Annotated in this window: 97 protein-coding genes, 7 tRNA genes, 1 other RNA gene and 3 pseudogenes (1 of these 108 running past the window's edge); 75 read left to right on the top strand and 33 right to left on the bottom strand. The window is 68.1% G+C overall.

Annotation, left to right across the window (positions count from 1 at the left end; translation table 11 throughout):
• The 5 genes from EPA99_RS10725 to EPA99_RS10705 all read left to right on the top strand — a co-directional run.
• Positions 1-219: the 3' portion of an HU family DNA-binding protein gene (locus EPA99_RS10725; RefSeq protein ID WP_129471224.1), read on the top strand. The gene continues 54 nt to the left of window position 1, outside the view; only the last 219 of its 273 coding nucleotides appear in the window; the start codon falls outside the window, past its left edge; the stop codon is at positions 217-219.
• An 11-nt stretch (positions 220-230) separates the two neighbouring features.
• Positions 231-305, top strand: a tRNA-Val gene (locus tag EPA99_RS10720).
• Between the two features lie 27 nt (positions 306-332).
• Positions 333-409: transfer RNA gene (locus EPA99_RS10715), tRNA-Asp, on the top strand.
• A gap of 89 nt (positions 410-498) precedes the next feature.
• Positions 499-575 (top strand) — tRNA-Asp (locus EPA99_RS10710).
• A gap of 131 nt (positions 576-706) precedes the next feature.
• Positions 707-2,686 (top strand): SurA N-terminal domain-containing protein, encoded by a 1,980-nt coding sequence (locus EPA99_RS10705; protein WP_129471223.1) that lies wholly within the window; start codon positions 707-709, stop codon positions 2,684-2,686.
• A 457-nt stretch (positions 2,687-3,143) separates the two neighbouring features.
• On the opposite strand, the gene EPA99_RS10700 is transcribed toward EPA99_RS10705, so the two are convergent.
• Positions 3,144-4,334, bottom strand: coding sequence for a lytic transglycosylase domain-containing protein (locus EPA99_RS10700; RefSeq protein ID WP_129471222.1), 1,191 nt, complete (start codon positions 4,332-4,334; stop codon positions 3,144-3,146).
• Between the two features lie 8 nt (positions 4,335-4,342).
• Positions 4,343-5,116 (bottom strand): hydroxyacylglutathione hydrolase, encoded by a 774-nt coding sequence (gloB, locus tag EPA99_RS10695; RefSeq protein ID WP_129471221.1) that lies wholly within the window; start codon positions 5,114-5,116, stop codon positions 4,343-4,345.
• Between the two features lie 117 nt (positions 5,117-5,233).
• Here gloB and EPA99_RS10690 point away from each other — a divergent pair, with 117 nt between their 5' ends.
• The 4 genes from EPA99_RS10690 to dnaQ are packed head-to-tail and all read left to right on the top strand — an operon-like array spanning position 5,234 to position 7,508.
• Positions 5,234-5,806: a class I SAM-dependent methyltransferase gene (locus EPA99_RS10690; protein WP_129471220.1), complete on the top strand. Its 573-nt coding sequence runs from the start codon at positions 5,234-5,236 to the stop codon at positions 5,804-5,806.
• A 12-nt stretch (positions 5,807-5,818) separates the two neighbouring features.
• Positions 5,819-6,268 carry a ribonuclease HI gene (rnhA, locus tag EPA99_RS10685; RefSeq protein WP_129471219.1) on the top strand — a complete coding sequence of 150 codons (450 nt, stop codon included), beginning with the start codon at positions 5,819-5,821 and terminating at the stop codon, positions 6,266-6,268.
• The gene (locus EPA99_RS10680) at positions 6,258-6,788 is read left to right on the top strand and encodes a GNAT family N-acetyltransferase (protein ID WP_129471218.1); all 531 of its coding nucleotides are present in this window, start codon (positions 6,258-6,260) and stop codon (positions 6,786-6,788) included. The genes rnhA and EPA99_RS10680 overlap by 11 nt, the downstream gene beginning before the upstream one ends.
• 3 nt (positions 6,789-6,791) lie before the next feature.
• Complete coding sequence (gene dnaQ, locus EPA99_RS10675) at positions 6,792-7,508, top strand: DNA polymerase III subunit epsilon (protein WP_129471217.1); 717 nt, start codon at positions 6,792-6,794, stop codon at positions 7,506-7,508.
• Between the two features lie 136 nt (positions 7,509-7,644).
• On the opposite strand, the gene EPA99_RS10670 is transcribed toward dnaQ, so the two are convergent.
• Positions 7,645-8,349 carry a PP2C family protein-serine/threonine phosphatase gene (locus tag EPA99_RS10670; protein ID WP_129471216.1) on the bottom strand — a complete coding sequence of 235 codons (705 nt, stop codon included), beginning with the start codon at positions 8,347-8,349 and terminating at the stop codon, positions 7,645-7,647.
• Between the two features lie 323 nt (positions 8,350-8,672).
• Between EPA99_RS10670 and EPA99_RS10665 the strand changes: the two genes are divergently transcribed.
• Together EPA99_RS10665 and EPA99_RS10660 are read left to right on the top strand one after the other, a co-directional pair.
• Positions 8,673-8,762 (top strand) — tRNA-Ser (locus EPA99_RS10665).
• Between the two features lie 176 nt (positions 8,763-8,938).
• Complete coding sequence (locus tag EPA99_RS10660; protein WP_129471215.1) at positions 8,939-9,337, top strand: DUF6165 family protein; 399 nt, start codon at positions 8,939-8,941, stop codon at positions 9,335-9,337.
• Here EPA99_RS10660 and EPA99_RS10655 read toward each other — a convergent pair.
• On the bottom strand, positions 9,322-12,390 hold the full coding sequence (locus EPA99_RS10655) for a fused MFS/spermidine synthase (RefSeq protein WP_129471214.1): 3,069 nt from the start codon (positions 12,388-12,390) through the stop codon (positions 9,322-9,324). The two genes, EPA99_RS10660 and EPA99_RS10655, sit on opposite strands and share 16 nt — an antisense overlap.
• 144 nt (positions 12,391-12,534) lie before the next feature.
• Positions 12,535-13,578, bottom strand: coding sequence for a glycosyltransferase family 9 protein (locus tag EPA99_RS10650; RefSeq protein WP_129471213.1), 1,044 nt, complete (start codon positions 13,576-13,578; stop codon positions 12,535-12,537).
• A gap of 19 nt (positions 13,579-13,597) precedes the next feature.
• On the opposite strand from EPA99_RS10650, the gene EPA99_RS10645 reads away from it, so the two are divergent.
• The 8 genes from EPA99_RS10645 to EPA99_RS10610 are packed head-to-tail and all read left to right on the top strand — an operon-like array spanning position 13,598 to position 18,876.
• Positions 13,598-14,347 carry a 3-deoxy-D-manno-octulosonic acid kinase gene (locus EPA99_RS10645; protein WP_129471212.1) on the top strand — a complete coding sequence of 250 codons (750 nt, stop codon included), beginning with the start codon at positions 13,598-13,600 and terminating at the stop codon, positions 14,345-14,347.
• Positions 14,348-14,351: 4 nt separating this feature from the next.
• Entirely contained in the window at positions 14,352-15,104 is a 753-nt protein-coding gene (locus EPA99_RS10640) for an MBL fold metallo-hydrolase (RefSeq protein ID WP_129471211.1), read from the top strand.
• Positions 15,105-15,110: 6 nt separating this feature from the next.
• Entirely contained in the window at positions 15,111-16,154 is a 1,044-nt protein-coding gene (moaA, locus tag EPA99_RS10635; RefSeq protein WP_129471210.1) for a GTP 3',8-cyclase MoaA, read from the top strand.
• Between the two features lie 57 nt (positions 16,155-16,211).
• Positions 16,212-16,700 carry a cyclic pyranopterin monophosphate synthase MoaC gene (gene moaC / locus EPA99_RS10630; protein ID WP_129471209.1) on the top strand — a complete coding sequence of 163 codons (489 nt, stop codon included), beginning with the start codon at positions 16,212-16,214 and terminating at the stop codon, positions 16,698-16,700.
• Complete coding sequence (locus EPA99_RS10625) at positions 16,697-16,939, top strand: MoaD/ThiS family protein (protein ID WP_129471208.1); 243 nt, start codon at positions 16,697-16,699, stop codon at positions 16,937-16,939. The genes moaC and EPA99_RS10625 overlap by 4 nt, the downstream gene beginning before the upstream one ends.
• Before the next feature lie 2 nt (positions 16,940-16,941).
• Positions 16,942-17,373 carry a molybdenum cofactor biosynthesis protein MoaE gene (locus tag EPA99_RS10620; RefSeq protein WP_129471207.1) on the top strand — a complete coding sequence of 144 codons (432 nt, stop codon included), beginning with the start codon at positions 16,942-16,944 and terminating at the stop codon, positions 17,371-17,373.
• A gap of 25 nt (positions 17,374-17,398) precedes the next feature.
• The gene (locus EPA99_RS10615; RefSeq protein WP_129471206.1) at positions 17,399-18,256 is read left to right on the top strand and encodes a helix-turn-helix transcriptional regulator; all 858 of its coding nucleotides are present in this window, start codon (positions 17,399-17,401) and stop codon (positions 18,254-18,256) included.
• A gap of 44 nt (positions 18,257-18,300) precedes the next feature.
• Positions 18,301-18,876: a GNAT family N-acetyltransferase gene (locus EPA99_RS10610; protein ID WP_129471205.1), complete on the top strand. Its 576-nt coding sequence runs from the start codon at positions 18,301-18,303 to the stop codon at positions 18,874-18,876.
• On the opposite strand, the gene ffs is transcribed toward EPA99_RS10610, so the two are convergent.
• An RNA gene (ffs, locus tag EPA99_RS10605) (signal recognition particle sRNA small type) lies at positions 18,863-18,959 on the bottom strand. The two genes, EPA99_RS10610 and ffs, sit on opposite strands and share 14 nt — an antisense overlap.
• A 74-nt stretch (positions 18,960-19,033) precedes the next feature.
• Positions 19,034-19,126, bottom strand: a tRNA-Ser gene (locus EPA99_RS10600).
• Positions 19,127-19,307: 181 nt separating this feature from the next.
• On the opposite strand from EPA99_RS10600, the gene dnaX reads away from it, so the two are divergent.
• From dnaX to EPA99_RS10580, 4 genes are all read left to right on the top strand, one after another.
• The gene (gene dnaX, locus EPA99_RS10595; protein ID WP_129471204.1) at positions 19,308-21,233 is read left to right on the top strand and encodes a DNA polymerase III subunit gamma/tau; all 1,926 of its coding nucleotides are present in this window, start codon (positions 19,308-19,310) and stop codon (positions 21,231-21,233) included.
• 8 nt (positions 21,234-21,241) lie between these two features.
• A complete protein-coding gene (locus EPA99_RS10590) occupies positions 21,242-21,562 on the top strand; it encodes a YbaB/EbfC family nucleoid-associated protein (protein WP_129471203.1) in 321 nt (106 codons plus the stop codon).
• A 51-nt stretch (positions 21,563-21,613) separates the two neighbouring features.
• On the top strand, positions 21,614-22,210 hold the full coding sequence (gene recR / locus EPA99_RS10585; RefSeq protein ID WP_129471202.1) for a recombination mediator RecR: 597 nt from the start codon (positions 21,614-21,616) through the stop codon (positions 22,208-22,210).
• A 108-nt stretch (positions 22,211-22,318) separates the two neighbouring features.
• Positions 22,319-22,672 (top strand): histidine triad nucleotide-binding protein, encoded by a 354-nt coding sequence (locus EPA99_RS10580; RefSeq protein WP_129471201.1) that lies wholly within the window; start codon positions 22,319-22,321, stop codon positions 22,670-22,672.
• Positions 22,673-23,016: 344 nt separating this feature from the next.
• Here the strand turns inward: EPA99_RS10580 and queG are convergent, their stop codons facing one another.
• Positions 23,017-24,108, bottom strand: a complete 1,092-nt coding sequence (gene queG / locus EPA99_RS10575; protein WP_129471200.1) for a tRNA epoxyqueuosine(34) reductase QueG — start codon at positions 24,106-24,108, stop codon at positions 23,017-23,019.
• Between the two features lie 23 nt (positions 24,109-24,131).
• On the opposite strand from queG, the gene EPA99_RS10570 reads away from it, so the two are divergent.
• The 6 genes from EPA99_RS10570 (at position 24,132) to EPA99_RS10545 (ending at position 31,780) form a co-directional block, all read left to right on the top strand.
• Complete coding sequence (locus EPA99_RS10570) at positions 24,132-25,613, top strand: NAD(P)H-hydrate dehydratase (protein ID WP_129471199.1); 1,482 nt, start codon at positions 24,132-24,134, stop codon at positions 25,611-25,613.
• Positions 25,614-25,623: 10 nt separating this feature from the next.
• Positions 25,624-26,091 carry a tRNA (adenosine(37)-N6)-threonylcarbamoyltransferase complex ATPase subunit type 1 TsaE gene (tsaE, locus tag EPA99_RS10565; protein ID WP_129471198.1) on the top strand — a complete coding sequence of 156 codons (468 nt, stop codon included), beginning with the start codon at positions 25,624-25,626 and terminating at the stop codon, positions 26,089-26,091.
• Between the two features lie 102 nt (positions 26,092-26,193).
• On the top strand, positions 26,194-27,732 hold the full coding sequence (locus EPA99_RS10560) for an N-acetylmuramoyl-L-alanine amidase (RefSeq protein WP_129471197.1): 1,539 nt from the start codon (positions 26,194-26,196) through the stop codon (positions 27,730-27,732).
• Positions 27,733-27,944: 212 nt separating this feature from the next.
• Positions 27,945-29,813, top strand: a complete 1,869-nt coding sequence (mutL, locus tag EPA99_RS10555; protein ID WP_129471462.1) for a DNA mismatch repair endonuclease MutL — start codon at positions 27,945-27,947, stop codon at positions 29,811-29,813.
• A gap of 41 nt (positions 29,814-29,854) precedes the next feature.
• Complete coding sequence (locus EPA99_RS10550) at positions 29,855-30,778, top strand: DUF1684 domain-containing protein (RefSeq protein WP_129471463.1); 924 nt, start codon at positions 29,855-29,857, stop codon at positions 30,776-30,778.
• Positions 30,779-30,826: 48 nt separating this feature from the next.
• A complete protein-coding gene (locus tag EPA99_RS10545; protein ID WP_129471461.1) occupies positions 30,827-31,780 on the top strand; it encodes a TraB/GumN family protein in 954 nt (317 codons plus the stop codon).
• A gap of 16 nt (positions 31,781-31,796) precedes the next feature.
• Here EPA99_RS10545 and rnfB read toward each other — a convergent pair whose 3' ends face one another.
• From rnfB to EPA99_RS10525, 4 genes are all read right to left on the bottom strand, one after another.
• Positions 31,797-32,216 (bottom strand): Rnf electron transport complex subunit RnfB, encoded by a 420-nt coding sequence (rnfB, locus tag EPA99_RS10540; RefSeq protein ID WP_129471196.1) that lies wholly within the window; start codon positions 32,214-32,216, stop codon positions 31,797-31,799.
• A gap of 44 nt (positions 32,217-32,260) precedes the next feature.
• The gene (locus tag EPA99_RS10535; RefSeq protein WP_129471195.1) at positions 32,261-32,851 is read right to left on the bottom strand and encodes an HAD family hydrolase; all 591 of its coding nucleotides are present in this window, start codon (positions 32,849-32,851) and stop codon (positions 32,261-32,263) included.
• Between the two features lie 126 nt (positions 32,852-32,977).
• On the bottom strand, positions 32,978-35,044 hold the full coding sequence (gene metG, locus EPA99_RS10530) for a methionine--tRNA ligase (RefSeq protein WP_129471194.1): 2,067 nt from the start codon (positions 35,042-35,044) through the stop codon (positions 32,978-32,980).
• Between the two features lie 132 nt (positions 35,045-35,176).
• Positions 35,177-35,620, bottom strand: a complete 444-nt coding sequence (locus tag EPA99_RS10525; protein ID WP_129471193.1) for a DUF2147 domain-containing protein — start codon at positions 35,618-35,620, stop codon at positions 35,177-35,179.
• A gap of 436 nt (positions 35,621-36,056) precedes the next feature.
• On the opposite strand from EPA99_RS10525, the gene EPA99_RS10520 reads away from it, so the two are divergent.
• The 3 genes from EPA99_RS10520 (at position 36,057) to dcd (ending at position 40,789) form a co-directional block, all read left to right on the top strand.
• On the top strand, positions 36,057-39,101 hold the full coding sequence (locus EPA99_RS10520; protein ID WP_129471192.1) for a TonB-dependent receptor: 3,045 nt from the start codon (positions 36,057-36,059) through the stop codon (positions 39,099-39,101).
• A gap of 176 nt (positions 39,102-39,277) precedes the next feature.
• Positions 39,278-40,117 (top strand): iron-sulfur cluster carrier protein ApbC, encoded by an 840-nt coding sequence (gene apbC, locus EPA99_RS10515; RefSeq protein ID WP_129471191.1) that lies wholly within the window; start codon positions 39,278-39,280, stop codon positions 40,115-40,117.
• Between the two features lie 102 nt (positions 40,118-40,219).
• Positions 40,220-40,789 carry a dCTP deaminase gene (gene dcd, locus EPA99_RS10510; protein ID WP_129471190.1) on the top strand — a complete coding sequence of 190 codons (570 nt, stop codon included), beginning with the start codon at positions 40,220-40,222 and terminating at the stop codon, positions 40,787-40,789.
• 612 nt (positions 40,790-41,401) lie between these two features.
• Here dcd and EPA99_RS10505 read toward each other — a convergent pair.
• From EPA99_RS10505 to EPA99_RS10465, 9 genes are all read right to left on the bottom strand, one after another.
• The gene (locus EPA99_RS10505; RefSeq protein WP_129471189.1) at positions 41,402-41,593 is read right to left on the bottom strand and encodes a LiaI-LiaF-like domain-containing protein; all 192 of its coding nucleotides are present in this window, start codon (positions 41,591-41,593) and stop codon (positions 41,402-41,404) included.
• Between the two features lie 116 nt (positions 41,594-41,709).
• Positions 41,710-42,363 (bottom strand): pyroglutamyl-peptidase I, encoded by a 654-nt coding sequence (gene pcp / locus EPA99_RS10500; RefSeq protein ID WP_129471188.1) that lies wholly within the window; start codon positions 42,361-42,363, stop codon positions 41,710-41,712.
• A gap of 10 nt (positions 42,364-42,373) precedes the next feature.
• Positions 42,374-43,342, bottom strand: coding sequence for a 5-oxoproline transporter, DUF979 family subunit (locus tag EPA99_RS10495; protein ID WP_129471187.1), 969 nt, complete (start codon positions 43,340-43,342; stop codon positions 42,374-42,376).
• Positions 43,329-44,030 (bottom strand): DUF969 domain-containing protein, encoded by a 702-nt coding sequence (locus EPA99_RS10490; RefSeq protein ID WP_129471186.1) that lies wholly within the window; start codon positions 44,028-44,030, stop codon positions 43,329-43,331. Before EPA99_RS10490 ends, EPA99_RS10495 begins: the two co-directional genes overlap by 14 nt.
• On the bottom strand, positions 44,027-44,791 hold the full coding sequence (locus EPA99_RS10485; protein ID WP_129471185.1) for a 5-oxoprolinase subunit PxpA: 765 nt from the start codon (positions 44,789-44,791) through the stop codon (positions 44,027-44,029). Before EPA99_RS10485 ends, EPA99_RS10490 begins: the two co-directional genes overlap by 4 nt.
• On the bottom strand, positions 44,788-45,732 hold the full coding sequence (locus tag EPA99_RS10480) for a 5-oxoprolinase subunit C family protein (RefSeq protein WP_129471184.1): 945 nt from the start codon (positions 45,730-45,732) through the stop codon (positions 44,788-44,790). The genes EPA99_RS10485 and EPA99_RS10480 overlap by 4 nt, the downstream gene beginning before the upstream one ends.
• Positions 45,729-46,415: a 5-oxoprolinase subunit PxpB gene (pxpB, locus tag EPA99_RS10475; protein WP_129471183.1), complete on the bottom strand. Its 687-nt coding sequence runs from the start codon at positions 46,413-46,415 to the stop codon at positions 45,729-45,731. Before pxpB ends, EPA99_RS10480 begins: the two co-directional genes overlap by 4 nt.
• The gene (locus tag EPA99_RS10470) at positions 46,412-46,822 is read right to left on the bottom strand and encodes an HIT family protein (RefSeq protein ID WP_129471182.1); all 411 of its coding nucleotides are present in this window, start codon (positions 46,820-46,822) and stop codon (positions 46,412-46,414) included. The genes pxpB and EPA99_RS10470 overlap by 4 nt, the downstream gene beginning before the upstream one ends.
• A 4-nt stretch (positions 46,823-46,826) precedes the next feature.
• A complete protein-coding gene (locus EPA99_RS10465; RefSeq protein ID WP_129471181.1) occupies positions 46,827-47,498 on the bottom strand; it encodes a dienelactone hydrolase family protein in 672 nt (223 codons plus the stop codon).
• 121 nt (positions 47,499-47,619) lie between these two features.
• On the opposite strand from EPA99_RS10465, the gene rimO reads away from it, so the two are divergent.
• Positions 47,620-48,993, top strand: a complete 1,374-nt coding sequence (rimO, locus tag EPA99_RS10460) for a 30S ribosomal protein S12 methylthiotransferase RimO (RefSeq protein ID WP_129471180.1) — start codon at positions 47,620-47,622, stop codon at positions 48,991-48,993.
• Positions 48,994-49,134: 141 nt separating this feature from the next.
• Here the strand turns inward: rimO and greB are convergent, their stop codons facing one another.
• Positions 49,135-49,641 (bottom strand): transcription elongation factor GreB, encoded by a 507-nt coding sequence (gene greB / locus EPA99_RS10455; protein ID WP_129471179.1) that lies wholly within the window; start codon positions 49,639-49,641, stop codon positions 49,135-49,137.
• A gap of 151 nt (positions 49,642-49,792) precedes the next feature.
• Between greB and EPA99_RS10450 the strand changes: the two genes are divergently transcribed.
• Positions 49,793-51,247: a rhomboid family intramembrane serine protease gene (locus EPA99_RS10450; protein ID WP_129471178.1), complete on the top strand. Its 1,455-nt coding sequence runs from the start codon at positions 49,793-49,795 to the stop codon at positions 51,245-51,247.
• Positions 51,248-51,277: 30 nt separating this feature from the next.
• Here EPA99_RS10450 and EPA99_RS10445 read toward each other — a convergent pair whose 3' ends face one another.
• The 3 genes from EPA99_RS10445 to EPA99_RS10435 all read right to left on the bottom strand — a co-directional run bounded on the left by EPA99_RS10445 (position 51,278) and on the right by EPA99_RS10435 (position 54,659).
• Complete coding sequence (locus EPA99_RS10445; RefSeq protein WP_129471177.1) at positions 51,278-52,570, bottom strand: tetratricopeptide repeat protein; 1,293 nt, start codon at positions 52,568-52,570, stop codon at positions 51,278-51,280.
• A gap of 98 nt (positions 52,571-52,668) precedes the next feature.
• Positions 52,669-53,106 carry a hypothetical protein gene (locus tag EPA99_RS10440; RefSeq protein WP_129471176.1) on the bottom strand — a complete coding sequence of 146 codons (438 nt, stop codon included), beginning with the start codon at positions 53,104-53,106 and terminating at the stop codon, positions 52,669-52,671.
• A gap of 53 nt (positions 53,107-53,159) precedes the next feature.
• Positions 53,160-54,659, bottom strand: a complete 1,500-nt coding sequence (locus tag EPA99_RS10435) for a helicase HerA-like domain-containing protein (protein WP_129471175.1) — start codon at positions 54,657-54,659, stop codon at positions 53,160-53,162.
• A gap of 192 nt (positions 54,660-54,851) precedes the next feature.
• Between EPA99_RS10435 and EPA99_RS10430 the strand changes: the two genes are divergently transcribed.
• The 4 genes from EPA99_RS10430 (at position 54,852) to EPA99_RS10415 (ending at position 64,499) form a co-directional block, all read left to right on the top strand.
• Complete coding sequence (locus EPA99_RS10430; RefSeq protein ID WP_129471174.1) at positions 54,852-56,447, top strand: transglycosylase SLT domain-containing protein; 1,596 nt, start codon at positions 54,852-54,854, stop codon at positions 56,445-56,447.
• Between the two features lie 144 nt (positions 56,448-56,591).
• A complete protein-coding gene (locus tag EPA99_RS10425; RefSeq protein WP_129471173.1) occupies positions 56,592-57,839 on the top strand; it encodes an efflux RND transporter periplasmic adaptor subunit in 1,248 nt (415 codons plus the stop codon).
• 237 nt (positions 57,840-58,076) lie between these two features.
• On the top strand, positions 58,077-61,310 hold the full coding sequence (locus EPA99_RS10420; RefSeq protein WP_129471172.1) for an efflux RND transporter permease subunit: 3,234 nt from the start codon (positions 58,077-58,079) through the stop codon (positions 61,308-61,310).
• 30 nt (positions 61,311-61,340) lie between these two features.
• Positions 61,341-64,499 (top strand): efflux RND transporter permease subunit, encoded by a 3,159-nt coding sequence (locus EPA99_RS10415; protein WP_129471171.1) that lies wholly within the window; start codon positions 61,341-61,343, stop codon positions 64,497-64,499.
• A gap of 685 nt (positions 64,500-65,184) precedes the next feature.
• Here the strand turns inward: EPA99_RS10415 and EPA99_RS10410 are convergent.
• From EPA99_RS10410 to EPA99_RS10395, 4 genes and pseudogenes are all read right to left on the bottom strand, one after another.
• Positions 65,185-65,331 (bottom strand): annotated as a pseudogene (locus EPA99_RS10410) (archaetidylserine decarboxylase); the annotation flags it as partial.
• Between the two features lie 32 nt (positions 65,332-65,363).
• Positions 65,364-65,510 (bottom strand): annotated as a pseudogene (locus EPA99_RS10405) (archaetidylserine decarboxylase); the annotation flags it as partial.
• A 32-nt stretch (positions 65,511-65,542) separates the two neighbouring features.
• Entirely contained in the window at positions 65,543-66,391 is an 849-nt protein-coding gene (asd, locus tag EPA99_RS10400; protein ID WP_129471170.1) for an archaetidylserine decarboxylase, read from the bottom strand.
• Positions 66,388-67,038: an SCO family protein gene (locus EPA99_RS10395; protein ID WP_129471169.1), complete on the bottom strand. Its 651-nt coding sequence runs from the start codon at positions 67,036-67,038 to the stop codon at positions 66,388-66,390. The genes asd and EPA99_RS10395 overlap by 4 nt, the downstream gene beginning before the upstream one ends.
• Positions 67,039-67,119: 81 nt before the next feature.
• On the opposite strand from EPA99_RS10395, the gene prmB reads away from it, so the two are divergent.
• The 7 genes from prmB (at position 67,120) to EPA99_RS10360 (ending at position 75,090) form a co-directional block, all read left to right on the top strand.
• The gene (gene prmB / locus EPA99_RS10390; RefSeq protein ID WP_129471168.1) at positions 67,120-68,049 is read left to right on the top strand and encodes a 50S ribosomal protein L3 N(5)-glutamine methyltransferase; all 930 of its coding nucleotides are present in this window, start codon (positions 67,120-67,122) and stop codon (positions 68,047-68,049) included.
• Positions 68,046-69,158 (top strand): chorismate synthase, encoded by a 1,113-nt coding sequence (gene aroC, locus EPA99_RS10385; RefSeq protein ID WP_129471167.1) that lies wholly within the window; start codon positions 68,046-68,048, stop codon positions 69,156-69,158. Before prmB ends, aroC begins: the two co-directional genes overlap by 4 nt.
• Positions 69,151-70,218: a 2-hydroxyacid dehydrogenase gene (locus tag EPA99_RS10380; RefSeq protein ID WP_129471166.1), complete on the top strand. Its 1,068-nt coding sequence runs from the start codon at positions 69,151-69,153 to the stop codon at positions 70,216-70,218. Before aroC ends, EPA99_RS10380 begins: the two co-directional genes overlap by 8 nt.
• Before the next feature lie 95 nt (positions 70,219-70,313).
• Entirely contained in the window at positions 70,314-71,348 is a 1,035-nt protein-coding gene (locus tag EPA99_RS10375) for an aspartate-semialdehyde dehydrogenase (RefSeq protein ID WP_129471165.1), read from the top strand.
• Positions 71,349-71,411: 63 nt separating this feature from the next.
• Complete coding sequence (locus EPA99_RS10370; protein ID WP_129471164.1) at positions 71,412-73,211, top strand: type IV pilus assembly protein FimV; 1,800 nt, start codon at positions 71,412-71,414, stop codon at positions 73,209-73,211.
• Positions 73,212-73,481: 270 nt separating this feature from the next.
• Entirely contained in the window at positions 73,482-74,297 is an 816-nt protein-coding gene (gene truA, locus EPA99_RS10365; RefSeq protein ID WP_129471163.1) for a tRNA pseudouridine(38-40) synthase TruA, read from the top strand.
• Between the two features lie 160 nt (positions 74,298-74,457).
• The gene (locus EPA99_RS10360) at positions 74,458-75,090 is read left to right on the top strand and encodes a phosphoribosylanthranilate isomerase (RefSeq protein WP_129471162.1); all 633 of its coding nucleotides are present in this window, start codon (positions 74,458-74,460) and stop codon (positions 75,088-75,090) included.
• 132 nt (positions 75,091-75,222) lie between these two features.
• On the opposite strand, the gene EPA99_RS10355 is transcribed toward EPA99_RS10360, so the two are convergent.
• Positions 75,223-76,338 carry a helix-turn-helix transcriptional regulator gene (locus EPA99_RS10355; RefSeq protein WP_164978630.1) on the bottom strand — a complete coding sequence of 372 codons (1,116 nt, stop codon included), beginning with the start codon at positions 76,336-76,338 and terminating at the stop codon, positions 75,223-75,225.
• Positions 76,339-76,627: 289 nt separating this feature from the next.
• Between EPA99_RS10355 and EPA99_RS10350 the strand changes: the two genes are divergently transcribed.
• Both EPA99_RS10350 and EPA99_RS10345 read left to right on the top strand, forming a co-directional pair.
• A complete protein-coding gene (locus EPA99_RS10350) occupies positions 76,628-79,360 on the top strand; it encodes a TonB-dependent receptor domain-containing protein (protein ID WP_129471160.1) in 2,733 nt (910 codons plus the stop codon).
• 61 nt (positions 79,361-79,421) lie between these two features.
• Entirely contained in the window at positions 79,422-81,401 is a 1,980-nt protein-coding gene (locus EPA99_RS10345) for a S9 family peptidase (protein ID WP_129471159.1), read from the top strand.
• 416 nt (positions 81,402-81,817) lie between these two features.
• Here the strand turns inward: EPA99_RS10345 and EPA99_RS10340 are convergent, their stop codons facing one another.
• A complete protein-coding gene (locus tag EPA99_RS10340; RefSeq protein ID WP_129471158.1) occupies positions 81,818-82,726 on the bottom strand; it encodes a LysR family transcriptional regulator in 909 nt (302 codons plus the stop codon).
• A gap of 98 nt (positions 82,727-82,824) precedes the next feature.
• Between EPA99_RS10340 and trpB the strand changes: the two genes are divergently transcribed.
• Complete coding sequence (trpB, locus tag EPA99_RS10335) at positions 82,825-84,042, top strand: tryptophan synthase subunit beta (protein WP_129471460.1); 1,218 nt, start codon at positions 82,825-82,827, stop codon at positions 84,040-84,042.
• A gap of 149 nt (positions 84,043-84,191) precedes the next feature.
• Positions 84,192-84,992, top strand: coding sequence for a tryptophan synthase subunit alpha (gene trpA / locus EPA99_RS10330; protein ID WP_129471157.1), 801 nt, complete (start codon positions 84,192-84,194; stop codon positions 84,990-84,992).
• Positions 84,993-85,010: 18 nt separating this feature from the next.
• Here the strand turns inward: trpA and EPA99_RS10325 are convergent, their stop codons facing one another.
• Positions 85,011-85,766, bottom strand: a complete 756-nt coding sequence (locus tag EPA99_RS10325) for a hypothetical protein (RefSeq protein ID WP_129471156.1) — start codon at positions 85,764-85,766, stop codon at positions 85,011-85,013.
• Between the two features lie 204 nt (positions 85,767-85,970).
• Between EPA99_RS10325 and accD the strand changes: the two genes are divergently transcribed.
• The 3 genes from accD to EPA99_RS10310 all read left to right on the top strand — a co-directional run bounded on the left by accD (position 85,971) and on the right by EPA99_RS10310 (position 89,387).
• Complete coding sequence (accD, locus tag EPA99_RS10320) at positions 85,971-86,861, top strand: acetyl-CoA carboxylase, carboxyltransferase subunit beta (protein WP_129471155.1); 891 nt, start codon at positions 85,971-85,973, stop codon at positions 86,859-86,861.
• Positions 86,858-88,219, top strand: coding sequence for a phosphoglucosamine mutase (glmM, locus tag EPA99_RS10315; RefSeq protein ID WP_129471154.1), 1,362 nt, complete (start codon positions 86,858-86,860; stop codon positions 88,217-88,219). The genes accD and glmM overlap by 4 nt, the downstream gene beginning before the upstream one ends.
• A gap of 217 nt (positions 88,220-88,436) precedes the next feature.
• Entirely contained in the window at positions 88,437-89,387 is a 951-nt protein-coding gene (locus EPA99_RS10310) for an isopenicillin N synthase family dioxygenase (protein WP_129471153.1), read from the top strand.
• A gap of 263 nt (positions 89,388-89,650) precedes the next feature.
• On the opposite strand, the gene EPA99_RS10305 is transcribed toward EPA99_RS10310, so the two are convergent.
• On the bottom strand, positions 89,651-90,451 hold the full coding sequence (locus tag EPA99_RS10305) for an SDR family NAD(P)-dependent oxidoreductase (protein WP_129471152.1): 801 nt from the start codon (positions 90,449-90,451) through the stop codon (positions 89,651-89,653).
• A gap of 66 nt (positions 90,452-90,517) precedes the next feature.
• On the opposite strand from EPA99_RS10305, the gene tpiA reads away from it, so the two are divergent.
• The 23 genes and pseudogenes from tpiA to EPA99_RS10190 form a co-directional block, all read left to right on the top strand.
• Positions 90,518-91,273, top strand: a complete 756-nt coding sequence (tpiA, locus tag EPA99_RS10300; protein ID WP_129471151.1) for a triose-phosphate isomerase — start codon at positions 90,518-90,520, stop codon at positions 91,271-91,273.
• A gap of 47 nt (positions 91,274-91,320) precedes the next feature.
• The gene (gene secG / locus EPA99_RS10295; protein WP_129471150.1) at positions 91,321-91,767 is read left to right on the top strand and encodes a preprotein translocase subunit SecG; all 447 of its coding nucleotides are present in this window, start codon (positions 91,321-91,323) and stop codon (positions 91,765-91,767) included.
• Positions 91,768-91,822: 55 nt separating this feature from the next.
• Positions 91,823-91,907: transfer RNA gene (locus tag EPA99_RS10290), tRNA-Leu, on the top strand.
• Between the two features lie 363 nt (positions 91,908-92,270).
• Entirely contained in the window at positions 92,271-92,627 is a 357-nt protein-coding gene (locus tag EPA99_RS10285; protein WP_129471149.1) for an NADH-quinone oxidoreductase subunit A, read from the top strand.
• Entirely contained in the window at positions 92,618-93,172 is a 555-nt protein-coding gene (locus EPA99_RS10280; RefSeq protein ID WP_129471148.1) for a NuoB/complex I 20 kDa subunit family protein, read from the top strand. The genes EPA99_RS10285 and EPA99_RS10280 overlap by 10 nt, the downstream gene beginning before the upstream one ends.
• A 35-nt stretch (positions 93,173-93,207) precedes the next feature.
• Positions 93,208-93,957: an NADH-quinone oxidoreductase subunit C gene (locus EPA99_RS10275; protein WP_129471147.1), complete on the top strand. Its 750-nt coding sequence runs from the start codon at positions 93,208-93,210 to the stop codon at positions 93,955-93,957.
• Positions 93,954-95,261 carry an NADH-quinone oxidoreductase subunit D gene (locus EPA99_RS10270; RefSeq protein ID WP_129471146.1) on the top strand — a complete coding sequence of 436 codons (1,308 nt, stop codon included), beginning with the start codon at positions 93,954-93,956 and terminating at the stop codon, positions 95,259-95,261. The genes EPA99_RS10275 and EPA99_RS10270 overlap by 4 nt, the downstream gene beginning before the upstream one ends.
• Positions 95,258-95,785, top strand: a complete 528-nt coding sequence (nuoE, locus tag EPA99_RS10265; protein WP_129471145.1) for an NADH-quinone oxidoreductase subunit NuoE — start codon at positions 95,258-95,260, stop codon at positions 95,783-95,785. Before EPA99_RS10270 ends, nuoE begins: the two co-directional genes overlap by 4 nt.
• 4 nt (positions 95,786-95,789) lie before the next feature.
• Positions 95,790-97,160, top strand: coding sequence for an NADH-quinone oxidoreductase subunit NuoF (nuoF, locus tag EPA99_RS10260; protein WP_129471144.1), 1,371 nt, complete (start codon positions 95,790-95,792; stop codon positions 97,158-97,160).
• Positions 97,157-99,403: an NADH-quinone oxidoreductase subunit NuoG gene (gene nuoG, locus EPA99_RS10255; RefSeq protein ID WP_129471143.1), complete on the top strand. Its 2,247-nt coding sequence runs from the start codon at positions 97,157-97,159 to the stop codon at positions 99,401-99,403. Before nuoF ends, nuoG begins: the two co-directional genes overlap by 4 nt.
• Positions 99,400-100,491 (top strand): NADH-quinone oxidoreductase subunit NuoH, encoded by a 1,092-nt coding sequence (gene nuoH, locus EPA99_RS10250; RefSeq protein ID WP_129471142.1) that lies wholly within the window; start codon positions 99,400-99,402, stop codon positions 100,489-100,491. The genes nuoG and nuoH overlap by 4 nt, the downstream gene beginning before the upstream one ends.
• A 6-nt stretch (positions 100,492-100,497) precedes the next feature.
• On the top strand, positions 100,498-100,986 hold the full coding sequence (nuoI, locus tag EPA99_RS10245; RefSeq protein ID WP_129471141.1) for an NADH-quinone oxidoreductase subunit NuoI: 489 nt from the start codon (positions 100,498-100,500) through the stop codon (positions 100,984-100,986).
• 7 nt (positions 100,987-100,993) lie between these two features.
• Complete coding sequence (locus EPA99_RS10240) at positions 100,994-101,647, top strand: NADH-quinone oxidoreductase subunit J (protein ID WP_129471459.1); 654 nt, start codon at positions 100,994-100,996, stop codon at positions 101,645-101,647.
• The gene (nuoK, locus tag EPA99_RS10235) at positions 101,644-101,949 is read left to right on the top strand and encodes an NADH-quinone oxidoreductase subunit NuoK (RefSeq protein ID WP_129471140.1); all 306 of its coding nucleotides are present in this window, start codon (positions 101,644-101,646) and stop codon (positions 101,947-101,949) included. The genes EPA99_RS10240 and nuoK overlap by 4 nt, the downstream gene beginning before the upstream one ends.
• 8 nt (positions 101,950-101,957) lie before the next feature.
• Entirely contained in the window at positions 101,958-104,117 is a 2,160-nt protein-coding gene (gene nuoL / locus EPA99_RS10230; protein ID WP_129471139.1) for an NADH-quinone oxidoreductase subunit L, read from the top strand.
• 21 nt (positions 104,118-104,138) lie between these two features.
• A complete protein-coding gene (locus EPA99_RS10225; RefSeq protein ID WP_129471138.1) occupies positions 104,139-105,659 on the top strand; it encodes an NADH-quinone oxidoreductase subunit M in 1,521 nt (506 codons plus the stop codon).
• Positions 105,660-105,667: 8 nt separating this feature from the next.
• Positions 105,668-107,125: an NADH-quinone oxidoreductase subunit NuoN gene (nuoN, locus tag EPA99_RS10220; RefSeq protein ID WP_129471137.1), complete on the top strand. Its 1,458-nt coding sequence runs from the start codon at positions 105,668-105,670 to the stop codon at positions 107,123-107,125.
• A gap of 58 nt (positions 107,126-107,183) precedes the next feature.
• A tRNA-Met gene (locus EPA99_RS10215) sits at positions 107,184-107,260 on the top strand.
• Positions 107,261-107,933: 673 nt separating this feature from the next.
• Positions 107,934-109,564, top strand: a pseudogene (locus EPA99_RS10210) (phosphoethanolamine transferase); the annotation flags it as partial.
• 113 nt (positions 109,565-109,677) lie between these two features.
• Complete coding sequence (locus EPA99_RS10205; protein WP_241688357.1) at positions 109,678-110,433, top strand: phosphatase PAP2 family protein; 756 nt, start codon at positions 109,678-109,680, stop codon at positions 110,431-110,433.
• A gap of 435 nt (positions 110,434-110,868) precedes the next feature.
• Positions 110,869-111,465, top strand: coding sequence for a ribosome maturation factor RimP (rimP, locus tag EPA99_RS10200; RefSeq protein ID WP_129471457.1), 597 nt, complete (start codon positions 110,869-110,871; stop codon positions 111,463-111,465).
• A complete protein-coding gene (gene nusA / locus EPA99_RS10195) occupies positions 111,458-112,969 on the top strand; it encodes a transcription termination factor NusA (protein ID WP_129471135.1) in 1,512 nt (503 codons plus the stop codon). The genes rimP and nusA overlap by 8 nt, the downstream gene beginning before the upstream one ends.
• A 95-nt stretch (positions 112,970-113,064) precedes the next feature.
• Positions 113,065-113,684: translation initiation factor IF-2 associated domain-containing protein (locus EPA99_RS10190; RefSeq protein WP_206733746.1), on the top strand; the 620-nt coding region annotated here is incomplete at its 3' end.

Raw genomic sequence — 113,684 nt, 5'->3', positions numbered from 1 at the left:
GCTGATGCCGCACGCGCCGTCGACGCCGTGGTGGCCAGCATCACCTCGGCGCTGAAGTCCGGCGACAGCGTCACCATCGTGGGCTTCGGTACCTTCCAGGTGCGTGGCCGCGCTGCCCGTACCGGCCGCAACCCGAAGACCGGCGGCACCATCGAAATCCCGGCCTCGAAGAATCCTGCGTTCAAGGCTGGTAAAGCGCTGAAAGACGCCGTAAACTAATCGACTCGCTAGGGTGCTTAGCTCAGCGGTAGAGCGTCTCCTTTACACGGAGAGGGTCGGGGGTTCGAAACCCTCAGCACCCACCAAAGCACCACAGCAAAGGTTTCAAGCGCGGAGTGGTAGTTCAGTCGGTTAGAATGCTGGCCTGTCACGCCGGAGGTCGCGGGTTCGAGTCCCGTCCACTCCGCCAGTTGTCCAGAAGCCCCCGAGCGATTGGGGGCTTTGCTTTCCCAACCGTGGGAATGCCTGTTTCAAGGTTGTCCAAGTGTTTGCAAGCGCGGAGTGGTAGTTCAGTCGGTTAGAATGCTGGCCTGTCACGCCGGAGGTCGCGGGTTCGAGTCCCGTCCACTCCGCCAGTTGTTCGAAAGCTCCGCCTCGGCGGAGCTTTTTTTTGGCCGATTTTCCCTGCAAGGCACGGCCTGGGCCAATGCGCATGCGGCTGCACGCGGTTAGACTGTGCGGCTAACTCCATGGCGCTGCTAACCCCATGCTGCAAACACTCCGCGACAAGACCTCGGGCTGGATCGCCACGCTGATCCTGGGCCTGCTGATCATTCCCTTCGCCTTCGTCGGCGTGAACGAGTACATGGGCGGCGGCGGCGACGTGCCAGCCGCACGGGTCAAGGCGCCGCCGTCGTGGTGGTCTTCCGCGCCTGCGTTCTGGCCGGTGTCGATGCTGTGGCAGCACGCCGATGTCACCACCAAGGACTTCAAGGATGCGTTCGAGCAGCAGCGCATCCAGCAGCGCCAGCAGCAGGGCGATGGTTTCGACGCGCGTCAGTTCGAGTCGGCCGACAACAAGCGCGCGGTGCTTGAGCAACTGGTCAACCGCAAGGTGCTGGAACTGGCGGCCACGCGTGCCGGCGTGACCATCAGCGACGCGGCCGTGCGTGCGGCCATCGCCTCCGAGCCGGTGTTCCAGGTGGGTGGCAAGTTCGATGGCGCGCGCTATGCGCAGGTGCTGTCCTCGCAGGTGCCGCCGATCAAGCCGAGCGAGTTCGAGCGGCAGCAGCGCGACGGGCTGCAGGTGAGCCTTATTCCCACGGCGCTGGACCAGTCCGAGTTCGTTACGCCCAAGGCCATGGACCAGCTGTTCCAGCTGCTGGGCGAGACCCGCGACATCAGCATCGCCGCGCTGGATCCGCCGATCCTGGAACAGAAGCCGCTGACCGATGCGGAAGTGAAGCAGTGGTACGACGCGCACCAGGCCGATTTCCGTCAGCCCGAGCAGGTCAAGATCGAGTACGTGGAGATCGATGGCAACGCGCTGGCCGCGGCGCAGACGCCGGATGAGGCCGCCTTGCGCAAGCGCTACGAGGACGAGAAGTCCCGTTTCATGGCGCCGGAACAGCGCCTGGCATCGCACATCCTGATCACCGTGCCCGAAGGCGCCGACGCGGCCGCGCAGAAGGCGGCCGAGGACAAGGCCAAGGCGCTGACCGAACAGGCCAATGCGCCGGGCGCGGACTTCGCTGCATTGGCCAAGGCCAACTCGCAGGACCCCGGCTCCAAGGACACCGGCGGCGACCTGGGTTGGGTGGACCGGGGCATGATGGTCAAGCCCTTCGAGGACGCGCTGTTCTCGATGCAGCCGGGTGAGATCCGCGGCCCGGTCAAGACCGACTTCGGTTACCACGTGCTGAAGCTGCGTGAGCAGCGCGGTGGCGGGCAGACCAAGTCCTTCGAGCAGGTCCGCGAGGAGCTGGTCAAGGAAGAGCGCGCGGCCGCGGCCGAGCGCGCCTACAGCGATACGGCCGGCAAGCTGGTCAACGAAGTGCTGAAGAATCCGACCTCGCTGTCCGATGCGGCCGCGGCGGTGAATCTCAAGGTACAGACGCTGGGCCCGTTCTCGCGTGGCGACGCGCAAGGCATCGCCGGGGTGCCGGCGGTGCAGCGTGCCGCTTTCTCCGAGGCCCTGATCCAGGACGGCACGGCCAGCGACCCGATCGAGATCGGGCCGCAGCACAGCGTGGTGATCCGGGTGCTGCAGCACACCGACGAGCAGGCCCGTCCGCTGGCGCAGGTCAAGCCGCAGGTCGAGGCGGCCATCCGCAACGACCGCGCCAAGAAGGCCGCGGCCGAGGCGGCGCAGAAGGTGCTGGCGCGCGTGCAGAAGGGCGAGTCCCTGCAGGACGTGGCCAAGGCCGAGAACTTCCAGGTCAACGAGCTGCCGGGCTTGCCGCGTGGCGCGCCGGTGCCGTCGCCGGCCGGCAACGCCGCGGTCTTCGCCGCACCGGCGCCGAAGGACGGCAAGCCTTCGGCCGGCAAGGTGGCCCTGGATGATGGCCGCTATGCGGTGTTCACGGTCAACAAGGTCACGCCGGGCAAGACCGACGAGATCCCGGAAGCGCAGCGCGTGCAGTTCGGCCAGCAGATCGCGCGCCTGCAGGGCAATGCGGTGGTCGAGCAATACATCAAGACGATGCGCGAAGGCTTCAAGATCGAAGTGCATGAGGACCGCCTGTAATCGCAGGCGGTTGAGATCGAAGAAGTTCGGAAGTGGCTTGAAGCTGCGCACTTGAGCCACCTTGCTCCGAGTGTGCGGGCTGCCAGGCCGGGATGACTCGCGGCGACGGTGGATGAAGACGCGTCATCCGACAGCGTAGGGTGGACAACGCGAAGCTTGTCCACCGAGGCGGCGCGGCGGATGAGCCTGGGGCGGCGCTGGTCCTTGTTGTTTGTTTCGCGGCGATGGTGGATGGAAGATCGCCATCCACCCTACGCGTGTCACGCGTTGTTCGTTTCGTGGCGATGGTGGATGGAGAAGCGTCATCCACCCTACGGATGTCGCGTGTTGTTTGTTTCGCGGTGATGGTGGATGGAGAAGCGCCACCCACCCTACGTAGGGTGGACAGCGCGGAGCTTGTCCACCGCAGCGCACGCTGCGGCGAGGGGACGTCGAGTCGCGCGAGTGCGCGTCTTGCTCAATCGCTCTTGGCGATGGTCAACACCATGCCCGGCTTGATCACGCTCTTGCGGCCCAGGTGGTTGGCCGTGAGCAGGTCCTGCACGCCGATGCCGTAGCGCTTGGCGATGCTCCAGGCCGATTCGCCCTTGCGCACGGTGTGCGACGTGCCGGACTTGGCCTGCTCGCTGCTGTGCAAGGGCGTGGTGGGATTGAACGGGTTGGGGGCGCTGGCGGTATCGTCCTGGGCCCGGCCCACCAGAGACAACGCGGTGACCGGGGTGATGTCGCCTTCTGCCGTCGGTGCCAGCACGCTGCGGCCTGACACGTTCCCGCCCCACAGCGCAGGATTGATGCGGCGGATGAAATCCGGGTCGTGGCCTTCGCCGCGTGCCCAGGCCTCCAGGCCACGGGTATCCTCGGGCAGCGTCTGCGGCGCCAGGCGCGGCACGGGACGTTCCAGCGCCTGCACCCACTCAGGTCGATTTTCGGCGCGCTGGAAGAGGCAGGCCAGGGCGTGCAGCTTCTCCACGTACTGGTAGCTGGTTCTGGACATGCCCGGCAGGCGCGCTGGATCGGCCGTGGCCGCGCTCATGCCGGCGCGGCGCATGGCCGTCAGCACGCGCGCCTCCCCGGCGTTGTAGGCCATCACGGTCAGGCGCCAGTCGCCGCCGAACATGCCGTGCAGGGTCTTGAGGTAACGCACCGCGGCCTGGGTGGAATCCACCGGCGACATGCGCCCGTCGTACTGCTTCCCCACGCGCACGCCGTGGTTGCGCGCGGTCAGGGCGATGAACTGCCACAGGCCCGCCGGGCCGCCGCCGTTGCGCGCGGAAGGCTTGTAGGCGCTTTCCACGAAGGGGATCAGGGCGAACTCGGTGGGCAGGTCGGCATCGCGCAAGGCATCGACCACATAGCCGAACATCGCCAGTGCGTCCTGGCCGCCGTCGGCCAGCTGCCGCGGCGCATTGCGGAACTGCTGCTCCCATTCGGCCTGGCTGGCGCCGCTCTCGCACTGCGGGGCCGCCAGGCCGTTGCGGAAGGCCTGGAAGATTTCGGCCCCATTGCGCTGGTCGGGCGAAAGCTGGCTTTCATCAAGCGGGGTGACCGCCGCTGGCCCTGGCTGACTGGCAGGGCCAGCCGTCTCCAGTGCGCTGGCCGAGGAACACAGGCTCCACGCCACCAGCACCGGCAGCGCAAGCCGTCGCATGCCGCGCGTCATGCGCGAAATCCATCCTTCCAGCGCCGCAGCTCGGCGAAGGTGTCCACCCGGTCGGTGGGCGCGCGCCCAGCCGCGGCGGTGACCGCCGCGATGACCGCGGGCTGGTCGACCCGGAGGAACGGGTTGCAGGCGCGTTCGCTGGCCAGCGTGGACGGTACGGTGGGGCTTCCCTGCTGACGCATGCGTTGAGCTTCCGAAGAGCGCTCCTGCAAGGCCGCGTTGTCCGGATCGACGGCGAGGGCAAAAGCGGCGTTGGAGAGGGTGTACTCGTGCCCACAGCAGACCAGGGTCGTGTCCGGCAAGGCCGACAGCCGGTCCAGGGAGGCGAGCATCTGGGCGGGCGTACCTTCGAACAGCCGTCCACAGCCGAGGCTGAACAAGGTGTCGCCGCAGAACAGATGGCTGTCCGCGCCCGCGCTCACGAAGGCGATGTGGCTGCGGGTGTGGCCGGGCACCGCCAGGACCTGGAACTCCAAGCCCAGTGCGCTCACGCGCTCGCCATCGGCGACCGTCCGGGTCGGCACGGCGATGCGCTCATCGGCAGGCGCATGGACCGGCAGCTCCGGCCAGCGCCGGCGCAGCTCCGCCAGGCCGCCGCAGTGGTCGGCATGGTGGTGGGTGATGAGCACGGCCACCGGCTTGAGTCCGGCGTCGGCGGCGCGAAGTACCGGGGCCGCATCGCCCGGATCGACGATGATCGCCTCACTGCCGCCGCGGGTCAGGGCCCAGATGTAATTGTCATCGAAGGCGGTGAGGGCGAGCAGGGTCATGGGCCAGCGGGAGGCGGAGGAGGGGTGGGTCCTCTACAATCCCCGACCATGCCTGTCCGTACGACCGACCGTCAACCTGATCCCCTTGACTGGTTTGGCTCCGAGCGGGCCTGGCCTGTGCTGTCGGCAGAAGCCGAACGGGTAGCCGCCCTGCTGGGTCCGGCCGCCCCGCAACCCTGGCTGTGGCTTGCGCCGCAGGCCGTGCCCACCCCGGAGAAGCTGCCGCGCTGCCTGTTCCTGCATGGACAGGCGGCGGGCTTCTTCGGCCAGATCCGCTGCGCCTTGCCGTTCCCGCTGCCCACCGAGGGCTTCGGCACCATCGTGCTGCAGCATGTGCACGAGGGCGGCATGGAGGGCCTGCTGGCCGAATGCGCGCGCCTGCTGGAGCCGGGTGGCCGGCTGTGGCTGGTGTCGCTGAATCCGTGGAGCCCCTACCGCGCCCGCTGGCGCCGCAGCGGCCTGCACGTGCGCGAGGCGCGCAGCTGGCAGGCCGAGCTGGAGGACGGGGGGCTGACCGTGCTGGGCGGGCGCCGCCGCTTCGGGCCGGTGTGGCGCGCGCGCAACGAGGCGCCCGCGCATACCCCGCCACGGCTGCGGGCGGTGACGTTGCTGGAGGCCGAAAAGCGCGTGGCGGCCCTGATTCCACCCAAGGCGATTCCAAGCTGGGGCGTTGGCGCCAGCCCGGTCTGACAAGAGAACCCGATGAAGCAAGTCCGTATCAATACCGATGGCGCCTGCCTGGGAAACCCGGGGCCGGGCGGCTGGGCCGCACTGCTGCGCTATGGCGAGCGCGAGCGCGAGATCGCCGGCGGCGAAGCCCACACCACCAACAACCGCATGGAGCTGATGGCGGCGATCATGGGGCTGGAGACGCTGACCGAGCCCTGCGAGGTGATCCTGATCACCGACTCGCAGTATGTGCGCCAGGGCATCACCGAATGGATGCCGGGCTGGGTGCGAAAGAACTGGAAAACCGCCAGCGGTGGCGCGGTGAAGAACCGCGACCTGTGGGAACGCCTGCACGCGGCCACGCTGCAGCACAAGATCGAGTGGCGTTGGGTGAAGGGGCATTCCGGCGACCCGGACAACGAGCGCGTCGACGTCCTGGCCCGCGACCAGGCCATCGCCCTGCGGGGCGGCAATGCCGCATGAGCCTGCGGCGCCGGTGCTGGAGACCGCACGGCTGTCGCTGCACCGGTTCACCCTGAGCGATGCCGATGCGGCCTTCATGCAGCGGCTGATGAACGATGCCGACTTCATCCGCCACATCGGCGACCGCAACATCCGTTCGCTGGAAGACGCGCGCCAGAGCCTGCGCGCCGGCCCGATGGCGTGCCAGCAGGCCCACGGCCACAGCCTGTATCGCGTGCGCCTGAAGGCCGATGGGCTGGATATCGGCACCTGCGGCCTGGTGCGCAGGCCGGGGCTGCCGGGGCCGGACCTGGGATATGCCTTCCTGCCGCAGGCGCGCGGGCACGGCTATGCGCGCGAGGCCGCTGCGGCGATGTTGCCGCATGCGCGTGAGCTTGGGCTGTCCGAGCTGTTGGCCATCGTTTCAACCGGCAACGCGGCCTCCGTGCGCCTGCTGGCGGGTCTGGGCTTCCAGGCGCGCGGCACGGTGCGGCTGCTGCCCGATGCCCCTGAATTGAATCTGTTTCACCGGAGCCTGTAAGCCATGCGTCAGATCATCTTCGATACCGAAACCACGGGCCTGGAGTGGAAGAAGGGCAACCGCATCGTGGAAATCGGCTGTGTGGAGGTCATCGAGCGCCGTCCCACCGGTCGCACCTACCACCAGTACATCTGCCCGGACCGGGAGTTCGAACAGGGCGCGGCGGAAGTGACCGGGCTGTCGGTGGAGTTCCTGGCCGACAAGCCGCGGTTCGCCGAGATCGCCGATGAGTTCCTGGCCTTCATCGACGGCGCCGAGCTGGTCATCCACAACGCGGCCTTCGATGTCGGCTTCGTCAACTACGAGCTCTCGCTGCTGGGGGCGGACTACGGCACCCTGGAATCGCGCGGCATCGGCGTGCTCGACACGCTGGCATTGGCGCGCGAGCGTTTCCCCGGCCAGCGCAACTCGCTCGATGCGCTGTGCAAGCGCCTGGGCGTGGACAACGCCCACCGCCAGCTGCACGGCGCGCTGCTGGATGCGCAGATCCTGCTGGATGTGTACATCGGCCTGACCACCGGCCAGGAGGAGATCGGCTTCTTCGCCGACACCGACGGGGAGCAGGCCGTGGCCAAGGTCATCCATGCCTTCACCGCCGACGCCATCACCCTGCGGCGCAGGGTGCAGGCCACGCCCGGCGAACTGGAGGCGCACGAGCGGCGGATGGCGGTGCTGCGGAAGAAGTCCGGGGACAACTGCGTGTGGGATCGCTTTGCCTGAGCTTTCAGGAACGCGTTGAGAGGAACGAGGAACGAGAGGTGGGGCTCAGGCGGCGTGCACGCGGTGCATCGCGGCACCCACCGCCGAAGCCGCCCTCACTCGTTTCTCGTTCCTCTCAACTCGTTCCTGCCTCCACCTAGTGGCAGCGCACCAGGACGGCGGTGACATTGTCCGATCCGCCACCGTCCAGGGCGGCGGCGATCAGCGCATCGACGCATTCCTGCGCGCTGCAGTCCTGCTGACGCAGGACATCGGCGATGCCTCGGTCTTCCACTTCCTCGGTCAGGCCGTCGCTGCACAGCAGCAGCTGCATGCCCGGGCGGAACTCGCCAGTCATGGTTTCCACGTTCAGGTGCGCCGGGTCGGTGACCCCGAGCGCCTGGGTGACCACGTTGCGCTGCGGATGGATGCGCGCCTGTTCGTGGGTGAGTGCGCCCTGGGCGATCAGTTCCTGCACGTAGCTGTGGTCCTGGCTGAGCTGCACCAGCTTGCCGTCGCGCCACAGGTAGACGCGGCTGTCGCCAACCCAGGCCACCTCGAAGCGGTCGCCCTGCACGCGCGCGGCCACCACCGTGGTGCCCATCGGCAAGGTGTCGTTGCGGCGGCGCGAGGTGCGGATGATCTCCTCGTCGGCGGCCCGGATGGCCTGGGCCAGCGCATGGCCTGCACGGATCTCACGGACGATGGTGTCGCGCGCCAGGGCGCTGGCCACCTCGCCACAGGCGTGTCCGCCCATGCCATCGGCCACCAGCCACAGGCCCAGGTCGCTGTCGCCGTAGTAGGTGTCCTCGTTGAGGTCGCGGCGCAGGCCGGCGTGGCTGAGATGTCCGAATTCGATCATGGCTTCCCTGCCGCGCGCGTATGGCGGCCGGACTGGCCCGGCGTCCGTCGGCGCCGGCTGGTGCATGCGCAGGCCCGGCGCGCAGCCACGGCCGATCCAGCGAAGGCGGCGCCGGCCGCACCCGTTCCGGTGTCGTCCATGGGCGCGTGCGAGGCATCTGGGGCAGGGGCTTGAAGCATGGGGGCATGATCGCGGGGATCGTGACGCCCGACAAGCCTGTCAGGCGTCAGCGAGGCAGTTGGCGCGCACGCGCGCAGGCGCTTGTCGCGGGGCAAAACGCCCCGTATGATGCACGGCCCCGCCAGACGCCGGCGGGGACCACCGGAGAGGTGGCAGAGTGGTCGAATGTACCTGACTCGAAATCAGGCGTACGTGTAAGCGTACCGTGGGTTCGAATCCCACCCTCTCCGCCAGATTGTCGGCAAAAGCCCCTGCTCGCAGGGGCTTTTGCTTTTGTGCCGCCGCGCATGTGCGGGACAGCGAAAAGGTCCACACGCGCCGTGCCCGCCTTGTGCTGCAAGCCGGCAAGACGCGTTGGCGTTCATGGCCACTGGCTAGAATGGCCGTTTCCACGAGTCGATGGTGTGCCATGTCCGAGATCCTGACCCCGGTGTCCTTTGGCGAGCTGCTCGACAAGATCGCGATCCTGCAGATCAAGTCCGAGCGCATGCGCGATGAGGCCAAGCTGGCCAATGTCCGCAACGAGCTGAGTGCGCTGGAGAAGGTCTGGATGGCGCACCCGGCCGCCGGCCATGACATCGCCCGCCTGCGCGCCGAGCTCAAGGCGGTCAACGAGCGGCTGTGGGTGATCGAGGACGACATCCGCCTGAAGGAAAAGGCGCAGGCTTTCGACGAGGAATTCATCCGCCTGGCGCGCAGCGTGTACTTCGAAAACGACGAGCGCGCGCGGATCAAGAAGGAAGTCAACCTGGCGCTGGGCTCGGCCTACGTGGAAGAAAAATCCTACGAGGATTACCGCAAGGCCTGAGTCTGCCGGGGCGGCAGGGCCGTACCGAGGGGTGCACCTGGGTCCTGCGCGGTGCCGAGCTGCAGCTCCCAGGCGCGGGTGCGGATCATGTGGCGCACCAGGCGCAGCGGTTCGCTGGCCGGCAAGGCCACGCCGTAGCCCTGGTGCAGCCGCTCCACCTCCTGCGGTGCACCGCCGCCCAGCGCCCCCAGCTGCGCGATGATCAGCGCCTGTTCCTGCAGGCGTGCGGACAGCACCGCCGGCAGCTGCAGCACCGCTTCGCCTTCGCGCTGCATGGCCTCCGCGTCGCGGGCCGCGGCGGCGGCGTACATGGCCATGATCCGCTGCACGCTGGCTGGCTGCGCCTGCAGGTCGATCCAGCCCGGCCCGATCCACACGCCGGGTTGGTCCTGCGGCGCCAGCGGCCCCAGCGTGGCCGCGGCGATCTCGGCGGCCGCCTCGGACCAGCTGGACAGATCGCCGACCCGGTGGCGTGAGCTGCCCAGCAGCGCCTGCAAGGCCAGCTCGGGCGCGGCGGCGTCGCGCTCGCGCAGGGCGTCGGGACTGTCATGCCGGCCATTGCGCAAGGACGCGGCCAGCCGCAGGGCGCGGGCGCGCAGCTCGGTCAGGCGGTGGCCCGGCATCTCGGGAATGTCGATGCGCGCCGCCGGCGGCCGCTGGCCCTCCATCAGGTCCAGCACCGGCAGGCCGCTCTCGGCCAGGCGTTGCAGGGTCAGCGCGCGATCGCCGCGGAAGCGGGTGCGCGGCGCGTCCAGCGCAAGCTGCGGGTGGAAGTCGTCGTTGGGCCGGGCGCGCATCGCGCTGACATAGGTCTGCAGCAGCGCGCGCCCGCCGAGGTGGCGCAAGGACAGCGCTGCGTTGCTGTCCAGGCCGACGCGGCGGGTCTCGCGCGCAAGCGCACCGCCGCCCCAACGGGCGATGTCGGGTGCGGGGCAGGTGCCGCGGCAGGCCACCAGCACCAGGTCGTTGTCCTGCGCCAGGTACAACTGCGCATCGGGGAAGGCCTGCAGCAGGGCGGCCACGATGGAGGCGAGCAGGGCGTCGTCGATCTCATAGGTCTGCAGCCACTGCACCAGCACGCCGCCGTCCTGCAGATGGGCGTGCAGGAAGCCGTAGAACTGATGGGTGAACAGCCCGCCGACGCCGCTGACCCAGGGATTGGACGGCTCGGACACGATGACGTCGTAGCGCCGGTTGCCGCTGGAGAACAGGTGGCGGGCGTCGTCCACGCGCACCTGCGAGCGTGAGTCGTTCAGGGCGCGCCCGATGCGTGGCGCGAACAGCGGCGCGGCCTGCAGCACCATCGATTCGATCTCCGCCGTCTCCACGCGCCGCACCCGCGGGCTGCCGAGCACGGTATGGGTGCTCATGCCCAGGCCCCAGCCGATGACGCCGACCTGCTCGGGCCGCGGATGCAGAGCCAGCGGCAGGGCGCCCAGGGTCACCATGGTCAGCTCGTCGCCGGCGGGCGGGTCGGTGATGCGCGTGGCCATGGCGCCATCGGACTTGCCGTTGGTCAGCAGCGATTGCACGCCGCTCTCGCGCGAGCGCGCCACGCCGATGGTGGCGGTCTTGCCATCGCGCAGGAAACGCACCTGCATGGCCTCGTTCAGGCGCGCGTGCCCGGTGCGGAACACGCTGGACAGCTGCGCGCGTGGATCGGGCCTGCCCAGCACGGCGACCAGGGCGAGCACGGCGGCCACAGCCACCGCGGTGCCGGCCAGTCGTGCCGGCGGCAACTCCTGCCGTGCCAGGGTCAGCAGCCACAGCCCGATGGCCGCGTCGGCGGCGGCCGCCAGCAGCAACGCCCAGCGCACGCCGACGATCGGGATCAGGACATGCACGGTCAGCAGCACGCCGACGATGGCGCCGACGGTGTTGGCCGCGTACAGGCGGCCGATGCCCGCTTCCCCAGCGCCGCCCCGCAGCAAGGCCAGGGTGAACAGCGGCAGGGTCATGCCGGCGAAGAAGGCCGTGGGCAGCATCACCAGCAGGGCCATGGCCGCCGTGCCCAGCAGATACAGCCGGTAGCCGCCATCGTTGCGGTCCAGCGAGGACAGCAGGGCGGCGGTCCAGTCGAAGGCGTGCGACAGCGCCAGCAGCGAGAGCAGCGCCGCCACCCCCATCAGCACCTGCGCCCAGCCTGCGGCCCGCAACGGGTCGTGCAGCTGCGCGGCGCGCCGCCGGATCCAGGCGCCGCCGGCGGCCAGCCCCAGCAGGAAGCTGGCCAGCATCAGCTCGAAGCCATGCAGGGTGGTGCCCAGCGCCTGGTTCAGCAGCCGCACCCAGCCGATCTCATAGGCGAAGGAGCACGCCCCGGAGGCCATGCCGGCCCACAGCAGTGCGCGTAGCGGGCCGCGCGGGGAGGGCGTGGCGGAAGGCGCCTTGCCGCTGGCGGCGGGTAGAACCGCGCTGGCCTCGATCCGCCAGGACAGCACGCCCGCCACCGCGGCCACGACCAGGTTCACCCCGCCGGCCACGGCCATCGCCCCAGGCATGCCCAGGCGCGGCAGCAGCACGAAGGTAGCCAGCAGCGCACCCAGCGCCGCGCCCAGGCTGTTGGCCGCGTACAGCCCGCCGAGCACCCGCGCATCCTGGCGCGGCCAGCGCCGCAACAGTCCGGCGCTCAACAGCGGAAAGGTGGCGCCCAGCAGCAGGCAGGCCGGCAGGATCAGCAGGCTGGCCGAGACCAGTGGGTAGAGCTGGCCCGCCAGGCCCTCGCCCAGGGCCGGCAGCACGCGCGCGCTGGACCAGCCCGTGTAGGCCAGGAACAGCCGGTGGAAGGTGAGGGCAAGCACGCCGATCAGCGCCTCGGCCAGCGCATAGGCGCCCAGCAGCCGCGTCCAGCGCAGGCCGGCACGTCCGGCGGCCCACGCACCCAGCGCCATGCCTCCCATGAATACGGCCAGCACCAGCGCCTGCGCATACGCTGCATGGCCCAGCACCAGCCCCAAGTACTGGCTCCACATCGACTGGTACACCAGTCCGGAAAACCCCGAGAGGACGAACAGGCACCACAGCAGTGGCGCGATCCCCTGGCGCAGGCCGCTCATGGCCTCGAACGCGGGCCCGAACGCAACGGCTGGCTTGCCTGGCGGGTGCCGCGGCGCGACTCGCTTGCGAGCCTCTGGTCCAGGCCGGCGCTGGCCACCTGCCGCCGCATCGGGCACAGGTGCAGCGCCGCGGCGGCTAGGGCCTCAGTGGCCATGATCGGCGCGATAGCGCTCGAATGCGGCGATGGCATCGTCCACCGTGACCAGCGCCATGACCTCGTCGAACTCGATCTTGGTCCCCCACTTCAGTGCAGCGGCCGGCTGCTTGAGACAGCGACGGGCCGCATCGTCATAGCGGTCCACGCAGTAGCGCAGGTCCGAGTACGGTCCACTGCGCCGCGGATTGCTGGCCGCGTGCAGGCCCAGCACCTTGGTGCCCATGGCGTTGGCGATATGCATCGGGCCCGAGTCGGGGGTCATCACCAACTGCGCACGGGCAAGCAGGGCCGGCAGCTGCTTGAGCGTGTCCTTGCCCACCAGGTCCAGCACTGGCTGGCGCATCTGCGCGGCGATGGCGTCGGCGGTCTGGCGCTCCAGCGCGCTACGCCCCCCGCACAGCACCACGCGCCAGCCCTGCGTGGCGGCGTGGTCGGCCACCGCGGCGTAGCGGTCGGCATACCAGTTGCGGCGCACATGGCTGGAGCAGGGCGAGATCACCAGCGTGGGCCGGCCATCGTCCTGCCACTGGGCCGCAGCCCAGGCGTGGGCCTCGGCCGGCACCGGCATCTCCCAGCGCACCGGTGCCGGGCGCAGGCCAAGCGGCTCGCAGAAGCTGCCGATGGCATCCAATACATGAATGCCCGGGCGGTCGGCGATGCGCTCGTTGATGAAGAGCCCATGCAGATCCTTGGAGCGGCCGCGGTCGTAGCCCACCCGTCGCCGCGCAGGCACGAAGGCCGACAGCACGTTGGCGCGCAGGGCCACCTGCATCTGCAGCAGCGCATCGAAGCGCCCGGGCAGCTCGCGGCGCAGCGCGCGCATGCCGGCCAGGCCCGAGCGCTTGTCGTAGACATGGAAGTCCACGCCGGCCAGACCTTCGAGCAGCTTGTGGCCGGCCTTGTCGATGATCCAGTGCAGGCGCGTATGCGGCCAGGCATCGCGCAGCGTGTGCACCAGTGGCAGCACATGGGTGACATCGCCCAGGGCGGACAGGCGCAGCAGGCAGATCGAGGCGGGCATGACTGACAAGTGTTGCTAGACTCGCGTGATGGTCGAATTTGACGCCACTGAAGTCCTGACGCCGTTCCGCGAAGGTCGTGGAGACGGGGCGATTCTGGTTGATGGGCAGCGCCTGCGGCAAGCCGACCCACGCTGGATGACGCCGGAGTTCTGGGGCGAGCGCGCCACGCCGGTGTCCAGTGGCGGACGCGGCGGGGCATGGTTCATCGACGCGCCCTTCGGTGCCAGCGTGCTGCGCCTGTACCGCCGCGGCGGCCTGGCCGCCAGCGTCAGCCGCGACCGCTACCTGTGGCAAGGGGCCAACCGCACCCGCAGCTTTTCCGAGTTCCGAATCACCCGCAAGCTGTATCGCCTGGGCCTTCCGGTGCCGGCCGCGCTGATGGCCAGCTACGTCAAGCAGGGCGGGCGCTACCGCGCGGCGATCCTGCTGGAGCGGCTGGCCGGCGTGCAGACCCTGGCCCAGCGCATCCAGGCGCAGGGCAGCCAGGCGCCGTTCGAGGACACCGGCAGGCTGATCGCGCGCTTCCACCGCGCCGGGCTGGACCACGCCGACCTCAACGCCCACAACCTGCTGTTCGATGCGCAGGGCAAGGGCTGGATGATCGATTTCGACCGCGCCCGGATGCATATCCCCGCCACCCGCTGGCGCGAGCGCAACCTGGCGCGCCTGCGGCGTTCGTTGCTCAAGCTGCGCGGCACCCGCAGCAAGCAGGCGGTGCTGGAAGATTACGGCAAGCTGCGCCGCGCCTACGATGCGGCCTGGTCGCGCGGGTTCTGAGGCCATGGCCTGGGCGCTGCGCTTCCAGGGCGTGGGTGGGGCCACGGCCGTGGAGCTGGGCTCGCCCATGGCCACCATCGAGCGTGACGGCCGCCCCTGGCTGGCGATCGACTGCGGCAACGAGGGCCTGAGCGCCTACCAGGCCCACTATGGGCAGGCGCCGCAGGCCTTGTTCATCACCCATGTCCACCTGGACCATGTCGGTGGCATGGAGCGGCTGTTCATCGCCAGCTACTTCGACCCGGCCCGGCGCGGGCGCGTGCGCCTGTACGTGCCGGCCCCTCTGGTGCCGCTGCTGCACCAGCGCGTGGGCGCCTACCCGAACGTGCTGGCCGAGGGCGGCGCCAATTTCTGGGATGCCTTCCAGCTGGTGCCGGTGGAGGAAGCGTTCTGGCACGACGGGGTGCGCCTGGAGGTGTTTCCGGTGCGGCACCACTGGCCGCTGACTGCCTTCGGCCTGCGCCTGCCGGGCAGCCTGGTCTGGAGTGGGGACACCCGCCCGATCCCGGAGATGCTGGCGCGCTTTGCCGATCTGGACGAGCTGATCGCCCACGACTGCGCCCTGCATGGCAACCCCTCGCACAGCGGCATCGACGACCTGGAGCGCGAATACGCCCCGGCCCTGCTCGCGCGCTGCGTGCTGTACCACTACGCCAGCGCGGCCGATGCCCAGGCGCTGCGCGCGCGCGGCCATCGCGTGGCCTTGCCGGGCGACTTGCTAGCCTTGGGGAACGTTGTCCTTCCCGGAGCGGTCTGACCCCGCATGAATGCCGTGCTGCGCCCTGACACGCCCCAGATGGCGCACCAGCCCCTGGACTCACGCGGGCGGCCCTTGCGCGACCTGCGGCTGTCGGTGATCGAAGCCTGCAATTTCCGCTGCGGCTACTGCATGCCGGCCGACCGCGTGCCGGAAGGCTATGGGCTGGATGCCGCCAGCAGGTTGAATTTCGACCAGATCGAAACCCTGGTGCGCGGCTTTGCCCGGGTCGGGGTCAGCAAGCTGCGCGTGACCGGCGGCGAGCCCCTGCTGCGCAAGCGCCTGCCGGCGCTGATCGCGCGGCTGGCGCGGATCGAGGGCATCGACGACCTGGCCATGACCACCAACGCCAGCCTGCTGGCACCGCACGCCCAGGCCCTGCGCGATGCCGGCCTGGGGCGCCTGACCATCAGCCTGGATGCGCTGGAGCCGGCGCGCTTCGCGCAGATGTCGGGCGGGCGTGGCCAGGTGGAGCGCGTGCTGGAAGGCATCGCGGCCGCCGAGGCCGCAGGCTTTTCGGCGATGAAGGTCAATTGCGTGGTGCAGCGCGGCGTCAACGAGGATCAGGTGCTGCCGCTGGTCGCGCACTTCCGCGGCAGCGGCCATGTGCTGCGCTTCATCGAGTACATGGACGTGGGCAGCTGCAATGGCTGGCAGCGCGGGCAGGTGGTCGATTCGGACAGCCTGCGCGCGCGGATCCATGCGCAGTGGCCGCTGCAGGACCTGCCCAGCCAGTACACCGGCGAGGTCGCCAGCCGTCACGGTTTCATCGACGGGCAGGGCGAGATCGGCTTCGTCAGCTCGGTCACCCATGCGTTCTGCGGCGACTGCCACCGCGCCCGTGTCTCGGCCGATGGCCATCTCTACACCTGCCTGTTCGCCAGCACCGGCACCGATCTGCGACCGGCGCTGGCGCACGGCGAGGCCCGCTTCACTGCGCACCTGGCAGACCTGTGGAGCGCACGCGCGGACCGCTACAGCGAACTGCGCAACGAACAGCGCAGCGCCCGGCGTGGCAAGCCGGTCGAGATGTTCCTGATCGGCGGTTGAGCGGTGACAGGGATTCCGACGACGGCACCATGGCCGCGCACTGATAGGCTTGACCGCATGACTGCATCGCACCCTCTGACCCACCTGGACGAGTCGGGCCTGCCCACCATGGTGGACGTGTCCGGCAAGGCCGCCACCGAGCGCTCGGCGCTGGCCGAATCCTTCGTGCAGTTCCCACCCGACATCGCGCGTCAGCTGCACGACACCGGGCTGCGCAGCGCCAAGGGCGGCATCGTGGAAACGGCGGTGATCGCCGGCACCCTGGCGGTCAAGCGCACCCACGAGCTGATCCCGTTCTGCCATCCGCTGCCCATCGATGGCTGCAAGTTCACCTTGGAATGGCATACGCCGGAGGCCTTGCGCATCACCTGCGCGGTCAAGACCGTGCACCGCACCGGGGTGGAGATGGAGGCGCTGACTGGCGCCAGCGTCGCCGCGCTCACGGTCTATGACATGTGCAAGGCCTTGAGCCATGAGATCGTGATCGGCCAGACCCGGCTGGCGGGCAAGCGCGGTGGCAAGCGCGATGTGGGGGTGATCGAATGACGGCGGTGACGGTGCTGTATTTCGCCAGCCTGCGCCAGGCCGCTGGCGTGGAGCAGGAAACGGTCCAGACCGAGGCCAGCGACCTGGCCGGCCTGTATGCGCAGCTGCGCGAGCGCCACGAGCTGCGTTTCGACACCGCGCACCTGCGCGTGGCGGTGGACGATGTGTTCGCGCAGTGGGGCGATGCACTGCGCCAGGGCAGCCGCGTGGCCTTCATCCCGCCGGTAAGCGGAGGCTGATGATGTCCAGGTTCTTCCTGACCGAGTCGCAGATCGAGCCGGCACCGCTGCGCGCGCAGCTGCTGGACGCACGGGCCGGCGCTTTCGCCAGCTTCGAAGGCTGGGTACGTGACCACAATCTGGGGCGCGCGGTGACCGGACTGCACTACCAGGCCTATGCGGCGCTGGCGCAGGCCGAAGGCGAAAAGGTGATCGAAGAAGCCTTGGCGCGTTTCGACATCGTCGACGCGCGCTGCGTGCACCGGACCGGCGAGTTGGTTATCGGCGAGATGGCGGTGTGGGTGGGCGTCAGCGCCGGCCACCGCGATGGCGCCTTCGCCGCCTGCCGCTGGATCATCGATGAGGCCAAGGCCCGCGTGCCGATCTGGAAGCAGGAGCGCTACGCGGCCGGTGACCAGACCTGGCTGCATCCTGACGACGCGCCGCGGCCGTGATGGTCGGTTGGCGCGGAGCGGTGTGATGGCCCGGCGCGCGACTGGCGGGCTTCGCGAGGCCTTCTCGGCCCAGGCCACGCACCTGCCGGGTGTCATGGCCGTCGATGCATGCTCCAAACACCGCTTTCCCCGCCATGCGCATGAGGAGTTCGGCATCGGTGTGATCACCGCTGGCGCGCAGACCTCCTGGAGCGGGCGCGGGCAGGTTCAGGCCCAGGCCGGCGAGCTGATCACGGTCAACCCGGGCGAGGTGCACGATGGCGCGCCGGTCAGCGCCAGCCGCGCCTGGAGCATGCTGTACTTCGCACCGGAGGTGATCGCGCAGGCGGTGGAGGATCTCGGTGCCGAGCGCGGCGTCGCGCTGGAGCTGCAGGCGCCCGTGGTCCGCACCCGACCCATCGTGCGTCTGTTCGGCGCACTGCGCGCGGCGGCCACCGCAAGCTGGTCCACGCCCGATGCGGCGCAGTCGCAGCTGTTGCCATTGCTGGCGGCACTGCTGCTGCCGGCCCAGCGCATGCCCGCGTGCGATGCGCCTGGCTTGCGACGCATGCAGGAGATGCTGGAAGACGCGCCGGCTGCTGCCCATTCGCTGGAGCAGATGGCGCGCGTCTGCGGCCTGAGCCGCTACCAGACCCTGCGCGGCTTCCAGCGCCTGACCGGCCTGACGCCGCATGCCTACCTCAACCGCTGTCGGTTGGAGCGCGCGCGTGCGGCCATCCGGGCCGGCCAGCGACTGGTGGACGTTGCCGCGGCCGTGGGCTACTCAGACCAGAGCCATTTCCACCGGGTGTTCGTCCGGCAGTTCGGCCTGACTCCGGGCGGCTATGCGCGCGCCTGCATCGGGTCGCGCGGGTCGGTGCAAGATCGTCCAAGACGCTGCTAGGCCGACGCGACAGGCTGGACGCTCCATCCACTGGAGGTCCTCACATGTCCGAACACGTCATTCCACGTCCGTCCGGAAGCGTCGATGTGCGTCCTTGCGACCCAGCCGACACCGATGCACTGCTGGAGGTCATCAATCGCGCCGCAGTGATCTACGAAGGTGCGATCCCGGCCGACTGCTGGCACGTGCCTTACATGTCGCGCGAGGCCCTGACCGAAGAGATCCAGCGCGGCGTGCGCTTCTTCGGGCTGCGCGCCGGCGATGCACTGGTCGCGATCATGGGAATGCAGGATGTCCGCAACGCGCGCCTGATCCGCCATGCCTACGTGCTGCCGGCGTATCAGGGGCAGGGGCTGGGCTCGATCCTGCTGCGGCATTGTTGCCAGGCGCAGCCCCCGCGCCCGATGCTGGTCGGCACGTGGTCGGCGGCGCACTGGGCCATCGCGTTCTACATGCGCAACGGATTCGCGCCGGTTCCGGCGGGCTGTGTCCTGCCGCTGCTGCGTTGCTACTGGGACATTCCTGCGCGACAGGCGCACAGCTCCACCGTGCTCGCGCAGCCGGCGCTGACCGTCGAGCAAGTTTCCGGGCTCATAAAAGGTGGCGGCCCCGCCGGCTGACCTCGGCGCCCGCGTCGATCGATACCGTTGCTGCCTTCCGGCCCTGGCGGGATTTTCGACCTAGCGTCGCGAGGGGCCGACGGGGCCACCATAGACGCGGGCCGCGCTGCGCGCGGCCCGGGTTCGTTGCATCATCGTGGAATGCGATGAATGAATCTGGCGGAGAGAGGGGGATTCGAACCCCCGAAGCGCGGTTTAGACGCTTACACACTTTCCAGGCGTGCTCCTTCAACCACTCGGACACCTCTCCGTGACCTGAACACTGCCGGCAGGCGGCGTTCAGGGGCCGCAGATTCTAGCCGTGTCTGGGGCCGATTGCGAGTCCCCGCAGGCCGATTGCGCAGCTTCGGCCTGAAGCGGGCGCGTGGCTGGGCGGGGTGTCGGGGCAATCCGTCCTTGGAAGCCCCCGCCCGGCGCGGCACAATGGCGCAATGTCTTACCTCGTCCTCGCCCGCAAGTGGCGTCCCAAGCGTTTCGCCGAACTGGTGGGCCAGGAACACGTGGTGCGCGCGCTCAGCAATGCGCTGGATAGCGGTCGGGTGCACCACGCCTTCCTGTTCACCGGGACCCGCGGTGTCGGCAAGACCACCATCGCGCGCATCTTCGCCAAGTCGCTGAACTGCGAGACCGGCACCAGCGCCGATCCCTGCGGCCAGTGCGCGGCCTGCCTGGACATCGACAGCGGGCGCTACATCGACCTGCTGGAGATCGATGCGGCCTCCAACACCGGCGTGGACGACGTGCGCGAGGTGATCGAGAACGCGCAGTACATGCCCTCGCGCGGCAAGTTCAAGGTCTACCTGATCGACGAAGTGCACATGCTGTCCAAGGCGGCGTTCAACGCGCTGCTGAAGACGCTGGAAGAGCCGCCGGAGCACGTGAAGTTCCTGCTGGCCACCACCGATCCGCAGAAGCTGCCGGTCACCGTGCTCTCGCGCTGCCTGCAGTTCAACCTCAAGCGCCTGGACCTGGAGCAGATCACCGGGCAGGTCAACAAGATCCTCACCGCCGAGGGCATCGCCTACGAGGACGGCGCGGTGCGCCAGATCGCCAAGGCGGCCGACGGCTCGTTGCGCGATGGGCTGTCGCTGTTGGACCAGGCGATCGCCTACACCGGTGGCGGCAGCGCGGGCGGCTCGCTCAGCGATGAGGGCGTGCGCGCCATGCTGGGCACGGTCGACCGCACCCAGGTGGTGTCGCTGCTGGAGGCGCTGGCCGAAGGCGACGGGCAACGCCTGCTGTCCACGATTGCCACGCTGGCCGAGTTCTCCCCGGACTGGAACGGCGTGCTGGATGCGCTGGCCGAGGCCCTGCACCGCATCCAGGTGCAGCAGCTGGTCCCGGGAACGGTGCAGGAGGCCGACGGCCTGGACGCGACGGCCTTCGCCGCGCGCCTGCGGCCGGAGGTGGTGCAGCTGTGGTACCAGATGGCGATCAACGGCCGCCGCGACCTGTACCTGGCGCCCAGCGCCCGGGCCGGGTTCGAGATGAGCGTGCTACGCATGCTGGCCTTCCGCCCAGCCCAGGCCAGCGACATGGCGCAGGAGCGCCCCCCCGTCCCAAAACCGCTGGCGGCGCCCACGCCTGAGGCGCCGCCGGCTTCTCCCTCGCCTCACCCGGCTCCCGCACAGGGGGCCACGCCGCAGGGCCGTGCGGGCGCCGATGCGCCCCTGGCTGCGCCCGAGCAGGCGATGGCCGCACCGTTGCCGCAGGCCGCAGTGCGCTCGGCGCAGCCGCCAGCGCCGGTGTCGGCGCCTGATCGGGACGATCTGCCGCCGTGGGACCCGCCGGCCGCGCCGCGCGTGGCCACGCCGTTGGCAGCATCGCCACGACCTGCGGCCCAGGCCGGGCCGGCACCTGCGCCGTCTGCGCACGCTGCGCCTGCGATGCCCGCGGTGCCTTCACAGCCTGCGGCGCCTTCAGCGCCCCCCATGTCGGCCGCGGAAGCAGGCGCCGTGGCGCTGCGCGGCATCGACGATGTCGAACAATGGCTGGCGCTGGTGGCGGCTTGCAGCCTGCGTGGGCCCTCGCGCGAGCTGGCGGCCAACGCGGCCTTCGGCGGCTACGGCAACGCCACCTTGCGGCTGTCGCTGTCGCCGGCCTTCGAATACCTGCGCACCGATCGCTCCATCGGCGACCTGGCCGCGGCACTGGCGCCAGCGCTGGGGTTGCAGCCGAAGATCGTGTTCGAAGCCGGCACGATCCAGGCCGAGACCCTGACCCAACGCACCCAGCGCGAGCGCGACGCGCGGCAGACATCGGCCGAATCCGGCTTCCTGCAGAATCCCGATGTGCAGCGCCTGATCCAGCGCGGTGCGCGTCTGGTCCCCGATTCCATCCGTCCTTTCGAAGAGTGAACACACCCATGCGTGGAAACATCGCCCAACTGATGCAGCAGGCTCAGAAAATGCAGGAGAACCTGCAGAAGGCGCAGGAAGAGATCGCCAAGCTCGAAGTCACCGGTTCGGCCGGCGCCGGCATGGTTACCGTGACCCTGTCCGGGGCCAAGGAGTGCCGCAAGGTGCGCATCGATCCGTCGATCCTGTCCGACCAGGAGATGGTCGAGGACCTGATTGCCGCGGCCTTCAACGATGCCTCCAACAAGATCGATGCCGAGAGCAAGCAGCGCATGGGCTCGGCCACCGCCGGCATGCCGCTGCCGCCGGGCATGAAGCTGCCGTTCTGATCGCGCCTGCATGATGCAGTCAGCCGCCAGATCCATGCCTGAGGTCTTGCGATGAGCGCGCCCTTGCTGGAGCAGTTCATCGAGGCGCTGCGTGTGCTGCCGGGCGTGGGGCAGAAGACGGCCCAGCGCATGGCCTACCACCTGCTGGACCGCGACCGCCGTGGCGGTGCGCGCCTGGCCGAGGTCATGGCCGATGCCCTGATGAAGATCGGCCAATGCAAGCAGTGCCGCGATTTCAGCGAGGGCGAGATCTGTGGCCTGTGCGCCAGTGCCAGCCGCGACCGCCAGCAGCTGTGCGTGGTGGAGTCGCCGGTGGATCGCCTGGCCATCGAGCAGGCCACCGGCTATCGCGGGCTGTACTTCGTGCTGCACGGCAAGCTCTCGCCGCTCGATGGCATCGGCCCGCGCGAGTTGGGGCTGGACCAATTGGGCGAGCGCCTGGCGCAGGGTGGGGTGGAGGAGATGATCATCGCCACCAACCCGACCGTGGAAGGCGAGGCCACCGCCCACTACGTCGCGCAGCTGGCCCGCCAGCACGGCGTGCGGCCCAGTCGCCTGGCCCACGGCGTGCCGCTGGGCGGCGAACTGGAGTACGTGGACCGCGGCACCTTGTCGCATGCCTTTGGTTCGCGCAGCGAGATACCTTGAAGCGAGGAGTGGGTGGAGAGGAGTGAGGAATGAGTGGAAGCGGGAGCTCGTCACCCCGGCGCGCTAAGCTCTGCTCACTTCTCACTCCTCTGCGCTCACTCCTGCCCAATGAACGACACCATCTTCGGCAAGATCATCCGTCGCGAAATCCCGGCCACCATCGTCTACGAGGACGAGCACGTGCTGGCCTTCAAGGACATCGCGCCGCAGGCGCCGGTGCATGTGCTCTTCATTCCCAAGCAGGTGCATATTCCCACGCTGGATGACCTCAAGCCGGACCAGGCTGAGCTTGTCGGCAGGCTGGTGCTGGCCGCGGCCGAGTACGCACGCAAGGAGGGCCTGGCCGAGGACGGCTATCGGGTGGTGATGAACTGCCGCGACCACGCCGGGCAGACGGTCTATCACATCCACCTGCATCTGCTGGCCGGCGCGCCACTGGGACGCTTCGGCACCGCGCACTGACCGGCACGCATTGCCGGTGCGGGGCGTAGTGCGAGCCTCAGCCGCCGCGCGCGCCCGTGGACAAGCTTCGCGTTGTCCACCCTACGTAGGGTGGATGGCGCTCTTCCATCCACCACCGCGAGAACGGGCAACGTGTGCATGGCGTCGTCGCAGGTTCAGCCTCCGCGCGCGCCTTGGTGGACAAGCTTCGCGTTGTCCACCCTACGTAGGGTGGATGGCGCTCATCCACCATCGCGAGAACGGGCAACGTGTGCATGGCGTCGTCGCACGTTCAGCCTGCGCGTGCGTTGGTGGACAAGCTTCGCGTTGTCCACCCTACGCGGTCGGCCGCGCGCGCTTGCGGGTCAGGCGCGCTCGGTGTCCTGCTGGGTGATCGCCCAGGCCACGTGCTCGCGCACCAGGGCCGAGGGGTGATCGCGACGGCTTGCCAGGGCCTGCATGACCTCCGGTGTGCGCGGGGCGTTGCCCAGCGCGACGGCGATGTTGCGCAGCCAGCGCTCATGGCCGCTGCGGCGGATCGGGCTGCCTTCGGTGCGGCGCAGGAACTCGTCCTCGTCCCAGGCAAATAGCTGCGGCAACGTCGCTACGTCCAGGTCGTTGCGCGCCCGGAAATCCGGCTCGTCGCTGCGCTTGGCGAACTTGTTCCAGGGGCAGACCAACTGGCAGTCGTCGCAGCCGAAGATGCGGTTGCCGATGGGCACGCGCATCTCCACGGGGATGGCGCCTTCGTGTTCGATGGTGAGATAGGCGATGCAGCGGCGGGCATCCAGCCGGTGCGGGGCCACGATGGCCTGCGTGGGGCAGACCTCGATGCAGCGCACGCAGCTGCCGCAGTGGGCGGTGGCCGGCACGTCCACCGGTAGCGGGATGTCCACGTAGATCTCGCCGAGGAAGAACCACGAGCCGCCGTCGCGATCGATCAGGCAGGTGTGCTTGCCGATCCAGCCCAGCCCGGCGTTGCGTGCCAGGGCGCGCTCCAGCACCGGCGCCGAATCGACGAAGACGCGATGGCCGAAGGCGCCCACCTCCGCCTGCATCCGCTCGGCGAGCTTCTGCAGGCGATTGCGCATGAGCTTGTGGTAGTCGCGCCCCAGCGCATAGCGGGCCACATAGGCGCGGCGGCCATCGGCCAGGGTCTGCCAGGCCTCGTCGCTGTCGTTGCGGCCGTAGTCCAGGCCCACCGAGATGACCCGCAGCGTGCCGGGAATCAGCGCATCCGGCCGCGCGCGCTTGTCGCCATGGCGCGCCATCCACTCCATCGTGCCGTGCAGCCCCTCGTCCAGCCAGCGCTGCAGATGCGCCTCGTCCTGCGCCAGATCGATGCCGGTGATGCCAAAGCGCTGGAAACCGAAATCCTGGGCCAGCATGCGCAGGCGCCGCGCCATGGCGGCGTAGTCGGGCACGGCGGCGGCGGGGGCGGGCACATGGGCTTGCATGGCGCAAGTATAAAATCCGAAGCATGGCCCACCCCGTTTCCCTGTACGACACCGCCGCCGCGCGTGAACTGGACCGCCGTGCCACGGCGCAGCTGGGCGGCGACGGCTTCGTCCTGATGCAGCGCGCCGGCCAGGCCGCCTGGCGCCATGTCCTGCAGCACTGGCCGCAGGCGCAGCGGCTGCTGGTGCTGTGCGGGCCTGGCAACAATGGGGGCGATGGCTATGTGCTGGCGCGGCTGGCACAGGAAAGCGGGCGACAGGTGCGCGTGGTGCACGCCGCGTCCCAGGCGCCACGCAGCGATTTGTGCCAGCGCGCGGCGCAGGGCTATCGCGAGACCGGCGGTGCGGTGGACATTTTCGACGGCGCCCTGCCGCCAGCGGACCTGTTGGTCGATGCGCTGTTCGGCATCGGCCTGACGCGCGCGCCTGAAGACGAAGCGGCGGGCTTGATCGAGGTGGCCAATGCGCACCCGGCGCCGGTGTTCTCGCTGGACGTCCCCAGCGGCCTGGATAGCGACCGTGGCAGCGCGCCTGGCGTGGCCATCCAGGCACAGCGCACCCTGCAGTTCATCGTGCCGCATCGCGGACTTGCCACGGGCGATGGCCTGGCCCTGGCCGGTGCGACGGCGACGGACGGGCTGGACGTGCCGGCGCAGCTGTTTACCGAAGTCCAGGCAAGCGCCGAGCGCCTGGGCCCGGATCTGCTGCCGCGCTGGTACGCACCACGCGGGATCAACAGCCACAAGGGCAGCTCGGGGCGAGTGCTGTGCGTGGGGGGCAACCACGGCAGCGGTGGAGCGCTGCTGCTGACCGCGCAGGCCGCGCTGCGCGGCGGCGCCGGGCTGGTGTCGGCGGCCACGCGTGCCGAGCACGTGCCTGCCTTCCTGGCACGGCAGCCGGAGGTCATGGTGCACGGCGTCGAATCCGGGCAGGCGCTCGCCGACCTGCTGGAGCGCTGCGACGTGGTCGCGCTCGGACCGGGCCTGGGGCAGGACGACTGGTCCGATGCCATGTGGTCCCTGGTCCGCCGCAGCGGAAAGCCGTGCGTGGTCGATGCCGACGCGCTGAACCTGCTCGCCCAGCGCGGCGAACGCTTCGGGGACGCCATCCTGACGCCACACCCGGGTGAGGCGGCGCGCCTGCTGGGCGTGTCCACCGCCGAAGTCCTGGCCGACCGCTTCCACGCCGCGCAGGCATTGGCCGAGCGCTATGCGGCGGTGGTCGTGCTCAAGGGCGCGGGCACGCTGGTGGCAGCACCGGGGCGACGCACGCAGGTCGTCGGCGCCGGCAACCCAGGCATGGCCGTGGGCGGCATGGGCGACTTGCTGACTGGGGTGATTGGTGCGGCCCGCGCGGGCGCCGACGACAGCTTCAGCGCCGCGTGTGCAGGGGCGCTGCTGCACTCGGTCGCCGGCGACCGCGCCGCGGCAGCGGACGGCCAGCGCGGTCTGCTACCGTCCGACCTGCTTCCCTGGCTGCATCGCTGCGCCAATCCATCGTCCTGAAGTGCAGTCCATGGCCCAGACACAGCGCCTTTTTCTTGCCGACCCCGATGCCACCGACGCACTCGGCCGTGCCCTGGCGGACACGCGCCCGGCCCGTGCGGTGATGCACCTTCAGGGCGACCTGGGCGCCGGCAAGTCCACCTTGGCGCGCGCGCTGCTGCGCCAACTGGGGGTGCAGGGCACGATCCGCAGCCCGACCTATACCCTGGTCGAGCGTTATCCGGTGACCGGTGGCGAAGCCTGGCACCTGGATCTGTACCGGATCGGCGATGCCGGCGAGCTGGAATTCCTGGGCCTGGACGAGGGCAATGTAGTGCTGTGGCTGGTGGAATGGCCCGAACGCGGAACCGGGGCCCTTCCTCCGCCCGACGTGAAGTTGATGCTGGGGATGCAGGATCAGGGTCGATACGCAGAGCTGGTGCCGGCCTCCGACGTGGGAGCGCAGTGGGTTGCCGCGGTCGCCAAACTCGTTCAGTAACGCGACATTGCTGTGACGGCTTAACAGGAAGTGGTGGCAGGTTACGGATTATTAAGGGAAAACCCATTGCGGGGCGGGGTGAATGATGTTTGAATCCGCCCCATGCGCAAAGGATCCGCCCGTCATCGCCCGCTGCTTGGGGTCGTCAGCCTGCTGGTGACCCTGGCGACGCCGGTCTTTGCCGGCGAGTTGCGCGGAGTCGCCCTGGCCGTGGGCGCTACCGGCACCCGGGCCGAGCTGCAGCTCGACGGCGCAGGCGCCTACACCACCATTTCCCTGCACGGACCTGAGCGACTGGTGGTCGACCTGCCGGCTTCGAAGGCCAGCGCCGGCCTGAAGCTGCCCGCCGCGGCTGGCGTGGTCCGTTCGGTCCGCACCGGTCAGCCGGTGCCCGGGACGCTGCGCGTGGTGTTCGACCTCGATTCGTCGGTGACGATGCTGGCCCCGCGCATGGAGGGGCAGGGGGCGCAATCGCGGCTGGTGATCGAGTGGCCCGGCGATGGCCCGGACCCGTCGACCGCCACGGCGCCCGCGGCAGCGACCGCGATGGCACCGCCCCCTCCGACCCCGGCCGCGCCGACCCCGCCACCGGTGTCCGCCGCCCAGGCGACCGCGGCCCTGGCCTCTAGCGCGGCTGCGGCTTCGGCCGCGCCCGGTCCGCAGCGGCTCTCGCCCCAGCAGATCCTCAATGGCGCGCGTACCGCCGAGCCGGCCGATGCGCCGGCCAAGGTCACGCCGAATGGCATCAGCTACACCGTGGCCACCGGCAAGCCTGCAGTGACGCCGGAGGCCGCCGCCGCGCGCGCTGCGGCTGATGCGATGGAATCCAACAAGCCCGCCGCGCCGGCACCGCCCCCGCGCATCCCGCCGGGCACGCGCCCGCTGGTCATCGCCATCGATCCGGGCCACGGCGGCCAGGATTCGGGTGCGATCGGCCCAACCGGCAAGTACGAGAAGCACGTGGTGCTGGCCATCGCCCGCGAACTGGCCCGCCAGATCGACGCCACGCCCGGCATGAAGGCCTATCTGACCCGCGACAGCGATTACTTCATCCCGCTCAATCAGCGTGCGGTGAAGGCGCGCGCGGCCAAGGCCGACATGTTCGTCTCCATCCACGCCGACGCGGCGGAAAATCGCAGCGCCAGCGGCTCTTCGGTCTACGTGCTGTCCACCAAGGGCGCGTCTTCGCAGCGTGCGCGCTGGCTGGCCGACAAGGAAAACGCGTCGGACCTGGTCGGCGGGGTCAGCCTGAGCAAGGCCGACAACACCTTGTCCTCGGTATTGATCGACCTGGCGCAGAGCGGCCACATGCGTGCCTCGGAAGATGCTGCCGGCTATGTGCTGACGGGTTTGAAGAACGCTGGCAACAACCACAAACCGCACATCGAACGCGCCAATTTCGCGGTGCTGCGAACCTCGGACATGCCTTCGATGCTGGTCGAGACCGCCTTCATCTCCAACTATGATGAAGAAAAGCGCCTGATGGACCCTGCGTTCCAGCGCAAGATCGCTGGCGCGGTGCTCAGCGGGGTCAAGACCTATTTCACCCGACAGCCGCCGCCGGGCACGCTGTTCGCCGCCATGGCGGCCGGGCAGGTCACGGCGGGCGCGTCCTCTTCCAGCAGCGAAAGCGCGCCGTAGCCTGCCGAGCATGCGTGGGTGGGCATCTCGCGGCGCGGTGCGCCGCGTCCAGGTAGAGGCTTTCCCGGGAAAGCCTCTTCGCGGCTGAAGCCGCTCCCACAGCATGCACAACGCGAGCGATGAAAGTACCCCGGCGGCAAGGCTCGGCATGGACGCTCGGCTATCATCTGCATTGGTCTTCCTTCCACGGCTCGCGCCGCGCTTCCACGCCAGTGCCCATCCGTCAGCTCCCCGACATCCTCATCAACCAGATCGCCGCCGGAGAGGTGGTCGAGCGACCGGCCTCGGTGGTCAAGGAGCTGGTGGAAAACGCCCTGGACGCCGGCGCGCGCCGGGTCGATATCGACCTGGAGGAGGGCGGGGTGCGCCTGATCCGCATCCGCGACGACGGCCTGGGGATCGCGGCCGACGAGCTGCCGCTGGCGGTTTCGCGCCACGCCACCAGCAAGATCGCCTCGCTGGACGATCTGGAGGCGGTGTCCACGCTGGGGTTTCGTGGCGAGGCCCTGCCGTCGATCGCTTCGGTGAGCCGGTTCTCGCTGGCCTCGCGTCGCGAACAGGACGAGCACGGCACGGTCCTGCACGTGGAAGGCGGCAAGCTCGGCGAGCTGGCCCCCAAGCCGCACCAGCGCGGGACCACTGTCGAGGTGCGCGAGCTGTTCTACAACGTGCCGGCGCGGCGCAAGTTCCTGCGCGCCGAGCGCACCGAGCTGGGCCACATCGAGGAGTGGTTGCGCTCGCTGGCCCTGGCGCGCCCGGACGTGGAACTGCGCGTCAGCCACAACGGCCGCCCGACGCGCCGCTACAAGGGCGGCGAGGACCTCGATGCGCTGGAGCGCCTGGGCGAGACCTTGGGCGAGGAATTCGCCCGGCAAGGGCTGCGCGTGGAGCACAGCGGCGCCGGCATGCGCCTGCATGGCTGGATCGCACAGCCCAGCTACTCGCGCGCCAGCGCAGACCAGCAGTACGTCTACGTCAACGGCCGCAGCGTGCGCGATCGCAACATCGCCCATGCGGTGAAGATGGCCTACCAGGATGTGCTGTTCCATGGCCGCCAGCCTGCCTACGTGCTGTTCCTGGAACTGGACCCGACCCGGGTGGACGTCAACGTGCACCCGGCCAAGCACGAGGTCCGCTTCCGCGATTCGCGGCTGGTGCACGACTTTGTCTATCGCACCCTGCAGGACGCGTTGGCCGAGACGCGGGCAGGCATGACCCCGCAGCCGGGCGTCGCCGCGCCCGGTGCGGCCGATCCGGCGGCGCGCTACGCCGCGGGCGCGGGCTTGAGTGCGCCATCAGGTGGCTACGCGGCGGCGCCCACCAGCTGGCAGATGCCGACGCGACAATCTCCGCTGGGCCTGAACGTGGCCGACGCGCCGGCAGCGTATGGCGCCTTGTATGCGGCGCCAGCGGCCAATGCGGGCGCGGCCGATCCAGGCTGGGCCAGCGGCTATGCCGGCACGCCAATGGCGATGCCGGCCGACAGCGAGGACGGCGTGCCGCCGCTGGGCTATGCGCTTGCGCAGCTGCACGGCATCTACATCCTCTCCCAGTGCACCGAAGGCCTGATCGTGGTGGACATGCACGCCGCGCACGAGCGGATCGGCTACGAAAAGCTCAAATCGGCGCACGACGGCATGGGCCTGAAGTCCCAGCCGCTGCTGGTGCCCATGACCATGGCCGTGTCCGAGCGCGAGGCCGAGGTGGCCGAGCGCGAGGCGCAGACGCTGGCGTCGCTGGGCTTCGACATCAACCGCAGCGGCCCGCAGTCGCTGCATGTGCGCAGCGTGCCGGCGCTGCTGGCCGATGCCGATCCGGAAGGCTTGTTGCGCGACGTGCTGGCGGACCTGCGCGAACACGGCCAGAGCCGACGCGTGGCAGCCGCGCGCGATGAGCTGCTGGCCACCATGGCCTGCCATGGCGCGGTGCGGGCCAATCGGCGCCTGACGCTGCCGGAAATGAACGCCCTGCTGCGCGAGATGGAGATCACCGAGCGCTCCGGGCAGTGCAATCATGGGCGTCCGACCTGGACGCGATTCTCGCTGGCGGAAATGGACCGCTGGTTTCTCAGGGGGCGTTGATGAAACAGCCGACTCGGCGGATGTGGGGTGCGTGCGCGATGATGCTCATTGCGCTGGCGATGCTGGGCGGCTGTGACAAGGCACCGGCGCCGGCCGCCGCGCCCGCGCAAAAGGCCGACGTGGAGTTCCTGGCCGATCACGCCATCTGGCAGCAGCAGCGCCGCGAGGAGCTCCAGGCGCTCGATGGATGGACCAGCCTGGTTGGCCTGCACTGGCTGGAGCTGAAGGCCCATTACATCGGCAGCGGCCCGGGCAGCGGCATCCGCCTGGAGGTTGGGCCGCCCAAGCTGGGCATGGTCAAGCAGCAGGGCGATGCGGTGGTGTTCACGCCCGAGCGGGGCGTGCCGTTGACCATCGACGGCAAGCCGGTCAAGGGCGCGGTGCGCATGCGTAGCGACACCGATGGCGCCCCGACTGTCATTCGCTTCGACGACGGCAAGGGCTCGCTGAGCGTGATCCACCGCGGCCAGCGTTTCGCGCTGCGCCTGAAGCATGCCGATGCGATCACCCGCAGCGGCTTCAAGGGCCTCGAATCCTGGCCGGCCGATCCGCAGTGGCGCGTGGACGCGCGCTGGCTGCCGCATCCGCCGGGCCAGACCTTGAAGGTCGTGGATATCACCGGGCTGGAGCAGCAACAGCCCAACCCGGGCGCGGTGGAGTTCCAGCGCGACGGCAAGACCTTCCGGATCGAGGCCCTGGGCGAGCCGGGCAGGAGTCTGTTCCTGGTGTTCGCCGATCGCACCAGTGGCCATGGCAGCTATCCGGCCGGTCGCTTCATCGACACCGCGCCGGTGCAGGGCGACCACGTGGTGGTGGACTTCAACCGGGCCTACAACCCGCCGTGCGCGTTCACGCCCTATGCCACCTGTCCATTGCCGCCGCCGGAAAACCGCATCGACCTGCTGGTGACCGCAGGCGAAAAGGCCTACGTCGGCCCGTCGCCGCTGGACAAGGGCGCGCATTGAACGCCATCGCATGACCCGTCTTTCGTTCGAGAACTGCCCATGACTTCGATGCTGTGCCGCGGCCTTGCCCGCCTGTCTCTCCTGCTGTTGTTGCCGGCCGCGCTGTGCGCCCAGGCCCAGGACACGGCGTCGCTGGCGCCGCCGGTGCCGCTGCTGTGGAAGGTGTCCGATGCGGACAGCAGCATGTACCTGCTGGGCTCGTTCCACCTGCTGATGCCGCAGGATTACCCGCTGTCTTCGGATGTTGACGTGGCGTTCAAGGATGCCGAGTCGCTGACTTTCGAGATTGCGCCGCAGGAGATGTTCTCGCCGTCCTTCGGGTTGCAGATGGGCCAGGCCGGGCTGCGCACCGATGGCAGCGTGCTGGACAGCGAGCTGACCCCCGCCACGCGCAGCCTGCTCAGTCACTGGGTCGCCACGCATGCCGAGTCGCTGGCGCGGGCCGGCATGACCAGCGACATGCTGCAGCGCTTCAAGCCCTGGTTCGTCGGCCTGACCATCAGCGTGGTGCAGATGACCGAGCAGGGGCTGGACCCCAAGCTGGGCCTGGACACGCACTTGGCCACCGAGGCCGGCAAGGCCGGCAAGCCGACCGGCGGGCTGGAGACCGCTGCCCAGCAGATCGCGTTCTTCGACAAGATGGAGCCCGGCGCGCAGGTGCAGTTCCTGGAAGAGTCGCTGACCTCGGCCGACGAGGGGCCCGAAGAAGCGCGCAGGCTGCACGCGGCCTGGCGGGCCGGGCAGGATGACGTGCTATGGAACGAGATGGGCGTGCAGATGCGGCAGGAGTATCCGGAGCTGTATCAGCGCGTGAACGCCGAGCGCAACAAGGCCTGGTTGCCGAAGATTGAACAGCAGCTGGCGTCGCCCTCCGGCCAGGACGGCATGCTGGTGGTCGGTGCCCTGCACCTGCTGGGACCCGATGGCCTGGTCGAGCTGCTCAAGGCCAAGGGCTACAAGGTCGAGCGCATCTGCTCGGTGTGCGGCAAGCCGGCCAAATAGGCCGCGCCGCACGCGCTCACGGCGATGGGCGCAGCTCGATGCAATCCACTGGGCAGGCCGGCACGCACAGTTCGCAGCCGGTGCACAGCGGCTCGATCACCGTGTGCATGAACTTGGCGCCACCGATGATGGCGTCCACCGGGCAGGCCTGGATGCACTTGGTGCAGCCGATGCAGTCGGCTTCGACCACCACGGCGACCTGCGCAGGCTTGTGCGCGCCGCGGCTGCGATCGAACGGCACGGCGGGCACCTGCAGCGCCGATGCCAGCACCCGTGCCCCGGCATCGCCCCCAGGCGGGCAGCGCTCCACGCCCGCCTCGCCGCGCGCCATCGCCTCGGCGTAGGGCCGGCAGCCATCGAACCCGCATTGCCCGCACTGCGTCTGCGGCAGCAGACGGTCCAGGCGGTCGGCGAGGGTGAGCGAAAGGTCAGTCATGCGTGGCGAAGGCTGCGCGGCGGATGAGGGCGGGGATGGAGTGCTCAGGACACGAGCCTGCCGCGATACCAGCGCTCGTGCGCGAGCGCTAGCATCGGCCTGTCCTCGCGACTGTCGCCGTACGCGTGAACTCGGCGATAGCGCGTGACATCGTACTGCGAGCGGATGCGAACCAACTTGCGCGCGCCACAGTCGCCGTCGGCGTAGTGCCCGCTGCATACGCCATCGTGGTGCTCCAGGCGATTGCAGATCAACCCCAGCCCCAGCGAAGCGCACCAGGGCTGCAAGTAGACGTCCAGCGATCCGGATACCACCACCACGGTGTCGCCACGCGCGAGGTGCCAGTCCAGCTGTTCGCGCATCTCGGGCCGGATCAGCTCGGGCAGCACCTGCTGCGCGTACCGCGCGCCGGCTTCCTGGACCTCGGCCAGCCTGCGCCCGGCGAATCCGATCCGCGTCACCCTCGCGCGGATCGCCTCGGCAGAAATGAGGTTCATGCGATAGGCCAGCAGCCACGGTGCCACGTTCCACTTCGCCCGCGCCAGTTGCTCGGGCGTGGCGATCTCACGCAGGAAGCCCGCATACGTATCGCGGGTGGTCAGCGTGTGGTCGAAGTCGAAAAGCGCCAAATCCATAAGCACAGGAGTGAGCGAAGAGGAGTGAGGAGTGAGTGAGACCCGAAGCTAAGCCAAAGAGCGGTCAGCGGGTCTCTCACGCTTGCCTTTCGCTCACTCCTCACTCCTCTCCACTCACTCCTGGCTTCAACGCACCGGCATGCCAGCCTGCGCGCCGTCATCGGCATCCAGCAGCGCCAGCGCGCCGCCGTCGAAGCCGGCCGACAGGATCATGCCTTCGCTCACGCCGAAGCGCATCTTGCGCGGCGCCAGGTTGGCGATGAACACCACGCTGCGGCCAACCAGCTTGTCCGGCTCGCCGTAGCTGCCGCGGATGCCGGAGAAGATCTGGCGCTTACCCAGCTCGCCGGCGTCCAGTTCGAAGCGCAGCAGCTTGTCCGAGCCTTCGACGAACTCGCACACCAGCACCTTGCCGATGCGCAGGTCGAGCTTGGCGAAGTCGTCCATGCCGATGTAGGCCGAACCTTCCACGGCTACGGGTGCCGGCGCAGCCTCCTTTTTCTTTTCCTGCGGCTTGGCAGGCGCCGCAGCGGGCTGGGCGGCGAGGGTGTCCTTGGAGGCGTCGGTCATGGCGTCGATCAGTTTCGGGTCGATACGGGTGAACAGGGCGGTGTAGGGCTGGATGACGTGCGCGGTGAGCGGCTGGTCCAGGTCCTCCCAGGCCAGCACGGGCGCAGAGAGGAAGGCCTCGGCTTCGGCGCTGGTGCGCGGCAGTACCGGCTTGAGACCGGCCGCCAGTACGCGGAAGAGGTTCAGGCCCTGCGTGCATACCGACTGCAGCTGCGCATCGGCGCCGTCCTGCTTGGCGATCACCCATGGCTTGGTGTCGTCGATGTACTTGTTGGCCTCGTCGGCCAGGGCCATCAGCTGACGGATCGCCGAGGCCGGGTCGTTGCGCTCGTAAGCCTCGCGCACCGGTGCCAACGCCTGGACGAAGCGCTGGTACTGGGCCGCATCGGGCAGCGCGTCCGCCAGCCTGCCTTCGAAACGCTTGCCGATGAAGCCGGCGCAGCGGCTGGCCAGGTTGACGAACTTGCCGACCAGATCGGCATTGACGCGGGCGATGAAGTCGCCCAGGTTCAGGTCCAGGTCGTCGGTGCCGCCGGAGGACTTGGCGGCGAAGTAGTAGCGCAGCGCTTCCGGCTCCAGGCCCACATCCAGATAGGTGCGCGCCATGATGAAGGTCCCGCGCGACTTGGACATCTTGGCGCCGTCCACGGTCAGGTAGCCATTGACGTGCAGGCGCGTCGGCGCGCGATGGCCGCTGCCATGCAGGACCGCCGGCCAGAACAGGCCGTGGAAGTTGACGATGTCCTTGCCGATGAAGTGGTGCAGCTCGGTCTGCGTCTCGGCGGCCAGGTGCGGGGCGAACTCCTCGCCGATGCGCTCGCACAAGGCCTTGAAGCTGGACAGGTAGCCGATGGGCGCATCCAGCCACACGTAGAAGTACTTGCCGGGCTGGCCGGGGATCTGGAAGCCGAAGTACGGCGCGTCGCGCGAGATATCCCAGGCGCGCAGGCCGCCCTCGGCATCCAGCCACTCGCGCAGCTTGGCCTTCACGCCGGGCAGGGCGACATCGCCCGCCAGCCACTCGCGCAGGAAGCCGTCGAAGTGGCCGACTTCGAAGAAGAAATGCTCCGAATCGCGCATCTCAGGCGTCGCGCCGGAGATCACCGACTTCGGCTCCTTCAGATCGGTCGGCGAATAGGTCGCGCCGCAGACTTCGCAGTTGTCGCCGTACTGGTCGGCGCTGCCGCAGTTGGGGCAGATGCCCTTGATGTAGCGGTCCGGCAGGAACATGCCCTTGGCCGGGTCGTAGAACTGCGCGACGCTGCGGCGGCTGATGTGTCCGGCCTGCTCCAGTCGAGTGTAAAAGCTTTCGGTCAGCTCGCGATTGGTTTCGCTGTTGGTCGAGTCGTAATTGTCGAAGGCCACGCCGAAGGCGGCGAAGTCGCGCTCGTGGCTGGCCTGGATATTGGCGATGAAGGTTTCCGGGGTGACCCCGGCCTTCTCGGCCGCCAGCATGATCGGCGTGCCATGGGTGTCGTCGGCGCACACGTAGAAGACGTTGTCGCCGCGCATGCGTCGCGCCCGCACCCAGATGTCGGCCTGGATGTAGCCCACCAGGTGACCCAGGTGCAGCGGGCCGTTGGCATAGGGCAGGGCATTGGAAACGAGCGCGGTGCGGGTCATGGCGGGGCTGGAAATCGGGGGTGGGCGATTATCGCACGCTGCCCGCCCTGGCCCGGGAAACGAACAAGCCCGGCCGGAGCCGGGCTTGTCGAGCGCCTGCGCTGGCCAGGCCTGCGTGTGCCGCGCTCTCTCTTACTCGCGGACCCAGGTCTGGGCGCGGCAGATGAAGGCCACGCAGCCGGAAACGTCCAGCTTCCTGCCACCGGGCTGCAGCTCCATCTTCGACTTGTAGGTCTTGCCGTTGGCCGGGTCCAGGATGGTGCCGCCCGCCCATTCGTTGGCACCATCTGGCTTGAGGTTCCACAGGATGGTCATGCCCTTGATCGGCTTGTTCTTGCGGTCGCCCGAACAGCTGTCGCAGACCGGGTTGGGCCCCTTGTCCGACTTCAGGATTTCCACGACCTTGCCGGTCAGGCTGCCGTTGGACGCCTCGCTGATCTCCACGATGGATTTCACTTGGCCGGTCTTGTCGTCGATGGTCTTCCAGCGGCCGACGGCGCCATCGGCGGCGAAGGCATTGGCGCTCACCCCGGACACCAACAACAGGGACCACATCAGCATCGTCTTGCGTTTCATGTCCCCTCCCAGGGATCGGTTCATGGCGCTTTTATACCGTACTGCTGCGCACTGTGGAGGGGCCGCGCCATTGCAGCGACGGCCATGCCTTGGCCATTGCCGCTTGGCGACGTGTTCAGCGGGTCCATGTCTCGCGTCAACTGTCGAACGTCACGTTGCCCGCCGCGGCGGTGTCCGTGAGGACGCTCGCCCGTCCTTGTATGTGTCTGATTCTTATTGGAATTTGTCGTAAGGTAAAAAATATGTCATTCGGTTGCACATGTACGTAAAGACTGGGTTAAGCTTCGGGCAACCTTCCGGGGAGGAGGTGGGCAGGAAACTGAAGCAAGGCGCTGCGCTTAGACGCTCGTCGCAGATTTCGGATCCGGTGCCACTAGGCGGGGGGGACTTTTCGGTTCTTTGAACTGGTATTTCCTACGTTGAGAGAGAGAGAGATATGGCGACTCCTGTTGTCCGTGATTTGCTGTCGAGGAAGATCAAGCGCAGCGCGTTGAGCATCGCGTTGGGGATGTGCGTGGTCGGTGGGGTGCAAGCGCAGAGCGCTGTCGGCTCGATTTTCGGCAGTGTCCAGCCGAATGCGTCCATCACCATCCAGAATCCGCAGACCGGCCTGAGCCGCACGATCACCGCGGGGAGCGATGGTCGTTTCACGTTCAGTCAGTTGCCGACCGGCAAGTACGTGGTGACTGCCGACGGCCAGACCCGCGAGGTCGAGGTCAAGATCGGCAGCGGCTCGCAGGTGTCCTTCGCCAGCGACGCCACCAATCTGGACGGTGTGACCGTGCGCGGCGCCCGCGCCTTCAACCCGATCGACGTGTCCTCGGTCGAGTCGACCTCCGTGTTCACCGCCGACCAGCTGATCTCGCTGCCGGTTGCCAGCGATGTCTCGTCCGTGGCGCTGCTGGCGCCAGGAACCGTCCGCGGCGATAGCGGGCTTGGTGCTGGCAATCTCGCATCCTTTGGTGGTTCCTCGGTGGCCGAGAACGGCTACTACATCAATGGTTTCGACGTCACCAACATGCGCACCTTCCTCTCCTTCGCGAACATGCCCTTCCAGGCGATCGCGCAGCAGCAGGTGAAGACCGGTGGCTACGGTGCGGAGTACGGTCGTTCGCTGGGCGGCATCATCAGCATCGTGACCAAGTCCGGTTCCAACGATTGGCACTTCGGCGGAAGCGTCGAATACACGCCTCAGTGGGGGCGCTCGGCCGGCAAGGACGTGCGCGAGCGCGATCCGGATGCTGCCGATCCGCTGTATGTCTACCGCAGCGACAACGAGTCGGACAGCACCATCTATTCGGCCTATGCCAGCGGCCCGATCATCAAGGACCGCCTGTTCTTCTTCGCCATGGCGGAAGGGCGGAACGAAACCACCGACACGTTCGGCGCCTTGACCAGTACCGCCACCAAGAACACCGATCCGCAGGGCCTGGTGAAGTTGGATTGGTATATCAACGACAGCAACCTGCTGGAGTTCACGGGGATCTACAACAAAAATAAGACCCGTTACAACACTTATGAGTACAACCTCACGGCCGATGGCGAGAATCGCTACAACGTCGGTCGTCATGAAGCGCCGATCGAACAGTACGACATTGAGAACGGCGGCAAGGTTGGCATCTTGAAGTACACCGGCTACCTGACCGATAGCTTCACCGTCTCGGGGCAGTACGGCTACTTGAGCAATACGATCGACTCGCGCTTGCCGGCCAACCCGGTGGGCGGTGAGTGCCCGTGGGCTTACAGCTTCGGCCTGACCACCAGCGTGGTCGACCGCTACATCGGCTGCAACCCCGGCACGATCTCCACGGTGGCCGATCTCAACGCCGAGCCCGACGAGGACATCCGTAAGGCTTACCGCATCGACGCCGAATGGGTCCTCGGTGACCATCGCCTTCGCTTCGGTGTGGATCAGGAAGAGTACGAGTCCAGCCATCGCGGCAGGACCTACGCCGGTGGCATCAACTGGGCGTACTACCTGGTTCCGGGCAACTCCGTGGCGACAGGCGCCTACGCGGGTCAGCCGGGACGTACGGTGAACGGCCAGCTCGTGCCGCGTGGCGCCCGCTACGCGCGTTCGCGTGTCTATCAGACCAGCAGCTCGAGCTACGAGAACACCAACAGCGCCTTCTACCTGGAAGACAACTGGCAGGTGACCGACAACTTCCTCGCTTCTATCGGTCTGCGTGGCGAGAAGTTCGAGAACAAGAACGGCGACGGCGTGGCTTGGGTCGAGTCCGACTACAAGCTGGCTCCCCGCCTGGGCTTCTCGTGGGACGTGGTGGGCGATGCCAGCTTCAAAGTGTTCGGTACGGCCGGCCGCTATTACATCCCGGTGGCTACCAACTCCAGTATTCGCGCGACGGGCGCGGAGTCCACCACGTCGAACTGGTACTACGTGACCGGCTGGAACGAGAGCGACGGTACGCCGACCGGCCAGGGTGCCCAGATCGGCCAGACGCAGGTCAACGGCTCGCTGGTCGCGCCAAACCCGGCGTCAGTGGCCTCCACCACCTTGTCGCCGATGTACCAGGATGAAATCATTCTTGGTACGCAGGTTCAGCTGAACGAAAACTGGATGCTGGGCGCGCGATTGACGCGTCGTGAGGTCAAGTCCGGCATGGACGACACCTGCACCACCAACCCCTGGATCGATTGGGCCAACGACAATGGCTATACCAACTTCGATCCGGACTCTGTCCCGAGCTGCTATTTCCTCAACCCGGGCAGCGATGTCACGCTGAACGTCGACCTGGACGGCGATGGCACCGTCGAGCTGGCCACCTTGCCGGCCTCCTACCTGGGCCTGCCGGAGTACCGTCGTAACTACACTGCGCTTGAGTTCTTCTGGGAGCGCACGGGCGAGAAGTTCAACCTGCAGGGCTCGTACATCTTCGCCAGGACGCGCGGTAACGTCGAAGGCTACGTGAACTCGACGCTGGAGCAGGAAGATCCGGGCCTGACCCAGGACTTCGACCACCGTCTGTTCACCGACGGCACTTACGGTCCCACGCCGAACGATCGCCAGCACACCCTGAAGCTTTTCGGCGTCTATACGATTACGCCGGAGTGGCAGCTGGGCGGTAACCTGATCGTGCAGTCCGGTCGTCCGATCAACTGCCAGGGTTACATCCCCCTGGAAGGCATCGAGCAGCCCGATCTCGGCAACCTCACGCCGTACAGCGGTTCAAGCTTTTACTGCTTGAACGACGATGGCACGCGTGTACTGGGCCAGCGTGGTGACCAGGGTCGCACGCCGTGGACTTGGACGTTCGACCTGACCGCGGCCTATGTGCCGAACTGGGCCGACAACAAGCTGCGCTTCAAGATGGACGTGTTCAATCTGTTCAACAACGACCGCGTGACCGAGTACAACGAGTTCAAGGAAGCCAGTCGCGACGTGATCAGCCCGAACTACATGAACGACGTGAACTACCAGTCGCCGCGCTCGCTGCGTCTGACCGTTCGTTACGACTTCTGATATCAGAAGTTCGTGGAGTGATGAAATCCAGCCCCGCAAGGGGCTGGATTTTTTTTGCGCCGCATAAAGTGCATGCGCGCGCGTGGCGCGACAGTGGCTCGCAAGGATGAACCGGCGGTTCGGCGATACTATGTGCAGCATCGCGCCGATCTCCGCGTCTTCCCAGCAGTGCCTCTGTGAAAATCCATGCCCACGCCGTCCAAGGCGACCTCAAGCCCCACCCCCGTGTCCGCAATGTCATCGCCGTCGGTTCCGGCAAGGGCGGGGTGGGCAAGTCCACGACCTCGGTGAACCTGGCGCTGGCCTTGGCCGCGCAGGGCTTGCGGGTGGGGGTGCTGGATGCGGACATCCATGGGCCGAGCGTGCCGGCGATGCTGGGCATTTCCGGCAAGCCGGAGAGCCCGGACAACAAGTCCATCGAGCCGCTGCGGGCCTTCGGGATCGAGGCCATGTCCATCGGCCTGCTGATCGGTGACGACACGCCGATGGTGTGGCGCGGGCCGATGGCGACCTCGGCGATGACCCAGTTGTTCAATGACACCCTGTGGGGCGACCTGGACATCCTGCTGATCGACCTGCCGCCGGGCACGGGCGATATCCAGCTGACCCTGTCGCAGAAGATCCCGGTGGCCGGCGCGGTGATCGTCACCACGCCGCAGGACATCGCGACCCTGGACGCGCGCAAGGCCCTGAAGATGTTCGAGAAGGTCCAGGTGCCGGTGCTGGGGGTGCTGGAGAACATGGCCGTGCACGTGTGCTCCAACTGCGGCCACGCCGAACATCTGTTCGGGCAGGGTGGTGGAGAGCGCATGGCCCAGCAGTACGGCGTGCCGTTGCTGGGGGCGCTGCCGCTGGACATCCGGATCCGCGAGCAGGGCGATGCCGGCACGCCGGTGGTGGCGGCCGAGCCGGATTCGGCGGTGGCGCAGGCCTATGCCGGCGCGGCGCGCGCGCTGCTGGCGGCACTGGAGGCGCGACCGCGCGCGCCCATGTCGATCGCCTCCTCGCTGGTCTGAGGCCGCGCCGAAGTCCGGCCCTTGGCCGCTGAGATCGCTTCGGCACCCCAAGGCTGCCTACAATGCTCGCCTTATCTCGCGACGACTGGACCTGGGCACCGTATGAGCATCAAGAGCGACCGCTGGATCAAGCGCATGGCCGAGCAGCACGGCATGATCGAGCCGTTCGAGCCGGGCCAGGTCAAGCAGGATGCCGGCGGCCATCGCATCGTCAGCTACGGCACGTCCAGCTATGGCTACGACGTGCGCTGCTCGCGCGAGTTCAAGGTGTTCACCAACATCAACTCCACCATCGTCGACCCCAAGCATTTCGACAGCGGCAGCTTCGTGGATGTCGAGTCCGATGTGTGCATCATCCCGCCCAACAGCTTCGCCCTGGCGCGCACGGTGGAGTACTTCCGAATCCCGCGCAGCACGCTGGTGGTGTGCCTGGGCAAAAGTACCTATGCGCGCTGCGGCATCATCGTCAACGTCACCCCGCTCGAGCCGGAGTGGGAAGGCCACGTGACGCTGGAGTTCTCCAACACCACGCCGCTGCCGGCGCGCATCTACGCCAACGAGGGCGTGGCGCAGATGCTGTTCTTCGAATCCGACGAGACCTGCGAGACCAGCTACAAGGATCGCGGCGGCAAGTACCAGGGCCAGACTGGCGTGACCTTGCCGCGCACTTGAGCGGTGGGGCCCCTTGGGCTCACAGCCCGCTTGGAAGGAAAGCGTCGCATGCAAGTGCGGCGCTTTTTTTCTTATCCGCGAGAGGCGCGGGCAAGTACAGCGCGGTGGCTCGGCGTGGGCACCTGGACTTCGCCAGGCAGCCTGGACCCGACCGGGTGTGGCTCCTCGGCTCGGTCAGCCATCCATGGCTGACGCGCCGCCGCGGGCCATCCTGGCCCGCTTTCCGCCACACCCGGCCGAATCCAGGCACGCCGCCTGACGGCTCAATATTTTCTTGGATAGAGGCCCGGAGAGCTCACGCGTGCAGCAGCGGTCCGGCGGCCGGTAGCCGCGGCAAGCGAGGCACGACGCCGAGCGCCCGAGTCAGGGCAGGAGCCCTGACCGAGGGAAAAGCGGCTGCCGGCTGCCGGGCCGCTGCCCTCCCTAAGCCGAAGCGCATCGAGCCGCCATCTCTCGAACAGGAAGAGTCCTCTCTCCTGACCCCTCATCATTGACCACGAGCACGTAAGGACTCCGCCTCCTCGCAGGTGGCGTCGTCCGCGCTCGGGCCGCTGCTTCCTCAGCGTAAAGTGAACCTCGTCCTCCGTCCTTGAAGGCGTGACCAAGCGACCTTCAGTGCCTGCAGGGCGCCCCGCCAGCGCGCACGCGGCGCAGCAGCAGGTTGATGCCGCCCAGGATCAACAGCAGGGGCCACCAGGTGCTGATCAGATGACTGACGTCGATGCCGGCGAACCCCAGGTTGTCCAGCAGGAACAGGGTGCCCAGGGTGATCAGGACCAGTGCGGGGATCAGGTGACGGTGCATGGCGGCCTCCTTGATGGCAGCGCGGTTGGGTGTGAGGCCATGCTGCGCCCGGCCGCGCGCCGGATCAGGTGCCGGAAGTCAACACTTTGCCGTGCCGGATGGCATGGCGGGCGGCGCTAGTGCTCCGCGCCGGCCGCCATGGGCAGGTCGGCCTTGGCGCGCAGGCCGACCTCGATGCAGGTCCGCAGGGCCTGGGTCACCACCTCCACCGCCAGGCCGGGCGCACCCGGGTGCGCGGCCGCCAGTTCAGGCGAATACGGCAGGTGGATGAAGCCGGCGCGGACGCGGCGGTGCCGGCGCAGCAGGTGGCGCAGGTCGTAGAACAGCTGGTTGCAGACATAGGTGCCGGCGGTCTGGCTGATCTCCGCCGGGATCTGGCCGGCCTGCAGCGCGGCCAGCATGGCCTTGATCGGCAACGTGCTGAAGTAGGCCGGCGGGCCCGCGGCCTGCACCGGGGCATCGACTGGCTGCTCGCCTGCGTTGTCGGGAATGCGCGCATCGATCAGGTTGATCGCCACGCGCTCGATCGAGATTCGCGCGCGTCCACCGGCCAGGCCGGTGCAGATCACCAGACGGGGCTTGAGCGTGGCCAGCGCCTGCTCCAGCGCGGCGGCCGAGCCGCGGAAGGTCACCGGCAGGCAGCGTGCATGCACCTGATGGCCGGCGACAAGCTGTCCGTCCAGCGGGCGCACGGCCTCCCAACTGGGGTTGGAAGGGTCGGCGCCGAAGGGCTCGAAGCCGGTGACCAGCACGTTGCGCGCGCGGCTCAAGGACGTTGACTCATCGGAAGCACACCCAGGCCATCAGGCCGATGTTGAAGACCAGCAGCACCACCGCGGTGGCTGCCTGCATGCGGATCACTCCGTACTGGTCCTTCAGCTCCAGCAGGATCGCCGGAACGATGTTGAAGTTGGCGGCCATCGGCGTGAGGAGGGTGCCGCAGTAACCGGTCAGCATGCCGATGGCGCCGAGACTGGCCGGGTCGGCGCCGTGGCGCTGGATCAGCAAGGGCAGGCCGATGCCGGCCATCATGACCGGGAAGGCGGCGAAGGCATTACCCATGATCACGGTGAACAGCACCATGCCGCCAGCGAAGGCCAACAGGCAGGCGCTGCGGCTCTGGACCGGGATGACCTTGCCGACCAGGGCGGCGATCAACTCGCCGATGCCGGTGGCGGCGAACACGCCCCCCAGGGTGGCCAGCATCATTGGCAACACCACCGCCCAGCCCAACGCATCGAGCAGGCGCCCGCCCTGTTGCGCGGCCAGGCCGGCGCCGGCGCGGGTGACCCACAGCGCCGCGGACAGCGCGACCAGGCTCGCCAGGGCGAGCGCGCTCAAGGTGAGCGCCTTGGCGTCCAGCAGGCCCTGCATGCCCGGGACCCAGCGGGCACCGACGAACAGCAGCAGGGTCATGACCGGGATCACCAGCGCGGGGAAGAAGAGGCGATTCCCCAGCTGCGAGGCGCTGGCCTTGCGGCGGAGCTGCTCGTCCGGCGAATCCGGCGCGGCGCGCAGGCGCACGCGCGCGGCCAGCACGCCCAGCGCGATCACGCCCACACCCATCAGCTGTGCCGGCAGCGCCTGTCCGGCCTTGTGCGCATCGAGGATGGCCTGGCCGAAGGCGAATGGCGCCACCAGCAGGGTCCAGAACGCGGCCATGGCATTACGGCCACGCCGCAGGTTGTGCCAGGCCGTCGCCAGCAGGAAGGCACCAACCAGCCAGTAGAAGTGCTCAGCCTTCAGCATGATCAACGCGCTGGGCAGCCTGCGCCTGCCGCTGCAGGCGCCGCTGCAGCAGGCGCAGGCGCACGGCGTGGACGACGAAGGCGGCGATCGCGGTCGGCAACGCCCACAGCGCGATGGACAGCGGCTCCAGCACGATGCCGCTGCGGGCGTAGAAGCCCTGGATCAGCAGCACCGCGCCGATGGCCACGAACACGTCCTCGCCGAAGAACAGGCCGATGTTGTCGGTGGCCGCGGCACTGGCACGCACCTGTTGGCGTTGCGCATCGGTCAAGGGCCCGAGCGTGCGTTCGGCGGCCGCCTCGCTCATCGGCGCCGCCAGCGGGCGCACGGTCTGGGCCGGGCCGGCCACATGGGTCAGGCCCATCATGCTGGTGAGCTGGCGGATGCCCAGATAGGCGATCTGGAAGCGCGCCAGGGTCAGGCCGCGAAAGCTGGAGATCCAGGCGCTGGCGCGCTCGCGCAGGCCGAAATGTTCCAGCACGCCCAGGGCGGGCAGGGTCAACAGGAACATCAGCAGCGCGCGATTTTCCACGAAGCTGGTGCCGATCAGGGCCAGCAGGTGCGGCAGCGGCACCTTGGCCAGCAATCCACTGGTCAGGGCCGCCACGATGACCACCAGTACGGGGTTGTAGCGCAGGGCAAAACCCAGCACGACCACGGCGATGCCGAGCAGGGGCCAGGCGTTCATGCGGTTGGGTCCTGTGCGGAGAACGGGCGGGCGACGCGGCAGCCGGCCGCGTCCAGGGTGTCGCGCAGCGCACGGGCGAAAGCCGCCGCATCGGGCCGGTCGCCATGCAGGCACAGACTGTCGGCGACCAGGGCCACGTGCTGGCCGGTGCGCGCGGTGACGCTGCCGGTGCGCAGCATCTGCAGGACCTGCGCGCAGGCCGCCGCAGTGGTGGGCAGGGTGGCGCCCGCGGTGCCGCGCGGGGTCAGCGTGGCGTCGGCCTCGTAGGCGCGCTCGGCGAAGACCTCCTGCACCACGCGCAGACCGACGCGCTGGCCGGCCTGCGTCAGCGCGCTGCCGGACAGGCCGAACAGCAGCAGCTGTGGATCGCTGTCGCGCACGGCGGCGGCGATGGCTCCGGCGAGTGCCGGATCGCGCGCGGCCTGGTTGTACAGCGCGCCGTGCGGTTTGACGTGCTGCAGCGCCGTGCCCGCCTGCCGCGCGATGTCTTGCAGCAGGCCGATCTGCGTTCGCACCAGGGCATAGGCGTCCTCCGGTGTGATCGGCAGGGCGCGGCGTCCAAAATGCGCACGGTCGTCGTGCGAGGGGTGCGCGCCGATGGCCACGCCGTATTGCAGGCACAGGGCGACGGTCTGTGCCATGGTGGCCGCATCGCCGGCGTGGAATCCGCAGGCGATGCTGGCCGAACTGATGAAGGGCATCACCGCCGCATCGTCGTCGCCTTCGCCCAGGTCGCAATTGAAATCGAGGGTGCGGGTCATGAGCGGCGCGCGCGCAGGGCCAGCGCAATTCTGTTCATGCGCGCGCGCTGCACGCAAGCGGCGGCCTGCGCCTGCTGCAGGCTCACCGCTTCGAAGGCCACGGCCTGGCCCGGCCCACACTGGGCCAGCCGTGGCAGGTCGGCCGCGATCACATGCCCCAGGCGCGCGTAGCCGCCGATGGTCTGCGCGTCGGCCAGCAGCACGATGGGCAGGCCGTCCGGCGGCAACTGGATCGTGCCCGGCGCGACCGGTTCGGAGAGCTGGCTGCCGGAGTCGGTCGCCAAGGCCTGTCCCTGCAGCCGCAGCCCCTGGCGATCGCTGCTGGGAGATGCCCGCCACGACTGCTGGGCCAGCTGGGTGGCCAGGCCATGGGTCGAGGGCACGTAGCGAATGGGTGCGCCAGCGGCGCCGACGATGGCTTCCGGGCCAACCCACCAGCCTGGCCAGTCCGGCGCGGTGGCCATTGCCCGCGATGGCAACGACAGTGGCAGGGCATCGTCCTGGCGCAGGGCGCGCCCTTCCAGCCCACCGAAGCCGCCGCGCAGATCGGTGCTGCGGCTGCCCATGACCTGCGGCACGCCGAAGCCGCCCTGCACGGCCAGATAGCTGCGCACACCGCCGCTGACCGCGCCCAGCTCGAGCGTGCCGGCCGGCAGCTGCACCGGGCGCTGCATCGGCAGGGCGGTGCCCTCGAAGCGGGCCTGCACCGCCGCCCCGGTCAGCGCGATGCTGGCCGGGCCGGGGAGCCGCAGGGTCGGGCCGCGCAGGGTGATCTCCAGCACGGCGGCCCCGGCATCGTTGCCGACCAACTGGTTGCCCAGCCATGCGGCGGCCGCATCCAGCGCGCCGGCCCGGGCCACGCCGATGGCGCCAAAGCCGGTGCGGCCCTGGTCCTGCACGGTGGTCAGCAGGCCCGGTGCGATCACCTGCCAGGCGGTCATGGTGGCCAGCGGTCGAAGGCGGCCGCATCGATCGGCACGAAGCGCACGCGATCGCCCGGCGAGAGCAGGCAAGGCTGCCCTCGAGCCGGATCGAACAAGGTCACGGGCGTGCGTCCGAGCAGCCGCCAGCCACCGGCGCCGCCACGTGGATAGATGCCGGTCTGCGCGCCACCGATGGCGACCGAACCGGCCGGCACCCGGGTCCGCGGCGTGGCCAGTCGCGGCAGCGCCAGCGTTGGGTCCAGGCCCAGCAGATAAGGGAATCCGGGCGCGAAGCCGATCATGCCGACGGTGTACTGCCCGGCGGCGTGGCGCTGGATCAGCTCGGCCTCCGGGATTTCCAGCGCCTGGGCGCTGTCCTGCAGGTCCTGGCCATGGGGACCGCCATAGCAGACCGGAATCTCCACCAGGCGTCCGTGCGTATCGCTCGGCGCGGCGCTCCGCAGCGCCGCGCGCAAGGCCTGTTCGACCTGCGCATGCGCGCCATCGCCCAGGACCGCCGCATCGAAGAACACCGCCACGCTGGCATAGGCCGGCACCACATCCACCAGCCAGGGCGGCGCCGCTGCGCTCAGCGCGGCGGCGACGGCATGCGCGCGGGCATTGAGGTCGACTTCGATGCGCTCGCCCAGCCGCAGCAGCAGGGCGTCGTCGGCGAGGGCCTCGCAGACCGGAAAGCTCATCCGGCCAGTCGCTGGCGCCAGGTCGTCAACGCGGCCTGCAGCGCGTCGGGGGCAAAGCGCTCAGGCTGCCCGCTGCCCCACACAGGACCCGGCCAAGCGGCATCGCCGGCGTGGCGGCCGACCAGATGCACGTGCAGCTGGCGCACGATGTTGCCCAGCGCGCCGATGTTGAGCTTGTCCACCCCGGGCACGGCCTTGAGCAGGCGACCGGCCTGGTGGACCTCGGCCAGCAGCAGGCGCTGCTGGTTGCCTTCCAGCTCGATCCATTCCACCGCCCCAGCCACGCGCGGTACCAGCACCAGCCAGGGAAAGCGGGTGTCATCCATCAGCCGTACCTGCGACAGCGGGCCGTCGGCGATGAAGTGGCTGTCGGCGGCCAGACGCGGGTCGAGTTCGAAGCCGGGCATCGCCTCAGCCCAGGTGTTGGCGCAAGAACGCCAGCGCCCGGCCGAAGGCCAGCTCCGCGCTGGGCGCGTCGTACACCGACGGGCTGGCGTCGCGGTTGAAGGCGTGGTCGGCGGGATAGGTGAACACATCCATGTCCGGCCAGGCCTCGCGCTGGGCCTGGACCTTGTCCGGGGTGATGTGGGCGTCGCGCTCGCCGAAGTGGAACTGCACCGGCGCCTGCAGCGGCTGGTCCAGGAACTGGGTGTTGCGCCCGCCGTAGTAGCTGACCGCCGGCATGGCCAGGCGCTGGGCCGAGAGCAGGGCGACCGTGCCGCCCCAGCAATAGCCCACCGTGGCCACCGCCTTGTCGCCGATCACCGTACGCGCGGCCTGTGCGGCCGCGGCCACCACCGCCACCGCCTTGTCCAGGCCGATCTGGTCCACGATCTGCCGGCCCCGCTGCATGCCGGCGTCGTCGTAGGGCAGCTCCAGGCCGGGCTCGACCAGGTCGAAGAACGCCGGCGCGATTGCCAGGTAGCCCTGCGCGGCGTAGCGCTCGGCCACCTCGCGGATATGCGCGGTCACGCCGAAGATCTCCTGCACGATGATCACGCCGCCGCGCGGTGCGTCGGTCGGTTCGGCCTGCCAGGCGGCCACCGGGCCTTCGGGGAGGGTGAGGGTGATCCATTGGCCCATGGCGGGGACTCCGAGTGCGAAGGGCTGGGCAGTGTACCCAGGCCCCGCGAAACATCCCGTTGCCGGCCGGCCCTGCGGCCACGGGGCGTATAATCGCCGGCCGCCTCCCTCTGTGTCGCCCATGCCAGCTGCCGCCCCCAAGGTCGGCTTCGTCAGCCTCGGTTGCCCGAAAGCCCTCGTCGATTCCGAACGCATCCTCACCCAGCTCCGGGTCGAGGGTTACCAGCTCTCCTCCAGCTACGACGCGGCGGATGTGGTGGTGGTCAACACCTGCGGCTTCATCGATTCGGCCGTGGCCGAGTCGCTGGATGCCATCGGCGAGGCCATGGCCGAGAACGGCAAGGTCATCGTGACCGGCTGCCTGGGCAAGCGCGCGGAAATGATTCGCCAGGCGCACCCCGGCGTGCTGTCCATCAGCGGGCCGGCCGACTACGACAGCGTGATGTCGGCCGTGCACACCGCGCTGCCGCCGCGGCACAACCCGTTCACCGACCTGATGCACGCCCCGCGCCTGACCGGCGAGGACTTCGCCGCCGGCGTCAAGCTCACGCCACGGCATTACGCGTACCTGAAGATCTCCGAAGGCTGCAACCACCGCTGCAGCTTCTGCATCATTCCTTCGATGCGCGGCGATCTGGTCTCGCGCCCGGTGGATGAAGTCCTGCGCGAGGCCGAGAAGCTGGCCATGAGCGGGGTCAAGGAGCTGCTGGTGGTGTCGCAGGACACCAGCGCCTACGGCGTGGACCTGAAGTACGCCGAGCGCAGCTGGCACGGACGCCAGTACCAGACCCGCATGAAGGCCCTTTGCGAGGGGTTGGGCGAGCTTGGCGTCTGGAGCCGCCTGCATTACGTGTATCCGTATCCGCACGTGGACGAGGTCATCCCGCTGATGGCGCAGGGCAAGGTGCTGCCGTACCTGGACATCCCGCTGCAGCATGCCAGCCCGCGCATCCTCAAGCTGATGAAGCGCCCGGGTGCGATCGACAAGACCCGCGAGCGCATTGCGCGCTGGCGCGAGATCTGTCCGGAGATCACCTTGCGCAGCACCTTCATCGTTGGCTTCCCGGGCGAGACCGAGGCCGAGTTCGAAGAGCTGCTGGAGTTCCTGCGGGAGACGCGGCTGGACCGGGTCGGCGCGTTCGCCTATTCGCCGGTGGAGGGAGCCACCGCCAACGCGCTGCCCGACAGCGTGCCCGAAGCGCTCAAGCAGGAGCGCCTGGCCCGCTTCATGGAAGTGCAGGCGGCGATTTCGGCCGAGAAGCTGGAGGCCAAGATCGGCAGTGTGCAGCGCTGTCTGGTCGATCTGATCGAGGACGGCATCGCGGTGGCGCGCTCTGCCGCCGACGCGCCGGAGATCGACGGCCTGGTGCATATCGAGGATGGCGGCGAAGCCGGCCTCAAGCCGGGTCAGTTCGTCGATGTCACCATCGTGGACAGCGACGAGCACGACCTGTTCGGCGAAGTGCTGCGCCGCGATTTGCCGGTGCTGTCCTGAGGCACGCGTTTCGGTGGTCGTCCCCGCGCAGGCGGGGATCCATGCCAATCACGCGGACGCCTCGTGATCCGTGTCGCGGGCTTCGTCCGACACCTCCGCGGCATGGCTACACGCCTGCGCGGGGATGACGAAGCACAGCGGCTAACCCGTCCCGTACCGCACTTCGACGATCACGAACCGCTGCGGACCGCCGGGCAGCTGCGCCTCGAACTCATCGTCCAGCCGCTTCTTGAGCATCGCCCGCGCCAAGGGCGAATCGATGCTGATATGGCCCAGCGCGGCGTCGGTCTCGTCCGGGCCGACGATGCGGTAGCGCGCGATGTCGCCGCTGTCGATGTTCTCCACCTCGATGCACGCGCCGAAGAACACCGCCTCCGGGTCGCTCGGGGTGGTGTCGACCACGCGCAGCGCTTCCAGGCGCTTGCTCAGGTAGCGCACGCGGCGATCGATCTCGCCCAGCTGCTTCTTGCGGTAGGTGTACTCGGCATTCTCCGAGCGGTCGCCCTCGGCCGCGGCCGCAGCCAGCGCCTTGACCACCTCCGGTCGCCGCAGCCGCCATAGCTCGTCCAGCTCGGCCTTCAGGCGCGCGTGGCCTTCGGGCGTGATCAGGGCGGTGCTTTTCTCTGCGGGCGGGCGCCAACGGCTCATGCGGCGATGGATCAGCGAAACGGGCTGCAATTCTAGGCGTGCGCCAGGCCTGGGCGCGACTTGCCAGGCACCTGGCCTGCGCGGGCTTGCGAGCGCTGGCGCCCATGCACCAAGCTTCGACCTGGGGGAACAGGGACGGGCGAGGGGAAGGGTGCTGATTCTGCCGCTGCACAAGCCACTGAACCGGGCGAACTTTCCGGTGGCGACGATGCTCCTGGTGCTGGCCAATGTGGTGGTGTTCTTCGGTTTCCAGTTGCGCGATGCGCGCGCGCTGGGCCAGGCCATGCAGGTCTATCGCAACCAGGATCTGGCGCGCTTGGAAGTGCCTGCCTACGAACGCCATCTGCTCCAGACCCGGCAGGCCGGGGCGCTGTCCAACTTCCGTCAGGTGCCTGAGCAACAGCGCGCGGCCTACGTGGCCATGCACGGCCTGACCGACGTGGCCTTCCTGCGCGCCTTGCAGTCCGGCCGCCTGTTCGACACGCCGGATACGCTGCCACGTTGGCAGCAGGCGCGGGCGCCCTACCAGGCGCGACTGGAGCAAGTGTTCACCTACCGCCACATCCTGCGCAGTTCGGAATGGTCGCTGCATCGCATGCTGTCCTCGGCCTTCCTGCATGCCGACTTCATGCATCTGCTGGGCAACATGTTGTTCCTCACCGCCATCGGCCTGTTGCTGGAGGGCGCCATCGGGCCCTGGCGCTTTGCCGGGGTGTACCTGCTGGGCGCGCTAGGCTCCAGCGCGGTCAGCCTGTGGTGGCGCGCGGGCGAAGCGGGCGGCGGACTGGGCGCGTCGGGAGCGATCGCAGCGATGATGGGCGCGTTCTGCGTGGTCTGGGGCCGCCATCCGGTGCGCTTCTTCTACTGGATCGGAGTGGTCTTCGACTATGTGCGGGCGCCGGCGATCTGGCTGCTTCCGGTGTGGCTGGGCTGGGAAGTCTGGAACCTGCTGACCAACACCGGGGCCGGGATCGGCTTCGATGCGCACGCTGGCGGCCTGGTGACCGGCGCCTTGCTGGGCGCGATGCTGGTGGCGAGCGGCCAGCGTCGGCTGGGTTTCATGCTGGACCTGCCGGAAGTGCCGGTGGACGACCGCTTCGAACGCGCGCAGCGGCACATCGGCAGGATGGAAAACGCCGAAGCCGAACGTCTGCTGGCGGAACTGGCCATCGAGACGCCGCACCACATCGAGATCGCCAGGGCACGTTATCTGGTGGCGCGCAACAGTGGGCAGCCGGCAGCGATCCAGTCGCGCGCACTGGCGCTGCTGGCCATCCCCGCCGCCGATGCCGCACAGGCGCAGCTGCAGTTCGAGGCCTGGCAGGCGTCGCAGGCCCAGGGTGCGCACCTGGAGCCGGCACTGCGCGCCGGGCTGATCCAGCACTGGTTGGCGCTGGGGCTGGACACGCAGGTCGAGCATCTTCTGGCCGCGAGCGCAGCCGACATGGCGCCGCAGGAACTGGCCCAGCACTGGTTCAAGCTGGCCCTGCACCATCGCAGCGCGCAGGCGCACGACAAGTCCAGCCAGCTGTTGCAGCAGCTGGTCGCGCGGTTTCCCGATCTGCCGCAAGCCGAGAAAGCGCGTTTCCTGCTGCACAACGCCTGATCGCCCGTTCGCGGGCGAGGGCGAGCGGGCTCAGCTGGTAGGCGAGACCGCCCGCAATGCCGCTTCCAGCTTCGGCCGCTGGGCCGGGTCCTCGCAGCGCTCCAGTGCCACGGTGAGCAGGGCCCGTGCCTGATCATCGCGCCCGAAGCGCTCGGCCAGCAGCAGGGCTGCGTCCAGCGACCATTGCGAAAATTCCGGTGCCCGCGGCCAAGCCCGAAGCATGGCGTGCAAGGCATCGACCGTGAGCTGCGATTGCCCGGACTGGCGTGCGCGTTCGACCAGGTGCGTGGCTTGCTCCTGCGTCAGCGGCACGAAATCCGCATCGGCCTCCAGCGACTCGCGCAACAGCGCCAGCGCACGCCGGTCCTGCTTTTCGGCCAGCAGCTGGCCGAGGAAGTAGCGCGCATGCTCGGCACGTTCCCCCGCAAGGCCGCTCTTGGCCAGCAGGCGCTGATAGAGCTCATGGACCGGCAGGCCGACCGCGCGCGAGCGCACGTCCGCGCGCAGGACCTCCAATGCGGTGTCCAGGCGGCCTTCGCGGACGTGGCCCTCGGCCTCGTCCAGCAGGCGCTGGTCGGGCGCATCGCGCTGGAAGTCCACGCGCGCATGCGCGGCCGGCGAGTAACCCAGTTCCTCGTGGTACTGGTAGACCAGGTAGCCCATCAGGTGGAAGGTGGCGAACAGGGCCCAGATGCTCACCAGCATCAGCACCACATCGCCCAGGACCGGCGGCATGACATTGCCCAGCCAGTGCCTGGCGGTCGCGGCGCTGGCCTGGATGACGAACAGCAGGCCGAACGCCGCCAGGTACGGCCAACCGATGCGCACGGCCAGGCCCAGCGACACCATCGGATTGGCCGCCCGGCGCAGGCTGCCGTCCATGGCCAGCGAGATCACCGCGCCGGGCTGCATGAACACGCACAGCACCATCGCGACCAGCGCCAGGATGGGACTGACCAGGATGGCCAGCGCGACCACCAGGGCGATCATCAGGATCATCAACGCCAGCATGCGCAGCACGGCGCCATCGATCAGTTCTCCCTGGGCGACCTCCGGGGCATCCATGAAGCCATCGGCGGTGTTGCGCAGGATGTCGAAGGCGGCTTTGTAAATGCCCAGCCACGTCATCAGGGCGAAGATCATCCCGATCGGACCGGGCAGCAGCGCCAGCAGCGACAGGGCGGTCAGCGCCAGCATGGTGTAAAGGGCCGCACCGCGCAGCGGTGACGACATGATGCTGGGCAGGCGCTGCCAGAACGGTTCGGGTGCTTCGGGTTTGCGCGCACGACCCAGCGCGCCTGACGCGTTCAGACGACCTTCCATGACCTGTCCCCATTCAGGTAAAAGCTGAGCGCCGATTTTGCGATGCAGTAAAGGGCCGGCGCAAGCGCGTACAGCGTGCCTAGCGCCGCCCCGGCCGACTACTGCGCGGGTTTGCGCCGGAAGTGGTGCAGCCCATCCTGGCTGCGCATGTCATCGGCCGAGACCAGGGTGAATCGCACGGTCTGGCCATCGGTGTCCGTGGGCGTCAGCGCGATGCTGGAGCGTCCGGCCGGGATCCACACGCCGTCGGAGGACAGCTGGGCGCCGGCGGTGGTCAGGGTCTGCCGATAGGTGCCATCAGCCAGCAGTACCAGCTCCGAGTCGGCTTCGACGAAGGTCCCGGCCAGCATCTGGGCCGACAGGGTATTGCCCTTGGCATCCATCAGGCTGGCCTGGTCGAGGGCGCGATCCGCAGGAGGCGCTGGCGCAGGGGCCGGTGCTTCGGAGGCGGCGGGCGTGGCCGGCGGCTGCTGCGGCGTGCACGCGGCGGTGGCCAAGAGCGTTGCCAGGGCAAGGGCTGCAGTCCAGTGTTTCATCATCGCTCCTCAAGGCGTGTGCGCATCTTCGCAGCCGGCGGCGGCCACGGACGTCAACGTCGCTTCCCGCCCATGATTCCGCCCAGCAGGCCGCGCAGGATCTGTCGGCCCAGCTGGCTGCCCACGGTGCGCGCGGTCTGCTTGGCCATGGCCTCCACCACACCCTGGCGCCGGCCGTTGCCGAACAAGGTGTCGCGGACCATCTTGCCGATGGGGCTGCCTTCTTCCTCGACCGGTTTGGCCGGCGGCGCCTGCGTGGTCTCGGTGGCGGTCTGCGCGCGTCTGGCCAGCATTTCCGCGGCGGACTCGCGGTTGACCGGCTGGTCGTACTTGATGCCGACCGGGCTGCCGGCACGGACCTGGCCACGCTCGGCCTCGGTGATGGCGCCCATGCGACAGCGCGGCGGGGCGATCAGCGTGTGCTGCACCGGCGCCGGCACGCCCTTGTCCTGCAGCGTAGACACCAGCGCCTCGCCGGTGCCCAGCGTGGACAGCGTGTGCACCACATCGAGCTTGGGGTTGGGGACGAAGGTCTCGCCCGCGGTCCTGACCGCCTTCTGGTCGCGCGGAGTAAAAGCGCGCAGGGCGTGCTGGACGCGGTTGCCCAGCTGGCCCAGCACGTTGTCCGGCACGTCGTCGGGGAACTGCGAGCAGAAGTACACGCCCACGCCCTTGGAGCGGATTAGCCGCACGACCTGCTCGATGCGCTGCTGCAGCGCCGGCGGGGCGTCGTTGAACAACAGGTGCGCCTCGTCGAACACGAACACCAGCTTGGGCTTGTCCAGGTCGCCCACCTCGGGCAGGGTCTCGAACAGCTCCGACAGCAGCCACAGCAGGAAGGACGAATACAGCCTTGGCTTGAGCACCAGCTGGTCGGCCGCAAGCAGGCCGATGACGCCGCGCCCGTCGGGGGCCACGCGCATCAGGTCGGCCAGCTCCAGCGCCGGTTCGCCGAAGAACTGCTCGCCGCCGTCCTGTTCCAGCCGCAGCAAGGCGCGCTGGATGGCGGCCACCGATGGCGCACTGACCAGGCCGTACTCGGTGGAGATGGTCTTGCGCTCCTCGGCGACGAGGGCCAGCAGGGCCCGCAGGTCGTCCAGGTCCAGCAACAGCAGTCCGCGGTCGTCGGCCAGCTTGAACACGATGTCCAGCACGCCGGACTGGGTGTCGTTGAGCTCCAGGATGCGTCCCAGCAGCGCGGGTCCCATCTCCGAGACCGTGGTGCGCACCGGGTGGCCGCGTTTGCCGTACAGGTCCCACAGGATCACCGGGCTGGCGGCCGGGGCGTAGTCGCTCACCCCGATCTCCGCGGCGCGGGCGCTGACGCGTTCGCTGCCATCGCCGGCCATGGCCAGCCCGGCCACGTCGCCCTTCACATCGGCCATGAACACCGGCACGCCAATCCGCGAGAAGCCCTCGGCCAGCGTCATCAGGGTCACGGTCTTGCCGGTACCCGTGGCGCCGGCCACCAGCCCATGGCGATTGCCGAACCGCGGCAGCAGGTGCACGGGAATCTGGTCGGTGATGCCCTTGCCGAGCAGGATAGGGTCCATGGGGCGCTCCGGGAGGGGATGGGCGATCTTAAGGCTAGGAACGAGTGGAGAGGAACGAGGAACGAGTGAGAGCGGGCGGGAGACTGCTTTCACTCGTTCCTCTCCACTCGTTCCTCGTTTCTCGCTCCATGCAGTTGCCGCTGCCGACCGTGCGCGGCTACCCTGCCGCTCCACTCGCTGTGCCCGGTCCTGATGCCAGTTCATGTCTTTCGCGCTTGTTCGCGCCCCTTGCTCCGTCGCCTGCCGTTGCTGGTCCTGCTGCCCCTGTTGAGTCTGTCCGGTCACGCGCTGGCGCGGGTGTCGGCCAAGGACCAGGCGGCCATCGACGCGTTGAACCAGCGCATGGCGCAGGCCGAACGGCGCTATGCCGATGCGCTGGTGCTCACCGCCAACAGCGATCCCAAGGGCCAGGTCGAGAGCGATGCGGCGCTGGAGGACATGGAAGATGTCATCGATGCCTGCATCAAGCAGCGCAACTGCCAGCCGCATACGCTGCTGGCCACCTACAAGCGTCTGCTCAAGCAGAACGCCGACGCCAGCGCCGAGGCCGCCGACGACGAGGTGATCGGCGAGGGCGACCCGCTGGACGATGGCAACGACCACAGCGCGCCGATGCCGGCCCTGCCCGAGTCGGCCCGCACCGAGCGCCTGCTCAACGACCGCCGCCACGATTTCGATGCCATGGTCGAATACAACCCGGCCGTGCAGGCGGGCATCCGCCGCTGGCTGACGGACATGCGCGGCACGCTGATCACCAGCTACGAGAACTACCAGAACATGCGCCCGCAGATGCAGCCGGGCTGGCAGGGCAGCGGGCTGCCCGAGGCGCTGCTGTTCGGCATCATGGCCAAGGAGTCCAACGGCAAGGTGCACGTCAGCTCGCGTGCCGGCGCCGCCGGGCCGCTGCAGTTCATGCCGGCCACGGGCAGGCGCTTCAACCTGGGCCCGGACGGGACCGGCTTTGACACGCGCTTCGATGCCTACGCCTCGGCCGAGGCCGCCGCCGCGTACATGAACGAGCGCATGCGCGAGCTCAACAACAGCATCGAGTATGCGCTGGCCGCCTACAACGGCGGCGAGGGCCGCGCGGCCCGCGTGTTCCGCCAGTACGGCGGCCGCGGCTTCTGGGATGCTGATGTCTATCGCGAGTTTCCGCCTGAGACGCAGGACTACGTGCCGATGGTGATCGCCGCGGCCTGGCTGTACCTGCATCCCAAGCAGTACGGGCTGGAGTTCCCCAAGCTCAACATCAAGCCAGCCACCTTCAAGCTGGCGCGCGCCGCCTCGATCTACGAGCTGACCATCTGCCTGGGCAACGGCGGCACCCGCGAGGGCTTCATGCGCACCCTGCGCAACCTCAACCCGCGCTACCAGGCCGAAACCTGGATCCCGGCCGGGGCCTCGCTCAACGCCACCACGCATATCGCCAACCTCTATCAGCGCTACTGTGTCAGCGGCCCGCGCGCCGAGTTGGCCCGCACCCTGGTCACGGCCGACCTGTCCACGGCGCTGCGCCGCGAGCCGCCGCGCACCGGCAACGTCGCCGTCGGCGAGGTGGCCGCCGTGCCCGGCGTGCCGACCACGGTCGCCACCGGCACGCCCAAGCCGGCCACGCCCAAGACCCGGCAGACGCGCCAGTACAAGGTGGCGCGCGGCGACACATTGGGTGGCATCGCCGGCAAGTTCGACTGCGAGGTCCCGGAGCTGGCAAAGGCCAACAAGCTGCGCGCGCCGGGCTACGCGCTCAAGCCTGGCCAGCAGCTCAAGCTGGTCGGCTGCGGACGCTGAGCCGAAACCTGCTCCTTGCTGAACGGAGCCGAATCCGGCTCCGTCTCCCGTGTCATCAGTCATGCAGGCACGCGCGTTTGCAACCGGTAACCTTGTCGGCTTGAGCCAAGGGCCCCCGCAGCCCCAGCCTTGGAGAACGTTTGCATGTCGCGTAAATGGAAGATCGCCCTGTGGGTGATCGGTGGTGTGGTGGTGCTGGGCCTGGGTTTGCGCATGTGCCACCGCCCGGAAGCGGATGCGGGGCGAGGCCCGGGCGCGGGCATGCAGGGGCAGGGCAACGGCGGCGAGCCGGCCGGCCCGGTGCCGGTGACGGTGGTCCCGGTGGCGCGACAGGACGTGCCGGTCTATCTCACCGCCCTGGGCACGGTCTCGGCGCTCAACACCGTCACGGTCAATCCGCAGGTCGGCGGCCAGCTGATGAGCCTGAACTTCCGTGAGGGCGAGCTGGTCAAGAAGGGCCAGGTGCTGGCCCAGATCGACCCGCGCGCCCTGCAGGCCAGCTACCAGCAGGCCCAGGCTTCGAAGAAGCAGAATGAGGCCCTGCTGGCCACGGCGCGCGCCAATTTCCAGCGCTCCAACGACCCGGCCTACCAGCAGTACGTGTCCAAGATCGACCTGGACACCCTGCGCAACAACGTGGCCCAGTACCAGGCCTCGGTGGCCGCCAGCCAGGCCGCTGCCGAGGCCGCCAGCGTGCAGCTGCAGTTCACCCGCATCGTCTCGCCGATCGACGGCATCGCCGGCATCCGCGGCGTGGACGTGGGCAACGTGGTGACCACCTCGACCGCGATCGTCACCATCACCCAGGTGCAGCCGATCTACGCCACCTTCAACCTGCCGGAGAAGAACCTGGAAGCCGTGCGCAAGGCGCAGGCCGCCGGGACGCCCTCGGTCACCGCGCTGGACCGCGAGGACGCCAAGGTGATCGCCGAGGACGGCGTGCTGGACGTGGTGGACAACCAGGTCAGCACCGACAGCGGCACCTTCCGCCTGCGTGCGCGGTTCCCCAACGATGATCGCCAGCTGTGGCCGGGCCAGTTCAGCAATATCCGCCTGAAGGTCGCCGACATCGGTGGCGGGCTGGTGGTGCCGACCCAGGCCGTGCAGCGCGGGCCGGACGGCGATTACGTCTACGTGGTGCAGCAGGACAACACCGTCAAGCTGCAGACCGTGGTCACCGGCGTGGAGGTGGGCGATACCCACCTGCTGGTCACCGAGGGCCTGAAGGAGGGTGAGCGCGTGGTCACCGAGGGCCAGTTCCGGCTCAAGCCCGGCGCCAAGGTCAATCCGCTCAAGCCGGGCGAGGTGCCGCCGGCGCCCACCGATGAGGAATTGAAGAAGGCAGCCGAAGGCAAGGGCAAGGGTGGCGGTCGCCGCGGCCCGCCGCGCTGACCCCCGGGTCGTGTCGACGATCGATCGTAGACAGGCCCTCGAGCGGCGCTTGCCGATGCGCGGGGAGCGCGGCGTACCGGCGGTATGCGCGTACTGCCGGCATCGCAGGCGCGCCAGCCGGCAGGTCCGCCGCGATCGCAGACCAGCTCTGAGCACGTATCTCCGCGGAAGGCACGCAAGGCCTTCCGTCCCGCCAGCGGCACTCGCCGCGACGATGGACTGACAGGACACCGATCCGTGGGCTTTTCCAGCATCTTCATCCGCCGCCCCATTGCCACCACGCTGTTGATGATCGGCGTGGTGCTGCTGGGCCTGATCGGTTACCGCAGCCTGCCGGTGTCGGCACTGCCGGAAATCGACTCGCCCAGCCTGGTGGTGACCACCCAGTACCCCGGTGCCAGCGCCTCCACAATGGCCTCGCTGGTGACCACGCCGCTGGAACGCCAGCTGGGGCAGATCTCCGGGCTGGAGATGATGACCTCCGACTCCTCGGCGGGTCTTTCCACCATCGTCCTGCAGTTCTCGATGGAGCGGGACATCGACATCGCCGCCCAGGACGTGCAGTCGGCGATCCGCCAGGCCACGCTGCCCAGCGGCCTGCCGTACCAGCCGGTCTACAACCGGGTCAATCCGGCCGACGCGGCCATCGTCACCCTCAAGCTGTCCTCGGACACGCTGCCGCTGCGCGAGGTCAACCGCTACGCCGATTCCATCCTGGCCCAGCGCCTGTCGCAGGTGCCGGGCGTGGGCCTGGTGTCCATCGCCGGCAACGTGCGCCCGGCCGTGCGCATCCAGGTCAACCCGGCTCAGCTGTCCAACATGGGCATGACCATGGAGGACCTGCGCAGCGCGCTGACGCAGGCCAACGTCAACGCGCCCAAGGGCTCGCTCAACGGCGCCACGCAGTCCTACAGCATCGGCACCAACGACCAGATCGAGAACGCCGCCGGCTACGCCGAGCAGATCATCCGCTTCAACAACAACCGCCCGGTGCTGCTGCGCGACGTGGCGCGCGTGGTCGATGGCGTGGAGAACGACCAGCTCTCGGCCTGGGCCGATGGCAAGCCGGCGGTCCTGCTGGAGATCCGCCGCCAGCCCGGCGCCAACATCGTCCAGACCGTCACCTCCATCCGCAAGCTGCTGCCCGAGCTGCGCGGGGTGTTGCCGGCCGACGTGTCGCTGGAGGTGTTTTCCGACCGCACCGAGACCATCCGCGCCTCGGTGCACGAGGTGCAGTTCACCCTGGTGCTGACCATCGCCCTGGTGGTGGCGGTGATCTTCGTGTTCCTGCGCCGGCTGTGGGCCACGATCATTCCTTCGGTGGCCGTGCCGCTGTCGCTGATCGGCACCTTCGGGGTGATGGCCTTCGCCGGCATGTCGCTGGACAACCTGTCGCTGATGGCGCTGGTGGTGGCCACCGGCTTCGTGGTGGACGACGCGATCGTGATGATCGAGAACATCGTGCGCTACATCGAGCAGGGCAAGAGCGGGCCGGAGGCAGCCGAGATCGGCGCCCAGCAGATCGGCTTCACCGTGCTGTCGCTGACCGTCTCGCTGGTGGCCGTGTTCCTGCCGCTGCTGCTGATGCCGGGCGTGACCGGACGGCTGTTCCACGAGTTCGCCTGGGTGCTGTCCATCGCCGTGGTCATCTCGATGCTGGTGTCGCTGACGCTGACGCCGATGATGTGCGCCTACCTGCTCAAGCCCGACGCGTTGCCCGAGGGCGACGACGCGCACGAGCGCACCGCCGCGGCCGGCAAGAAGAACCTGTGGTCGCGCACGGTGGGCCTGTACGAGCGCACGCTGGACATGGTGCTGGCGCGCCAGGGCCTGACCCTGGCCGTGGCGCTGGCCACGGTGCTGGTCACCGTGCTGCTGTACGTGATGATTCCCAAGGGGCTGCTGCCCGAGCAGGACACCGGCCTGATCACCGGCGTGGTGCAGGCCGACCAGACTGTGGCCTTCGAGCAGATGCAGCAGCGCACCCAGGCCGTGGCAGAGGCATTGCGCAAGGATCCGGACGTGACCGGCGTGGCCGCCTTCATCGGCGCCGGGTCGATGAACCCGACCCTGAGCCAGGGCCAGATCAGCATCGTGCTCAAGGAGCGCGGCCAGCGTGGCGCCCTGGATGAGGTGCTGCCGCGCCTGCAGAAGTCGGTGGAAGGCATTCCCGGGGTGGCGCTGTACCTCAAGCCGGTGCAGGACGTGACCCTGGACACGCGGGTGGCGGCCACCGAGTACCAGTTCTCCATGTCCGACGTGGACAGCACGCAGCTGCAGACTCAGGCCGAGCGCATGACCCAGGCCTTGCGCCAGCGCCCGGAGCTGGCCGATGTGAGCAACAACGCGGCCAACCAGGGGCGCGCGCTGGATATCTGGGTCGACCGCGAGAAGGCCAGCGCGCTGGGCGTGCCGATGCAGACCATCGACGACACGCTCTACGACGCCTACGGCCAGCGCCAGATCTCCACCATCTTCACCCAGCTCAACCAGTACCGCGTGGTGCTGGAAGTGGCGCCGGAGTTCCGCACCCGCGATGCGCTGATGAACCAGCTGGCCGTGGCCAGCAACGGCAGCGGCGCGCTGACCGGTTCCAACGCCACCACGCTGGGACAGGTAACCTCGTCCAACTCCTCCACCGCCACCGGCATCGGCAACGCCAACATCGGCATCCCGGTCGGCGCGGGCAGCATCATCCCGCTGTCGGCACTGGCGACCGATTCGGTCGGCGCCACGCCGCTGGTGGTCAGCCACCAGCAGCAGCTGCCGGCCATCACCATCTCCTTCAACCTGGCCCCGGGTTATTCGCTGTCCGAGGGCGTGGCGGCGATCAACGCCGTGCGCGAAGAGCTGGCCCTGCCCGAGCAGATCCATACCCAGTTCATCGGCAAGGCCGCCGAGTACTCCTCCAGCCAGTCCGACGTGGTGTGGCTGCTGATCGCCGCGGTGGTGGTGATCTACATCGTGCTGGGCGTGCTGTACGAGAGCTACATCCACCCGCTGACGATCATCTCCACCCTGCCGCCGGCCGGCGTGGGCGCGCTGCTGGCGCTGTGGCTGTGCGGCTTCAGCCTGTCGGTGGACGGTATCGTCGGCATCGTGCTGCTGATCGGCATCGTCAAGAAGAACGCGATCATGATGATCGACTTCGCCATCGAGGCCAAAGCCGAGGGTATGAGCGCCTACGATGCGATCCGTCGCGCCTGCCTGCTGCGCTTCCGCCCGATCATGATGACCACCGCCGCGGCGCTGCTGGGCGCCTTGCCGCTGGCGCTGGGCGATGGCATCGGCTCGGAGCTGCGCAAGCCGCTGGGCGTGTCCATTGTCGGCGGCCTGCTGCTCTCGCAGTTGGTCACCCTGTACACCACGCCGGTGATCTACCTGTACATGGAGCGGCTGTCCGAGCGGCTGGCGGCCTGGCGCGCGCGCCGCGCCGCGCGTGCCGGCCTGCCGACGCCGGAAGCCCGCTGATGCAACGCCTGCGCCCCCGCGGAGGTCGTCATGGCCAGTAAGTTCAGCCTCTCGGCGCTGTTCATCCGGCGGCCCATCGGCACCTCGCTGCTGGCCATCGGCCTGTTCGTCATCGGCCTGATCTGCTACCTGCGCCTGGGCGTGGCCGCGCTGCCCAACCTGCAGGTGCCGGTGATCTTCGTGCAGGCCAGCCAGCCCGGCGCCGATGCCAGCACCATGGCCTCCACCGTGACCGCGCCGCTGGAGCGGCGCCTGGGCCAGGTGCCCGGCATCGAGACCATGCGCTCGAACAGCTCCGAAGGCCGGAGCATGGTGTTCCTGATCTTCCAGGCCAGCCGCAACATCGATGCCGCCGCGCAGGATGTGGCGGCCGCGCTCAGCGCGGCCAGCGCGGACCTGCCATCGGGCATGGGCACACCCAGCTTCCAGAAGGCCAATCCCAACGACGATCCGCTGATCGCCCTGGCGCTGACCTCGGACACGCAGTCGGCCGCCGACCTGTACAACCTGGCCGACTCGCTGCTGGCCCAGCGCCTGCGCCAGATCGACGGGGTGGCCTCGGTGGATATCGCCGGCGCCTCCACGCCGGCCGTGCGCGTGGACGTCAACCTGCGCGCGCTCAACGCCATGGGCCTGTCGCCGGACGACCTGCGCAACGCGGTGCGCGCGGCCAACGTGATCTCGCCCACCGGCTTCCTGTCCGACGGCAAGAGCACGATGAGCATCCGCGCCAACGATGCGGTCGGCGCGGCCGCGGATTTCGCCGACCTGGCCATCTCCAACCAGGACGGGCGCATCGTGCGCCTGAAGGACGTGGCCGAGGTCTACGACGGCCAGCAGGATGCCTACCAGGCCGCCTGGTTCAACGGCAAGCCGTCGGTGGTGATGTACGTCTACCTGCGCGGCGGCGCCAACGTGGTGGCCACGGTGGACCGCATCAAGACGCAGATCCCGACGCTGCAGAGCTATCTCTCGCCCGGCACCACGCTGACCCCGTACTACGACCGCACCCCGACCATCCGCTCCTCGCTGCACGAGGTGGAGTTCACCCTGCTGATCAGTCTGGCGATGGTGATTCTGGTGATGGCGCTGTTCCTGCGGCGCCTGGCGCCGACGCTGATCGCCGCGGTCACCGTGCCGCTGTCGCTGGCCGGCTCGGCGGTGGTGATGTACGCGCTGGGCTATACGCTCAACAACCTGAGCCTGCTGGCGCTGGTGATCGCGATCGGTTTCGTGGTGGACGATGCCATCGTGGTGATCGAGAACATCATGCGCCACCTGGACCAGGGCATGCCGCGGATGGAGGCGGCGCTGCTGGGCTCGCGCGAGATCGGCTTCACCATCGTCTCCATCACCGTCTCGCTGATGGCGGTGTTCATTCCCATCCTGTTCGCGCAGGGAATGATGGGGGCGTTCTTCCGCGAGTTCACGGTGACGCTGCTGGCCGCCATCGGCGTGTCGGCCATCGTCTCGCTCACGCTCACGCCCACGCTGTGCAGCCGCTTCCTGTCCGCGCACAAGGACGCCAAGCCCACCACCCGCACCGGGCGCGTGATCGAGGCCGGGCACGGGCTGATGGAGCGCATCTACACGGTCTGCCTGGATTTCAGCCTGCGCCATGCGCTGTTGCTGGCGCTGACCCCGCTGATGCTGATCGCCGCGACCTTCTACCTGGGCGGCAAGGTCAAGGGCGGCAGCTTCCCGCCGCAGGACACCGGGCTGATCTGGGGCCGGGCCCAGTCCAGCGCCACGGTGTCCTTCGCCGACATGGTCAGCCGCCAGCGCCGCATCACCGACATGCTGATGGCCGACCCGGCGGTGAAGGTGGTCGGCGTGCGCCTGGGCAGTGGCCGCCAGGGCTCCAGCGCGCAGTTCAACGTGGAGCTCAAGCGCCGCGACGAGGGCCGCAAGGAGACCACCGCGCAGGTGCTGGCGCGTCTGAGCGCCAAGGCCGACCGCTACCCGGACCTGGAACTGCGACTGCGCGCGGTGCAGGACCTGCCCAGCGACGACGGCGGTGGCGGAAGCCAGGGCGCCCAGTACCAGGTCTCGCTGCGCGCCAACGAGATCTCAGAGTTGCAGGTCTGGCTGCCCAAGCTGGTGGCCGCGCTCAAGGCCAACCCCAAGTTCCGCGACGTCGGCAGCGACATCGAGGAGGGCGGCCTGCGCCAGAACATCGTGATCGACCGCGACCGCGCCGCGCAGCTGGGCATCTCCATCGGCGCGATCGACGGCGCCTTGTATGGCGCCTTCGGCCAGCGCTCGGTGTCCACCATCTACTCGGACCTGAACCAGTACAGCGTGGTGGTCAACGCCTTGCCCAACCAGACCGCCACGCCGGAGGACCTGGACAAGGTGATGTTGCGCACGCGCAGCGGGCAGATGGTGCCGCTGAGCACGGTGGCCACGCAGACCTCGGGCCTGGCGCCCTCGCAGGTGCAGCACCAGAACCAGTACACGACCATGAGCCTGAGCTACAACCTGGCCGATGGCGTGGCCACGGGCGATGCGCGCGAGATCATCCAGGCCACCTTCGACGGCATGCGCCCGCCGGGCGATGTGAAGATCGTCGAGCCGGGCCGCTGGGGCTTCGACGCCAGCCCGGCGACCATGCTGATCCTGGTGTTCGCCGCGATCCTGACGGTCTACATCGTGCTGGGCATGCTCTACGAGCACCTGGTGCACCCGGTGACCATCCTGTCCACCCTGCCTGCCGCGGGCGTGGGCGCGCTGCTGGCGCTGGTGGTGACCAACACCGAGCTGTCGGTGATCTCGATGATCGCGCTGGTGCTGCTGATCGGCATCGTCAAGAAGAACGCGATCATGATGATCGACTTCGCCCTGGTGGCCCAGCGCGAGCACGGCCTGACCCCGCGCGAAGCCGCACGCGAGGCCTCGCTGGTGCGCTTCCGCCCGATCATGATGACCACGATGGTGGCGATCCTGGCGGCGGTGCCGATCGCCATCGGCCTGGGCGAAGGCTCGGAGCTGCGCCGTCCGCTGGGTATCGCGTTGATCGGCGGCCTGCTGATCTCGCAGAGCCTGACCCTGCTCAGCACGCCTGCGCTCTACGTGATCTTCTCCTGCCTGCAGGAGCGCTGGCGCGCCCGCCGCGAGCGCCGGCGCCAACGCAAGCTGGAGAAGCGCCGGAGCAGGGCAATGGCGAAAAGCGCCGAGGGCCGCGCCTGATCTTCGAGGACCTACGGCTTGGGCGACGGCGGCTGCCGCGCCCGCGCCGTTCGTTTCGCGGCAGTGGTGGATAAGCAAGCGCCATCCACCCGCGCAGGGTGGGCAACGCGAGGCTTGTCCACCAAGGCGCCGGCGGCGGCTGAGCGCGAGATGCCGCCATGCCCGCGCCGTTCGTTTCGCGGAGGTGGTGGATGGAAGAGCGCCATCCACCCTACGTAGGGTGGGCAACGCGAAGCTTGCCCACCGCGGCACCAGCGGCGGCTGAGCGCGAGATGCCGCCATGCCCACGCTGTTCGTTTTGCGGTGATGGTGGATGGAAAAGCGCCATCTACCCTACGTAGGGTGGACAACGCGAAGCTTGCCCACCGCGGCACCGGCGGCGGCTGAGCGCGAGATGCCGCCATGCCCGCGCTGCTCGTTTTGCGGTGATGGTGGATGGAAGAGCGCCATCCACCCTACGTAGGTGGACAACGCGAAGCTTGTCCACCAAGGCGCCAGCGGCAGCTGAGCGCGAGATGCCGCCAGCCCGCGCTGCTCGTTTTGCGGAGGTGGTGGATGGAGAAGCGCCATCCACCCTACGTAGGGTGGACAACGCGAAGCTTGTCCACCAAAGCGACCAAGGGTGATACGCGGGCAAGCTCTTCGTGGCCGATTGCTTAGGCCAAGGTCGGCGCGCCGCCGCGCGTCAGCGATCGATGCGCCTGGCCAGCGCTTGTCCCAGGCGCACGGGCGATTCGGCGTGGAGCTCGGGCGTCAGCTCGGCCACGCCCGGCGGAATCAGCACGATGACCGTCGAGCCGTAGTTGAAGCGCGCCGCGCTGAGGAATGTTTCGGGCGCCCGTCAGGTCGGCGCGCCGCCGCCCGTCAGCGATCGACCCGCCTGGCCAGCGCTTGTCCCAGGCGCACCGGCGATTCGGCGTGGAGCTCGGGCATCAGCTCGGCCACGCCCGGCGGGATTAGCACGATGACGGTCGAGCCGTAGTTGAAGCGCGCCGCGCTGAGGAATGGTTCGGGCGCCCGTCAGGTTGGCGCGCCGCCGCGCGTCAGCGATCGATCCGCCTGGCGAGCGCTTGTCCCAGGCGCACCGGCGATTCGGCATGGAGCTCGGGCATCAGCTCGGCCACGCCCGGCGGAATCAGCACAATGACGGTCGAGCCGTAGTTGAAGCGCGCCATCTCCTCGAAGCGCTTGAGCGTGATGTTCTGGCCGCGCCAATCCTTGCGTGTGACCTGGGTGGCGTACTCGGGGATTTCCACGCCGCTCCATACCGTTTCCACGCCCGAGACCAGCATCGCGCCGACCATCACGCAGGCCATCGGTCCGAAGTCGGTATCGAAGTGGCACACCAGGCGCTCGTTGCGCGCGAACAGGCCGCGGACGTTGGCCACCGCATCGGTGCCGACGCTGAAAAGCCGCCCAGGGATATGCACGGTCTCGCGCAACGTCCCGGTCCACGGCATGTGCACGCGGTGATAGTCGCGCGGGGACAGGTAGACCGTGGCGTAGCGGCCGTGCTCGAACGGCGCGGCGGAGGCATCGTCGCCCAGCAGCTGCGAGGCGGTGAAGTGATGGCCCTTGGCCTGGAAGATCCGCCCGGCCTCGATCGGGCCGCACTGGCTGATATGGCCATCGGCCGGCATCACCAGCGTGTTGGGATCGGCATGCGCGGTGCGCGCGCCCTCGCGCAGGGCGCGGGTGAAGAAGGCATTGAAGGTGGGGTAGGCGCGCGGGTCCGGCTGCGCGGCTTCGGCCAGGTTGACGTTGAAGCGGTCCACCACCAGGTCGATCAGGCGCTGCTTGACCGCCGGCGAGGTGGAGTAGGCCAGGCGCCGCGCGGCGGAGGATAACAGGCGATGCGGCAAGGCGTAGGTGAGGGTGGTGAACAGGCTCATTTCAGCGAGGCCTCGGTCAGGTGCTGCAGATCGTTGGCGATCGCGGAGGGATTGAAGGGCGGGGTGATGATGCCGGCATAGCGCCCGCTCGGGTCGAGCACGGCGATGTTGGCCGAGTGGTCGACCGAGTAATCCTGCGGGTTGCGGTCGAAGTTCTCGCCCTTGGCTTTCATGAAGACGAAGCTGAGGGACTGGGCGAACTTCTCCAGCGTCGGCAGGTCGGCGGTCGCGGCCAGGGTGTCGCGGTGGAAGGCGTGGGCATACTCCCCCGCGCGCATCGGCGAGTCGCGTTCAGGGTCCACCGACACGAACAGCACGCGCGGGCGCACCGAGTCGGGCAGGGTGGACCACTGCTTCTGCGCCTTGGCCAGCTCGGCCAGCGTGGTTGGGCACACGTCCGGGCAGTAGGTGAAGCCCAGGAACACCAGGGTCCAATGGCCGTTGAGCTCGCCAGCGGTGAGCTGGGTGCCATCGGACTGCTGCAGCGCGAACTCCGGCAGCGGCCGCGACTGCGGAAACAGCGTGACGCTGGAGGTCTCCGGCCAGGCGCCATTGGCCTTGGGCTGCCAGACCTTGCGGGCGGCCAGCAGGCCAAGGCCGGCGGCCAGGGCCAGCAACAGGATGATCCCGACGGTGCGGTTGAACATTTCGGTTTCCCGTGCAACGAGCGCCGCATGATAGCGGCTTGCAGCTTTATACTTGGGCGCTGTCTCTCGATCCGCCCTGCCATGACCGCCGATACGGCCGCCGAACTGCATACCATCATCGACCTGATCCGCTACGGTGCCAGCCGTTTCAACGCTGCCGGGCTGACCTTCGGTCACAGTTACGACAACGCGGTGGACGAGGCGACCTTCCTGGTGTTGCACACCCTGCACCTGCCGCCGGACATCGGCCCGGCCTATGGCGCGGCCCGCGTGACCACCCCGGAGAAGCTGCAGGTACTGGCGCTGTTCGAGCGCCGCGTCAATGAGCGCGTGCCGGTGGCCTACCTGACCGGGGAAGCCTGGTTCGCCGGCCTGAGCTTCAAGAGCGACAAGCGCGCCCTGGTGCCGCGCTCGCCGATCGCCGAGCTGATCGAGTCCGGTTTCGAGCCCTGGCTGGCCGGCCGGCAGGTACGGCGTGCGTTGGACCTGTGCACCGGCTCGGGCTGCATCGCCATCGCCATGGCCCACTACAACCCCGACTGGGACGTGGACGGCGCCGACATCAGCGACGACGCCCTGGCGCTGGCGGCCGAGAACAAGGCGCGCCTGCATGCGGACAACCTCACGCTGCTCAAGTCCAACCTGTTCGCCGGGCTGGAAGGGCGCCACTACGACCTGATCGTCACCAATCCGCCGTACGTCACCAACGACGAGACCGACGCGCTGCCGCAGGAGTACGGCTACGAGCCGGAGCTGGGCCTGCGCGCGGGCGATGACGGCCTGGACCTGGTGCTGAAGATCCTGCGCGATGCGCCGCTGCACCTGTCCGAGGACGGCCTGCTGATCTGTGAGGTCGGCGAATCCGAGCAGCACCTGGTCCGGCTGCTGCCGGAGCTGGACCTGGCCTGGATCGAGTTCAAGGTCGGGCAGATGGGCATCTTCGCGGTCGAATGCCGCGAGCTGATCGCGCACAACGCGCGCATCACCGAGCTGGCTGCAAGCCGGCCATGAGCGCCAACAGCTTCGGCAAGCTGCTGACGGTCACCACCTTCGGCGAATCCCACGGCCCGGCCATCGGCTGCGTGGTTGATGGCTGTCCGCCGGGGCTGGAGCTGAGCGCCGAAGAATTCGCGCATGACCTGCAGCGTCGCGCCACCGGCAAGAGCCGCCACACCTCGGCGCGCCGCGAGGCCGACGAGATTGAGATCCTCTCCGGCGTCTACGAAGGCCGCACCACCGGCACGCCGATCGGCCTGCTGATCCGCAACACCGACCAGCGCAGCAAGGACTACACCAACATCGCCGCGCAGTTCCGTCCCGGACATGCCGACTACAGCTATTGGCAGAAGTACGGCATTCGCGACCCGCGCGGCGGCGGCCGCAGCTCGGCGCGCGAGACCACCATGCGCGTGGCCGCCGGCGTGATCGCCAAGAAGTGGCTGCGACAGCGTCACGGCGTGAGCGTGCGTGGCTTCCTGTCGCAGCTGGGGGAGATCCGGCCGGCCGGTTTCGACTGGAGCGCGGTGGAGGACAACCCGTTCTTCTGGCCGCACGCCCTGCAGGTGCCGGAACTGGAAACCTACATGGATGCGCTGCGCAAGTCCGGCGACTCGGTCGGTGCGCGCGTGGACGTGGTGGCCGACGGCGTGCCGCCGGGCTGGGGCGAGCCGATCTACGGCAAGCTCGATGGCGAACTCGCCGCGGCGCTGATGAGCATCAATGCGGTCAAGGGCGTGGAGATCGGCGATGGCTTCGCCGCGGCCGCGCAGAAGGGCACCGAGCACCGCGACCTGATCACCCCGCACGGCTTTCTCTCCAACCATGCCGGCGGCATCCTCGGCGGCATTTCCACCGGGCAGCAGGTCACCGCCTCCATCGTGCTCAAGCCCACCTCCAGCCTGCGCCTGCCCGGCGCCACGGTGGATGTGGACGGGCAGGTGGTCGATGTGATCACCACCGGCCGCCACGACCCCTGCGTAGGCATCCGCGCCACGCCGATCGCCGAGGCGATGGTCGCCCTGGTGCTGATGGATCAGGCGCTGCGCCATCGCGCCCAATGCGGCGATGTCGGCACGATCACCCCGCGCATTCCTGGCATGGCTGACGGCGCGCATGGCTGAGGCGCGGCCCCGGGTCTGGGTGAGCCAGCCGCTGTTCGACGCGGTCGTCGAACAGCTCGGCGCGCATTTCGACCTGGTCACCACCGCCCAGGTCACCGCCTACACGCCCGAGCTGATGGCCGAGCGCCTGGCCGGCGTGGACGGCGCGCTGGTCACGCTCAACGAGCGCGTGGGCGCCGCCGAAATCGCCCAGGCCCCCCGGCTGCGCGCCATCGCCAATGTCGGCGTCGGCTACAACAACCTGGACCTGGATGCGCTGAGCAAGGCCGGCATCGTGGCCACCAACACGCCGGACGTGCTGACCGAGACCACGGCCGATCTGGGCTTTTCGCTGCTCATGGCCGCCGCGCGCCGCATCACCGAATCCGAGCGCTGGCTGCGGGACGGTCGATGGCAACAGTGGTCGTTCAAGACCATGCTCGGCGCCGACATCCACGGCGCCACCCTGGGCATCCTGGGCATGGGCCGCATCGGCCAGGGCATCGCCCGCCGCGGCGCGCTGGGCTTCGGCATGAAGGTGCTGTACCACAATCGCTCGCGCCTGCCCGAAGCGCAGGAGCGCGAGGTCGGCGCCCAATACGTGGATCTGGACACGCTGCTGTCCCAGGCCGATCACCTGGTGCTGGTGCTGCCGTACACCCCGGCCTCGCACCACGTCATCAATGCCGCCGCGCTGGCCAGGATGAAGCCCACCGCCACGCTGGTGAACATCGCCCGCGGCGGCATCGTCGATGAGCTTGCGCTGGCCGATGCGCTGGCCCACGGCCGGCTGGCCGCCGCCGGCCTGGATGTCTTCGAGGGCGAGCCGGCCGTGCGCCCGGAGCTGCTGGCGCTGGACAACATCGTGCTGACCCCGCACATCGGCAGCGCCACCCTGGCCACGCGCCAGGCGATGGTGCAGCTGGCGGTGGACAACCTGGTCGCCGCCCTGGGCGCCGGCCCGGATGCCGGCCAACCGCCGAGCGCGCTGAACCTGGAGGCCATCAAAGCCGCCAAAGCCGGCCGTGCGATTGCAGGTGGCGACACCGGCGCGGGCAAAACCGACAGCGCCAAACGATAGGGAGCCTCTGCCGCAGTGCACCGAGCGGAGGTTCCCCGAACCCGGACTGCATGGCCAGAACGTCCCCATCTCATTCTCTCGAAGACAACACACTCATGAGCAACAACACCCCCCGTCGTTTCAACGTCGCCATCGTCGGTGCCACCGGCGCGGTCGGCGAGACCATGCTGTCCATCCTGGCCGAACGCGAGTTCCCCATCGGGCGCCTGTTCGCCCTGGCCTCCGAGCGCTCGGCCGGCGGCGAGATCGACTACCGCGGCAGCAAGATCACCGTGGAGGACCTGGCCACCTTCGATCCCTCGCAGGTGGATATCGCGCTGTTCTCCGCTGGCGGCAGCGTGTCCAAGGAGTACGCACCCAAGTTCGCCGCCGCCGGCGCGGTGGTGATCGACAACTCCTCGGCCTTCCGCTACGACGATGACGTGCCGCTGGTGGTGTCCGAGGTCAACCCGCACGCATTGAAGAACCGCCCGCGCGGCATCATCGCCAATCCCAACTGCTCGACCATGCAGCTGATGCCGGTGCTGGCGCCGATCCACCGCGAGTACGGCATCGAGCGCGTCAACGTGGCGACCTACCAGTCCGTCTCCGGCGGCGGTCGCTCGGCGCTTGAGGAACTGGGCAAGCAGACCGCGCAGATCATGAACTTCCAGGAGATCGATCCGCAGCGCTTCCCGGTGCAGATCGCCTTCAACCTGATCCCACACATCGACGACTTCCAGCCCAACGGCTACACCAAGGAAGAAATGAAGCTGGTGTGGGAGACGCAGAAGATCCTGGAAGACAGCAGCATCCAGGTGAACCCCACCGCGGTGCGCGTGCCGGTGTTCTACGGCCACTCCGAGGCGGTGAACATCGAGACCAAGAAGAAGATCACCCCGGAAGCGGCGCGCGAGCTGCTGGGCAAGGCCGCGGGCGTGGAAGTGGTCGACCGCCACGAGGCCGGCGGTTACCCGACCCCGGTGACCCATGCCTCCGGCAAGGACCCGGTGTTCGTCGGCCGCATCCGCGAGGACTTCTCGCATCCGCGCGGCCTGAACCTGTGGGTGGTGGCCGACAACATCCGCAAGGGCGCCGCGCTCAATGCGGTGCAGCTGGCCGAGCTGGTAGCCGCCGAATCGGCCGGCTGATCCCAGGCCCGGCCGGGCGATAGGCTATAGTCCCGGCCGAGCAAGACGAGGGGAAAGCCGACCATGCACGCACGCCGCCATCCGGTCCTGCGCTGGTGTCTGGGCGTCGCGCTGGCCGCGGCCAGCGCCGGCGCCTGGGCCTTGGGACTGGGCGAGATCCGGGTGCTGTCCCAGCCGGGACAGCCGCTGGTCGCCGAGATCCCGGTCATTTCCAGCGAGCCGGCCGAACTGGAGCAGCTGCGTGCGGGCCTGGCCTCGCCGGTGGTGTTCGAGCGCGTCGGCCTGGAGCGCCCGCGCGGCCTGGTTAGCGAGCTGGACTTCGCCGTGGCCGTGGGCAGCGACGGCCGCCCGGTCATCCGCGTCACCAGCCGCAGCCCCGTGCAGCAGGCCGCGGTCAACTTCCTGGTGGAAGTGGACTGGGGCCAGGGCCGACTGGTGCGCGAGTACTCGGCCTTGGTCAATGCGCCGGGCGTGGTCGCAGAAGACAACGCCCCGGCGATCAGCGCGCCCACACCAGCGCCCAGCGATGCCATCGTGCGCGCGCCGCAGGCGCAGGCATCGCAGCCGGCGGACCGCGCCGTGGCTGCCACGGCGTCGCCGGCGCCGGCAGCGGCATCGGGTGTCTTCGGTACGCCGGGCGAGGTGAAGGTCGGGCGCGGGCAGACGCTGTCGCAGATCGCGCTGCAGCTCAATCCTGGTGGCAACCTCGACCAGACGATGGTGGCGCTGCTGCGCGCCAATCCGGAGGCCTTCATCAACGGCAACCTCAACCTGCTGCGGCAGGGCGCGGTGCTGCGGATGCCGGCCGAGGGGGCCGCGGCGCTGCCGCCGGTCGATGAGGCGGCCGCGCTGGTCCGCCAGCACATCGCCGACTGGCGGCAGGGGCGCCAGCCGATTCCGCAGCCGGTGGCGGGCGAGCCGGCCAGCAGCGGCACGGCCGCGCCAGCGGCGCAGCCGCGTGGCGCGCGCCTGGAGATCGCCGCGGCGAGCGGGCAGGACAGGGCACAGGCAGGCACCAATTCCGGCACCCAGGCCGGGGGCGAGGGAGACATGGCGGCGAACGAAGAACTGCGGCAGACCCGCGAAGACCTGGCCTCGCGCGAGACCGAGCTGCAGGAGCTGCGCGAGCGCGTGGCCGACCTGGAGAAGCTGCAGAAGGACCAGTCCTCGCTGATCGCCCTGAAGAACTCCGAGCTGGCGCAGTCGCAGAAGCAACTGGCCGAGCGCCAGAGCGACGGCGGCGGCACGGGCTGGATGTTCGGCGGCCTGGCCTTGCTTGTGTTGGGCCTGGTGGCGGGCTACTTCCTGCGGCGCAAGCCTGCGCCGCTCAAGCGCGAGGATGCGCCGCTGACCACGCCCTCGTTCGCGCGCACGGCTTCGGCGCGGCCTTTGGCCACCGCCGCGCAAGCGGAGCCGGAGGCGCCCGTGGCGGTGACCCAAACGCCATCCGTTGCCGCCGCGTCCGAGCCGCAGGCCGAATTCGTGCCGAACGCGAACAACTACCCGGACTTCCGCGCCGAGCTGCGCGCCGACCGTCCGCCCGCGCCGGCGCCCACCTACGCGCCGGTGATGGTGCCGGAGCACTCGCCGCTGGACGAGCAGACCCCGCACGTGGCGCCGCCGCAGTGGACCAGCGCGCCCAGCGGGCGCCCGACCTGGCACTCAGGCAGCGGCCCCACGCTCAACGCTTCGAGCAGGCTGCCGACCGCTTCTGCGGCCGAGCGCGAGCGCCTGGACCTGGCCATCGCCTGCCTGGACCTGGGCGATGTGGACACCGCGCGTTCGCTGTTGATCGAGATCGCCGAGGGCGAAGACGCAGCGACCCGCGAAGAAGCGGCGCAGCTGCTGCGCGGGCTGGGCTAGGGCTTGGCATCGATGGCCGCTCTGGTCGCCGCGGCGTTCCCGCAAGCAGCGGCGGTGCTGCGTGGCGCCGCTCCTGGCATGGGCGCGGGTGCTGATCTGCGATGTCTGCAGGTCGCGCGGCCGCTTCGACGCGGGCGATCGCATCGGCATGCCGGCGCACCGGCGTCTTGCCTCGGGCGAGCGCGCAGGACCGCACGCGCGCACCTGTGCGTGGCGCAGGCGCGCCGAAGCAGCGCGGACCGCCCGAGCCCTGAAGAGATGTCCTGAACGATGCGTTTTGCAGTAGGCGTCGAATACGACGGCAGCGCCTTCCAGGGCTGGCAGCGGCTGACCAGCCACGGCAGCGAGCGGCCCGATCCCACCGTGCAGGCGGCGCTGGAGGCGGCGCTGTCGCGCGTGGCCAATGCGCCGATCGCCAGCGTCTGCGCAGGCCGCACCGACGCAGGCGTGCACGGCGTGGCGCAGGTGGTCCATTTCGACAGCCCGATTGCGCGCGATCCGCGCGGCTGGATGCTGGGCGCCACGGCCAATCTGCCGCCGGAGGTCTGCGTGCGCTGGTGCGCGCCGGTGCGCGATGACTTCCACGCGCGCTTTTCCGCGCGGGCGCGGCGTTACTGCTACACCCTGGTCAATCGCGCCGTGCGCCCGGCCCTGGGCCGCCAGCAGCTCAGCTGGGAGCGGCTGCCGCTAGATGCGCAGGCGATGCATCGCGCCGCCCAGCAGCTGCTGGGCGAGAACGACTTCAGCGCCTTCCGCTCCGTGCAGTGCCAGGCCACGCATGCGCGCCGCGACCTCCAGCGCATCCAGGTCGAGCGCGAGGGCGAGCACGTGCGCATCCGCGTGCAGGCCAACGCCTTCCTGCACCACATGGTGCGCAACATCGTCGGCTCGCTGCTGGCGGTCGGTCGCGGCGAACGCTCCGAGCACTGGATCGCCGAACTCCTGGCCGGCCGCGACCGCACCCTGGCCGGGCCGACCGCGCCGCCAAACGGGCTGGTCTTTCTCGGGCCGCTGTACGAGGCGCACTGGGGCCTGCCGCAGGAAGTGACGCTGCCGGCGGACACGGACATCACCTTCCGGCCCTGAGCCTGCGCCGAGCCGCCAGCCACGCCGATCGTGGGGGCCGATTCCGGACACCCGCGCGGTCCGCGCGGCCTGGCCGCCGCGGCGGTCGGCCCGTTGGCACTGGCCCCGGACCGGCGCCGGATTCTGCCGTATCCTGCTGCGCCCGGAATGCCATCGCCCCATGACCCAAACGCGCATCAAGCTCTGCGGCATGACCCGCGCCGAAGACGTCCGTCTGGCGGTGGAGCTTGGCGTGGACTACATCGGCCTGATCTTCGCCGCGGAGAGCCCGCGCCGCCTGTTGCTGGGCCAGGCGCGCATGCTGCGCGAGCTGGTGCCGGAACAGATCGGGGTGGTGGCCTTGCTGATGGACAACAGCGCCAGCGATGTCGGCAAGATCATCGAGCAGGTCCAGCCGGACCTGCTGCAGTTCCACGGCCAGGAGGAAGACGCGTTCTGCGCCGACTTCGCGCGTCCGTTCCTGAAGGCGTTGCCCATGGCCGGGCTGGAAGGCGAGGACATCGAGGACCGCCTGGCGCGCTATCCGTCGGCCTGGGGCTTCGTCCTCGATGGCCATGCCGCGGGACAGGCCGGCGGCAGCGGCCAGCGCTTCGACTGGCGCCGCTGGCCGCAGCAGCTGGGGCGTCCGGCGCTGCTGGCCGGGGGGCTGAACGCCGACAACGTCGCCGTGGCCGTGCAGACCGCTCGCCCCTGGGGCGTGGACGTGTCCAGCGGCCTGGAATCGGCGCGTGGCGTCAAGGATGCCGAGAGGGTGCGCAGTTTCGTGGCCGCCGTGCGCAGCGTCGATCGCTAAAGGCCTGTTCCGCGCGCCGCCGATCCTTGCATCGCCGGGCTTGGGCTTTCGGTGGGCCAAGGCGAGCGCACCGCCGTCGCAGGCCTGGGACCGGGGCTGCTTTCCGCCAACGCCGGGCAGCGCCGCAGCGGCTCAGACCATCATCCGCACCAGCTGCGAACGGTTGGCCAGATCCAGCTTGCGAAACACCGCGCTGAGCTGGGACTCGATGGTCTTGTGCGAGCGGCACAGGCGCCTTGCGATCTCCGCATTGCGCATGCCCTGGGCCACCAGCATGGCCACGCGACGTTCGCTGGGCGAAAGCCGCTGCAGGGCCAGTGCCTGTCGCTGCGCGTAGGGCGCGGCGGGCAGCGCGGCCACGGGAGCCTCGGCGGCCTCGAGCACCGCCACCAGGAAGGCAGGCGGCGATGTAGAGACCGGGCGCGGGGTGATGCGCAGGCGCAGGCGGCCGTGCACCGGGTCGAGCACGGTCAACTCCTGCGGCACCTGCGGTCGATGCCGCGACTGCGTCTGGGCGATCCACTGCGCAAGTCCTCGCTCCAAGGCCGGCGACAGCCGCGCGTTGGCGGCTGCCGTGCCCTCGCCAGCGGTGCAGAACGCACGCGCCTTGCGCGTCATCTGCAGCGGTCGCGCATGCGCGTCCACCACCAGGGCCGTGTCGGGCAGGTGTTCCAGCAGCGCTTCGCACGCCTGCTGGCGCGCGCGCAGGCGTGACAGGGCGCCGATCCGTTGCAGGCCGGCTTCCAGCAGGATGTACAGCTCGGTCAAGCGGCTTTGTTCGGCGGCGCCGAGATGCGTGTGTGTATCGGGTAGGCGCAGGCTGAGCACCGCCTCGAGCGCGTCGCCCTCCCAGAAGGCCAGGTGGATGAACTCGTGCCAGCCCGGCGCGGGGTGCTGCGCCTGCAGACGCGCCTGCGCCTGGGCATCGTGCTGGGCGATCTGCGAAAACGTGTAGCAGCGGATGCGCGGGTGTTCGTGCAGGAAGGGCGCGGCCACCTCCAGGCTGGTCACCGGCAGCGATACCTGCAGGTGGGGATCTGCTTGATGGTGGTATCCACGCTGCGGTCGCAAGCCCTCGATGTCGTACATCAGGCTGCACGAATGGCAGGGCAGCACAGCCTTGATGAAGTCCACGCAGGCCTGCCAGAGCCGGTCGATGTCCAGCGCCGCCAGCAAGGCATTGCGCGAAGGATGCAGCGGCAATTCGACCGCGCAGTTCGGTTCGAGTCGATCAAGGCACAACAGCATGGCGATTCCCCGGATGATGTGGCCAGGGCGGCGTGTGCTGATCTGCTTCCCTTCTCCCCTGCAGCACGCCGTGGCTCGGACGTGTGGTGATTTTTTATCACCTGGGCAGGGGCCGGGACAAGTGCGGGCGCGGACGGATTTTCGTCTCCTTTGAAACGTTTTAATCCCAGGTTTTTCGAGGATGTCGTCGCGACGGGTAGGGGTGGGGATTTCGGGGTTTTCACCGATGTCCGGCACCGGCGGCTCTGCAAGGATTTCCGCTCTCACTTCCCCATAGGTCCTCCCCCGCATGTCGTTCGCTTCCCGACATGGCTTCGCCCGGTCCAAGATCGCGCGTGGTCTGATTCCCAGTCTCCTCAGCCTCTGCTGCGCCTCGGCGCTGGCGCAGACCGCACAGCAGGAGGCGTCGACGGCCGACGAGGCCAAGGACAAGGTCGTCACCACCGACACGGTCAAGGTCTCGGCCTCGCGCATCGACCGGCCGGGCTTCCAGGCGCCGACGCCGACCATGCAGATCAGCAACGAGGAACTGAGCATCGCCTCGCGTCCCAACGTGGCCGCCGCCTTGAACGACCTGCCGCAGTTCCGCGCCACCCAGTCGCCGCAGACCACCAGCACCAACACCGGCTCGGGCAGCGCGCCGGTGGACCTGCGCGGACTGGGCATCAGCCGCACCCTGGTGCTGATCGACGGCCGTCGCTTCTCCAGCGAGAACGACCTCAACACCATCCCCTCGATCCTGGTGAAGAACGTCGATGTCGTCACCGGCGGCGCATCGGCGGCCTGGGGCTCGGGCGCGGTGGGTGGCGTGGTCAACATCGCCATCGATGAGGAGTTCACCGGCGCGCGCTTCGATGTGCATGCCGGCCAGTCCTCGCGCTCGGACAACGACGAGCATCGCTTCGAAGCCGCCTTCGGTGGCGACTTCGGCGGCAGCGGCCACGCCGTGCTGGGCCTGGATTACTTCCACAGCGACGGCATCATCCCGCGCGTGGCACGCGACAACGCCGGTCGCTGGGCCACGTTCGCCAACGGCGACGGTACGGTGACCACCGCCGCCAACGTGGGCGCGTCCAACCTGGTCTACGGCGGCATCGTCACCACCGGGGTGCTGGCCGGCAAGGGCTTCAACCCGGACGGCACTCTGCGCGATGTCGCCTTCGACCGCGTCGTGGGCACCACCGCCATCGGCGATGAGGCGCGCTCCAGCGACGATCTCAGTCCGCTGATGACGCCGCAGAAGCGCTACGCCGCGCTGGGCCGCGCCACCTGGGATTTCAGCGACACGCTCAAGCTCACTGCAGAAGTGCGCCACTCCAAGATGTGGAACGACTACATCTGGTTCGGCGACCACAACCGCGGCAATCTGACCATCGGCATCGACAACGCCTATCTGGACCCGCAGGCGCGCGCGGCGATGGTCGCCGCCGGCCAGACCAGCTTCCGCATGGGCCGCTTCAACAGCGATCTGTCCTATTCCCACATCGACTTCCAGCGCAAGACCACCCAGGGCACGCTGGCCCTGGATGGCAGCTTCGGCGACAACTGGCGCTGGGGCGCGTACTACAGCCACGGCGAGTTCGAGGAAGACTTCCGCACGCCTGGCTTCCTGCTGAGCAAGGAATACGCCAACGCGGTGGACTCGGTGATCAGCCCCACCAGCGGCCAGCCGGTGTGCCGCATCACCCTGACCGATCCGTCCAGCAACTGCGTGCCGATCGACCTGTTCGGCCTGGGCGCACCGTCGCAGGAGGCCATCGACTACGTCACCGGCACGCCCAGCTCGCATGCGCGGACCAGGCTGGACGTGGGCGGCGCCAGCCTGCGCGGCGAACCCTTCGAACTGCCTGCCGGCGCGGTGTCGGTGGCCGTGGGCCTGGAGGCACGACGCGAGGGCATCCGCCGCACCGTGGGGGATCTGGATGCCGCCGGTGCCTTCAGCTCCTTCAGCTTCTCGCCCATGGCGGGCAGCTTCACCGTCAAGGAGGCCTTCGGCGAGGTGCTGGTGCCGGTGCTGAAGGACAAGCCGGTGTTCAACGACCTGGCGGTCAACGCCGCCGCGCGCGTGTCCGACTACAGCACCACCGGCGATATCTGGTCGTGGAAGATCGGCTTCACCAACGAGTTCTTCCCAGGCTTGCGCGCACGTTTCAACCGCTCGCGCGACATCCGTTCGGCCAACCTGACCGAGCTGTACACCACCACGACCACTGGCTACAACACGGTCAACGACCCCTTCACCAACCGCAGCATCTACGTGCTGACCAACGGCGGCGGCAACCCGACGGTGACGCCTGAGACGGCCTACACCACCACCTACGGCTTCTCCTGGGCGCCGCAGTCGGTGGAAGGGCTGGACCTGTCGCTGGACTATTTCGACATCGCCATCGACAACGTCATCACCACTGTGGCCGCCCAGGACATCCTGACCCGCTGCTACAACGGCAACCAGGCCATGTGCGGCCGCATCGAGCGCGATGCCGATGGCAACCTCAGCCGCATCGTCTCCACCTACGTCAACCTCTCGCGCTACGAGAGCGACGGCATCGATGCCGAAGTCGCCTACGCGCTGCCGCTCAGCCGCGTCAGCGACCTGCCGGGCGTGCTGCGCATGCGCCTGCTGGGGACCTGGGTGCACAGCCTGACCACCAACGACGGCGTCAGCGAGATCGAGTACGTGACCTCGCAGGGCTACTCCTTCGGCCTGGGCACGCCGCGCTGGCGCGCCAACGCCTCGCTGGCCTACCAGAACGCCAACTGGGGCGCGAACCTGCGCGCGCGCTACATCTCCCCGGGCGTCTACAACCGCACCATCAACATCACCAACAACGCCATCCCCAGCTACCTGTACTACGACCTGGGCCTGACCTTCAACGTGCCCACCGGCAACGGCCCCAGCCTGCAGCTGTACGCCAACGTCAACAACCTCACCGACAAGGATCCGCCGCCGGGCTCGATCTTCTCGCCGTACTACGACGTGGTCGGTCGCTACTACACCGTCGGTGCCCGCATCGACTTCTGAGCCAGTCCCACCGATGGTGCCCACGGGCGCCATCGGTGTTTTCATTGATGGAGAGTTCCGCATGACCCTGCTTTCCCGCCATGTGCTCGCCCTGAGCCTGGGCCTGCTGTGCGCCGGCACGGCGATGGCTGCCGAGGTGGCCGACACCGTGGCCAAGCCTGCTGCGATGACCGTCGATGGCGCGCCGCCGGTGAGCCGGGCGCTGGCCGATGCCACCGCGCCGTACCTGCAGGCGCGTAGCGCCACCTTCCTGGACTGGAACGTCAAGGACCGCTCGATGCTGGTGCGCACGCGCTTCGGCGAGTCCGACCAGTTGCATGCCGTGGCCACCCCGGGCGCGGCGCGCACCCAGGTCAGTTTCGACAGCGAGCCGGTCCTGTTCGGCACGCTGGCACCCACCCGCGGTGATGCGCTGGTGGTGCAGAAGGACATCGGCGGTGGCGAGTTCTACCAGCTGTTCCGCCTGGACCAGGGCAAGCTGACCCTGCTGACCGATGGCAAGAGCCGCAACTGGTTCGGCAGCTGGAGCCGCGACGGTCGTCTGATCGGCTACATGTCCACGCGCCGCAACGGCGCCGATGGCGATCTGTACGTGATTGACCCGCGCGACCCGTCCAGCGATCGCCTGGTCGCGCAGGTCAAGGGCGGCGGCTGGAATTTCGCCGATTTTTCCGCCGATGGGGCCAAGGCGCTGGTGGTCAACCGGCAGTCCATCACCCATGCCGATGTGTACGAAGTGGACCTGGCCAGCGGCGCGCTGACCCAGCTCAACCGCAACACCCAGCATGTCTCCTATGAGGCCCCGCACTACGGCGCCGACGGCCGGGTGTGGCTGCTCTCCGATGCGGGGTCGGACTTCAAGCGCCTCGGCGTGCTGGACGCCAAGGGCGGCTTTAAGGCGATTTCGCCCGAGCCGAAGTGGGATGTCAGCGACTACGCGATGGCGCCGGACGGTAGCTTCGTGGCCTACGCGATCAATGAGGCCGGCGTGGCCAGGCTGCGGCTGCTCGATGTCGCCAGCGGCCAGGTGCGCAAGGTCGATGGACTGCCGGGCGGGGTGATCCCGTGGTCCTTCGGCCACACCCTGTCCATCGCGCCCTGGGGCGATATCGCCCTGAGCATGTCCTCGGCCAAGGTGCCCGGCGATGTGTTCTCCATCGACAGCAAGACGCTGAAGGTCACGCGCTGGACGATGAGCGAAGCCGGCGGCCTGGACACCGCGGCCAACGTCGAGCCCGAACTGGTGACCATCAAGAGCTTCGATGGCGAGCCGGTCACCGGCTTCCTGTACCGGCCCGATGCCAAGCGCTTCCCTGGCAAGCGTCCGCTGCTGCTGGATATCCACGGCGGTCCGGAAGGGCAGGCGCGCCCGGATTTCCTCGGCGCGCAGAACTACTACCTCAACGAGCTGGGCATCGCCCTGTTCTTTCCCAACGTGCGCGGTTCGGATGGCTTCGGCAAGCGCTTCGTCGGCCTGGACAACGGCCCGTTCAAGCGCGAGGACTCGGTCAAGGACATCGGCGCGATGCTCGCCTCGCTGGCTAAGGACCCGGCGCTGGATGCCACCCGTTTCGGCGTCACCGGCGTCTCCTACGGCGGCTACATGTGCTACGCCAGCGCCGTGCACTACAGCGCGCAGCTCAAGGGCGCCAGCTGCTACGTGGGCATCTCCAACTTCGTCACCTTCCTGGAAAACACCCAGTCCTATCGCCGCGATTTGCGTCGACCCGAGTACGGCGACGAACGCGATCCCAAGCAGCGCGCACAGCTGCAAAAGATCTCGCCGTTGAACCACGTGGACCGGATCCGCGTGCCGCTGCTGATCGCCACCGGCGCCAACGACCCGCGTGTGCCGGCCTCGGAGGCCGACCAGATCATCGAAGCCGTGCGCGGGCAGGGCGGCAGCGCCTGGCACCTGCTGGCCGGCAACGAAGGCCATGGCTTCCACAAGAAGGACAATGCCGACTACTACTTCCGCACCGCGGTGATGTTCTGGCAACAGCAGCTGCTGGGCGAGGGTGCCAAGGACGCCGGCGAGTAAGTCGGACCCGGCATGGCCGGCCTGGCCATGCCGCTGATCATCGAGATGGGAAAAGACGGGAGCTGCTCAGGCCGCTCCTATTCTTCGCATGCCGAACGTCGAACCACCATCAGTCCTTACCGCAGGCGCGCAAAAGCGCATCTTGTGGGAGCCCAGACACAAGCGGCTTTAGCCGCGAAGGGGCATGCCCGGGAAAGCCTCTTCGCGGCTAATGGCCCGAGGCCACCTAGAGCCGCTCCCAGAGGCGTGCAATCACCGCAGATTCTCGCTCTCATCCACGCGACTGCGGCGCCCCTGCAAGTGCGATCCGCGCGAGACCGCCGCGCTGAGCCTGTGAGTACGCTGGCGCAACCACAGGCGGCCATCGCTACTTGCACCATCAGACCCGCACGCCAGCGCTCCTCGAACGCGTCACCTCAGTGCTCCGGGGACAGCCCCGCACGCTCGAGCTCGACCGCCAGCCAGTTCGCCAGCCGCTGCACGCGGGCATCTTCGCTGGCACCGGGCGGCAGGCATAGCGCCCAGCTGCCGCCGGTCTCGTTGAAGCCCCAGGGCGCGATCAGGCGGCCCGAGCGCAGGTCGTCGCGCACCAGCGGTTCGGGCGCGATGGCGATGCCGATGCCAGCGGTGGCCGCCTCCAGCAGGTAGTACAGATGCTCAAAGCCAGTGCCGTAGCGCAACTGGCCCGGGTCCAGGCCCTGCGCCGCCGCCCACGCCGGCCAGGCCTGCGGGCGCGAGGCGGTATGCAGCAGCGGATGGTCCAGCAACGCCTGGGCCGCGTCCGCTGCCAACGCGTCGGCCGACGGATGCTGGGGGCTTAGCACCGGGCCGATCCGTTCCGCGGCCAGCGTGTGCACCTGCCAGCCGGCAGGCCAGGGCGGGCGGCCCAGCAGCAGAGCCAGGTCCAGGCCGGGCAGGGCGGGGTCGAACTCACCTTCATGCGCGTGCAGGTGCAGGGTCAGCGCCGGCAGCTCCTGCTGCAGGCGTTGCATGCGCGGGATCATCCAGCGCGCCAGGATGCTGCCCGGGCAGCCCAGCACCAGCGCCGGGCTGCGCGTCGGCCGGCGCAGGGTCTCCACCGCCCGCTGCAAGGTGGCAAAGGCCTCCGTGGCCGCGCGCTGCAAGGCCTCACCGGCCGCCGTGGGTGCAACGCCACGGCCGACACGCCGGAACATCGGCTGGCCCAGGTGCTCCTCCAGGACCTGGATTTGGCGACTGACCGCGCCATGGGTCACGTGCAGCTCCTGCGCGGCCAGGCTGACGCTGCGCAGGCGGGCGGCGGCCTCGAAGGCGCGCAGGGCATTCAGCGGTGGCAAGGCGGACATGTGAGTTTTCCTGACGTGTCATGCCAGATTTTATGCCTTTTTGCGTGTGGACCTGTGCGCTAGAGTGCAGGTCTTCTTCGATGACAGACGTACCCGCCATGGCACAGCCGCAGATCCAGGACTTTTCCGCCTACCCGGATGCCAACGGGCATTTCGGCCGCTACGGTGGCCGCTTCGTGGCCGAAACCCTGATCGCGCCGCTGCAGGAGCTCTCGGCCGCCTACGACGCCGCGCGGGTCGATCCGGGCTTCATCGCCGCCTTCGACAAGGACCTCAAGCACTACGTCGGCCGGCCCAGCCCGATCTATCACGCCGAGCGCCTGAGCCGCGAGGTCGGCGGCGCGCAGATCCTGCTCAAGCGCGAGGACCTGAACCACACCGGCGCGCACAAGATCAACAACACCATTGGCCAGGCGCTGCTGGCCAGCCGCATGGGCAAGCCGCGGATCATCGCCGAGACCGGCGCCGGGCAGCACGGCGTGGCCAGCGCCACAGTGGCCGCGCGCCTGGGTCTTGAGTGCGTGGTGTACATGGGCGCCACCGACATCGAGCGGCAGAAGATCAACGTCTACCGCATGAAGCTGCTGGGGGCCACGGTGGTGCCGGTCACCTCCGGCTCGGCCACGCTCAAGGACGCGTTGAACGAGGCCATGCGCGACTGGGTGACCAACGTCCAGGACACCTTCTACATCATCGGCACCGTGGCCGGTCCCGACCCGTACCCGCGCATGGTGCGCGACTTCAATGCCATCGTCGGCCGCGAGGCCCGCGCGCAGATGCTGGAGGACTACGGCCGCCTGCCAGATGCCATCACCGCCTGCGTCGGCGGCGGCAGCAATGCCATCGGCCTGTTCCATGCCTTCCTCAACGACCCGGGCGTGACCATCGTCGGTGCCGAAGCGGCGGGCGATGGCATCTCCAGCGGCCGTCACGCCGCCTCGATCGCCGCCGGACGGCCGGGCGTGCTGCATGGCAACCGCACCTACGTCATCTGCGACGACGACGGCCAGATCACCGAAACCCATTCCATCTCCGCCGGCCTGGACTATCCGGGCGTGGGCCCGGAGCACGCCTTCCTGGCCGATGCCGGCCGCGCGCAATACGTGGGCGTGACCGACGAGGAGGCGATGGCCGCCTTCCACACCCTGGCCCGCAGCGAGGGCATCCTGGCCGCGCTGGAGTCCAGCCACGCCGTGGCCCAGGCCATCAAGCTGGCGCGCGACCTGCCCAAGGATGCGCTGGTGCTGTGCAACCTCTCCGGCCGCGGCGACAAGGACGTGCATACGATTGCGGCGCGCGAGGGCGTGATTGTTTGAAGCAGGAACGAGTGGCGAGGAACGAGGAACGAGTTGAAAGAATGGGCGGATCAAAGTCCTCGCGGTCCTCCGCTTCCACTCGTTCCTCGTTCCTCGTTTCTCGTTCCTAGTGCCCGCTCTCATTTCTCTCCACTCGTTCGTAAAAACCTATGTCCCGCATCGCCGACACCTTCGCCCGCCTCCGCACCCAGCAGCGCAAAGCCCTGATTCCCTTCGTCACCGCCGGCGATCCCGGGCTGGACAGCACCGTACCGGTGATGCACGCGCTGGTGGAGGCCGGGGCCGATGTGATCGAGCTAGGCGTGCCGTTTTCCGATCCGATGGCCGATGGGCCCACCATCCAGCGCAGTTCCGAGCGCGCGCTGGCCCTGGGCGGGGGGCTGCGCCACGTGCTGCAGGTGGTCGGCCAGTTCCGCGCGCATGATGCGCACACGCCCGTGGTGCTGATGGGCTACCTGAACCCGGTGGAGATCCACGGCACCGAGCGCTTTGCACGCGAAGCGGTGGCCGCAGGCGTGGACGGCGTGCTGCTGGTGGATCTGCCCCCCGAGGAAGCCGCCGAGACCCGTGAAATCTTTACCCGCCACGGCCTGGACCTGATCGCACTGGCGTCGCCGACCACCACGCCCCAGCGCCAGGAAATGCTGTGCGCCACCGCCCAGGGTTACCTGTACTACGTCAGCTTCGCGGGCGTCACCGGTGCCTCGGACCGGCTGGACACCCAGGCCGCCGGGCGCAAGCTCAAGGCCATTCGCGAGGGCACCAGCGTGCCGGTGGTGGCCGGCTTCGGCATCAAGGATGCCGCCAGCGCCAAGGCCATGGCCGTCGATGCGGACGGGGTGGTGGTGGGCTCGGCCCTGGTCGCGGCCCTGGAGGCGGCCGGCGAGGGCAGGGCCGCCGAAGCGGCCGCCCAGTTCCTGGCCCCGCTCCGGCAGGCGCTGGACGGCTGATTCCTCCTAGTCGCTACCTCAGTGGCTCATGCTGCAATCCGCGCAGTTGCTGGCGTTGCAGACCTTGACGCCGAAGTTGGATTCCAACTTGCAGCTGCCACCGGAATTGCAACTGCATTTGAGAGCCGCTGCCGGGGTTTGGATCGATTGCGCCGCCAGCAGCCCGAGGGCGATGTTCTTGGTCGCGGAGCTAGACATGGGGACCTCATATCCGTCCGGGACATCCATGGGCGCGACGTATCCATACAGTCGAATCCAGACTGTCTCTCGTCCTTCCGCCTCGTTAGCAATGCCGAGTGCCCGCTTGAAAGCCAGCAGATCTTTTCTGATCTCTGGAATCGTCATCAGGCGGGCATCGGCGCGCGGTAATGACTCGACTTCGTCCTTGCTGGCGAAAGTGACCCCAACCAAATCTTCGCGCACTGGGTATATCGCACTGCTTCCGGAGCGATTGCATTGCGTGCAATCCGAATCCATCGCGCAGGATGTCTGCCCGCTTGGTAACAAGGTCGAGCTGCATCCGGATCCGCCAGGGCATGAACCACGAACGATGGCGGTAGGGGTCGAGGTCCAACGCCCCTGTTCCTCGGTGAATATGAACCAGCCTTCCGGAACGGTGACGCTGAGAGATCCGTCGGGATTGGCCTGGGGCGTCGTGCCAACGGGCAGGGCTCGGCTTTCCATGCTGTCGCACATCTTGACCTGAGCGAAGCTGGAGGAGATGCCAGCTACGAAAAGTGCACACGCCGCGCCAACAAGAGCGAATGCCTTCATATGTATTCCTTTACCGGTGGAAGGATCTTCATAGCATGTGAGGCTTGCTCGCTTTAGCAAATATCTTGGTCGAAGTCAATAGATATTGGTCTTCGGCGTACTGCAGCATCCCGCCAGTCAGCGGGGCAGGAAGTCCTCCGACTGCGCCTTGTCTTACACTGCGCAGTCTGATGCCCCGTCAGGGGTGCTACGCAACGGAATTAAATGAGCTGGCTCAGCAAATTGATGCCTTCGGGCATTCGCACCCAGTCCAACGTCAATCGCAGCAAGCGCAGCGTGCCCGAGGGTCTCTGGGAGAAGTGCGACAGCTGCGGCGCGGTGCTCTACCGCCCCGAGCTGGAGGAGAACCTCGAGGTCTGCCCCAAGTGTTCGCACCACATGTCCATCCGCGCCCGTGCGCGCCTGGCGGCGCTGTTCGACCCGGGCAGCACCAGCGAGATCGCCGCCAGCCTTGGCCCCACCGACGTGCTGAAGTTCCGCGACCAGAAGCGCTACGCCGATCGCTTCAAGGCCGCGCAGAAGGCCACTGGTGAGCGCGATGCGGTGGTGGCGCTGCGCGGCACCATGAAGCAGCAGCCCCTGGTGGCCTGCGCCATGGAGTTCGCCTTCATGGGCGGCTCGATGGGCTCGGTGGGCGGCGAGAAGTTCTCGCTGGCGGCCGAGCAGGCGCTCAAGCACGACGCGCCCTTCGTCAGCTTCGCCGCCAGCGGCGGCATGCGTATGCAGGAAAGCCTGTTCTCGCTGATGCAGATGGCCAAGACCTCCGCGGCGCTGGGCAAGCTGCGCGAGGCCGGCATTCCCTACATCTCGGTGCTGACCCATCCGACCTTCGGCGGCGCCTCGGCGTCCTTCGCGATGCTGGGCGACATCAACATCGCCGAACCGCAGGCGCTGATCGGTTTCGCCGGCCCGCGCGTGATCGAGCAGACCGTGCGCGAGAAGCTGCCCGAGGGCTTCCAGCGCTCGGAGTTCCTGGTCGAGCACGGCGCCATCGACCAGATCTGCGACCGCCGCGAAATGCGCGACCGCCTGTCCGACCTGATCGCGCTGCTACGCAAGCAGCCGCGCCCGGCCGAGATCGGGATCGCCAGCTGATGGGCCGCAAGTACTTCGGCACCGACGGCATCCGCGGCCGCGTCGGTGAGGGCCCGATTTCGGCCGATTTCATGCTGCGCCTGGGCAATGCCTACGGCCACGCGCTGCGCGCCAGCGTGCGCGGCGGCGAGTGGCGCAAGCCGCAGGTGGTGATCGGCAAGGACACGCGCATCTCCAACTACATGTTCGAGGCCGCGCTGGAGGCCGGGCTGGTTGCGGCGGGCGTGGATGTGCAGCTGATGGGGCCGATGCCCACCCCGGCGGTCTCGCACCTGACGCGTGCGCTGCGCGCCGATGGCGGCATCGTGATCTCCGCCTCGCACAACCCGCACCACGACAACGGCATCAAGTTCTTCTCCAGCGAAGGCGAGAAGCTGGACGACGCCACCGAGCAGGCCATCGAGGACGCACTGGAAGGCGAGTTCCACACCGTGCCGTCCGAGCGCCTGGGCCAGGCCGTGCGCACGCGCGATGCGGTGGGCCGCTACGTGGAGGCCTGCAAGAGTTCGGTGCCGCGCGAATTCGACCTGGATGGCCTGAGCATCGTGGTCGATTGCGCCAACGGCGCCACCTACCAGGTCGCGCCCATCGTGCTGCGTGAGATGGGCGCCCGGCTGCAGGTCATCGGCAACGCGCCCAATGGCCTGAACATCAATGACGGCGTCGGCTCCACCCACCCGCAGGCGCTGGCCGCACGGGTGCGCGAGTCCAATGCCGATCTGGGCATCGCCTTCGACGGCGATGGCGACCGCGTGCTGTTCGTGGACGCGGAAGGGCAGGTGGTCGATGGCGACGGGCTGCTTTACATCCTGGCCTGCGATTGGCAGCGCAGCGGTCGCCTGCACGGGCCGGTGGTGGGCACGCTGATGACCAACTACGGCCTGGAAAAAGCCCTGGGCGAGCACGACATCGACTTCGTGCGCGCCAAGGTCGGCGACCGCTACGTGCACCAGGCCCTGGTCGATGGCCACGGCGTGCTGGGAGGCGAGGCCTCCGGCCACATCCTGTGCCTGGACCGGGCCAATACCGGCGACGGCATCATCAGCGCGCTGCAGGTGCTGGAGGTGCTCAAGCGCCGCGGCCTGTCCCTGCGCCAGGCGCTCGATGGGCTGGTCATGCTGCCCCAACGCACAGTCAACGTGCGGTTGGAGGGCGTGACCGCCAAGGCCGTGGTGGAGGCGCCTCCCGTGGCCGCGGCCCTGGCCGAGGCGCAGCAGTCGGTGCAGGGACGCGGCCGCGCCTTCCTGCGCCCGTCCGGCACCGAGCCAGTGGTGCGGGTGACGGTGGAGGCCGACGACGCCGCGCTGATGCAGCAAACGCTGGTCCGGCTGGCTGGCGCGGTACGTGCGGCGGCGTGACAAGCTGCTGATCGCCTGCGGCGTGGTGATCGCCAAGGTCGTCACGTTCTATCTGCTGTACCGCGTGCTTTCCTGACTCATTGGCGAGTGACCACGATGCCCGGCCCGTCCGGGCATCGTCGTTTACGGTCCTGCGCATGCCGGCCCGGCCCGATCTGCGAGAATGTCGGCTTCCATGTCCCCGCCGCCTCCCGCGGCCGTTCGAGCACGACCCGTCATGTCCGCCATCCCGACTCTCGACATCAGCCGCTTCATCACCCCCACCAGCCAGGCCGACCGCGACGCCTTCGTCGCCGAACTCGGCGCGGCCTATCGCCAGTGGGGCTTTGCCGGCATCCGCAACCACGGCATCGCCCAGTCGCAGATCGATGCGGCCTACGAGGTTTTCAAGAACTTCTTCGCGCTGCCGGACCAGACCAAGCTGCAGTATCACGTACCGGGCAGCGGCGGTGCCCGCGGCTACACCGCCTTCGGTGTGGAAACGGCCAAGGACTCCAAGCACTTCGACCTCAAGGAGTTCTGGCACATCGGTCGCGAGATCCCGCGCGATTCCAAGTACGCCGAGGTGATGCCGCCGAACCTGTGGCCGATCGAAGTCCCCAACTTCCGCGAGCACGGCTACGGCCTCTACCAGGCGCTGGACCAGCTGGGCTCGCACGTGCTGGCCGCGCTGGCGCTGCACATCGGCTTGCCGGAGGATTACTTCGTCGACAAGACCGACTCGGGCAATTCGATCCTGCGGCCGATCCACTACCCGCCGATCACCAGTGACGACGTGCCCAACGTGCGCGCCGGTGCGCACGAAGACATCAACCTGATCACCCTGCTGGTCGGCGCCAGCGCCGCAGGCCTGGAAGTGAAGTCGCACGATGGCACCTGGGTGCCGTTCACCTCCGACGCCGACACCATCGTGGTCAACATCGGCGACATGCTGCAGCGCCTGACCAACCACGTGTATCCCTCCACCACCCATCGCGTGACCAATCCGCCGGGCGAGGCGGCGCGCAAGCCGCGCTACTCGGTGCCGTTCTTCCTGCACCCCAATCCGGATTTCCTGATCGACGTGTTGCCCTCGACGATCACGGCCGACAATCCCAGCCGTTACCCTGAGCCGATTACCGCCCAGGGTTATCTGGAAGAGCGCCTGCGCGAGATCAAGCTGAAGTAGCGCCGGACATTGCCGGTCGCTGGCGCGCCAGTGGCCGGGAGGCACTCGCAGTTAGTTCGGAAGCCGGTCCTCGCCCTAATCGGACCGGCCGCGCGTGGTGCGGCGAGAGCCTCGTGTGGGGGCGGCTCTAGGTGGCCTAGGGCCATCAGCCGCTAAAGGGTCTGCCCGGGGACCTGCCAAGGGGAGAGCCCCTTCGCTGCTAAAGCCGCTCCCACAATTAGCCTTTTGGGCTGGTCGAGGGCACGAGCGCGAGTTCGCGCGGCCTAGTCCACCGGCCTGATACGCCTGGAGCCCCGGCGCATCAGCCCAAGCAGGACCTGGTCGGGCAGGTGGCGCAACACGGCATAGGCCAGGCGATAGCGCCAGCCGGGAATGACCAGCACGCGGCCGCGCTCGACCGCGTCGATCGCCTCGCGCACCACCTGGTCCGGGTCCAGCCACATCCAGGCCGGCAGGCGGTCCATCTGTTGCCGGGTCCCGGTCACATCATGGAACTCGGACCAGGTGAACCCGGGGCACAGCGCGGTGACGTTGACCCCGGCGTCGGCGTTCTCCAGCGACAGCGATTCGCTCAGCCTGAGCATGAAGCTCTTGGCCGGGGCGTACAGCGTCTGTCCCGCCGCGCCCGGCATCAGCGCGGCGAAGGAGGCGACATTGATGATGCGCCCGGCGCCGCTGGCGCGCAGCTCGGGCAGCAGCCGCCAGGTCAGCTCGGTCCAGGCCTCGATCATCACCCGCAGGAAGCGGGCATGCTCGAACCAGTCGCGCTCGCGGTAACGCCCGGGCAGCCCGTAGCCGGCGTTGTTGACCAGGATGCGCACGCGCAGGCCCGCATCGTGTAGCTGCCCGACCAGGGCTTGCGCCGCACCAGGCTCGGCCATGTCGGCGGCGATCACCTGCACCGGCACCCGTGCGCGCAGTTCCGCCGCCAGGGCATGCAGGCGCTGCTCGCGGCGCGCGGTCAGGACCAGGGGCACGCCCAGGGCCGCGTAGTGTCGGGCGAAGCGCTCGCCGATGCCGCTGGAGGCACCGGTGATGAGGGCATAGCGGGGCGTGTGGTCCATGGGTGTGATCTGCATTCCACAAGGCGCGCGTTATCCTGAGGCGCCACTCTAGCCAAGGAATCGCCGATGCGTCGCAAGCTGGTCGCCGGAAACTGGAAACTTCATGGCAGCCGCCAGTTCGCCTCCGAGCTGGTCGCCGACATCGCCAAGGGGCTGCCGTCGGAGAGGGCGCCGGGCGTGCTGATCCTGCCGCCGCTGCCGTACCTGGGCGACCTGATCGAGGATTTCGAGGATACGGCCATCGAATTCGGGGCCCAGGACGTCAGCAGCAACGAGAAGGGCGCCTACACCGGCGAGGTCTCCGCGGCGATGCTGGTGGACGTCGGCGCCAGGTACGGTCTGGTCGGTCACTCCGAGCGCCGGCAGTACCACCACGAGTCCAGCGAGCTGGTGGCCCGCAAGTTTCTCGCCGCCCAGCATGCCGGCCTGATCCCGGTGCTGTGCATGGGCGAGACCCTGGAAGACAGGGAGGCCGGGCGGACCGAGCAGGTCATCGCCTCGCAGTTGGCGCCGGTGCTGGCCCAGGCCGGGGTGGAAAGCTTCGCCAAGGCGGTGCTGGCCTACGAGCCGGTCTGGGCCATCGGCACCGGACGCACCGCCAGCCCGGCGCAGGCCCAGGAGATCCATGCATTTATCCGTGGCATCGTGGCCAGCCACGATGCTAGAATCGCCGATTCGTTGACCATCCTCTACGGGGGCAGCGTCAAGGCCGACAATGCCGCGGAACTCTTTTCGCAGCAGGATGTCGATGGGGGACTGGTTGGCGGCGCCTCTCTGGTGGCCGCGGATTTCCTGGCCATCGTCAAGGCCGCCATGGACTGAGTGCGCGGATCGGCAGGCATGTCGGTCAGCTCTGAGAGAACGATCGAATGCTGATGTTGATCCTCAATGTGGTCTACGTACTGGTGGCCATCGCCATCATCGCGCTGGTGCTGATGCAGCGCGGCTCCGGTGCGCAGGCGGGTTCGGGCTTCGGTGCCGGCGCGTCCGGGACCGTGTTCGGTGCCCGTGGCGCCTCCAACTTCCTGTCCAAAAGCACCAAGTGGCTGGCCGTGGCGTTCTTCGCCATCAGCCTGTTCATGGCCTGGAACGCCGCGCGCACCGCGCATCCGGCCGCGCAGCAGGACCTGGGCCTGATGTCCGGCCAGGCCGCGGCCGAGCCGGCCAAGGCGCCGGGCGAGGTCGCTCCGCAGCAGCCGGAGACCTCGATCGTGCCGAGCGCGCCCATCGCGCCCCCGGCCGCCGGGCAGGCGCCGGCCCCGCAGCCGGCCCCGGCCGAGCAGGGCAAGCAGCCGGAGCAGGCACCGGCGCGATAAGGCGCTACAATGCGCGCCCGCCGGCCCGTCCGGTGGGGTTGAAAGCGAAGTTTTAGCCCAGGTGGCGGAATTGGTAGACGCACTACCTTGAGGTGGTAGCGACGAGAGTCGTAGGGGTTCGAGTCCCCTCTTGGGCACCAATCAGCTGACGCGATCGTCACCCGGTCGCGGTCGTGACAAAAAGCCTGCGATCGCAGGCTTTTTTGTTGGGCGTCGTTCGTCGAAATCCTGACGAAGACTCACCAAAAAGTTTACTCCTCAGTTCACTGAACGGTACAATTGACCAGTTCACAGCGGGCCCGGTACGAATCGCGGAAGGGCCGCCGTGGAATGTCCCGGCAATGCCGGGCCTGCCATGGGTCCCCCGACGTCGCCCCCATCCTGGCGTCAGGCCCTCGCACCGGCAGGCCCACGTGGCCGGTCACGCGATTCGTTCGCAGGGTCTTTCGCCTCTGGCGCTTACACTCTGCGACCGACGCTGGGCTTCTAGAGAGACGACGCGAGTGCTGGCCAATTACCTGCCGACTTTGCTCTTTTTGATCGTGGCCACCGGCATCGGCATTGCCCTGATGCTTGTCGGTCGCTTCCTCGGACCCCGTCGTCCCGATGCGAAGAAGCTCTCGCCGTACGAGTGCGGCTTCGAGGCCTTCGAAGACGCGCGCATGAAGTTCGACGTGCGCTATTACCTCATCGCCATCCAGTTCATCGTCTTCGACCTGGAAATCATCTTCATCGTGCCGTGGACCCAGGTGTTCATGGAGATCGGTGCACGTTCCCTGGTGACCATGGGCCTGTTCGTGGGCATGTTGTTCCTGGGCTTTATCTACGTTTGGAAGAAGGGAGCGCTCGAATGGGAGTGATCCAGACCCTCGACAAGCTGATGACCAACCCGATCCCGGAAGGGCGGGTGGACGACATCCTGCGCCCCGAAGGTGAGAACCCGCTGCTGGAAAAGGGCTACGTCACCACCAGCGTCGATGCGCTGCTCAACTGGGCGCGCACAGGCTCGATGTGGCCGATGACCTTCGGCCTGGCCTGCTGCGCGGTGGAGATGATGCATGCCGGCACCTCGCGACTGGATCTGGACCGCTACGGCGTGGTGTTCCGCCCGTCGCCGCGCCAGTCCGATGTGATGATCGTGGCCGGCACGCTGGTCAACAAGATGGCCCCGGCGCTGCGCAAGGTCTACGACCAGATGCCCGACCCGAAGTGGGTGATCTCGATGGGCAGCTGCGCCAATGGCGGCGGCTACTACCACTACTCGTATTCGGTGGTGCGCGGTTGCGATCGCATCGTTCCGGTTGACGTCTACGTCCCAGGTTGCCCGCCCACCGCCGAAGCGCTGGTGTACGGGATTCTGCAGCTGCAGAAGAAGATCTGGCGCACGCAGACGATCTCCCGGTAACCCTCTTTCTTCTCAAGCAGAGCACGCCACGCCCAATGGCTGAGCAAGCGTCCAAATTCATCGAACGGCTGCGCACGCGCTTTCCCGATGCCCAGGTGACCTCGACCCTCGCGGGCGGCGTCGCGCTGGAGATCGAGGCCGCGCAGTGGCACGACACCTGCGCCGCGCTGCGCGACGAGCTGGGCTTCGAGCAGCTCTCGGACCTGTGCGGCGTGGATTACCTGGGATACGGCAGCGACGAGTGGGATACCTCGGACGTCTCCTCGCAGGGCTTCAGCCGCGGCGTGGAAGGCAAGTCGGTCGGCCGCTTCGGCTGGGGTGAGCAACCCACGGGCGAAGGCGCAGACCACGCGCACGCGCTGCCGATGCCGACCAAGCGCTTCGCCGTGGTCGCGCACCTGCTGTCTTACCAACACAACCAGCGCGTGCGCATCCGCTGCTACGCGCCCAACGACGACGTGCCGGTGCTGGCCTCGGTCACCGACCTGTGGCCGGGCGCGAATTGGTTCGAGCGCGAGGCCTTCGATCTGTTCGGGATCGTCTTCACCGGTCATCCGGACCTGCGCCGCATCCTCACCGACTACGGGTTCGTCGGCCATCCTTTCCGTAAGGACTTCCCGCTGATCGGCAATGTCGAGGTGCGCTACGACGAGGAGAAGCAGCGCGTGATCTACGAGCCGGTGACCTCGGTCGAGCCGCGCGTGGGCGTGCCGCGCGTGATCCGCGACGATGCCCGTTACGACACCGCGATCGGCGAAGCCGCGCAGCGGGAGCAACGCAAATGAGTGAGTTCCATCAGGCCCACGCGGCCTTCGCCAGCAATCCTGCCGAGTCCAAGCAGGAGATTCGCAACTACACGATGAATTTCGGCCCGCAGCATCCGGCCGCGCACGGTGTGCTGCGCCTGATCCTGGAAATGGACGGCGAGACCATCATGCGCGCCGATCCGCACATCGGCCTGCTGCACCGTGGCACCGAAAAGCTGGCCGAGTCCAAGCCGTTCAACCAGTCCATCGGCTACATGGATCGCCTGGACTATTGCTCGATGATGTGCAACGAGCACGCCTACGTGCGCGCCATCGAAGAGCTGATGGGCATCCAGGCGCCGGTGCGTGCGCAGTACATCCGTACGATGTTCGACGAGATCACCCGCATCCTGAACCACCTGATGTGGGTCGGGTCCAATGCGCTGGATCTGGGCGCGATGGCGGTCATGCTGTACGCCTTCCGCGAGCGCGAAGAGCTGATGGACGTCTACGAGGCGGTCAGCGGTGCGCGCATGCACGCGGCCTACTATCGTCCCGGTGGCGTCTATCGCGACCTGCCTGGGCACATGCCCAAGTACAAGGAATCGCCCTGGCACAAGGGCCAGGCGCTCAAGCGCCTTAACGCCGCGCGCGAAGGCTCGCTGCTGGATTACCTGGAAGACTTCACCAACACCTTCCCGAGCCGGGTCGACGAGTACGAGACCCTGCTCACCGACAACCGCATCTGGAAGCAGCGCACCGTCGGCATCGGCGTGATCAGCCCGGAGATGGCCAAGGCCTGGGGCATGACCGGCGTGATGGTGCGCGGTTCGGGCATCGAGTGGGACCTGCGCAAGAAGCAGCCCTACGCCATGTACGACGCGGTGGATTTCGACATCCCGGTCGGCGTCAACGGCGACTGCTACGACCGCTACCTGGTCCGCATCGCCGAGATGCGCGAGTCCAACCGCATCATCAAGCAGTGCGTTCAGTGGCTCAGGGCCAACCCTGGTCCGGTCATGGTCGAGAACTTCAAGGTCGCCCCGCCCAAGCGCGAGGACATGAAGGACGACATGGAAGCGCTGATCCATCACTTCAAGCTGTTCAGTGAAGGCTATTGCGTCCCCGCTGGCGAGATCTACGCCGCGGTCGAGGCCCCCAAGGGCGAGTTCGGCTGCTATCTGGTTTCCGATGGCGCCAACAAGCCGTTCCGCGTGCATCTGCGCGCTCCCGGTTTCGTGCATCTGTCGTCCATGGACGCCATCGTGCGCGGCCACATGCTGCCCGACGTGGTGGCGATGATCGGTACGTATGACCTTGTGTTCGGTGAGGTGGATCGATGAAAGCCACCGGTAATTTCGAGAATGCCCGCCACGTCGACCCGCAGGTCGTCCTGAGCGAGGAGACCCGCGCGCACATCGAGCATTGGCTGGCCAAGTTCCCGCCGGACCGTCGTCGCTCGGCGACCCTGCAGGGCCTGTTCGCCGCGCAGGAGCAGAATGGCGGCTATCTGACCGACGAGCTGATCGCCGCGGTGGCCAAGTACCTGGGCATCCCGCCGGTATGGGCCTACGAGGTCGCCAGCTTCTACTCGATGTTCGAGACCGAGAAGGTCGGCCGCCACAACGTTGCGTTCTGCACCAACATCAGCTGCTGGCTCAACGGCGCCGAGAAGCTGGTCGCCCATGCCGAGCAGAAGCTGGGCTGCAAGCTGGGTTCGTCCACCGCGGACGGCCGGGTTTACCTCAAGCGCGAGGAAGAGTGCGTGGCCGCGTGCTGCGGCGCGCCGGTGGTGGTCATCAACGGCCACTACCACGAGAACCTGACCCCGGCGAAGGTCGACGAACTGCTGGACGGGCTGGAGTAAGCGCATGGCAGGCCATTCACATTATTCCGAGGGCTACGGCCCGGTCGGCCCCGCTCCCAAGGAGCACCAGGCCGTCTACACCACGCTGCATTTCGACAAGCCCTGGTCCTACGAGAACTATCTCAAGACCGGTGGCTACGCCGCGCTGCGCAAGATCATCGAAGAGAAGATCGCGCCGGCCGACGTGGTGGAGATGGTCAAGCAGTCCGGCCTGCGCGGCCGTGGCGGCGCGGGCTTCCCGACCGGCCTGAAGTGGTCCTTCATGCCCAAGGGAGACATGCAGAAGTACATCCTCTGCAACTCGGACGAGTCCGAGCCGGGCACCGCCAAGGATCGCGACATCCTGCGCTACAACCCGCACGCGGTGATCGAGGGCATGGCCATCGCCTGCTACGCCACCGGCTCGTCCGTGGGTTACAACTACCTGCGCGGCGAATTCCACCACGAACCCTTCGAGCACCTGGAAGAAGCCACCGCCGAGGCTTACAAGCACGGCTGGCTGGGCAAGAACATCCTGGGCTCGGGCATCGATATCGACCTGTACAACGCGCTGGGCGCGGGCGCCTACATCTGCGGCGAAGAGACCGCGCTGATGGAGTCGCTGGAAGGCAAGAAGGGCCAGCCGCGCTTCAAGCCGCCGTTTCCGGCCAACTTCGGCTTGTTCGGCAAGCCGACCACGATCAACAACACCGAGACGTACGCCTCGGTGCCGGCGATCATCCGCAACGGCGCCGAATGGTTCATGGGCCTGGGCAAGCCGAATAACGGCGGCTGCAAGATTTTCTCGGTCTCCGGCCACGTGGCCAAGCCGGGCAACCACGAGATCCGCCTGGGCACGCCGTTCTCCGAACTGCTGGAGCTGTGCGGCGGCATGCGCGAAGGTCGCAAGATCAAGGGCGTGATTCCCGGTGGGTCCTCGATGCCGGTGCTGCCGGGCGAGGTCATGATGGGCTTGACCATGGACTACGACGCGATCCAGAAAGCCGGTTCCGGCCTGGGTTCTGGCGCGGTTGTGGTGATGGACGACACCACCTGCATGGTGCGCGCCTGCCAGCGCATCGCGCGCTTCTATTTCAAGGAAAGCTGCGGCCAGTGCACTCCGTGCCGCGAGGGCACCGGCTGGATGTACCGCATGCTGACCCGCGTGGCCGAACACAAGGCCACCCTGGAAGACCTGCACACGCTCAAGGCCGCCGCCGGCCAGATCGAAGGCCACACCATCTGTGCCTTCGGCGAAGCCGCCGCCTGGCCGGTGCAGGGCTTCCTGCGCCATTTCTGGCATGAATTCGAATACGCCATCGTCAACAAGCGCTTCCTCGTCGACGACGAGCGCGACGGGACGGTCGTGCGTTCCAACGTGGAGGTGGCCGCGTGAGTGCGCAGCCCGTCAACCCGAACCTGCCGCCGGATCACGTCACCGTCTTCATCGACGGCGTGGAGATGGCCGCGCCCAAGGGCTCGATGATCATCCAGGCCGCCGACAAGGCCGGCATCCCGATCCCGCGCTTCTGCTATCACGAGAAGCTGCCGATCGCGGCCAACTGCCGCATGTGCCTGGTCGACACCGAGGTCGGCGGTCGCGCCGCGCCCAAGCCGTCGCCGGCCTGCGCCACGCCGGTGATGGACGGCCTGAAGGTCTTCACCCGCAACGAGCGTGCGCTGAAGTCCCAGCGCAACGTCATGGAATTCCTGCTGATCAACCACCCGCTGGATTGCCCGATCTGCGATCAGGGCGGCGAGTGCGAGCTGCAGGACCTGTCGCTGGGCTACGGCCGCTCGGTCAGCCGCTTCCAGGAACGCAAGCGCGTGGTGCCTGACGAGGACATCGGTCCGCTGGTGGCCACCGAGATGACCCGCTGCATCCAGTGCACGCGCTGCATCCGCTTTACCGCCGACATCGCCGGTACCTATGAGCTGGGTGGCATGTACCGCGGCGAGAACCTGCAGATCGGCACCTACGACGGCAAGCCGCTGACCACCGAGCTGTCCGGCAATGTCGTGGACGTGTGCCCGGTCGGCGCGCTGACCAACAAGGTGTTCCAGTTCCGCGCCCGTCCGTGGGAGTTGAACGCCCGCGAGTCGCTGGGCTTCCACGACGCCATGGGCTCGAACCTGTACCTGCACGTGCGTCGCGGCCAGGTGCTGCGCACCGTGCCGCGCGACAACGAAACGGTCAACGAGTGCTGGCTGTCCGATCGCGACCGCTATTCGCACCAGGGCCTTTACGCGGACGACCGCGCGATCAAGCCGCTGAAGAAGATCGACGGCGAGTGGAAGGAAGTGAGCTGGGCCGAAGGCCTGGCGGCGGCGTCCGAAATCCTGCGCGCGCATCGCGGCGACGACCTGGGCGTGCTGGTGCATCCGGCCACCTCCAACGAGGAAGGCAAGCTGCTGGCCAAGCTGGCCGCCGGCCTGGGCACCGGCAACCTGGACCACCGCCTCAATGCGCGCGACCTGTCCGATGCCGCCGTGTCCGAGCCGTTCGCCGTGCCGCTGGCCGAGATCGAGCAGGCCGACGTGGTCGTGCTGTTCGGCAGCAACCTGCGCCACGAGCTGCCGCTGCTGCACCAGCGCCTGCGCAAGGGCAGCCGCAAGGGGATGAAGATCCACGCGGTCAATCCGGTGGACTTCGATTTCACCTTCCCGCTGGCCAGCAAGGCCATCGTGTCCCCGTCCAAGCTTGCCTCGGCGCTGGACGATGCCGACCTGCACGATGCGGTGAAGGGCGCGCGCCAGGCCGTGGTGATCGTCGGTGCGCTGGCGGAGAACCATCCGCAGGCCGCCGCGCTGCGCACCGCTGCTGCCGCCTTCGCCTCGGCCACCGGTGCGGCACTGTGCCGCATCCCGCAGGGCGCCAATGCGCTGGGCCTGACCCGCGCCGGCGTGCTGCCGTCCACCCGCGATGTCGCCGCGATGGTGGCCGAGCCGCGTTCGGCCTATGTCCTCTACGGCATCGAGCCGGGCCTGGACTTCAATGTGGGCAGCCAGGCGCAGGTCGCGCTGGGCCAGGCCAAGGTGGTGGCGTTCAGCCACTTCGCCTGCGCCTCGACCCGTCGCGTGGCCGATGTGATCCTGCCGATCGGCGCGCTGCCGGAAATCGCCGCCACCCTGACCAACCTCGACGGCCGCGAGCAGGGCACCCAGCCCGGCGGCAAGCTGCCGGGCGAGGCCCGCGAGGGCTGGAAAGTGCTGCGTGCGCTGGGCGGGGAGCTGCAACTGCCGGGCTTTGACTTCACCGATCTGGAAGGCCTGCGTGCGGCACCGGCCGTGGCAGCGCCTGCCTCGGTGGCGCGCTCGGCGCAGCCGGCCGCCACGGGTGAGGGACTGGACGTGGTCGCCACCCAGGGTATCTACCGCACCGACGGGTTCGTGCGCCGCGCCGAGGCACTGCAGCAGCATCCGCTCAATGTCGCTCCGCGCGTGGTGATGCATTCGTCCGACGCACAGGCCGCGGGCGTGTCCGCCGGCCAGATCGCCAAGGTGCAGGCGGGCGAGGGCACCGCAACCTTGCCGGTGGTGGTGGATGACACCGTGGCCGCAGGTTCGGTGTGGATCGAGTCCGGTCATGGCGCCACCGCGCCGATCGGCGCCGGCAAGGTCAAGGTGGTGGCGGCATGAACGAGTTGTTGATCAATGCAGTCGGCCCGCTGCGGGAGTGGTTCTTCTCCCTGGGCGCCTTCGGCGTGGTGGCGTGGATCGTGCTGAAGATCCTGGTCATCGCCATGCCGGTCATCGTGTCGGTGGCGTTCTTCGTGGTCTGGGAGCGCAAGCTGATCGGCTGGATGCATGTGCGCCACGGGCCGATGTACGTCGGCATGGGCATCCTGCAGGCCTTCGCTGACGTCTTCAAACTGCTGTTCAAGGAAGTCATCGCGCCGTCCAGCGCGCAGAAGACGATCTACATCCTCTCGCCGCTGATCGTGCTTGCGCCGGCCTTCGCGGCCTGGGCGGTGGTGCCCTTCGACGCGCAGCTGGTGCTGTCCAACGCCAACGCCGGCCTGCTTTACCTGCTGGCGATGACCTCGATGGGCGTGTACGGCATCATCCTGGCGGGCTGGGCGTCCAACTCCAAGTACGCCTTCCTGGGCGCGCTACGTTCGGCCGCGCAGGTGGTCAGCTACGAGATCGCGATGGGCTTCGCACTGGTCGGCGTGATGATCGCCGCCGGCAGCCTCAACCTGTCCTCGATCGTGATGGCGCAGTCGGGCAGCTCCGGCTTCTTCGACTGGTTCCTGCTGCCGCTGTTCCCGTTGTTCATCGTGTACTGGATTTCTGGCGTGGCCGAAACCAACCGCGCGCCGTTCGACGTGGTGGAAGGTGAGTCGGAAATCGTCGCCGGCCACATGGTGGAGTACTCGGGTGCGGCGTTCGCGCTGTTCTTCCTGGCCGAATACGCCAACATGATCCTGGTCAGCTTCCTGGTCTCGATCTTCTTCCTCGGTGGCTGGCTGAGCCCGATCCAGGGTTGGGTCACGGCCGATGTGTCGCCGTGGGTCGACTGGATCTGGAACGGCGGCTGGCCGTGGCTGCTGCTCAAGGTCTTCTTCTTCGCCAGCGCCTATATCTGGTTCCGCGCCAGCTTCCCGCGCTACCGCTACGACCAGATCATGCGCCTGGGGTGGAAGGTCTTCATCCCGCTGACCATCGTGTGGATCGCGGTGGTTGCGCTGATGGTGTTCTACGGCGTGATCCAGCGAGGTGTCTAAGGTCCAATGAACAAGATCACGCACTATTTCAAGAGCCTGCTCCTGCTGGAGCTCCTCGGCGGCCTGTGGCTGACGCTGAAGTACACCTTCAAGCCGAAGTACACGCTGATGTACCCGATGGAGAAGTTCCCGCAGTCGCCGCGCTTCCGCGGCCTGCATGCGCTGCGCCGCTATCCCAACGGGGAAGAGCGCTGCATCGCCTGCAAGCTGTGCGAGGCGGTGTGCCCGGCGCTGGCCATCACCATCGATTCGACCAAGCGCGAGGACGGCACCCGCCGCACCACGCGTTACGACATCGACCTGTTCAAGTGCATCTATTGCGGCTTCTGCGAGGAAAGCTGCCCGGTCGACTCGATCGTGGAGACCCACATCCTGGAGTACCACTTCGAGAACCGGGGCGAGAACATCGTCACCAAGCCACAGCTGCTGGCCATCGGCGACCGCCTCGAGGCGGAAATCGCAGAACGCCGTGCCGCCGACGCCGCCTACCGCTGAGGACATGATGGATTGGGTCAATATTTCCTTCTGGATCTTCGCGACGATCGCGGCGGTGTCCGCGGGCGCTGTCATCAGCGTTCGTAACCCCGTGCATGCGGTGATGTTCCTGATCCTGACGTTCTTCACCGTGGCCTGCACCTGGCTGCTGGTCGGTGCTGAGTTCCTGGGCGTGGCGCTGATCCTGGTCTACGTCGGCGCGGTGATGGTGCTGTTCCTGTTCGTGGTGATGATGCTGGACATCGACATCGACCAACTGCGCCAGGGCTGGGTGAAGTTCCTGCCCGTGGGCCTGCTGGTGGCGGTGGTGATGCTGGTGCAGATGCTGGTGCTGATCGGCATCAAGGCCAAGACCGGTGAGGCGCTGCCGGTGGACAATGCCGCCGCCCAGGCCGCCGAGGTCTCCAACATCACCTGGCTGGCGCGCACGCTGTTCACCGAGTTCCTGCTGCCGTTCGAGTTCGCCGCCATCATCCTGACCGTGGCCGTGGTGGCCGCCGTCATGCTGACCCTGCGCAAGCGCGAGGGCGTCAAGTCGCAGAACCCGGGCGAGCAGTCGCGGGTCAAGGCCGCCGACCGCTTCCGCATGGTCAAGATGCAGGCCGTGCGCCCGGTGGTGGAAGAACAAGCGCCGGCCAATCCTGAGGAGACCAAGCCATGATCACCCTCGGACACCTGCTCGCGCTGGGCGCGGTGCTGTTCTGCATCAGCCTGGCCGGCATCTTCCTCAACCGGAAGAACGTGCTGGTCCTGCTGATGTCCATCGAACTGATGCTGCTGGCGGTCAACGTCAACTTCGTCGCGTTCTCGCGTCAGCTGGGCGATGCCTCGGGCCAGCTGTTCGTGTTCTTCATCCTGACCGTGGCGGCTGCCGAAGCGGCCATTGGCCTGGCCATCCTGGTCACGCTGTTCCGTAGCCGGCGCACGATCAACGTGTCCGAAGTCGATTCGCTGAAGGGCTGATCAAGCAGATGGAAATTACGCTCTCCAAGAGTCTTCTGATCGCCGTGGTGCTGGCCCCGTTGCTGGGCAGCATCATCGCCGGCCTGTTCGGCCGGCAGGTCGGCCGGGCAGGGGCCCACACCGTCACCATCCTGGGCGTGGCCATCAGCTGCGCGCTGTCGTGCTGGACCCTGTACCAGCTGGTCGGCGTCGGCGCGCAGCCCTTCAACCAGAACCTCTACACCTTCTTCGAGGTCGGCAACTACAGCGGCCACGTCGGCTTCATGGTCGATCGCCTGACCGCGATGATGATGGTGGTGGTGACCTTCGTCTCGCTGCTGGTGCACATCTACACCATCGGCTACATGCACGACGACCCGGGCTACCAGCGCTTCTTCAGCTACATCTCGCTGTTCACCTTCTCGATGTTGATGCTGGTGATGAGCAACAACTTCCTGCAGCTGTTCTTCGGCTGGGAAGCGGTGGGCCTGGTGTCTTACCTGCTGATCGGTTTCTGGTTCAAGCGTCCGACCGCGGTGTTCGCCAACATGAAGGCGTTCCTGGTCAACCGCGTGGGCGACTTCGGCTTCCTGCTCGGCATCGCCATGGTGCTGATGTGGTTCGGCACGCTGGACTACACCAGCGTGTTCGCCAACGCGCCGCTGCTGCAGGGCCAGGAAGTGGAAGTGTTCAAGGGTCATCCCTGGAGCGTGGCTACCATCATCTGCATTTGCCTGTTCATCGGTGCGATGGGCAAGTCCGCGCAGGTCCCGCTGCACGTGTGGCTGCCCGATTCGATGGAAGGCCCGACCCCGATCTCGGCGCTGATCCACGCCGCGACCATGGTGACCGCCGGCATCTTCATGGTGACGCGCATGTCGCCGCTGTTCGAGCTGTCGCAGACGGCGCTGAACTTCGTGCTGGTCATCGGCGCCACCACGGCCTTCTTCACCGGCCTGATCGGCATCGTGCAGAACGACATCAAGCGCGTGGTGGCCTATTCCACGCTGTCCCAGCTGGGCTACATGACCGTGGCGCTGGGCGTGTCGGCGTATTCGGCCGCGGTGTTCCACCTGATGACCCATGCCTTCTTCAAGGCGCTGCTGTTCCTGGCGGCCGGTTCGGTCATCATCGGTATGCATCACGAGCAGGACATGCGCAAGATGGGCGGCCTGCGCAAGTACATGCCGATCACCTACATCACCAGCCTGATCGGCACCCTGGCCCTGGTGGGCACGCCGTTCTTTTCCGGCTTCTATTCCAAGGACAGCATCATCGAGGCGGCCGGGCACAACGCCCACGTCCACGGTGGCTGGATCGCGCAGTACGGCTACTACGCGGTACTGGGCGGTGTGTTCATCACCAGCTTCTACAGCTTCCGCCTGCTGTACCTGACCTTCCACGGCAAGGAGCGTTTCCGCGACGCCCATGACGACCACGGTCACGCGCATGCCGGCGCCCATGGCGAAGCCGACCACACCGATGCCGAGGCTCAGGTGCACGGCCACGACGACCACGGTCACGACGATCATGGCCATGGCCATCACGGCGCGCACGAGCCGCACGAGTCGCCGTGGGTGGTGACCCTGCCGCTGATCCTGCTGGCAATCCCCTCGATCCTGATCGGCTTCTTCACCATCGGTCCCATGCTGTACGGCACCGACTGGCTGGGCCACCATGCCGAGGCTGGCATTCCGGGCCAGGCCACGACCTTCTTCACCGGTGTTGTGCAGTTCTACGAGCCGGCCAAGGACACGATCGGCGCATTGGCCGAGGAGTTCCATGGTCCGGTGGCGTTCGCGCTGCATGGCCTGACCACCGCGCCGTTCTGGCTCGCCTTCGCCGGCTTCGCCCTGGCCACCTTCCTGTACCTGATCGCCTCGCCGTCGCTGCCGGCGCGCATGCGCAAGGCCGGTGCGCCGCTGGTGTGGGTGCTGGAGAACAAGTTCGGTTTCGACGCGCTGTGGATCGGCGGTTTCGCCGGCGGTGGCGTGGCCCTGGGCCAGGCCTCGCGCGTGGTCGATTCCAAGCTGATCGACGGCGTGGGCGTCAACGGCAGCGCGCGTCTTGTCGAGCTGTGCGCCAACCTGCTGCGCCGTACCCAGTCCGGCTTCCTCTATCACTATGCGTTCGCGATGATCCTCGGCCTGATTGCACTGCTGGCCGTGCTCATCTCGTACTGGCGCTGAACCCTGCACGGATACGAACACGTGGCGAATTGGCCTCTGCTTAGCATTCTGATCTGGCTGCCCATCCTGGGCGGCTCCCTGGTCCTGGCCCTGGGCAATGCCCGTGCCTCGGCGGCGCGCTGGCTGGCGTTGGGCACGGCACTGCTGACCTTCCTGGCCAGCCTGCCGCTGCTGGTCTACTTCCAGTGGAACAACCCCGGCCTGCAGTACCAGGAGCTGCACGCCTGGATCCCGGCGTTCAAGATCAACTACGCCCTCGGCGTGGACGGCATCGCCGTGGCCCTGGTGCTGCTGACCACCTTGATCACCGTGCTGACCCTGATCGGCGCGTGGACCTCGGTGACCAAGCGCGTGTCGCAGTACGTGGCCGCGTTCCTGATCCTGGAAGGCGTGACCGTGGGCATCTTCGCGGCGACCGACGCGATGCTGTTCTATGTGTTCTTCGAGGCGATGCTGATCCCGATGTTTCTGATCATCGGCGTCTGGGGCGGCCCGCGTCGCATCTACGCGGCGGTGAAGTTCTTCCTGTACACCTTCCTCGGCTCGGTGCTGATGCTGGTGGGCCTGATTTACCTGTACCTGAAGGGCGGCAGCTTCCAGTTCGCCGACCTGTACGCGCTGCCGCTGACGATGCAGGAGCAGACGTGGATCTTCTTCGCGTTCCTGATCGCCTTCGCGGTCAAGGTGCCGATGTTCCCGGTGCATACCTGGCTGCCCGATGCGCACGTGGAAGCGCCCACGGCCGGCTCGGTGATCCTGGCGGCGATCGCGCTGAAGATCGGTGGCTACGGCTTCCTGCGCTTCAGCCTGCCCATCACCCCCGATGCCGGCCATGAGTACTCCCAGCTGGTGATCGTGCTGTCGCTGATCGGCGTGGTCTACGTGGGCCTGGTGGCGCTGGTGCAGGAGGACATGAAGAAGCTGATCGCCTATTCGTCGGTCTCGCACATGGGCTTCGTGACCCTGGGCACCTTCATCGCCTTCACCTTGGTGCGCGATACCAACGGCGCCGGCGTGGACGGCGCGCAGCTGGGCCTGCAGGGTGCGATGGTGCAGATGATCTCGCACGGCTTCGTGTCCGGCGCCATGTTCTCCTGCGTGGGCGTGGTCTACGACCGCATGCACACCCGCATGATCAAGGACTACGGCGGCGTGGCCAACGTGATGCCCTGGTTCGCGGTGTTCTTCGTGCTGTTCGGCATGGCCAACTCGGGCCTGCCGGGCACCAGCGGCTTTGTCGGCGAGTTCATGGTCATTTTGGCCGCGTTCCAGAAGAGCCCGTTCGTGGGACTGCTGGCCGCCCTGACGCTGATCATCGGCGCGGCCTACACGCTGTGGCTGGTCAAGCGCGTGCTGTACGGCGAGGTCGCCAACAGCCACGTGGCCGAACTGAAGGACATCAACGCACGCGAGGCCCTGGTGCTGGGCGTGTTCGCCATCGGCACGCTGGCGCTGGGCATCTATCCCAAGCCGCTGACCGACCTGATGGAACCGTCTATCCAGCAACTGGTGCTGCAGCTCGCCAACAGCAAGCTGCCGTAAGGAATCTCATGAGCACGCCCATTTCCGCACCCGTGACCGACCTGCTCCCGCTGCTGCCCGAGCTGGTCCTGATCGCAGGCGCCTTCTTCCTGCTGATCGCCGACCTGTTCTTCAGCCAGCGCCAGCGCGTCATCACCCATCTGCTCGCAGTGGCCTTCATGGTCATTGCGCTGGCCATGGTGGCCCTGGGCGTTGGCGGGCAGGGCACGGTGTTCCACGCCATGTTCGTGCGCGACACCATGGCCGACGTGGCCAAGATGGCGATCCTGCTGGTCAGCGGCCTGTCGCTGGTCTACGGCTGGCCCTACCTGCGCGAGCGCAACATCTATCCGGGTGAGCTTCCGGTGCTGGTGCTGTTCGCCACGGTCGGCATGATGATGCTGGTCTCGGCCGGCAGCATGGTCATCGTTTACCTAGGCCTGGAACTGCTGGCGCTGTGCTCCTACGCGCTGGTGGCGGTCAACCGCGACGACGGCATGTCGGCCGAAGCGGCGATGAAGTACATCGTGCTGGGCTCGATCGCCTCGGGCCTGCTGCTGTATGGCATGTCGCTGGTCTACGGTGCCACCGGCAGTCTGCAGCTCAACGCCATTGCCGAAGCTGCGGCGTCCACCAACGAGCGCATGATGCTGCTGACCGGCGTGGCGTTCATGGTGGGCGGTATTGCGTTCAAGCTTGGCGCCGCGCCTTTCCACATGTGGCTGCCGGACGTCTACCAGGGCGCGCCGACGCCGATCACGCTGTTCGTCAGCTCCGCGCCCAAGCTGGCCGCGTTCGGCATGGCCTACCGCCTGCTGGCCGTGGGCGCGGCACCGGCCGCCGAGCAATGGCAGCTGCTGCTGGCCCTGCTGGCCGCCGCCTCGCTGGTGGTCGGCAACCTGATCGCCATCATGCAGACCAACCTCAAGCGCATGCTGGCGTATTCGACCATCTCGCACGTGGGCTTCCTGCTGCTGGGCATGGCCGGGGGCGGTCCGGAAGGCTACGCCGCCGCGCTGTTCTACGGCGTGACCTACGCGATCATGTCCGCCGCCGGCTTCGGCGCGATCATCGTGCTGTCGCGCCAGGGCTTTGAGGCCGACAAGATCGACGATTTCAAGGGGCTCAATGCGCGCGACCCCTGGAAGGCGGGCCTGGTGCTGTGCGTGATGGCTTCGCTGGCCGGCGTGCCGCCGTTCCTTGGCTTCTGGTCGAAGATGGTGGTGCTGGGCGCGGCGCTGAAAGGCGGGCTGCTGTGGCTCACCATCCTCGGCGTGATCTGCGCGGTCATCGGCGCGTTCTACTATCTGCGCGTCATCAAGGTCATGTACTTCGACGAGCCCACCGGCGAGCTGCCGCCGCCGCGTCGCGACCGCGTGGTGCCGGTGGTGTTCGGCGTCAATGCGCTCGCGCTGCTGGCACTGGGCATTGCGTGGAATCCGATCATGCAGTGGTGCCAGCAGGCCTTCGGTGTGACAGTTTCTTGAAGAAGCCCAGCTTCAAGACTTGCAATAAGTCGGTTTGTATTCCATAATATTCTTCTGCTGCGGGGTGGAGCAGTCTGGCAGCTCGTCGGGCTCATAACCCGAAGGTCGCAGGTTCAAATCCTGCCCCCGCTACCATGTAAATCTGCGATGTTGCTCCAGCGCAGATGTAGTAGGCGAAACGGCGAACTCCGCGAGGAGCTCGCCGTTTTGTTTGCGCTGTCCGTAATCTTCAGTGTTGTCCGCTGCCGAATGAGATGACGTGTTCACCGGTCCCTAGGGCTGGCAGCGCAAGCGCGATGGCAGGGAGTGCTGGCTTTGCCAGGTTGCAGTGACGGAACTGACGCGAGCGAGTGCCGCGTCCGAGAGCGCCTGGCAAACATTCCAGGGGCGAGGCCGCTCCGGTGGCATCGGCCCGTCGGCAGGGCGCACTGACTAGGGACGCCAGTTCCCACTTGGTCGAGGAGGGGGCCTGCGATTTGCGCGGCCCGACACCAGGGTGAGATGACTGCTCGCGAGCGCGGCGCCCAGACCGCCAGGAGGGGAGGCTGCGGATGAGTTGCCGCTGCCGCTGCCGCTGCCGCTGTCCGACGGCGCCAACATCCGCCTGTGTCGGCAGGATGAATCCGGAGCAACGCGGCGCCCCCGCACCACGGATTTCAGACCTTGCTCCGACCGAAATCCGACGGATCCGTTCGGACAATGCGCGCCATCCGGTTCCTCTCGACGCTCATTGTGGCCACCTCCGACGCCGCGCTCGCCGCTTCCTACCCGCAAGGCGCTCCACAGACCAGCGCCGCGCCGCAGGCGCCCTGGTCCCAAAAGGGCCCATGGAACGCGCTGCGCGCGTGGCGGCCGCGGCTCAGCCTGGAGCGCTTGATCCTGCTGTCCAGCGTGTTCTTCGCCTTGGTCAGCAACCACGCCTTCTGGTCCGCTGCCTGGCGCCTGCATCCTGGGAGTGCGCTGTTCATGGCGGCCTTGTTCGGGGTGCTGGTGGCCGCCAACGGGCTGGTGCTGTCGCTGCTGGTCTGGCGCTGGAGCGCCAAGCTCGTGCTGACCGTGCTGCTCATCGCGACCGCGCTGGCGGTGCATTTCATGAGTACCTACGGGGTACTGATGGATGCGGACATGGTGCGCAACGTCCTGCAGACGGACATGAAGGAATCCAGCGAACTGCTGACGCCGCAGCTGGCACTGCCGCTGCTGTTGACCGCCGCGTTGCCGGCGCTGCTGCTGTGGCGGGTGCGTCTTGTCGAGCGTCGTGCCGTGACCAGCCTGTGGGTGCGGCCGTTGTTCATGCTCGGGCTGGCGATTCTGGCGGGCGTGTCCGCGCTGCTTGCGCCGGCCCAGGTGGCGGCGATGATGCGCAACCATCGCGAGGTGCGCTACCTGGCCACGCCGGTCAACTACATCGTCGCGCTGCAGCAGAACTTCAAGTCCGCATCGCCGATCCATCGCCCGGCCAGGACGCCGATCGGCACCGACGCCACGATGGTGCCGCATGCCGGGAGCAAGCCGCGGCTGCTGGTGTTCGTGCTGGGCGAGACCGTGCGCGCGCAGAACTGGGGGCTGAATGGCTACGCCCGCCAGACCACGCCGGAGCTGGCCAGGCTGGGGGTGTTGAACTTCCCCGACATGCATTCGTGCGGTACCAGTACCGAGGTGTCGGTGCCCTGCATGTTCTCCCAGCTGGGGCGTCGCCATTACGACGAACACGCCATCCGCCAGCAGCAGTCGCTGTTGCATGTGCTGGAGCACGCGGGGATCAAGACCCTGTGGCGCGACAACCAATCCGGCTGCAAGGGCGTCTGCGATGGGCTGGCCATCGAGCGCCTGGACGATGCCAAGGTGCCTGGGCTCTGCGCTCATGGCCGCTGCCTGGACGAGATCCTGCTGCACGACCTGGAGGCACAGGTCAGGGCCAAGCCGGGCGATCGCGTCGTCGTGCTGCACCAGCTGGGCAATCACGGGCCCAACTACTTCCAGCGCTATCCGGGCAATTTCCGCCGATTCACTCCGCCTTGCGAAGACCCCGAGCTTGGCAACTGCCGCCCAGAAGACATCGTCAACGCCTACGACAACAGCATCCTCTACACCGATCATTTCCTGGCCAGGACCATTGAGCAGCTCCGCGGCATGGACGATTACGACACCGCCATGATCTATGTCTCCGACCATGGCGAATCGCTCGGCGAGAAAGGGCTTTACCTGCACGGCATGCCGTATGCGATCGCCCCGCAGGAGCAGACCCGCGTGCCGATGGTGATGTGGTTCTCCAGCGGATTCGCGCAGGCGCGGGGGCTGGACCTGGCCTGCCTGCAGCGGCGCGCATGGGGCAGGACCGACCATGACGTGGTGTTTCCTTCCGTCCTCGGGTTGATGCAGGTCAAGACCTCGGTCTACGACCCTTCGCAGGACGTGTTCGCCGGGTGCAGTCGATGAGCGCCCGGCCACTCGTGCGTCGGCGATGGGCCGAAGCGGGATCGGGCTTTTCAGGGTGGGTAACCAAGCGCGCTGCCAGCGCTGTCTTCGACAAGGCAGCGTATCGCCCGGCATTGGTTGCCGACCAGGCCGCTGTGCCACCGGCGCTCAACGGCTGGACGCACGTGGTGCTGCCGCTGCTGATGCTGGCCTATGCCAGTGCGGTGTTGATCGGCGCCGATGGCGATCGCCACCTCGCGTCCTGGCTGTATGGCCTGGAAGGCGGGCACTGGGCGATGAAGCAGGCCTGGTTGACCGAGGGCCTGATCCATCGCGGTGGGCGGGCGTTGTCGGGTTTGGCCAGCCTGGCGGTGGGTTTGTTGATGCTGCGCGGATTCTGCGCCAGGCACTCGCGCCTGCGCGCGGCACGCTGGCCCTTGCTCAGGCTGCTCGCCTCCGTCGCCCTGGCCACCGGCGTGATCTCGCTCATCAAGCAGCACTCGGGCATGGACTGTCCGTGGGACCTGAGTCAGTACGGTGGCCTGCGGCCCTACTACAGCCTGTTCGCCAGCCGGCCGGCGGGCTTGCGCGCTTCTGGGTGTTTTCCCGCCGGCCATGCCAGCGCGGGCTATGCGTGGCTCGGGCTGTATTGCTTCGCCGTGAGCGTGCGTCCGCGCTGGGCAAGTCGGGCGCTGGCGCTGGCCCTGGGGGCCGGCCTGGTGTTCGGCATCGGGCAGCAGCTGCGCGGTGCGCATTTTCTCTCGCATGACGTGTGGACCGCGGCGATCTGCTGGTTCGTGGCGCTGGGCATCCATCTGCTGGGCGTGGCGGCCCGGGGGCCGGCCGGTCGCGTGGCCGGCCTGGCGTGGAGCGGTCGCCGAACGCGCTGAGCCAGCGCCACGCAGGAGCCGGCGCGTGCGCATAGAAAATGGCCGGCGCCGGACTTTCGGGCGCGGGCGGGCAGGCCAGGCGTGACGCCCGAAGCGCATGCTGCATGTGCGCATTCAGGCCCATCGGACGACCATGCGTCCGCTGGGCGACAGGCGTCGCGCGGGTTTGCCAATACTCGACGCCCGCGCTAGACTTAGTGGCTTGCGAAGGGTTGGGTATGGGCCGGTTCGATCAGATCCGGTGCATGCCTGGGCCTGACGCCACCAAGCCCAAGTACGATGTCCGCCGGTATCGCGGGCCCGCATCGGAACAGGCTCGGGCCGTGGAGCGCAGCCGTGCGCACCGCATCCAGCGTCATCGGACAAGGGGCCCAACGGGCCCCTTGCTGTTTCCGGCGTCTGGGTTTTTTCCATTTTCTAGAACGAAGGCGGTACGTGAGCGACAAGGCCAACCAGATCGCAGACCTCCTGGCGCCCACCGTGCAGGCGCTGGGGCTCGAGTTGATGGGCGTGGAATATCTGCCTGCTCCAGGCGGTGCCACCCTGCGCCTGTACATCGACGTGGTCGAAGCCGAGCGCGAGACGCGCACGGTCAATATCGACGACTGCGAAGCGGTCAGCCGCGAGGTGTCGGCGCAGATGGATGTCGAGGATCCGATTTCCGGCAACTACACGCTGGAAGTGTCCTCGCCGGGCGTGGACCGGCCGCTGTTTACCGCCGCGCAGTTCGCGCGCTTTGCGGGTGAGTCGGCCAAGGTGGTGCTGAAGCTGCCGCAGGACGGTCGCCGCCGCTTTCAGGGCGCGATCGTGCGCGTGGACGGCGATTCGCTGGTGTTCGACTTGGACGGCCAGACCGTCGTGGTCGATCACGGCAATGTTGAAAAGGCCCGGCTGATGCCGGACTGGGTGGCGCTGGGCATGGCGCCGCAACCGAAGAAGAAGCCCGCGCGTCGGCCCAACGGCAAGGCGAGCGGAAACAAGTCCAAACCCAACGACGGCGACAGTGCCGTGCGCGGAGCGAAAGATGAGTAAGGAACTGTTGCTGGTGGTGGATGCGGTCGCCAACGAGAAGGGCGTGCCGCGCGAGGTGATCTTCGAGGCCATCGAGGCCGCCCTGGCCTCGGCCGCCAAGAAGCGCTATCCCGACCAGGAAGTGCTGGCGCGCGTGACCATCAACCAGAAGGACGGCAGCTACGAGACGTTCCGTCGCTGGGAAGTGGTGGCCGACGACGTGGTGATGGATTCGCCGGACTACCAGATCCGCCTGATGGACGCGGTGGACGAGGCCGATGGCGTGGAAGTCGGCGACTACATCGAAGAGCAGATCGAAAACCCGGATTTCGGCCGCATCGCCGCCCAGGCGGCCAAGCAGGTCATCGTCCAGCGCGTGCGCGAAGCCGAGCGCCAGCAGGTCGTGGATGCCTGGAAGGACCGCGTGGGCGAGCTGGTGACCGGCATCGTCAAGCGCGCCGAGCGCGGCAACATCTATGTCGACCTGGGCGGCAACGCCGAGGCCTTCATTCCCAAGGACAAGGGCATCCCGCGCGATGCGCTGCGCACCGGCGACCGCGTGCGCGGTTACCTGTTCGACGTGCGCTCCGAGCCGCGTGGCCCGCAGCTGTTCATCAGCCGCGCCGCGCCGGAGTTCATGATCGAGCTGTTCAAGCTGGAAGTGCCGGAAGTGGGCCAGGGCCTGGTGGAGATCAAGGCCTGCGCCCGCGATGCCGGCGACCGCGCCAAGATCGCCGTGCTGGCGCACGACACCCGCACCGATCCCATCGGCGCCTGCATCGGCATGCGCGGTTCGCGCGTGCAGGCGGTGAGCAACGAGCTCAACGGCGAGCGCGTGGACATCGTGCTGTGGAACGAGAACCCGGCCAACTTCGTCATCAACGCGATGGCGCCGGCCGAGGTGCAGTCCATCATCGTCGATGAGGAAAAGCACTCCATGGACCTGGCCGTGGCCGAGGATCGCCTGGCCCAGGCCATCGGCAAGGGCGGCCAAAACGTGCGCCTGGCCAGCCGCCTGACCGGTTGGCAGCTGAACGTGATGACCCAGGACCAGGTCGCGGCCAAGTCCGAGGCCGAGCAGGGCGTGGCCCGCCAGCTGTTCATGGACAAGCTGGAAGTGGACGAGGAGATCGCGGCCATCCTGGTGGCCGAAGGCTTCAGCACCGTGGAAGAGATCGCCTACGTGCCGGTGGGCGAACTGCTGGCGGTGGAGGGCTTCGACGAGGACATCGTCGAGGAACTGCGCGCCCGCGCCCGCGACGCGCTGTTGAACGAAGCGCTGGCCGCCGAAGAGGGTGAGGAGGAGAATCAGCCGGCGCAGGACCTGCTGAGCCTGGACGGCATGGACGAGGACACGGCCTTCGCGCTGGCCGCGCACGGGGTGCGCACCAGCGAGGACCTGTCGGACCTGGCGGCCGACGAGGTGATGGAATTCGGTATCGAAGGGCTGGACGAAGCGCGCGCCGCCGCGCTGATCCTGGCCGCACGCGCCGAGGAGATCGCCCGTCTGGAACGCGGCGAATGAGCCGGCCATGAAATCCGCCCTGATGCCGTCAGGGCTTAGAATCCGCGCTACCTTCGCACGCGGCGAGGGGGCGCCAACAAGATCATAGGATCCGAATGTCGCAGCAAACCACCATCCGCAAGCTCGCCGAACTGGTCAACACGCCGGTGGAGAAACTGATCGAACAGCTGGCCGAGGCCGGCATGAAGTTCAGTAACCCCGACCAGGAAGTGTCCAGCACCGAGAAAATGAAGCTGCTCGGCTTCCTGCGCCGTACCCACGGCAAGTCGGAAAGCCCGGCCGACGAGGTCGCTGCGCCAAAGAAGATCACGCTGAACCGGCGCAAGGTGCAGGAAGTCCACGTCAAGTCCGCAGGCCCCGGTCGCAGCGCCGCCACGGTGAACGTGGAAGTGCGCCAGAAGCGCACCTACACCAAGCCGGCCGAAGGCGAGGCCGTCGCACGTCCGTCGGCCCCGGCCAAGCTGGGTCCTGAGGACGAGCGCGCCGAGATCCTGCGCAAGCTGGAGGAGTCGCGCCAGCGCAACCTGGCCGAGCAGCAGCGCCTGGCCGAGGTGGACCGCGCCCGCGCCGAGGAACTGGAGCGCCAGCGCCAGGCCGAAGCCGCCACGCGTGCCGCCGCGGAAGCCGAAGCCGCCGAGCGGGCGCGCGCCGAAGCCGGCGCCGATGCCCCCGCCGGGACCGACGCCGCGCGTCCGGCCCGCACCGTGCGTCCGCC

The sequence above is a fragment of the Pseudoxanthomonas composti genome (assembly GCF_004122095.1).
Classification (GTDB): domain Bacteria; phylum Pseudomonadota; class Gammaproteobacteria; order Xanthomonadales; family Xanthomonadaceae; genus Pseudoxanthomonas_A; species Pseudoxanthomonas_A composti.
This window is presented reverse-complemented; position numbering and strand designations above follow the sequence as displayed.

What these genes read in the sequence shown, in the direction of transcription:
- EPA99_RS10590 (WP_129471203.1), top strand. Translation starts at nt 21,242, where the DNA reads ATGCGTGGAAACATCGCCCAACTGATGCAGCAGGCTCAGAAAATGCAG.
- EPA99_RS10485 (WP_129471185.1), bottom strand. Translation starts at nt 44,791, where the DNA reads ATGACCCGCACCCTCGATTTCAATTGCGACCTGGGCGAAGGCGACGAC.
- nuoK (WP_129471140.1), top strand. Translation starts at nt 101,644, where the DNA reads ATGATCACCCTCGGACACCTGCTCGCGCTGGGCGCGGTGCTGTTCTGC.
- pxpB (WP_129471183.1), bottom strand. Translation starts at nt 46,415, where the DNA reads ATGAGCTTTCCGGTCTGCGAGGCCCTCGCCGACGACGCCCTGCTGCTG.
- EPA99_RS10570 (WP_129471199.1), top strand. Translation starts at nt 24,132, where the DNA reads ATGGCCCACCCCGTTTCCCTGTACGACACCGCCGCCGCGCGTGAACTG.
- nuoE (WP_129471145.1), top strand. Translation starts at nt 95,258, where the DNA reads ATGAAAGCCACCGGTAATTTCGAGAATGCCCGCCACGTCGACCCGCAG.
- EPA99_RS10275 (WP_129471147.1), top strand. Translation starts at nt 93,208, where the DNA reads ATGGCTGAGCAAGCGTCCAAATTCATCGAACGGCTGCGCACGCGCTTT.
- greB (WP_129471179.1), bottom strand. Translation starts at nt 49,641, where the DNA reads ATGAGCCGTTGGCGCCCGCCCGCAGAGAAAAGCACCGCCCTGATCACG.
- moaC (WP_129471209.1), top strand. Translation starts at nt 16,212, where the DNA reads ATGACTGCATCGCACCCTCTGACCCACCTGGACGAGTCGGGCCTGCCC.
- dcd (WP_129471190.1), top strand. Translation starts at nt 40,220, where the DNA reads ATGAGCATCAAGAGCGACCGCTGGATCAAGCGCATGGCCGAGCAGCAC.
- EPA99_RS10545 (WP_129471461.1), top strand. Translation starts at nt 30,827, where the DNA reads ATGCTGTGCCGCGGCCTTGCCCGCCTGTCTCTCCTGCTGTTGTTGCCG.
- moaA (WP_129471210.1), top strand. Translation starts at nt 15,111, where the DNA reads ATGAATGCCGTGCTGCGCCCTGACACGCCCCAGATGGCGCACCAGCCC.
- EPA99_RS10280 (WP_129471148.1), top strand. Translation starts at nt 92,618, where the DNA reads ATGGGAGTGATCCAGACCCTCGACAAGCTGATGACCAACCCGATCCCG.
- truA (WP_129471163.1), top strand. Translation starts at nt 73,482, where the DNA reads ATGCGTTTTGCAGTAGGCGTCGAATACGACGGCAGCGCCTTCCAGGGC.
- dnaX (WP_129471204.1), top strand. Translation starts at nt 19,308, where the DNA reads ATGTCTTACCTCGTCCTCGCCCGCAAGTGGCGTCCCAAGCGTTTCGCC.
- EPA99_RS10505 (WP_129471189.1), bottom strand. Translation starts at nt 41,593, where the DNA reads ATGCACCGTCACCTGATCCCCGCACTGGTCCTGATCACCCTGGGCACC.
- EPA99_RS10610 (WP_129471205.1), top strand. Translation starts at nt 18,301, where the DNA reads ATGTCCGAACACGTCATTCCACGTCCGTCCGGAAGCGTCGATGTGCGT.
- EPA99_RS10520 (WP_129471192.1), top strand. Translation starts at nt 36,057, where the DNA reads ATGGCGACTCCTGTTGTCCGTGATTTGCTGTCGAGGAAGATCAAGCGC.
- EPA99_RS10395 (WP_129471169.1), bottom strand. Translation starts at nt 67,038, where the DNA reads ATGTTCAACCGCACCGTCGGGATCATCCTGTTGCTGGCCCTGGCCGCC.
- EPA99_RS10615 (WP_129471206.1), top strand. Translation starts at nt 17,399, where the DNA reads ATGGCCCGGCGCGCGACTGGCGGGCTTCGCGAGGCCTTCTCGGCCCAG.
- nuoH (WP_129471142.1), top strand. Translation starts at nt 99,400, where the DNA reads ATGAACGAGTTGTTGATCAATGCAGTCGGCCCGCTGCGGGAGTGGTTC.
- EPA99_RS10380 (WP_129471166.1), top strand. Translation starts at nt 69,151, where the DNA reads ATGGCTGAGGCGCGGCCCCGGGTCTGGGTGAGCCAGCCGCTGTTCGAC.
- queG (WP_129471200.1), bottom strand. Translation starts at nt 24,108, where the DNA reads ATGCAAGCCCATGTGCCCGCCCCCGCCGCCGCCGTGCCCGACTACGCC.
- EPA99_RS10525 (WP_129471193.1), bottom strand. Translation starts at nt 35,620, where the DNA reads ATGAAACGCAAGACGATGCTGATGTGGTCCCTGTTGTTGGTGTCCGGG.
- rnhA (WP_129471219.1), top strand. Translation starts at nt 5,819, where the DNA reads ATGAAGCAAGTCCGTATCAATACCGATGGCGCCTGCCTGGGAAACCCG.
- nusA (WP_129471135.1), top strand. Translation starts at nt 111,458, where the DNA reads ATGAGTAAGGAACTGTTGCTGGTGGTGGATGCGGTCGCCAACGAGAAG.
- EPA99_RS10350 (WP_129471160.1), top strand. Translation starts at nt 76,628, where the DNA reads ATGTCGTTCGCTTCCCGACATGGCTTCGCCCGGTCCAAGATCGCGCGT.
- EPA99_RS10670 (WP_129471216.1), bottom strand. Translation starts at nt 8,349, where the DNA reads ATGATCGAATTCGGACATCTCAGCCACGCCGGCCTGCGCCGCGACCTC.
- tsaE (WP_129471198.1), top strand. Translation starts at nt 25,624, where the DNA reads ATGGCCCAGACACAGCGCCTTTTTCTTGCCGACCCCGATGCCACCGAC.
- EPA99_RS10340 (WP_129471158.1), bottom strand. Translation starts at nt 82,726, where the DNA reads ATGTCCGCCTTGCCACCGCTGAATGCCCTGCGCGCCTTCGAGGCCGCC.
- EPA99_RS10325 (WP_129471156.1), bottom strand. Translation starts at nt 85,766, where the DNA reads ATGAAGGCATTCGCTCTTGTTGGCGCGGCGTGTGCACTTTTCGTAGCT.
- recR (WP_129471202.1), top strand. Translation starts at nt 21,614, where the DNA reads ATGAGCGCGCCCTTGCTGGAGCAGTTCATCGAGGCGCTGCGTGTGCTG.
- nuoL (WP_129471139.1), top strand. Translation starts at nt 101,958, where the DNA reads ATGGAAATTACGCTCTCCAAGAGTCTTCTGATCGCCGTGGTGCTGGCC.
- EPA99_RS10620 (WP_129471207.1), top strand. Translation starts at nt 16,942, where the DNA reads ATGTCCAGGTTCTTCCTGACCGAGTCGCAGATCGAGCCGGCACCGCTG.
- EPA99_RS10660 (WP_129471215.1), top strand. Translation starts at nt 8,939, where the DNA reads ATGTCCGAGATCCTGACCCCGGTGTCCTTTGGCGAGCTGCTCGACAAG.
- EPA99_RS10270 (WP_129471146.1), top strand. Translation starts at nt 93,954, where the DNA reads ATGAGTGAGTTCCATCAGGCCCACGCGGCCTTCGCCAGCAATCCTGCC.
- EPA99_RS10465 (WP_129471181.1), bottom strand. Translation starts at nt 47,498, where the DNA reads ATGGGCCAATGGATCACCCTCACCCTCCCCGAAGGCCCGGTGGCCGCC.
- rimO (WP_129471180.1), top strand. Translation starts at nt 47,620, where the DNA reads ATGCCAGCTGCCGCCCCCAAGGTCGGCTTCGTCAGCCTCGGTTGCCCG.
- EPA99_RS10445 (WP_129471177.1), bottom strand. Translation starts at nt 52,570, where the DNA reads ATGGAAGGTCGTCTGAACGCGTCAGGCGCGCTGGGTCGTGCGCGCAAA.
- EPA99_RS10700 (WP_129471222.1), bottom strand. Translation starts at nt 4,334, where the DNA reads ATGCGACGGCTTGCGCTGCCGGTGCTGGTGGCGTGGAGCCTGTGTTCC.
- prmB (WP_129471168.1), top strand. Translation starts at nt 67,120, where the DNA reads ATGACCGCCGATACGGCCGCCGAACTGCATACCATCATCGACCTGATC.
- nuoN (WP_129471137.1), top strand. Translation starts at nt 105,668, where the DNA reads ATGAGCACGCCCATTTCCGCACCCGTGACCGACCTGCTCCCGCTGCTG.
- nuoI (WP_129471141.1), top strand. Translation starts at nt 100,498, where the DNA reads ATGAACAAGATCACGCACTATTTCAAGAGCCTGCTCCTGCTGGAGCTC.
- EPA99_RS10580 (WP_129471201.1), top strand. Translation starts at nt 22,319, where the DNA reads ATGAACGACACCATCTTCGGCAAGATCATCCGTCGCGAAATCCCGGCC.
- EPA99_RS10375 (WP_129471165.1), top strand. Translation starts at nt 70,314, where the DNA reads ATGAGCAACAACACCCCCCGTCGTTTCAACGTCGCCATCGTCGGTGCC.
- trpA (WP_129471157.1), top strand. Translation starts at nt 84,192, where the DNA reads ATGTCCCGCATCGCCGACACCTTCGCCCGCCTCCGCACCCAGCAGCGC.
- secG (WP_129471150.1), top strand. Translation starts at nt 91,321, where the DNA reads ATGCTGATGTTGATCCTCAATGTGGTCTACGTACTGGTGGCCATCGCC.
- dnaQ (WP_129471217.1), top strand. Translation starts at nt 6,792, where the DNA reads ATGCGTCAGATCATCTTCGATACCGAAACCACGGGCCTGGAGTGGAAG.
- EPA99_RS10360 (WP_129471162.1), top strand. Translation starts at nt 74,458, where the DNA reads ATGACCCAAACGCGCATCAAGCTCTGCGGCATGACCCGCGCCGAAGAC.
- trpB (WP_129471460.1), top strand. Translation starts at nt 82,825, where the DNA reads ATGGCACAGCCGCAGATCCAGGACTTTTCCGCCTACCCGGATGCCAAC.
- EPA99_RS10305 (WP_129471152.1), bottom strand. Translation starts at nt 90,451, where the DNA reads ATGGACCACACGCCCCGCTATGCCCTCATCACCGGTGCCTCCAGCGGC.
- EPA99_RS10495 (WP_129471187.1), bottom strand. Translation starts at nt 43,342, where the DNA reads ATGCTGAAGGCTGAGCACTTCTACTGGCTGGTTGGTGCCTTCCTGCTG.
- EPA99_RS10480 (WP_129471184.1), bottom strand. Translation starts at nt 45,732, where the DNA reads ATGACCGCCTGGCAGGTGATCGCACCGGGCCTGCTGACCACCGTGCAG.
- tpiA (WP_129471151.1), top strand. Translation starts at nt 90,518, where the DNA reads ATGCGTCGCAAGCTGGTCGCCGGAAACTGGAAACTTCATGGCAGCCGC.
- rnfB (WP_129471196.1), bottom strand. Translation starts at nt 32,216, where the DNA reads ATGACTGACCTTTCGCTCACCCTCGCCGACCGCCTGGACCGTCTGCTG.
- nuoF (WP_129471144.1), top strand. Translation starts at nt 95,790, where the DNA reads ATGGCAGGCCATTCACATTATTCCGAGGGCTACGGCCCGGTCGGCCCC.
- asd (WP_129471170.1), bottom strand. Translation starts at nt 66,391, where the DNA reads ATGAGCCTGTTCACCACCCTCACCTACGCCTTGCCGCATCGCCTGTTA.
- metG (WP_129471194.1), bottom strand. Translation starts at nt 35,044, where the DNA reads ATGACCCGCACCGCGCTCGTTTCCAATGCCCTGCCCTATGCCAACGGC.
- EPA99_RS10430 (WP_129471174.1), top strand. Translation starts at nt 54,852, where the DNA reads ATGCCAGTTCATGTCTTTCGCGCTTGTTCGCGCCCCTTGCTCCGTCGC.
- EPA99_RS10310 (WP_129471153.1), top strand. Translation starts at nt 88,437, where the DNA reads ATGTCCGCCATCCCGACTCTCGACATCAGCCGCTTCATCACCCCCACC.
- EPA99_RS10625 (WP_129471208.1), top strand. Translation starts at nt 16,697, where the DNA reads ATGACGGCGGTGACGGTGCTGTATTTCGCCAGCCTGCGCCAGGCCGCT.
- EPA99_RS10490 (WP_129471186.1), bottom strand. Translation starts at nt 44,030, where the DNA reads ATGAACGCCTGGCCCCTGCTCGGCATCGCCGTGGTCGTGCTGGGTTTT.
- EPA99_RS10435 (WP_129471175.1), bottom strand. Translation starts at nt 54,659, where the DNA reads ATGGACCCTATCCTGCTCGGCAAGGGCATCACCGACCAGATTCCCGTG.
- EPA99_RS10680 (WP_129471218.1), top strand. Translation starts at nt 6,258, where the DNA reads ATGCCGCATGAGCCTGCGGCGCCGGTGCTGGAGACCGCACGGCTGTCG.
- accD (WP_129471155.1), top strand. Translation starts at nt 85,971, where the DNA reads ATGAGCTGGCTCAGCAAATTGATGCCTTCGGGCATTCGCACCCAGTCC.
- EPA99_RS10655 (WP_129471214.1), bottom strand. Translation starts at nt 12,390, where the DNA reads ATGAGCGGCCTGCGCCAGGGGATCGCGCCACTGCTGTGGTGCCTGTTC.
- EPA99_RS10550 (WP_129471463.1), top strand. Translation starts at nt 29,855, where the DNA reads ATGCTCATTGCGCTGGCGATGCTGGGCGGCTGTGACAAGGCACCGGCG.
- aroC (WP_129471167.1), top strand. Translation starts at nt 68,046, where the DNA reads ATGAGCGCCAACAGCTTCGGCAAGCTGCTGACGGTCACCACCTTCGGC.
- EPA99_RS10470 (WP_129471182.1), bottom strand. Translation starts at nt 46,822, where the DNA reads ATGCCCGGCTTCGAACTCGACCCGCGTCTGGCCGCCGACAGCCACTTC.
- EPA99_RS10240 (WP_129471459.1), top strand. Translation starts at nt 100,994, where the DNA reads ATGGATTGGGTCAATATTTCCTTCTGGATCTTCGCGACGATCGCGGCG.
- EPA99_RS10355 (WP_164978630.1), bottom strand. Translation starts at nt 76,338, where the DNA reads ATGCTGTTGTGCCTTGATCGACTCGAACCGAACTGCGCGGTCGAATTG.
- EPA99_RS10425 (WP_129471173.1), top strand. Translation starts at nt 56,592, where the DNA reads ATGTCGCGTAAATGGAAGATCGCCCTGTGGGTGATCGGTGGTGTGGTG.
- EPA99_RS10645 (WP_129471212.1), top strand. Translation starts at nt 13,598, where the DNA reads ATGGTCGAATTTGACGCCACTGAAGTCCTGACGCCGTTCCGCGAAGGT.
- gloB (WP_129471221.1), bottom strand. Translation starts at nt 5,116, where the DNA reads ATGACCCTGCTCGCCCTCACCGCCTTCGATGACAATTACATCTGGGCC.
- EPA99_RS10705 (WP_129471223.1), top strand. Translation starts at nt 707, where the DNA reads ATGCTGCAAACACTCCGCGACAAGACCTCGGGCTGGATCGCCACGCTG.
- EPA99_RS10640 (WP_129471211.1), top strand. Translation starts at nt 14,352, where the DNA reads ATGGCCTGGGCGCTGCGCTTCCAGGGCGTGGGTGGGGCCACGGCCGTG.
- EPA99_RS10535 (WP_129471195.1), bottom strand. Translation starts at nt 32,851, where the DNA reads ATGGATTTGGCGCTTTTCGACTTCGACCACACGCTGACCACCCGCGAT.
- EPA99_RS10440 (WP_129471176.1), bottom strand. Translation starts at nt 53,106, where the DNA reads ATGAAACACTGGACTGCAGCCCTTGCCCTGGCAACGCTCTTGGCCACC.
- EPA99_RS10370 (WP_129471164.1), top strand. Translation starts at nt 71,412, where the DNA reads ATGCACGCACGCCGCCATCCGGTCCTGCGCTGGTGTCTGGGCGTCGCG.
- EPA99_RS10560 (WP_129471197.1), top strand. Translation starts at nt 26,194, where the DNA reads ATGCGCAAAGGATCCGCCCGTCATCGCCCGCTGCTTGGGGTCGTCAGC.
- EPA99_RS10415 (WP_129471171.1), top strand. Translation starts at nt 61,341, where the DNA reads ATGGCCAGTAAGTTCAGCCTCTCGGCGCTGTTCATCCGGCGGCCCATC.
- EPA99_RS10345 (WP_129471159.1), top strand. Translation starts at nt 79,422, where the DNA reads ATGACCCTGCTTTCCCGCCATGTGCTCGCCCTGAGCCTGGGCCTGCTG.